At 69.8% G+C, this 113,400-nt stretch carries 103 protein-coding genes, 1 pseudogene and 2 riboswitches (2 of these 106 running past the window's edge); of the genes and pseudogenes, 54 read left to right on the top strand and 50 right to left on the bottom strand.

Annotated elements, in window-relative coordinates; all coding sequences use genetic code 11:
- The 12 genes and pseudogenes from N8A90_RS17445 to N8A90_RS17390 form a co-directional block, all read left to right on the top strand.
- Positions 1-542, top strand: partial view of a CmpA/NrtA family ABC transporter substrate-binding protein gene (locus N8A90_RS17445; RefSeq protein WP_262076243.1) — the end only. The gene continues 703 nt to the left of window position 1, outside the view; only the last 542 of its 1,245 coding nucleotides appear in the window; its start codon lies beyond the left edge, outside the window; it ends in the stop codon at positions 540-542.
- A gap of 10 nt (positions 543-552) precedes the next feature.
- Positions 553-1,488: a nitrate ABC transporter permease gene (ntrB, locus tag N8A90_RS17440; RefSeq protein ID WP_262076242.1), complete on the top strand. Its 936-nt coding sequence runs from the start codon at positions 553-555 to the stop codon at positions 1,486-1,488.
- Positions 1,485-2,288, top strand: a complete 804-nt coding sequence (locus N8A90_RS17435) for an ABC transporter ATP-binding protein (protein WP_262076241.1) — start codon at positions 1,485-1,487, stop codon at positions 2,286-2,288. Before ntrB ends, N8A90_RS17435 begins: the two co-directional genes overlap by 4 nt.
- Positions 2,289-2,310: 22 nt before the next feature.
- Positions 2,311-3,522: pseudogene (locus N8A90_RS17430) on the top strand (NAD(P)/FAD-dependent oxidoreductase); the annotation flags it as partial.
- A gap of 11 nt (positions 3,523-3,533) precedes the next feature.
- Positions 3,534-6,386: a nitrate reductase gene (locus tag N8A90_RS17425; RefSeq protein ID WP_262076240.1), complete on the top strand. Its 2,853-nt coding sequence runs from the start codon at positions 3,534-3,536 to the stop codon at positions 6,384-6,386.
- Between the two features lie 74 nt (positions 6,387-6,460).
- Positions 6,461-7,366: a DNA-binding protein YbiB gene (gene ybiB, locus N8A90_RS17420; RefSeq protein ID WP_262076239.1), complete on the top strand. Its 906-nt coding sequence runs from the start codon at positions 6,461-6,463 to the stop codon at positions 7,364-7,366.
- Entirely contained in the window at positions 7,363-8,175 is an 813-nt protein-coding gene (cobA, locus tag N8A90_RS17415) for a uroporphyrinogen-III C-methyltransferase (RefSeq protein ID WP_262076238.1), read from the top strand. Before ybiB ends, cobA begins: the two co-directional genes overlap by 4 nt.
- Before the next feature lie 91 nt (positions 8,176-8,266).
- Positions 8,267-9,397: a sterol desaturase family protein gene (locus tag N8A90_RS17410; protein WP_262076237.1), complete on the top strand. Its 1,131-nt coding sequence runs from the start codon at positions 8,267-8,269 to the stop codon at positions 9,395-9,397.
- Complete coding sequence (locus tag N8A90_RS17405; RefSeq protein ID WP_262076236.1) at positions 9,394-10,617, top strand: NAD(P)/FAD-dependent oxidoreductase; 1,224 nt, start codon at positions 9,394-9,396, stop codon at positions 10,615-10,617. Before N8A90_RS17410 ends, N8A90_RS17405 begins: the two co-directional genes overlap by 4 nt.
- Positions 10,618-10,726: 109 nt before the next feature.
- The gene (gene rpsU / locus N8A90_RS17400; RefSeq protein WP_007833691.1) at positions 10,727-10,939 is read left to right on the top strand and encodes a 30S ribosomal protein S21; all 213 of its coding nucleotides are present in this window, start codon (positions 10,727-10,729) and stop codon (positions 10,937-10,939) included.
- A 92-nt stretch (positions 10,940-11,031) separates the two neighbouring features.
- Positions 11,032-11,481 carry a GatB/YqeY domain-containing protein gene (locus N8A90_RS17395; RefSeq protein ID WP_262076235.1) on the top strand — a complete coding sequence of 150 codons (450 nt, stop codon included), beginning with the start codon at positions 11,032-11,034 and terminating at the stop codon, positions 11,479-11,481.
- Positions 11,481-11,966, top strand: a complete 486-nt coding sequence (locus N8A90_RS17390; RefSeq protein WP_262076234.1) for an NUDIX domain-containing protein — start codon at positions 11,481-11,483, stop codon at positions 11,964-11,966. Before N8A90_RS17395 ends, N8A90_RS17390 begins: the two co-directional genes overlap by 1 nt.
- Positions 11,967-12,193: 227 nt before the next feature.
- Here N8A90_RS17390 and pmbA read toward each other — a convergent pair whose 3' ends face one another.
- Positions 12,194-13,564, bottom strand: coding sequence for a metalloprotease PmbA (pmbA, locus tag N8A90_RS17385; protein WP_262076233.1), 1,371 nt, complete (start codon positions 13,562-13,564; stop codon positions 12,194-12,196).
- A gap of 68 nt (positions 13,565-13,632) precedes the next feature.
- Here pmbA and yjgA point away from each other — a divergent pair, with 68 nt between their 5' ends.
- The 10 genes from yjgA (at position 13,633) to N8A90_RS17335 (ending at position 24,107) form a co-directional block, all read left to right on the top strand.
- Positions 13,633-14,289: a ribosome biogenesis factor YjgA gene (yjgA, locus tag N8A90_RS17380; RefSeq protein ID WP_262076232.1), complete on the top strand. Its 657-nt coding sequence runs from the start codon at positions 13,633-13,635 to the stop codon at positions 14,287-14,289.
- Positions 14,286-14,879: a molybdopterin adenylyltransferase gene (gene mog, locus N8A90_RS17375; RefSeq protein ID WP_262076231.1), complete on the top strand. Its 594-nt coding sequence runs from the start codon at positions 14,286-14,288 to the stop codon at positions 14,877-14,879. Before yjgA ends, mog begins: the two co-directional genes overlap by 4 nt.
- Before the next feature lie 134 nt (positions 14,880-15,013).
- The gene (locus N8A90_RS17370) at positions 15,014-15,985 is read left to right on the top strand and encodes a TRAP transporter substrate-binding protein (protein ID WP_262076230.1); all 972 of its coding nucleotides are present in this window, start codon (positions 15,014-15,016) and stop codon (positions 15,983-15,985) included.
- An 85-nt stretch (positions 15,986-16,070) separates the two neighbouring features.
- Positions 16,071-16,565, top strand: coding sequence for a TRAP transporter small permease (locus tag N8A90_RS17365; protein ID WP_262076229.1), 495 nt, complete (start codon positions 16,071-16,073; stop codon positions 16,563-16,565).
- Positions 16,562-17,839, top strand: coding sequence for a TRAP transporter large permease (locus N8A90_RS17360; RefSeq protein ID WP_262076228.1), 1,278 nt, complete (start codon positions 16,562-16,564; stop codon positions 17,837-17,839). Before N8A90_RS17365 ends, N8A90_RS17360 begins: the two co-directional genes overlap by 4 nt.
- Before the next feature lie 81 nt (positions 17,840-17,920).
- Positions 17,921-18,460 carry a hypothetical protein gene (locus tag N8A90_RS17355; protein WP_262076227.1) on the top strand — a complete coding sequence of 180 codons (540 nt, stop codon included), beginning with the start codon at positions 17,921-17,923 and terminating at the stop codon, positions 18,458-18,460.
- 32 nt (positions 18,461-18,492) lie between these two features.
- Positions 18,493-18,581: riboswitch (glycine riboswitch) on the top strand.
- 12 nt (positions 18,582-18,593) lie between these two features.
- Positions 18,594-18,715: riboswitch (glycine riboswitch) on the top strand.
- A gap of 50 nt (positions 18,716-18,765) precedes the next feature.
- The gene (gene gcvT / locus N8A90_RS17350) at positions 18,766-19,935 is read left to right on the top strand and encodes a glycine cleavage system aminomethyltransferase GcvT (protein ID WP_262076226.1); all 1,170 of its coding nucleotides are present in this window, start codon (positions 18,766-18,768) and stop codon (positions 19,933-19,935) included.
- 30 nt (positions 19,936-19,965) lie between these two features.
- Positions 19,966-20,337, top strand: a complete 372-nt coding sequence (gene gcvH, locus N8A90_RS17345) for a glycine cleavage system protein GcvH (protein ID WP_262076225.1) — start codon at positions 19,966-19,968, stop codon at positions 20,335-20,337.
- 37 nt (positions 20,338-20,374) lie between these two features.
- Positions 20,375-23,275, top strand: coding sequence for an aminomethyl-transferring glycine dehydrogenase (gene gcvP, locus N8A90_RS17340; RefSeq protein WP_262076224.1), 2,901 nt, complete (start codon positions 20,375-20,377; stop codon positions 23,273-23,275).
- A gap of 46 nt (positions 23,276-23,321) precedes the next feature.
- Positions 23,322-24,107 (top strand): SDR family oxidoreductase, encoded by a 786-nt coding sequence (locus N8A90_RS17335; protein ID WP_262076222.1) that lies wholly within the window; start codon positions 23,322-23,324, stop codon positions 24,105-24,107.
- 40 nt (positions 24,108-24,147) lie between these two features.
- On the opposite strand, the gene N8A90_RS17330 is transcribed toward N8A90_RS17335, so the two are convergent.
- The 3 genes from N8A90_RS17330 to N8A90_RS17320 all read right to left on the bottom strand — a co-directional run bounded on the left by N8A90_RS17330 (position 24,148) and on the right by N8A90_RS17320 (position 27,770).
- A complete protein-coding gene (locus tag N8A90_RS17330; protein WP_262076221.1) occupies positions 24,148-26,154 on the bottom strand; it encodes a putative bifunctional diguanylate cyclase/phosphodiesterase in 2,007 nt (668 codons plus the stop codon).
- A 156-nt stretch (positions 26,155-26,310) separates the two neighbouring features.
- Complete coding sequence (locus N8A90_RS17325) at positions 26,311-27,192, bottom strand: DUF3014 domain-containing protein (RefSeq protein ID WP_262076220.1); 882 nt, start codon at positions 27,190-27,192, stop codon at positions 26,311-26,313.
- Positions 27,193-27,311: 119 nt separating this feature from the next.
- The gene (locus N8A90_RS17320; RefSeq protein WP_262076219.1) at positions 27,312-27,770 is read right to left on the bottom strand and encodes an Lrp/AsnC family transcriptional regulator; all 459 of its coding nucleotides are present in this window, start codon (positions 27,768-27,770) and stop codon (positions 27,312-27,314) included.
- Between the two features lie 143 nt (positions 27,771-27,913).
- On the opposite strand from N8A90_RS17320, the gene metC reads away from it, so the two are divergent.
- The 10 genes from metC (at position 27,914) to N8A90_RS17270 (ending at position 37,737) form a co-directional block, all read left to right on the top strand.
- Positions 27,914-29,086 (top strand): cystathionine beta-lyase, encoded by a 1,173-nt coding sequence (metC, locus tag N8A90_RS17315; RefSeq protein WP_262076218.1) that lies wholly within the window; start codon positions 27,914-27,916, stop codon positions 29,084-29,086.
- 406 nt (positions 29,087-29,492) lie between these two features.
- Complete coding sequence (locus tag N8A90_RS17310) at positions 29,493-30,494, top strand: Bug family tripartite tricarboxylate transporter substrate binding protein (RefSeq protein ID WP_262076217.1); 1,002 nt, start codon at positions 29,493-29,495, stop codon at positions 30,492-30,494.
- Between the two features lie 24 nt (positions 30,495-30,518).
- A complete protein-coding gene (locus N8A90_RS17305; RefSeq protein WP_410087698.1) occupies positions 30,519-31,952 on the top strand; it encodes an NAD(P)-binding domain-containing protein in 1,434 nt (477 codons plus the stop codon).
- A 44-nt stretch (positions 31,953-31,996) separates the two neighbouring features.
- Entirely contained in the window at positions 31,997-32,512 is a 516-nt protein-coding gene (locus N8A90_RS17300) for a CMD domain-containing protein (RefSeq protein WP_262076215.1), read from the top strand.
- Complete coding sequence (locus tag N8A90_RS17295) at positions 32,509-33,105, top strand: peroxidase-related enzyme (RefSeq protein WP_262076214.1); 597 nt, start codon at positions 32,509-32,511, stop codon at positions 33,103-33,105. The genes N8A90_RS17300 and N8A90_RS17295 overlap by 4 nt, the downstream gene beginning before the upstream one ends.
- Before the next feature lie 31 nt (positions 33,106-33,136).
- Positions 33,137-34,264 carry an ABC transporter substrate-binding protein gene (locus N8A90_RS17290; protein WP_262076213.1) on the top strand — a complete coding sequence of 376 codons (1,128 nt, stop codon included), beginning with the start codon at positions 33,137-33,139 and terminating at the stop codon, positions 34,262-34,264.
- Positions 34,265-34,277: 13 nt separating this feature from the next.
- A complete protein-coding gene (locus tag N8A90_RS17285; protein ID WP_262076212.1) occupies positions 34,278-35,192 on the top strand; it encodes a branched-chain amino acid ABC transporter permease in 915 nt (304 codons plus the stop codon).
- Between the two features lie 20 nt (positions 35,193-35,212).
- Positions 35,213-36,202, top strand: a complete 990-nt coding sequence (locus tag N8A90_RS17280; protein WP_262076211.1) for a branched-chain amino acid ABC transporter permease — start codon at positions 35,213-35,215, stop codon at positions 36,200-36,202.
- Positions 36,203-36,217: 15 nt separating this feature from the next.
- Complete coding sequence (locus tag N8A90_RS17275; RefSeq protein ID WP_262076210.1) at positions 36,218-37,015, top strand: ABC transporter ATP-binding protein; 798 nt, start codon at positions 36,218-36,220, stop codon at positions 37,013-37,015.
- Positions 37,016-37,023: 8 nt separating this feature from the next.
- On the top strand, positions 37,024-37,737 hold the full coding sequence (locus N8A90_RS17270; protein WP_410087700.1) for an ABC transporter ATP-binding protein: 714 nt from the start codon (positions 37,024-37,026) through the stop codon (positions 37,735-37,737).
- A gap of 84 nt (positions 37,738-37,821) precedes the next feature.
- Here the strand turns inward: N8A90_RS17270 and N8A90_RS17265 are convergent, their stop codons facing one another.
- On the bottom strand, positions 37,822-38,496 hold the full coding sequence (locus N8A90_RS17265) for a DsbA family oxidoreductase (RefSeq protein ID WP_262076208.1): 675 nt from the start codon (positions 38,494-38,496) through the stop codon (positions 37,822-37,824).
- Between the two features lie 208 nt (positions 38,497-38,704).
- Between N8A90_RS17265 and N8A90_RS17260 the strand changes: the two genes are divergently transcribed.
- On the top strand, positions 38,705-39,259 hold the full coding sequence (locus N8A90_RS17260) for a hypothetical protein (protein ID WP_262076207.1): 555 nt from the start codon (positions 38,705-38,707) through the stop codon (positions 39,257-39,259).
- Between the two features lie 37 nt (positions 39,260-39,296).
- On the opposite strand, the gene N8A90_RS17255 is transcribed toward N8A90_RS17260, so the two are convergent.
- Positions 39,297-40,091 carry a UPF0149 family protein gene (locus tag N8A90_RS17255; protein WP_262076206.1) on the bottom strand — a complete coding sequence of 265 codons (795 nt, stop codon included), beginning with the start codon at positions 40,089-40,091 and terminating at the stop codon, positions 39,297-39,299.
- A 4-nt stretch (positions 40,092-40,095) separates the two neighbouring features.
- Here N8A90_RS17255 and N8A90_RS17250 point away from each other — a divergent pair, with 4 nt between their 5' ends.
- Both N8A90_RS17250 and N8A90_RS17245 read left to right on the top strand, forming a co-directional pair.
- Positions 40,096-41,841, top strand: a complete 1,746-nt coding sequence (locus N8A90_RS17250; protein ID WP_410087699.1) for an FMN-binding glutamate synthase family protein — start codon at positions 40,096-40,098, stop codon at positions 41,839-41,841.
- Entirely contained in the window at positions 41,838-42,740 is a 903-nt protein-coding gene (locus N8A90_RS17245; RefSeq protein WP_262076204.1) for a hypothetical protein, read from the top strand. Before N8A90_RS17250 ends, N8A90_RS17245 begins: the two co-directional genes overlap by 4 nt.
- A 23-nt stretch (positions 42,741-42,763) precedes the next feature.
- Here N8A90_RS17245 and N8A90_RS17240 read toward each other — a convergent pair whose 3' ends face one another.
- The 21 genes from N8A90_RS17240 to N8A90_RS17140 form a co-directional block, all read right to left on the bottom strand.
- The gene (locus tag N8A90_RS17240) at positions 42,764-43,204 is read right to left on the bottom strand and encodes an acyl-CoA thioesterase (protein ID WP_262076203.1); all 441 of its coding nucleotides are present in this window, start codon (positions 43,202-43,204) and stop codon (positions 42,764-42,766) included.
- Entirely contained in the window at positions 43,201-43,716 is a 516-nt protein-coding gene (locus tag N8A90_RS17235; protein ID WP_262076202.1) for a MarR family winged helix-turn-helix transcriptional regulator, read from the bottom strand. Before N8A90_RS17235 ends, N8A90_RS17240 begins: the two co-directional genes overlap by 4 nt.
- Positions 43,717-43,744: 28 nt before the next feature.
- Complete coding sequence (locus N8A90_RS17230; RefSeq protein ID WP_262076201.1) at positions 43,745-45,337, bottom strand: ATP-dependent acyl-CoA ligase; 1,593 nt, start codon at positions 45,335-45,337, stop codon at positions 43,745-43,747.
- Positions 45,327-46,058, bottom strand: a complete 732-nt coding sequence (locus tag N8A90_RS17225) for an ABC transporter ATP-binding protein (protein WP_262076200.1) — start codon at positions 46,056-46,058, stop codon at positions 45,327-45,329. Before N8A90_RS17225 ends, N8A90_RS17230 begins: the two co-directional genes overlap by 11 nt.
- The gene (locus N8A90_RS17220) at positions 46,055-47,863 is read right to left on the bottom strand and encodes a branched-chain amino acid ABC transporter ATP-binding protein/permease (protein ID WP_262076199.1); all 1,809 of its coding nucleotides are present in this window, start codon (positions 47,861-47,863) and stop codon (positions 46,055-46,057) included. Before N8A90_RS17220 ends, N8A90_RS17225 begins: the two co-directional genes overlap by 4 nt.
- Positions 47,860-48,915, bottom strand: a complete 1,056-nt coding sequence (locus N8A90_RS17215) for a branched-chain amino acid ABC transporter permease (protein WP_262076198.1) — start codon at positions 48,913-48,915, stop codon at positions 47,860-47,862. Before N8A90_RS17215 ends, N8A90_RS17220 begins: the two co-directional genes overlap by 4 nt.
- A gap of 49 nt (positions 48,916-48,964) precedes the next feature.
- Positions 48,965-50,137, bottom strand: coding sequence for an ABC transporter substrate-binding protein (locus tag N8A90_RS17210; protein WP_262076197.1), 1,173 nt, complete (start codon positions 50,135-50,137; stop codon positions 48,965-48,967).
- Between the two features lie 38 nt (positions 50,138-50,175).
- Positions 50,176-50,667, bottom strand: coding sequence for an aromatic-ring-hydroxylating dioxygenase subunit beta (locus N8A90_RS17205; protein WP_262076196.1), 492 nt, complete (start codon positions 50,665-50,667; stop codon positions 50,176-50,178).
- Entirely contained in the window at positions 50,664-51,992 is a 1,329-nt protein-coding gene (locus tag N8A90_RS17200) for an aromatic ring-hydroxylating dioxygenase subunit alpha (protein WP_262076195.1), read from the bottom strand. Before N8A90_RS17200 ends, N8A90_RS17205 begins: the two co-directional genes overlap by 4 nt.
- 20 nt (positions 51,993-52,012) lie before the next feature.
- The gene (locus N8A90_RS17195; protein ID WP_262076194.1) at positions 52,013-53,155 is read right to left on the bottom strand and encodes an ABC transporter substrate-binding protein; all 1,143 of its coding nucleotides are present in this window, start codon (positions 53,153-53,155) and stop codon (positions 52,013-52,015) included.
- 37 nt (positions 53,156-53,192) lie between these two features.
- Entirely contained in the window at positions 53,193-54,284 is a 1,092-nt protein-coding gene (locus N8A90_RS17190; protein WP_262076258.1) for an ABC transporter substrate-binding protein, read from the bottom strand.
- A 119-nt stretch (positions 54,285-54,403) separates the two neighbouring features.
- On the bottom strand, positions 54,404-55,129 hold the full coding sequence (locus tag N8A90_RS17185; RefSeq protein ID WP_262076193.1) for an SDR family NAD(P)-dependent oxidoreductase: 726 nt from the start codon (positions 55,127-55,129) through the stop codon (positions 54,404-54,406).
- The gene (locus N8A90_RS17180; protein ID WP_262076192.1) at positions 55,126-55,941 is read right to left on the bottom strand and encodes a cyclase family protein; all 816 of its coding nucleotides are present in this window, start codon (positions 55,939-55,941) and stop codon (positions 55,126-55,128) included. The genes N8A90_RS17185 and N8A90_RS17180 overlap by 4 nt, the downstream gene beginning before the upstream one ends.
- Before the next feature lie 14 nt (positions 55,942-55,955).
- Entirely contained in the window at positions 55,956-57,212 is a 1,257-nt protein-coding gene (locus N8A90_RS17175; protein ID WP_262076190.1) for an SDR family NAD(P)-dependent oxidoreductase, read from the bottom strand.
- Positions 57,209-58,384, bottom strand: coding sequence for a thiolase family protein (locus tag N8A90_RS17170; protein ID WP_262076189.1), 1,176 nt, complete (start codon positions 58,382-58,384; stop codon positions 57,209-57,211). The genes N8A90_RS17175 and N8A90_RS17170 overlap by 4 nt, the downstream gene beginning before the upstream one ends.
- Positions 58,384-60,006, bottom strand: a complete 1,623-nt coding sequence (locus N8A90_RS17165) for an AMP-binding protein (protein WP_262076188.1) — start codon at positions 60,004-60,006, stop codon at positions 58,384-58,386. The genes N8A90_RS17170 and N8A90_RS17165 overlap by 1 nt, the downstream gene beginning before the upstream one ends.
- Positions 60,007-60,024: 18 nt before the next feature.
- A complete protein-coding gene (locus N8A90_RS17160; RefSeq protein WP_262076187.1) occupies positions 60,025-60,528 on the bottom strand; it encodes an aromatic-ring-hydroxylating dioxygenase subunit beta in 504 nt (167 codons plus the stop codon).
- Entirely contained in the window at positions 60,528-61,841 is a 1,314-nt protein-coding gene (locus N8A90_RS17155; protein ID WP_262076186.1) for an aromatic ring-hydroxylating dioxygenase subunit alpha, read from the bottom strand. The genes N8A90_RS17160 and N8A90_RS17155 overlap by 1 nt, the downstream gene beginning before the upstream one ends.
- 28 nt (positions 61,842-61,869) lie before the next feature.
- Positions 61,870-62,865, bottom strand: coding sequence for a PDR/VanB family oxidoreductase (locus tag N8A90_RS17150; RefSeq protein WP_262076185.1), 996 nt, complete (start codon positions 62,863-62,865; stop codon positions 61,870-61,872).
- A 29-nt stretch (positions 62,866-62,894) separates the two neighbouring features.
- Positions 62,895-64,394 (bottom strand): indolepyruvate oxidoreductase subunit beta family protein, encoded by a 1,500-nt coding sequence (locus N8A90_RS17145; protein WP_262076184.1) that lies wholly within the window; start codon positions 64,392-64,394, stop codon positions 62,895-62,897.
- A 33-nt stretch (positions 64,395-64,427) separates the two neighbouring features.
- Positions 64,428-66,614 carry an indolepyruvate ferredoxin oxidoreductase subunit alpha gene (locus N8A90_RS17140; protein WP_262076183.1) on the bottom strand — a complete coding sequence of 729 codons (2,187 nt, stop codon included), beginning with the start codon at positions 66,612-66,614 and terminating at the stop codon, positions 64,428-64,430.
- 74 nt (positions 66,615-66,688) lie between these two features.
- Here N8A90_RS17140 and N8A90_RS17135 point away from each other — a divergent pair, with 74 nt between their 5' ends.
- Complete coding sequence (locus tag N8A90_RS17135) at positions 66,689-67,192, top strand: MarR family winged helix-turn-helix transcriptional regulator (protein WP_410087697.1); 504 nt, start codon at positions 66,689-66,691, stop codon at positions 67,190-67,192.
- Positions 67,193-67,213: 21 nt separating this feature from the next.
- Here the strand turns inward: N8A90_RS17135 and N8A90_RS17130 are convergent, their stop codons facing one another.
- From N8A90_RS17130 to phaC, 6 genes are all read right to left on the bottom strand, one after another.
- Positions 67,214-68,017, bottom strand: a complete 804-nt coding sequence (locus N8A90_RS17130) for an alpha/beta fold hydrolase (protein ID WP_262076181.1) — start codon at positions 68,015-68,017, stop codon at positions 67,214-67,216.
- A gap of 4 nt (positions 68,018-68,021) precedes the next feature.
- Positions 68,022-69,035, bottom strand: a complete 1,014-nt coding sequence (locus N8A90_RS17125; protein ID WP_262076180.1) for a 3-hydroxybutyryl-CoA dehydrogenase — start codon at positions 69,033-69,035, stop codon at positions 68,022-68,024.
- Complete coding sequence (locus tag N8A90_RS17120; protein ID WP_262076178.1) at positions 69,022-70,095, bottom strand: NAD/NADP-dependent octopine/nopaline dehydrogenase family protein; 1,074 nt, start codon at positions 70,093-70,095, stop codon at positions 69,022-69,024. Before N8A90_RS17120 ends, N8A90_RS17125 begins: the two co-directional genes overlap by 14 nt.
- A 79-nt stretch (positions 70,096-70,174) precedes the next feature.
- Positions 70,175-70,633: a putative toxin-antitoxin system toxin component, PIN family gene (locus tag N8A90_RS17115; protein WP_262076177.1), complete on the bottom strand. Its 459-nt coding sequence runs from the start codon at positions 70,631-70,633 to the stop codon at positions 70,175-70,177.
- Positions 70,630-71,808: an acetyl-CoA C-acetyltransferase gene (locus N8A90_RS17110; protein WP_262076176.1), complete on the bottom strand. Its 1,179-nt coding sequence runs from the start codon at positions 71,806-71,808 to the stop codon at positions 70,630-70,632. Before N8A90_RS17110 ends, N8A90_RS17115 begins: the two co-directional genes overlap by 4 nt.
- Before the next feature lie 27 nt (positions 71,809-71,835).
- Complete coding sequence (gene phaC, locus N8A90_RS17105; protein ID WP_262076175.1) at positions 71,836-73,533, bottom strand: class I poly(R)-hydroxyalkanoic acid synthase; 1,698 nt, start codon at positions 73,531-73,533, stop codon at positions 71,836-71,838.
- Between the two features lie 73 nt (positions 73,534-73,606).
- Here phaC and N8A90_RS17100 point away from each other — a divergent pair, with 73 nt between their 5' ends.
- On the top strand, positions 73,607-73,900 hold the full coding sequence (locus tag N8A90_RS17100) for a hypothetical protein (protein WP_262076174.1): 294 nt from the start codon (positions 73,607-73,609) through the stop codon (positions 73,898-73,900).
- On the opposite strand, the gene pgeF is transcribed toward N8A90_RS17100, so the two are convergent.
- Both pgeF and maiA read right to left on the bottom strand, forming a co-directional pair.
- Positions 73,832-74,578 (bottom strand): peptidoglycan editing factor PgeF, encoded by a 747-nt coding sequence (gene pgeF / locus N8A90_RS17095; protein WP_262076173.1) that lies wholly within the window; start codon positions 74,576-74,578, stop codon positions 73,832-73,834. The genes N8A90_RS17100 and pgeF overlap by 69 nt on opposite strands.
- 120 nt (positions 74,579-74,698) lie before the next feature.
- On the bottom strand, positions 74,699-75,349 hold the full coding sequence (maiA, locus tag N8A90_RS17090) for a maleylacetoacetate isomerase (RefSeq protein ID WP_262076257.1): 651 nt from the start codon (positions 75,347-75,349) through the stop codon (positions 74,699-74,701).
- A 96-nt stretch (positions 75,350-75,445) separates the two neighbouring features.
- On the opposite strand from maiA, the gene N8A90_RS17085 reads away from it, so the two are divergent.
- From N8A90_RS17085 to N8A90_RS17065, 5 genes are read left to right on the top strand one after another with little or no spacing between them, the layout of a single operon-like run.
- The gene (locus N8A90_RS17085) at positions 75,446-76,147 is read left to right on the top strand and encodes a fumarylacetoacetate hydrolase family protein (protein ID WP_262076172.1); all 702 of its coding nucleotides are present in this window, start codon (positions 75,446-75,448) and stop codon (positions 76,145-76,147) included.
- 3 nt (positions 76,148-76,150) lie between these two features.
- On the top strand, positions 76,151-76,705 hold the full coding sequence (locus N8A90_RS17080) for an NUDIX hydrolase (RefSeq protein WP_262076171.1): 555 nt from the start codon (positions 76,151-76,153) through the stop codon (positions 76,703-76,705).
- Positions 76,706-76,713: 8 nt separating this feature from the next.
- Positions 76,714-77,184 (top strand): CreA family protein, encoded by a 471-nt coding sequence (locus N8A90_RS17075; protein ID WP_262076170.1) that lies wholly within the window; start codon positions 76,714-76,716, stop codon positions 77,182-77,184.
- 19 nt (positions 77,185-77,203) lie between these two features.
- Positions 77,204-79,006, top strand: a complete 1,803-nt coding sequence (locus tag N8A90_RS17070; protein WP_262076169.1) for an ABC transporter ATP-binding protein — start codon at positions 77,204-77,206, stop codon at positions 79,004-79,006.
- A 40-nt stretch (positions 79,007-79,046) separates the two neighbouring features.
- Complete coding sequence (locus N8A90_RS17065) at positions 79,047-79,553, top strand: murein hydrolase activator EnvC family protein (protein ID WP_262076168.1); 507 nt, start codon at positions 79,047-79,049, stop codon at positions 79,551-79,553.
- 22 nt (positions 79,554-79,575) lie between these two features.
- Here the strand turns inward: N8A90_RS17065 and N8A90_RS17060 are convergent, their stop codons facing one another.
- On the bottom strand, positions 79,576-80,478 hold the full coding sequence (locus N8A90_RS17060) for an EF-hand domain-containing protein (protein ID WP_262076167.1): 903 nt from the start codon (positions 80,476-80,478) through the stop codon (positions 79,576-79,578).
- 216 nt (positions 80,479-80,694) lie between these two features.
- On the opposite strand from N8A90_RS17060, the gene N8A90_RS17055 reads away from it, so the two are divergent.
- Positions 80,695-81,447, top strand: a complete 753-nt coding sequence (locus N8A90_RS17055; RefSeq protein WP_262076166.1) for a response regulator — start codon at positions 80,695-80,697, stop codon at positions 81,445-81,447.
- A complete protein-coding gene (locus tag N8A90_RS17050; RefSeq protein WP_262076165.1) occupies positions 81,444-82,475 on the top strand; it encodes an ATP-binding protein in 1,032 nt (343 codons plus the stop codon). The genes N8A90_RS17055 and N8A90_RS17050 overlap by 4 nt, the downstream gene beginning before the upstream one ends.
- Here N8A90_RS17050 and recD read toward each other — a convergent pair.
- The 5 genes from recD to N8A90_RS17025 form a co-directional block, all read right to left on the bottom strand.
- Entirely contained in the window at positions 82,472-84,421 is a 1,950-nt protein-coding gene (gene recD / locus N8A90_RS17045; protein WP_262076164.1) for an exodeoxyribonuclease V subunit alpha, read from the bottom strand. The genes N8A90_RS17050 and recD overlap by 4 nt on opposite strands.
- Complete coding sequence (recB, locus tag N8A90_RS17040) at positions 84,418-88,134, bottom strand: exodeoxyribonuclease V subunit beta (protein WP_262076163.1); 3,717 nt, start codon at positions 88,132-88,134, stop codon at positions 84,418-84,420. The genes recD and recB overlap by 4 nt, the downstream gene beginning before the upstream one ends.
- Positions 88,131-91,610, bottom strand: coding sequence for an exodeoxyribonuclease V subunit gamma (recC, locus tag N8A90_RS17035; RefSeq protein ID WP_262076162.1), 3,480 nt, complete (start codon positions 91,608-91,610; stop codon positions 88,131-88,133). Before recC ends, recB begins: the two co-directional genes overlap by 4 nt.
- 95 nt (positions 91,611-91,705) lie before the next feature.
- Entirely contained in the window at positions 91,706-92,878 is a 1,173-nt protein-coding gene (locus N8A90_RS17030; protein WP_262076161.1) for a lipocalin family protein, read from the bottom strand.
- A 110-nt stretch (positions 92,879-92,988) separates the two neighbouring features.
- Positions 92,989-94,707, bottom strand: coding sequence for a M30 family zinc metallopeptidase (locus tag N8A90_RS17025; protein ID WP_262076160.1), 1,719 nt, complete (start codon positions 94,705-94,707; stop codon positions 92,989-92,991).
- A gap of 255 nt (positions 94,708-94,962) precedes the next feature.
- Here N8A90_RS17025 and N8A90_RS17020 point away from each other — a divergent pair, with 255 nt between their 5' ends.
- Positions 94,963-95,454, top strand: coding sequence for a VOC family protein (locus N8A90_RS17020; protein ID WP_262076159.1), 492 nt, complete (start codon positions 94,963-94,965; stop codon positions 95,452-95,454).
- Positions 95,455-95,475: 21 nt separating this feature from the next.
- Here N8A90_RS17020 and N8A90_RS17015 read toward each other — a convergent pair whose 3' ends face one another.
- The 7 genes from N8A90_RS17015 to N8A90_RS16985 all read right to left on the bottom strand — a co-directional run bounded on the left by N8A90_RS17015 (position 95,476) and on the right by N8A90_RS16985 (position 103,326).
- Complete coding sequence (locus tag N8A90_RS17015; protein ID WP_262076158.1) at positions 95,476-96,417, bottom strand: lysophospholipid acyltransferase family protein; 942 nt, start codon at positions 96,415-96,417, stop codon at positions 95,476-95,478.
- Positions 96,414-98,165, bottom strand: coding sequence for an ABC transporter ATP-binding protein (locus tag N8A90_RS17010; protein WP_262076157.1), 1,752 nt, complete (start codon positions 98,163-98,165; stop codon positions 96,414-96,416). The genes N8A90_RS17015 and N8A90_RS17010 overlap by 4 nt, the downstream gene beginning before the upstream one ends.
- 59 nt (positions 98,166-98,224) lie before the next feature.
- A complete protein-coding gene (locus N8A90_RS17005; RefSeq protein ID WP_262076156.1) occupies positions 98,225-99,247 on the bottom strand; it encodes a diacylglycerol kinase family protein in 1,023 nt (340 codons plus the stop codon).
- On the bottom strand, positions 99,244-100,272 hold the full coding sequence (locus N8A90_RS17000) for a fatty acid desaturase family protein (protein WP_262076155.1): 1,029 nt from the start codon (positions 100,270-100,272) through the stop codon (positions 99,244-99,246). Before N8A90_RS17000 ends, N8A90_RS17005 begins: the two co-directional genes overlap by 4 nt.
- A 182-nt stretch (positions 100,273-100,454) precedes the next feature.
- The gene (locus N8A90_RS16995; RefSeq protein ID WP_262076154.1) at positions 100,455-101,228 is read right to left on the bottom strand and encodes a DUF3108 domain-containing protein; all 774 of its coding nucleotides are present in this window, start codon (positions 101,226-101,228) and stop codon (positions 100,455-100,457) included.
- Positions 101,229-101,257: 29 nt separating this feature from the next.
- Positions 101,258-102,190 carry a hypothetical protein gene (locus N8A90_RS16990; protein ID WP_262076153.1) on the bottom strand — a complete coding sequence of 311 codons (933 nt, stop codon included), beginning with the start codon at positions 102,188-102,190 and terminating at the stop codon, positions 101,258-101,260.
- On the bottom strand, positions 102,187-103,326 hold the full coding sequence (locus N8A90_RS16985) for a CDP-alcohol phosphatidyltransferase family protein (RefSeq protein ID WP_262076152.1): 1,140 nt from the start codon (positions 103,324-103,326) through the stop codon (positions 102,187-102,189). The genes N8A90_RS16990 and N8A90_RS16985 overlap by 4 nt, the downstream gene beginning before the upstream one ends.
- Before the next feature lie 82 nt (positions 103,327-103,408).
- On the opposite strand from N8A90_RS16985, the gene N8A90_RS16980 reads away from it, so the two are divergent.
- The 7 genes from N8A90_RS16980 (at position 103,409) to N8A90_RS16950 (ending at position 110,255) form a co-directional block, all read left to right on the top strand.
- Positions 103,409-104,302, top strand: coding sequence for a metallophosphoesterase family protein (locus N8A90_RS16980; RefSeq protein WP_262076151.1), 894 nt, complete (start codon positions 103,409-103,411; stop codon positions 104,300-104,302).
- Positions 104,303-104,363: 61 nt separating this feature from the next.
- On the top strand, positions 104,364-104,807 hold the full coding sequence (locus N8A90_RS16975; RefSeq protein WP_262076150.1) for an HIT family protein: 444 nt from the start codon (positions 104,364-104,366) through the stop codon (positions 104,805-104,807).
- 22 nt (positions 104,808-104,829) lie between these two features.
- The gene (locus tag N8A90_RS16970; RefSeq protein ID WP_262076149.1) at positions 104,830-106,020 is read left to right on the top strand and encodes an LptF/LptG family permease; all 1,191 of its coding nucleotides are present in this window, start codon (positions 104,830-104,832) and stop codon (positions 106,018-106,020) included.
- Positions 106,017-107,084 carry an LptF/LptG family permease gene (locus N8A90_RS16965; RefSeq protein WP_262076148.1) on the top strand — a complete coding sequence of 356 codons (1,068 nt, stop codon included), beginning with the start codon at positions 106,017-106,019 and terminating at the stop codon, positions 107,082-107,084. The genes N8A90_RS16970 and N8A90_RS16965 overlap by 4 nt, the downstream gene beginning before the upstream one ends.
- Complete coding sequence (locus N8A90_RS16960; protein ID WP_262076147.1) at positions 107,081-108,289, top strand: CDP-alcohol phosphatidyltransferase family protein; 1,209 nt, start codon at positions 107,081-107,083, stop codon at positions 108,287-108,289. Before N8A90_RS16965 ends, N8A90_RS16960 begins: the two co-directional genes overlap by 4 nt.
- A gap of 6 nt (positions 108,290-108,295) precedes the next feature.
- Positions 108,296-109,438 carry a dATP pyrophosphohydrolase gene (locus tag N8A90_RS16955; protein WP_262076146.1) on the top strand — a complete coding sequence of 381 codons (1,143 nt, stop codon included), beginning with the start codon at positions 108,296-108,298 and terminating at the stop codon, positions 109,436-109,438.
- A 1-nt stretch (position 109,439) separates the two neighbouring features.
- The gene (locus tag N8A90_RS16950; protein WP_262076145.1) at positions 109,440-110,255 is read left to right on the top strand and encodes a nucleotidyltransferase family protein; all 816 of its coding nucleotides are present in this window, start codon (positions 109,440-109,442) and stop codon (positions 110,253-110,255) included.
- Here the strand turns inward: N8A90_RS16950 and N8A90_RS16945 are convergent.
- Together N8A90_RS16945 and N8A90_RS16940 are read right to left on the bottom strand one after the other, a co-directional pair.
- A complete protein-coding gene (locus N8A90_RS16945) occupies positions 110,241-111,032 on the bottom strand; it encodes a phosphocholine cytidylyltransferase family protein (protein WP_262076144.1) in 792 nt (263 codons plus the stop codon). The two genes, N8A90_RS16950 and N8A90_RS16945, sit on opposite strands and share 15 nt — an antisense overlap.
- 74 nt (positions 111,033-111,106) lie before the next feature.
- Complete coding sequence (locus N8A90_RS16940; RefSeq protein ID WP_262076143.1) at positions 111,107-111,775, bottom strand: 4'-phosphopantetheinyl transferase family protein; 669 nt, start codon at positions 111,773-111,775, stop codon at positions 111,107-111,109.
- 64 nt (positions 111,776-111,839) lie between these two features.
- On the opposite strand from N8A90_RS16940, the gene N8A90_RS16935 reads away from it, so the two are divergent.
- Together N8A90_RS16935 and N8A90_RS16930 are read left to right on the top strand one after the other, a co-directional pair.
- Positions 111,840-113,153, top strand: coding sequence for a cytochrome P450 (locus tag N8A90_RS16935; protein WP_262076142.1), 1,314 nt, complete (start codon positions 111,840-111,842; stop codon positions 113,151-113,153).
- 14 nt (positions 113,154-113,167) lie between these two features.
- Positions 113,168-113,400, top strand: partial view of a non-ribosomal peptide synthetase gene (locus tag N8A90_RS16930; RefSeq protein WP_262076141.1) — the start only. The gene runs 1,729 nt beyond the window's last position; 233 of the gene's 1,962 nt are visible here — the first part of the coding sequence; it begins with the start codon at positions 113,168-113,170; its stop codon lies beyond the right edge, outside the window.

Genomic DNA, 113,400 nt, shown 5'->3' with positions numbered 1-113,400 from the left:
AGGACATCTGGAAGGACCACCCCGAGAAGGTGCTGGGCACCACCGCCGACTTCGTCAAGAAGTACCCGAACACCGCGCGCGCCGTGACCGCCGCCATCCTCGAAGCCGGCAAGTGGATCGACGCCGGCCTGCAGAACAAGAACAAGATGGCCGAGACCATCGCCGACAAGAGCTACGTCAACACCAGCGTCGACGCCATCAACCAGCGCATCCTGGGCCGCTACACCAACGGCATGGGCAAGAGCTGGGACGACCCGAACCACATGAAGTTCTACGGCGACGGCGCGGTGAACTTCCCGTACCTGTCGGACGGCATGTGGTTCCTCACGCAGCACAAGCGCTGGGGGCTGCTGAAGGCGCACCCGGACTATCTGAAGGTGGCCACCGAGATCAACCGCATCGACATCTACAAGCAGGCCGCGACCGCCACGCAGACGCCGGTGCCCAAGGACCTGATGCGCACCAGCAAGCTGATGGACGGCGTGGTGTGGGACGGCAAGGACCCCGCCAGGTACGCCGATTCGTTCAAGGTCAAGGCCTGAGGAGAACACCATGGTGAGCGCCGTTTTCCATTCCCCGCTGGAGGCCGCCGTGCCTCTTCCTGCACAGGCGATCACGCCGGCGACCGCGTCGGCTTCCACGCCAACCAAGGCCGCCGCCGTGTCGGCGCCTGCGCCGGTGCAGGCTGCGCCCCGCAAGCCGCTCGACCTGCGCGCCTTCTGGATGCGCGTGCTGCCGCCGCTGGCCGGCTTCGGGTTGCTGCTGCTGATCTGGGAGCTGATCGCGACGAACAGCACCACCGGCTTCCCCTCGCCGCTCGTCACGGGCAAGCAGGCGCTGACGGTGTTCGCCGATCCGTTCTACAGCAAGGGGCCGAACGACCAGGGCGTCGGCTGGAACGTGCTGTCCTCGCTGCAGCGCGTGGCGATGGGCTTCGGCCTGGCGGCGCTGGTCGGCATTCCGGCGGGCTTCGCCATCGGCCGCTTCGAGTTCCTCTCGCGCATGTTCAACCCGCTCATCAGCCTGCTGCGCCCGGTGTCGCCGCTGGCCTGGCTGCCGATCGGCCTGCTGGTCTTCAAGGGCGCCAACCCGGCCGCCATCTGGACCATCTTCATCTGCTCGATCTGGCCGATGGTGATCAACACCGCCGTGGGCGTGCAGCGCGTGCCGAGCGACTACATGAACGTGGCGAGGGTGCTGAACCTCAGCGAATGGAAGATCCTCACCAAGATCCTCTTCCCCGCCGTGCTGCCCTACATGCTGACCGGCGTGCGCCTGGCCGTCGGCACCGCGTGGCTCGTGATCGTCGCGGCCGAGATGCTGACCGGCGGCGTGGGCATCGGCTTCTGGGTGTGGGACGAGTGGAACAACCTCAACGTCGCCAACATCATCATCGCGATCTTCGTCATCGGCGTGGTCGGCCTGGTGCTCGAGTTCGCGCTCATCAAGATCGCCACCGCCTTCACGTTCGAGGAGGTGAAGTCATGAATCAGGACAAGTTCATCGAGATCAGCGATGTCGAGCAGACCTTCAAGACGCCCAAGGGCAGCTTCCAGGCACTGCGCGACATCCACCTGACGGTCGCCAAGGGCGAGTTCGTCGCGCTGATCGGCCATTCGGGCTGCGGCAAGTCGACGCTGCTGAACCTGATCGCCGGCCTCACGAAGCCGACGCACGGCACGCTGCTGTGCGCCGACAGGGAAATCGCCGGCCCCGGACCGGAGCGCGCGGTGGTCTTCCAGAACCACTCGCTGCTGCCCTGGCTCACCTGCTACGAGAACATCTACCTGGGCGTGGAGCGCGTCTTCGCGGCGACGGAAGCCAAGGCGCAGCTCAAGGCCCGCACCGACGCGGCGCTGGCCCTGGTCGGCCTCACGCCCGCGACCGGCAAGCGCCCGGGCGAAATCTCCGGCGGCATGAAGCAGCGCGTGGGCATCGCCCGTGCGCTGGCCATGGAACCCAAGGTCCTCTTGATGGACGAGCCCTTCGGCGCGCTGGACGCCCTCACCCGCGCGCGCCTGCAGGATGAGCTGCTCGCCATCGTGCAGAAGACGCACAGCACGGTCGTGATGGTGACGCACGACGTGGACGAGGCGGTGCTGCTGTCCGACAAGATCGTGATGATGACCAACGGCCCCTCGGCCACCATCGGCGAGGTGCTGCCGGTGAACCTGCCGCGCCCGCGCCACCGCGTCGAGCTGGCCGAAGACCGCGACTACGTGCACTACCGCAAGGCGGTCATCGACTTCCTCTACACGCGGCAGGGCCACGTCGAGAAGGCGGCCTGAGCGCCGCCTGCCGGGAACCGCCATGGACATGCGCGTGAAGAAGCAGAAGCTGGTGCTCGTGGGCAACGGGATGGCCGGTGTGCGCACGCTCGAGGAGCTCATCAAGATCGATCCGGCGCTCTACGACATCACGGTGTTCGGCGCGGAGCCGCACCCCAACTACAACCGCATCCTGCTGTCGCCGGTGCTGGCGGGCGAACAGAGCCTCGACGAGATCGTGCTGAACCCCTGGTCGTGGTACGAGGAACACGGCATCACGGTGCATGCGGGCCGTCGGGTGGTCGAGGTCGACCGCGTGCGGCGCATCGTGCGCGCCGACGATGGCACCGAAGCACCCTACGACCGCCTGCTGCTGTGCACCGGCTCCCATCCCTTCGTGCTGCCGGTGCCGGGCAAGGACCTCGAGGGCGTGATCGCCTACCGCGACATCGCCGACACGCAGGCGATGATCGAGACCGCCAAGACGCACCGTCACGCGGTCGTCATCGGCGGCGGCCTGCTCGGGCTGGAAGCGGCCAACGGCCTGATGCTGCGCGGCATGAGCGTGACCGTCGTACACGTCAGCGAATGGCTGATGAACCGCCAGCTCGACGACGTGGCGGCCGGCCTGCTGCGCCAGTCGCTCGAAGACCGCGGCCTGAAGTTCCGCCTGGGTGCCCACACGCAGGAACTGCTGGACGACGGCGCGAGCCGCGTGCGCGCGGTGCGCTTCCAGGACGGCAGCGAGGAGCCCGCCGACCTGGTGGTGATGGCGGTGGGCATCCGCCCCAACGTCCAGCTCGCCGAATCGATGCGGCTGCACTGCGAGCGTGGCATCGTCGTCACCGACACGCTGCAGACCGTGACCGACGCGCGCATCTACGCGGTGGGCGAATGCGCAGCGCACCGCGGCATCGCCTACGGCCTGGTCGCGCCGCTGTTCGAGCAGGCGCGCGTGGCGGCCAACCACCTGGCCGAGATGGGCTACGGCCGCTACATGGGATCGCTCACCTCGACCAAGCTGAAGGTGACCGGCATCGACCTCTTCAGCGCCGGCGACTTCATGGGCGGCGAAGGCACCGAGGCCATCGTGCTGCGCGACCCGGCTGGCGGCGTCTACAAGAAGCTGGTGATCAAGGGCGACAAGCTGGTCGGCGCCTGCCTGTACGGCGACACGGCCGACGGCAGTTGGTACTTCGAGCTTCTGCGCGAAGGCAGCAACGTACGGGACATCCGCGAGCAGTTGATGTTCGGCGCGCCGGGCCTATGAGCGCAGCGCACGAGACCCGGTCCACCTGCCCCTATTGCGGCGTGGGCTGCGGCGTGATCATCGAATCCGCCGGCGCGCAGATCACCGGCGTGCGCGGCGACCCGGACCATCCGGCCAACTTCGGCCGGTTGTGCACGAAGGGCTCGACCCTGCACCTCACGGCGACGGCCGCGGTCACGATGCAGACGCGCCTGCTGCAGCCGATGCGGCGCGCGGAACGTGGCGCGGCGCCTGCGGCCATCACCTGGGACGAGGCGCTCGACACCGCCACGGACAAATTCGCCCAGGTGATCCGCGACCACGGCCCCGACGCCGTCGGCTTCTACATCTCGGGCCAGCTGCTGACCGAGGACTACTACGTCTTCAACAAGCTGGCCAAGGGCCTCGTCGGCACCAACAACATCGACACCAACTCGCGCCTGTGCATGAGCAGCGCGGTCGCGGGCTACAAGAAGACGCTGGGCGCCGACGCGCCGCCCGCCTGCTACGACGACGTCAACCACGCGCAGTGCCTGTTCATCGTCGGCAGCAACACGGCGTGGGCGCACCCCATCCTCTTCCGTCGCATCGAGGACGCGAAGCGCGCCAACCCGGCGATGAAGATCGTCGTGGTCGACCCGCGCCGCACCGACACCTGCGAGATCGCCGACCTGCACCTGGCCATCCAGCCCGGCACCGACGTGATGCTGTTCCATGGCCTGCTGCACCTGATGCTGCGGGAGGGTTGGACCCAGCCCGGCTACATCGCCGCGCACACCACGGGCTTCGACGCGCTGGCGACGACGGTGCGCGACTGCACGCCCGAGCGCGTGGCACAGGTCTGCGGCATCGATACAGGCGACTTGCTCGACACCGCGCGCCTGTTCGCCACCTCCGCCGCGACGCTGAGCCTGTACTGCCAGGGGCTGAACCAGTCGTCGTCGGGCACCGCCAAGAACGCGACGCTGATCAACCTGCATCTCGCCACCGCACAGATCGGTCGCCCCGGCGCCGGGCCCTTCTCGCTCACCGGCCAGCCCAACGCCATGGGGGGCCGCGAGGTCGGCGGCATGGCCAACCTGCTGAGCGCGCATCGCGACCTGGGCAACCCGGCGCATCGCGCCGAAGTGGCGGCGCTGTGGGGCGTGGCAGACGTGCCGGCCGCGCCGGGCAAGACCGCAGTCGAGATGTTCCAGGCGGCGGCCGACGGCGAGATCCGCGCGCTGTGGATCGCCTGCACCAACCCCGCCCAGTCGATGCCCGACCAGGCCACGGTGCGCCGCGCGCTCGAACGCTGCGAGTTCGTCGTCGTGCAGGAGGCCTTCGCCACCACTGCGACCTGCGCCTACGCCGACCTGCTGCTGCCCGCCACGACCTGGGGCGAGAAGGTCGGCACCGTGACCAACAGCGAACGCCGCATCTCGCGCGTGCGGCCCGCCGTGCCGGTGCCGGGCGCGGCGCGGCACGACTGGTCGGCCGTCGCCGACTTCGCGCAACGTCTCGAGGCGATGCTGCCGTCGCGCAGCGCCGCGCCCCTCTTCCCCTACGCCCTCGACGCCGAAGCCGGCGCCGAGGCGATCTGGAACGAGCACCGCGAGAGCACCCGCGGCCGCGACCTCGACATCACCGGCCTGAGTTGGGCGATGCTCGACGCGCGAGGCCCGCAGCAATGGCCGCTGCCGGAAGGCCATTCGACCGGCCGCGCCCGGCTGTACGAAGACGGCGTGTTCCCCACCCCCGACGGCCGCGCCCGCTTCTACGACGTCGCCTACAAGCCGTTGGCCGAAGCCCGCGAACCGCATTACCCCTTCTCGCTCAACACCGGCCGCCTGCGCGACCAATGGCACGGCATGAGCCGCACCGGCACGCTGGGCCGCCTGTTCGGCCACGCGCCGGAGCCGGTCGTGCAGATGCACCCGCAGGACATGGCGCGTCGGCAGATGCGCGACGGCGACCTGGTGCAGGTCGCCTCCAGGCGCGGCGCGATCGTGCTGCCGGCGCAGGGCAACACCGACATCGGCCCCAACCAGAGCTTCATCGCCATGCACTGGGGCGAAGAGGCGTTGAGCGGCCGGTCGAGCGCCGGCGAGCGGCTGGCGGGCGTCAACGCCCTGAGCACCCCGGTGTTCTGCCCCGACTCGAAGCAGCCCGAGCTCAAGCACACGGCCGTGCAGATCGTGAAAGCCGAACTGCCCTGGTCGTTGCTCGCGGCGGCCTGGCTGCCCGGCGACCGAGTGCTCGCGGCGCAGACCGCCTTGCGCGCGCTGATGCCGCGCTTCGCCTTTGCCAGTTGCGTGCCCTTCGGCAGCGGCGGCGCGCTGGCGGGCGGCGCGGCCGAGCGCAGCGGCCTGCTGTTCCGCGCGGCCAACCCGGAGGCCGTGCCGCCCGAACTGCTGGCCGAGATCGAGGCCCTGCTCGGCCTGGCCACGCCGGACACCCTGCGCTACGCCGACGTGCGTCAGGGCCAGCACCGCGCCGCGCGCCTGGTGCGCTCGGCCGCCGACCCGCATCAGGCACGGCTCGACGCCTTCCTGCTGGGCGGCGACACGCGCGCCGAAGCCTGGCTCAAGCCGCTGCTGCAGGACCAGTTGCCCGCCCAGGCCTTCGGCCGCCAATTGCTGCGGCCGGGTGCCACCGCACCGGTGCCCATGCAGGCGCGCGGCAAGGTCGTCTGCAGTTGCTTCGGCGTGACCGAAACCGCCATCCGGCTGCAGCTGCCGCGCTGCACCGGAACCGACCGTGAACGCCTGGCCGCGCTGCAGGGCGAACTCAAATGCGGCACCAACTGCGGCTCGTGCCTGCCCGAACTGCAGCGCATGCTGCACGCCACGCCGGCCGAGGCGGCCGCTCCCGAGGCCGTGCTGCCGTGAACGTCCTTGATGCGTCCACGGGCATAAGCGAAGCGCCTTTCCGGCATAAGCCTTGCGGGACAATCCGGACACCCATGGGAATCAGCCACTACATCAAGGAAATCGGCCGCGGCGCGCGAGGCGCCAGGCCGCTCACGCGCGAACAGTCGGAAGACCTGTTCGGCCAGGTGCTGGACGGCACCGTCACCGACCTGGAAATCGGGGGCTTCTGCCTGGCCATGCGCATCAAGGGCGAGACGCCCGAGGAGATGGCCGGCTTCCTCGATGCGACGCACGCGCGGCTGACCCTGTTCCCCGCCGCCGGCCGTGCGCTGGTCGTGCTGCCCAGCTACAACGGTGCGCGCAAGCTGCCGGTGCTCACGCCGCTGCTCGCGCTGCTGCTGGCGCGCGAGGGCCTGCCGGTGCTGGTGCACGGCAGCGCCAGCGAATCGAGCCGCGTGCTGGCGTCGAACGTGCTGGCCGCGCTCGACGTGCCGGCACTCACCGCCGTGCGCGCGGTGGCCGACAGCGAGGTGGCCTTCGCGCCGACCGAGCTGCTGAACCCGGCGCTGAAGAAACTGCTCGACGTGCGCCGCGTGGTCGGCTTGCGCAACCCCGGCCACAGCGTCGTGAAACTGATGCGGCCGACCGCCGGCCCCTGCGTCGTGGTGGCGAGCTACACCCACCCGGCCTACGCCACGGTGATGGGCGACACCTTCGCCCTCACCGGTACCACGGCCCTGCTCTCGCGCGGGCTCGAAGGCGAGGTCGTGTCCGACCCGCGCCGCATCGCGCAGATCGACGGCTACCTGCGCGGCGCGCGGCAGGAACTGCAGACGCAGCAAGCCGGCACGCTGGCCGACGTGCCGGGGCTGCCGACCGAGATCGACATCGCATCGACCGCGCGCTACACGCGCCGCGTGCTGGCGGGCGAGCTGCCCGTGCCCGACGCGATCGCCACGCAGGTCGCGCATATCCGACAACTGGCCCTCCACGCATGAACGACCTCACCCACGACCGCCGCCACGGCACCTGCACGCTGGTCGGCGCCGGCCCTGGCGACCCGGAACTGCTGACGCTCAAGGCGGTCAAGGCGATCGGCGCGGCCACCGTGCTCTTCGTCGACGACCTGGTGAACGACGCCATCCTCGGCCACGCCCGCCCCGGCGCGCGCATCGTGCACGTGGGCAAGCGCGGCGGCTGCAAGAGCACGCCGCAGGCCTTCATCGAAAAGCTGATGATCACCGCGGTGCGCGAAGGCGAGACGGTGGTACGCCTCAAGGGCGGCGACCCGTTCATCTTCGGCCGCGGCGGCGAAGAGGTGGAACACCTGCGCGAAGCCGGCATCGAGGTCGCCGTGGTCAACGGCATCACCGCCGGCCTGGCGGCAGTGACCGCGCTGGGCGTGCCGCTGACGCACCGCGACCACGCGCAGGGTGTCGTCTTCGTTACCGGCCACGCCAAGACCGGGGCCGACGCGCAGCAGGACCCGACCGACTGGCGCGCACTCGCCGGCATGGCGCACCACGCGCGGCTCACGCTCGTCATCTACATGGGCGTGGCCGGTGCGGCGCACATCCAGCGCGAGCTGCTGCAGGGCCTGCCGGCCGCGACGCCGGTCGTGGTGGTGCAGCACGCCAGCCTGCCGCAGCAGCGCCATGTGGCGACGACGCTCGAGCGCCTGTGCCTGGACATGGCCGACGCGGGCCTGGGCAGTCCGGCGGTGATCGTGGTGGGCGATGTGCTGCGCGGCCTGGCAGCGGCGGGGGTGCAGCCTGAGGCAACGCGCCAGGCGGCGGGGCGCGGCTGACGCGGGCCGGCACACACCGTTCGGCCTGTCGCGTCCCCGGGAGGCAGCCCCTAAAATCCGCCGAATTCCACAACAACATCGAGGGATCGGCATGCTCAAAATCGACAAGCTCAACGAGTTCACCGCCAGTCACGGCGAACTGCAGCGCGGCAAGGGGCTGGTCACCGGCACCATCGCGCTGAGCCTGGGCATCCTGTGCTTCCTCGGGGTGCTGGCCTTCCACTTCCCGCAGTACCTCACCACGCCCGAGCTGCGCCGCAGCTACAACGTGGACATCATGCGCACCATCCTGCTGGTGGCGATGGTCGTGGCGGGCGGGCTGGCGCTGGTTAACATCGTGTTCAACCGCTCGCGCTGGCTGTCGTCGGCGGCCTTCCTGCTGATCGTCTCGGCGGCGCTGCTGGGCGGGCACAAGGTGCCGGTGAACGACTTCGCGGACAACACGCCCTACATCGGCCTGGACTGGTTCATCCTCGACCTGCTGGGCTCGGCGCTGATCTTCATCTTCATCGAGAAGCTGTTCGCACACCGCAAGGACCAGCCGGTGTTCCGCGCCGAATGGCAAACGGACTTTCATCACTTCGTCGTCAACCACATGATCGTGGGCTTCGTGCTGCTGGCGACCAACCTGCTGGTGCACAAGCTCTTCGGCTGGGCCGCCAACGACGGCATCCGCGGCTGGATCGCCGGCCTGCCCTTCTGGGCCGGCGTGCTGCTGATCATCCTGGTGGCCGACCTGGTGCAGTACTGGACGCACCGCGCCTACCATGAGGTGCCGGTGCTCTGGCGTCTGCATGCGGTGCACCACAGCGTCAAGAGCATGGACTGGATGGCCGGCTCGCGCCAGCACATCCTCGAACTGCTGATCACGCGCACGCTGGTGCTGGCGCCGATCTACGTGCTGGGCTTCAGCAAGGAAGTGATCGACGCCTACATCGTGGTGGTCGGCTTCCAGGCGGTGTTCAACCACTGCAACGTGAGCGTGCGGCTTGGCCCCCTGCGCTACCTCATCGTCACGCCGAACTTCCACCACTGGCACCACGCGCAGGACCAGGAGGCGCTCGACCGCAACTACGCGGCGCACTACGCCTTCCTGGACTACCTCTTCGGCACCGCCGTGAAGAGCACCAAGCTCTGGCCCGAACAGTACGGCGTGCTGGGCGACTACGTGCCGAACGGCTTCTTCAAGCAGCTGAAATTTCCATTCGTGTGGAAGGGTTGACGCTGACTTCCGACGTCCCGACCTTCGACGCGGTCGTGATTGGCGCCGGTGCGGCCGGGCTGTTCTGCGCGGCACAAGCGGGCCAGCGCGGCCGCCGCGTGCTGCTCATCGACCACAGCGAACGCGTGGCCGAGAAGATCCGCATCTCGGGCGGCGGGCGCTGCAACTTCACCAACCGCGACATCGACGTGCGCGCGCCGCAGCGCCACTTCGTGAGCGAGAACCCGAATTTCTGCCGCTCGGCCCTGTCGCGCTACACGCCGCAGCAGTTCATCGCATTGATCGAGCGGCACGGCATTGCGTACCACGAGAAGCACAAGGGCCAGCTCTTTTGCGACGGGCCGTCGCAGCAGATCATCGACATGCTGCTGGCCGAGTGCGACGCGGGCGGCGTGACGCGCTGGCAGCCCTGTGCGGTGCGCGGCGTCGCGTTCGAAGAGGGGCGGGCCATCTACCGCATCGAGACCGACCGCGGCATGGTCGAGGCGCCACGCCTGGTGGTCGCCACCGGTGGTCTGTCGATCCCGCAACTGGGCGCGAGCGACTTCGGCTATCGGCTGGCCCAGCAGTTCGGCCTGCGCCTGGTGGCGCCGCGTCCGGCGCTCGTCCCCCTTACCTTCGCCGGCGAAGGCTGGGCGCCCTACGCCGGGCTGGCCGGCCTGGCGCTACCGGTGCAGATCGAGACCGGTCGCAAGAAGGAACGCATGGCCTTCCTCGAAGACCTGCTCTTCACCCACCGCGGCCTGTCGGGGCCGGCGGTGCTGCAGATCTCGAGCTACTGGCGCGCGGGCGAGGCGCTCACGATCGACTTCGCGCCCGGCACCGACGTGGCGGCGGCGCTGGGCGAGGCCAAGTCCCGCTCGCGCAAGCGCATCGCCAACGAGCTGGCGGCACTGGTGCCGTCGCGGCTGGCCGACGCCTGGGTGGGCGACGACCCGGCGCTCCAGCGCCCGGTCAACGAGGCGGCCGACAAGGCGCTGGGGCAACTGGCCGAACGGATCAGCCGCTGGGCGATCACCCCGGCCGGCACAGAGGGCTACAAGAAGGCCGAGGTCACGGCCGGCGGCGTCGACACGCGCGACCTGTCGTCGCAAACCCTGGAATCGAAGCAACCGGGCCTCTTTTTCATCGGCGAAGTGGTCGATGTGACGGGTTGGCTGGGCGGTTACAACTTTCAATGGGCGTGGGCCAGTGCCCACGCCTGCGCCAACGCGTTATAATCGCGGGCTAACTTCTGGCCTTCCCTCAACGGCCACCAAGATTTTCAGTTGAGGAACCCCGGCCTGGGGCCTCGATCTCCCCGGCCAACTTCAGTTCAACGATTCATCAATGACCACCATCCGCGTTAAAGAAAACGAGCCCTTCGACGTTGCCCTGCGTCGCTTCAAGCGCACCATCGAAAAGCTCGGCCTGCTGACCGACCTGCGCGCCCGCGAGTTCTACGAGAAGCCGACGGCCGAGCGCAAGCGCAAGAAGGCTGCGGCCGTCAAGCGCCACTACAAGCGCGTGCGCAGCATGCAGCTCCCCAAGAAGCTGTACTAAGCAGCACTCACTGGCCTAGCCAGTGAACCGAGCCGCGCCGGGGTAACCTGCCGCGGCTTTTGTTTTTTCAGGCTAGAAGAAAGAAGAGCGTCATGACCCTCAAGGAACAGATCACCGAAGACATGAAGACGGCCATGCGCGCCAAGGACAGCGAGCGCCTGGGCACCATCCGTCTGCTGCTGGCTGCGATGAAGCAGAAGGAAGTCGACGAGCGCGTCGAGCTCGACGACGTCATGGTCGTGGCCATCGTCGACAAGATGGTCAAGCAGCGCAAGGACTCGATTGCGGCCTTCACGACCGGCGGCCGCGCCGATCTGGCCGACAAGGAATCCGCCGAGATCAAGGTGCTGGAGGTCTATCTGCCGCAGCGCATGAGCGCCGAGGAAGTGGCCGTCGAGGTGAAGGCCATCGTCGCCGAGCTGGGCGCCAAGGGCCCTGGCGACATGGGCAAAGTGATGGGCGCCGTCAAGACGAAGCTCGCCGGCAAGGCCGACATGGGCCAGGTCAGCGCCGCCGTCAAGGCGGCCTTGTCGGGAAGCTGATGCGCAGCAGCGGCCCGGTCCACAAGGCCTGCGCCTGCCTGGTGGACCGCCACGGCCGGCTGCTGGTGTTCGACCACCCGCACGACGGCGGCATGCAGCTGCCCAAGGGCACGGTCGAACCGGGGGAAGCGCCGCACGACGCCGTGCGCCGCGAGCTGCTGGAGGAATCGGGCATCGTGTACGACGGCGTGCTGCAGCCGCTGGGCACGATGGACCGCGAGTGCGAGGCCGGCGTGGAAGGCAATGTGCACCGCCATGCCCAGCTGTGGCATGTCTACCTGATGCGAACGGACGGGGCGGGCAGTGCGCTGCCCGAGAGCTTCGAGCACACCGCCAGCGGCAGCCCGGAAGAAGACGGCCTGGTCTTTCGCTTTAGCTGGCTCGCGCCGGACGCGCCGCTCGACGGTTTCGCCGAGCCCTACCGACGTGCCATCGCCATGGTGCGCACGGCGCTCGCCGGCCCGCCGACGGGCTCGGTGCGCTGATCAGCTGAATAATCCTCGGCGCTGTACGCCGCCGCGACCGATACCGGCGTAGCCCAATGCCAGGGCACCCGCGGAACCGGCTCCGCCGGGCCGCCGGGTGCGCCCCCTCGGGGGCTGAGGGCCGCGGCTCCAAGTCTGCCTGCGCAGACTTGGACGGCCCCGAAGGGCGCCGGACTCCGGCCGGCGCACGGGGCAGCGACACGCAGTGCGCCGCTTCGGGGGTGGGCTCAGCTCCCGGCGATCTTCATCCGGTCGATGAGGATCGAACCGGTGGTCTTGGCGCCGTAGTTGTAGGCATCGGCGCCCACCGCCTGGATGCCCATCAGCATGTCCTTCAGGTTGCCGGCGATGGTGATCTCCTGCACCGGGAAGGCGATGCGCCCCTTCTCGACCCAGAAGCCGCTGGCGCCGCGCGAGTAGTCGCCGGTCACGTAGTTCACGCCCTGCCCCATCAGCTCGATCACGAACAGGCCGGTGCCCAGCTTGCGCAGCATCTCGTCGAGGTCGTCGCCGGGCTTCGTCAGGCGCGAGCGCAGCGTCAGGTTGTGCGAGCCGCCGGCGTTGCCGGTGGTCTTCATGCCCAGCTTGCGGGCCGAGTAGGTGCTGAGGAAATAGCCTTCGAGCCGACCGCCGTCGACGATCTTGCGGGCCCGCGTGGTCACGCCTTCGTCGTCGAAGGGCGCACTGCCCTTGCCGCGCAGGATGTGCGGGTCTTCGGCCACGTCGATGTGCTTGGGCAGCACCGGCTTGCCCAGCGAGTCGAGCAGGAAGCTGCTCTTGCGGTACAGCGCGCCGCCGCTGGTGGCCTGCACCAGCCCGCCCAGCAGGCCGGCGGCCAGGGGCGACTCGAACAGCACCGGGCACTGCGTCGTCTTGATCTTGCGCGACTTCAGGCGCGACAGCGCGCGCTCCGCCGCATAGCGGCCCACCGACGCGGGGCTGGCCAGCTCGTCGGCCGAGCGCATCGAGCTGTACCAGGCGTCGCGCTGCATGCCGTCGCCCTTGCCGGCGATCGGCGCCACCGAGATGGAGTGCCGCGAGCTGGCATAGCCACCCCGGAAGCCGTGCGTGTGGGCGCTGAAGAAGTGGCTCTGCTGAGCCGAGACGCCGGCGCCTTCGCTGTTGGTGATGCGCTTGTCGGTCGACAGGGCCGCGGCTTCGCATTCGAGCGCCAGCTTGGCGGCCTGTTCGCTGTCGATGTCCCAGGGGTGGAACAGGTCGAGGTCGGGCTGCTCGCGCACGATGTCGGCCTCGTCGGGCAGGCCGCCGACCGGGTCTTCGGCGGTGAAGCGCGCGATGTCGTAGGCGGCCTGCACCGTCTGGGCGATGGCGGCCTCGGAGAAATCGGAGGTGCTGGCGTTGCCGCGGCGGTGGCCGACGTACACCGTGATGCCCAGCGACTTGTCGCGGTTGCGCTCGACGTTCTCCAGTTCCCCCTTGCGCACCGACACGCTCAGGCCGCAGCCTTCGGAGGCCTCGGCCCCCGCGTCGGTGGCGCCGAGCTTCTTGGCATGCGCCAAGGCCGAGTCGACCAGGTTTTCGAAGAAAGAGCGGCTGTAGGCAAAGCCGGACGCGGGGCGCGTGGAGGATGTCGTCATGTGTTGGCTATGATACTTGGCCCCCTGTTCCCTCTATCGCGCGGTCCTTTGCGGCCCAGGATCTTCCGATGTCCCGCAAACCCAAAAAAGGCTATTACGTCCGTGGCGAATTCGTTGCCGAAGGCAGCGAGCTCGACCTCGAGCTCAAACGCGAGCTCAAGGGCACCGACGAAGCCAGCAAGACCGACCTCAAGCGCGAAAGCACCGAGTTGCAAAAGCTCGGCGAAGACCTGCTGACGCTGCGCGCCGGCCTGTTCGACCAGCTGCCGCTCGGCGAGAAGCTGGTCGACGCCATCGTCGAAGCACGCCGCATCACCAACTTCGAGGGCAAGCGCCGCCAGATGCAGTTCATCGGCAAGCTGATGCGCGCGCTCGACCCCGAGGTGCTCGACGCCGTGCGCAGCGCGCTCGACGAGCAGCACAGTGGCCCCGCCGAGGAAACCGCGATGCTGCACGAAGCGGAGCGCTGGCGCGACCAGCTCATCGCCGACGACGACGCGCTCGGCGGCTGGATCGAGACCCACCCCGACACCGACAGCCAGCAGCTGCGCGCCCTGGTGCGCCAGGCCCGCAAGGACATCAAGGCCGGCAAGCCCGGCGAAGCGCCGCGCCAGGGCAAGGCCTACCGCGAGGTGTTCCAGCTGGTGCGCGCGCAGCTGGCCGCCCATGCAGGCAGCGACCGTGCGGCCGAGGCCAGCGAGGAATCGCGGGAGCGCGACGCATGAGCACGCCAGACCCCGTCCGCATCGGCATCGTCTCGGTCAGCGACCGCGCCTCCACCGGCGTGTACGAAGACAAGGGCCTGCCCGCGCTGAAGGACTGGCTGACCCGCGCCCTGCGCAACCCGATCGAGTTCGAGGCGCGGCTCATTCCCGACGAGCAGGCCGGCATCAGCGCCACGCTGATCGAGCTGGTCAACGCCGGCTGCTCGCTCGTGCTGACCACCGGCGGCACCGGCCCGGCCCTGCGCGATGTCACACCCGAGGCGACGCTGGCCGTGGCGCACAAGGAGATGCCCGGCTTCGGCGAGCAGATGCGGCAGATCAGCCTGCGCTTCGTGCCGACGGCGATCCTGTCGCGCCAGGTGGCGGTGATTCGCGACCGCGCGCTGATCCTCAACCTGCCGGGCCAGCCCAAGGCCATCGCGGAGACGCTCGAAGGCCTGAAGAACGCCGACGGCTCGCAGGCCGTGCCGGGCATCTTCGCCGCCGTGCCCTACTGCATCGACCTGATCGGCGGGCCGTACCTCGAGACGGACGACACCGTCTGCCAGGCGTTCCGGCCGAAGTCGGCGGTCCGTCCAGCGCGCGCCTGAACCGACGCGCCCTAACACGGCGCGCTCCCCGTAGAAATCCCGACGCTGCACTGCAGCAGAGTGCGGCATAGTCGCGGCCTGCCTGCGCACCGGGATGCCCCGCGCGCAGTCTTTTTCAAAACAGGAGACATCGCATGAAGTTGAACCGTCTGGCCGCCGGCCTGGTTCTCGGGTTGGGCATGGCCTGCGCCGCGTTCGCGCAGACCACCATGAAGATCAGCATCTCGACCGCGCAGAACTCGCATCAAGGCGTGGCGATCGACACCTTCGCCAAGGAAGTCGCGGCTCGCACCAATGGCCGCTACAAGGTCGAGACCTTCTACAACGGCGCACTCGGCGGCGAGCGCGAATCCATCGAGGCGGTTCAGCTCGGCACGCAAGAGCTGGCCTTCTCGTCGACCGGCCCCGTCCCCAACTTCGTGCCTGAGACGAAGATCCTCGACGTGCCCTTCCTGTTCCGCGACAAGGCGCACGCCCGCGCGGTGCTCGACGGCCCGATTGGCCAGGACCTGCTCGCCAAGTTCGACGCCAAGGGCTTCAAGGCGCTGGCCTGGGGCGAGAACGGCTTCCGCCACATGACCAACAGCAAGCGCGACGTGAAGACGCCGGAGGACCTCAAGGGCCTGAAGATGCGCACCATGGAGAACCCGGTGCACATCGCGGCCTACAAGGGCCTGGGCATCATCACCACGCCGATGGCCTTCCCGGAAGTCTTCACCGCGCTGCAACAGGGCACGGTCGACGGCCAGGAGAACCCGCTGCCGGTGATCATGTCGGCCAAGTTCTCGCAGGTGCAGAAGCACCTGTCGCTGACCGGCCACGTCTACTCGCCCTGCATCTTCGTGATGAACAAGGCCAGCTTCGACAAGCTCAGCGCGGCCGACAAGACGGCGTTCCTCGACGCCGCCAAGGTGGCCGTGAAGGCCAACCGGGACCGTGTCGACCAGGACGATGCCAACGGCGTGAAGGAACTGCGCGCGCAAGGCATGACCGTGATCGAGAACGTCGACAAGGCGAAGTTCGTCGCCATGCTGGCGCCCGTCAACGCCGAATTCGAGAAGCAGTTCGGCAAGGCGAACCTCGACAAGATCCGCGACGTGAAGTGATCCCCGGGCCGCCGTCCCGCACGGGACGGCCCCGAGGCCCGCCGCACCGTCGGCGGGCTTTTTTGTTTTCTCGAACGGCGTACAGATGAAAGATAAATTCCTTGGCCTGGAGCGCTGGACAACCCGCGTGTCCATGGTGCTCGCCTGCGCGATGCTGGTCATCGCCTCCTCGCTCGGCGTATTCCAGATCATCACCCGCTTTGTGCTGGAGCAACCTGCCGAGTGGAGCGAGATCCTCATCCGGGTCAGCCTGATCTGGATGGTCTTCCTCGGCATTCCGATGGCATTCCGCCAAGGTGCCATGGTGAGCGTCGACGTGCTCTACCGCTGGAGCCCACCGCGCTTTCGCCGCGTGCTCGACGCGGTGGTGAGCCTCGCCGCACTCACGCTGATGCTGATCATCCTCTGGTACGGCTGGGACTACGCGATGCGCGGCCGCGTGCAGTCGATGGCGGGCCTGGAGAGCCTGTCGATGGTCTGGGCCTACTTGGCGCTGCCGGTCGGCGCCGTCTTTTCCCTGTTCGGCATCGCCGGCAATTTTCTCGATCCGAAGCGGCTCGAGCTGGAGACTGCGCAATGACGCCCATGATGGTCGGCACGATGGTGCTGTGCTTCGCACTGTCGGTTTCGGTCGCCGTCTCGATCGGCCTTGCCTCGATCGTGGGCATGCAGGTCAACGGCGCCAACATGCTGATCTCCGCCAAGGAGATCTTCAACTCGATCAACAAGTTTCCGCTGGCCGCCATCCCCTTCTTCATCCTGGCCGGCAACCTGATGGAGACCGGCGGCATCTCGCGCCGCCTGGTGGAGTTCGCCAAGAGCATCGTGGGCGGCGTGCAGGGCGGCCTGCCGATGACCTGCGTGCTCACCTGCATGATCTTCGCGGCGGTGTCGGGCTCGTCGGTGGCCACCACCTTCGCCATCGGCGCGATCCTGATCCCCGCGCTCATCAAGCACGGCTACCCGACCTCGTACGCCGCCGCGCTGCAGGCCACCAGCGCCGAACTGGGCGTGATCATTCCGCCGTCGATCCCGATGATCCTGTACGGCGTGAGCGCCGAGGTGTCGATCGGCGAACTGTTCATCGCCGGCTTCGGCCCAGGCATCCTGATCAGCCTGGCGTTGATGCTCTTCGTCTGGGTCTACTGCAAGTTCAAGGGCTGGGGCAAGAACGACGGCGACGGCCGCATGCCTTTCGGCAAGGCACTCTGGCAGGCCGGCTGGGCACTGTTGATGCCGGTGATCATCCTCGGCGGCATCTACGGCGGCGTCTTCACGCCCACCGAGGCATCGGCGGTGGCCGTGTTCTACGCGCTGATCGTCGGCCTGGTGATCTACCGCGAGATCAAGGTCACCGACCTCTTCGTGATCCTGCGCAAGTCGGTGCTGTCGTCGGCCGTGATCATGTTCATCATCGCCAACGCCGGGCTGTTCGCCTTCCTGATCACCCGCGCGGGCGTGCCCGACGCGATCGGCCGCTGGCTCGAGCAGGTGCTGCAGTCGCCGGCGATGTTCCTGCTGGGCGTGAACGCGGCGCTGTTCGTCATCGGCATGTTCATCGAGACCAGCGCAGCCATCATCGTGCTCGCGCCCATCCTGGCGCCGGTGGCGATGCACTTCGGCATCGACCCGGTGCACTTCGGGCTGATCATGGTGGTCAACCTGGCGCTCGGCATGATCACGCCGCCCTTCGGCGTCAACCTGTTCGCGGCCTGCACCGTGGCGCGCATATCCCTGGACCGCATCGTGAAGGATCTGATTCCCTTCGTGCTGGTGGTGCTCGGCTGCCTGATGCTGATCACCTACTTCCCGGCGATCTCGCTCACGCTGCGCGATCTGGTCTACGCGAAATAGCGCACGGATGTTTCAGCGGCCTTCATGCCGCTGTCACGCCCTGCCCCGATGCTGGCGAGCCCCCCTCTCGCCCGGCATCCCATGTTCTTCAGCAAGACCGACAAGGCCCGCGACGAATTGCGCCCTGGCCACCGCACGCTGACGCAGCGCGAGCGCGCCGTGCTGCTGATGGCCGACGGCCAGCGCTCGGTGACCGACTTCGTGCCACTCTTCGCCGACCGCGACGAGGCGGTTCGCGTGGCGCGCCATCTGTTGCACGAGGGCTATCTGCACGCACCGGACGAGCGCCTCGACGCGCCAGCCGTCGTCGTGGCGGATGTGCCCGAGCCGTCGGCACCCGCCGCGCCCCCCACCGTGTCGGCCGACCCCTTCGACGGCAAGCCGTCGCTCGCCACCACGCGGATGTTCCTGTTCGACCTGTGTGAGCGCATGTTCGCGCGGCGCGACCCGGCGATGGCGCTGGTCTTGCGCGACACGCTGCGCGAAGCGCGCGACCGCGCATCCATGCTGGCCGTGGCCGACACGATGCTCGCGGAGATCCGCCAGGCCGCCGGCGACGAGCGTGCCGACGCCATCGGCGATCGCATCGCCAGGTTGTTGCCGCCGGAAACGATGCACTGAGGGTGCACCGAGCCCGCGCCGATCCACTACACTCGCCCGGGTCAGGAGAGCGCCCGCAACGGGCCGCCGAAGGCGCAGGAACCCATCCGAACGCTCAGGTACCAAGGACTGACGAGGCGCCCGTTCACCCGGGCGTTTCCTTGCTGGAGAGAGGCCGGTAGTCGATCGCGACACGCCGGCCCACCGAAGGAGCAAACCCTAAGCCTGTGACCAGGCGGGGCGAATCTCTCAGGTAGAGCGGACAGCAGGGGTGGCCCATGACTTGCGTCGTGGATTCCGTCTGCCCCTTGTTTTAGAGAGCGCCCATGGCTGCTTCCGACGATTCGCTTCCGCTCCAGAAGACCCCGCTGCACGCCCTGCACGTCGAACTCGGCGCCCGCATGGTGCCCTTCGCCAGCTACTCGATGCCCGTGCAGTACCCCGCCGGCCTGATGGCCGAGCACAGGCACACCCGCACGGCCGCCGGCCTGTTCGACATCTCGCACATGGGCCAGCTGCGCCTGGTCGGGCCCGACGCCGCCGCGGCCTTCGAGACGCTGATGCCGGTCGACGTGCTCGACCTGGCGCCCGGCAAGCAGCGCTACGGCCTGCTGCTGAATGAGGCGGGCGGCATCCTGGACGACCTGATGTTCTTCAACGAAGGGGGCGACTCACTCTTCGTGATCGTCAACGGCGCCTGCAAGGTGGCCGACCTGGCGCACATCCAGGCCCGCATCGGTACGCGCTGCGATGTGCAGCCGATGCCCGACCACGCGCTGCTCGCGCTGCAGGGGCCGCAGGCCGCCGCCACGCTGGCGCGGCTGTCGCCCGGCGTCGAGCGTTTCGTCTTCATGACGGGCGGCGCGGTGCAGATCGGCGGCATCCCGGCCTTCGTCACCCGCAGCGGCTACACCGGCGAAGACGGCTTCGAGATCTCGGTGAAGGCGACCGACGCCGAAGCGCTCGCCCGCCTGCTGCTGGCGCAGCCCGAGGTACAGCCCATCGGCCTGGGCGCGCGCAATTCGCTGCGGCTGGAAGCGGGCCTGTGCCTCTACGGCCACGACATCGACGAGACGACCACGCCGGTCGAGGCCTCGCTCAACTGGGCGATCCAGAAGGTGCGCCACACCGGCGGCGCGCGGGCCGGCGGTTTCCCCGGCGCCGACAAGGTGCTGGCCCAACTGGCGGCCGCGGCGTCGGGGGCGGCCGGCATCGCCGACCACGACACGCTCAAGCGCCGCCGCGTCGGCCTGGTCGCGCTGGAGCGCATCCCGGTGCGCGACGGCACGCCGCTCGAGTCCTTCGAGGGCGTCGCCATCGGTCAGGTCACCAGCGGCCTGCTCGGGCCCACGGCCGACCGGCCGATCGCGATGGCCTACGTCGCCACCGCCTACGCCGAGCCGGGCACCCGGATCCAGGCCATCGTGCGCGGCAAGCCGGTGCCGATGGAGGTCACCACCCTGCCCTTCGTGCCGACCCGATACTACCGAGGCTAGTTTCCTTTTCATCTCTCTTCAGGAGCCCCCATGAGCACCAAATTCACCAAGGACCACGAGTGGGTCCAGGCCACCGGCAGCGACGCGATCGTCGGTATCACCGTGCATGCGCAGGATGCGCTTGGCGACGTCGTGTTCGTCGACCTGCCGGACGTCGGCAAGACCTTCGCGCAGGGCGAGGTCGCCGGCGTCGTCGAATCGGTCAAGGCCGCGGCCGATGTCTTCATGCCCGTCTCGGGCGAGATCACCGAAGTCAACGAAGCCCTGCGCGCCGACCCCTCGCTCGCCAACAGCGCCCCGCTGGCCGCCGGCTGGTTCTTCAAGGTCAAGCTGAGCGACCCGCTGCAACTCGACACCCTGCTCGACGCCGCCGACTACGACAAGTTCGCTGCAGAGAGCTGACCCGCCTTTTCTTCTTCGCCTCCATCGCTTCATCCCCATGCCGACGCCATCCTTCCCCACCCTGCGCGAACTCGAGAACGCCGACGAATTCATCGCCCGTCACATCGGCATCGCGCCGGCCGACGAGGCGCGCATGCTGCCGGTCATCGGCTCGGCCACGCGCGAGGCACTGATCGACGGCATCGTGCCGCCGGCCATCCGCCGCACGCGCCCGATGCAGTTGCCCGCGCCGGTGAGCGAGGCTGACGCACTGGCTGAACTCAAGGCGATGGCGGCGAAGAACAAGGTGGCGCGCAACTTCATCGGGCAGGGCTACTACGGCACCCACACGCCCGGCGTGATCCTGCGCAACATCCTCGAGAACCCGGCCTGGTACACCGCCTACACGCCCTACCAGGCCGAGATCTCGCAGGGCCGCATGGAGGCGCTGGTCAACTTCCAGACCATGGTCTGCGACCTGACCGGCATGGCCATCGCCAACGCGTCGATGCTCGACGAGGCGACGGCCGCGGCCGAGGCGATGACGCTGGCCAAGCGCAGCGTGAAAAGCAAGAGCAGTGTCTTCCTGGTGGCCGGCGACTGCCACCCGCAGACCATCGAGGTGCTGCGCACCCGCGCCGCGCCGCTGGGCATCGAGATCAAGGTGAGCACGGCGTCGGAAACGCTGCCCCTGCTGATGGCGAGTGGCGAGTTCTTTGGCGTGCTGGCGCAGTACCCCGGCACCACCGGCCAGGTGCACGACCTGCGGCCGCTGGCCGGCCATGCCCACGCCTGCGGCGCCGCGCTGTGCGTGGCGGCCGACCTGCTGGCGCTGACGCTGCTGGTGCCGCCCGGCGAGTGGGACGCCGACATCGTCTGCGGCACCACCCAGCGCCTGGGCATGCCGATGTGCAACGGCGGCCCGCACGCGGCCTACCTGGCCTGCCGCGACGAATTCAAGCGCTCGCTGCCGGGCCGCCTGGTCGGCGTGAGCGTCGACGTGCACGGCGCGCCGGCCTACCGGCTCGCGCTGCAGACGCGCGAGCAGCACATCCGCCGCGAGAAGGCCACGTCGAACATCTGCACGGCGCAGGTGCTGCCGGCGGTGGTCGCGAGCATGTACGCCGTGTACCACGGCCCCGCCGGCCTCACGCGCATCGCGCAGCGCGTGGCGGCGCTCACCGGCATCCTGGCCGCGGGCCTGGAGCAGATGGGCCGCGAGCTGGTCAATACCACCGCCTTCGACTCGCTGACGGTCAAGAGCGGCGACGACACGGCCACCATCCTCGAACGCGCCAAGGCCGCCAGCGTGAACCTGCGCCACCGGCTGCAGCAGCACCTGGGCATCTCGCTCGACGAAACGACGACGCGCGCCGACATCGAAACGCTGTGGGCGCTGTTCGTGCCGTCCGGCACGCCGATGCCGCGCTTCGAGGAACTGGCCGACAAGGCGCCGGTGCGCATTCCTGAAGACCTGCGCCGCACCTCCGCGTTCCTCACGCACCCGGTGTTCAATACGCACAAGAGCGAGACGGCGATGCTGCGCTACATCCGCAGCCTGTCCGACAAGGACCTCGCCCTCGACCGCAGCATGATCCCGCTGGGCAGCTGCACCATGAAGCTCAATGCGACCAGCGAGATGATCCCGATCACCTGGCCCGAGTTCGCGAACATCCATCCCTTCGCGCCGGCCGAGCAGCTGCAGGGCTACGCCGAGCTCGATCAGCAACTGCGCGACTGGCTCTGCGAAGCCACGGGCTACGCCGGCATCAGCCTGCAGCCCAACGCCGGCTCGCAGGGCGAATACGCCGGCCTGCTGGCCATCAAGGCCTTCCATGTGTCCCAGGGCGAAGGCCAGCGCAACATCTGCCTGATCCCCTCGTCAGCCCACGGCACCAACCCGGCGAGCGCGCAGATGGCCGGCCTGCAGGTGGTCTTGACCGCCTGCGACGCGCAGGGCAACGTCGACCTCGACGACCTGAAGCGCGCCTGCGAGAAGCACAGCGAGAACCTCGCCGCGGTGATGATCACCTACCCCAGCACCCACGGCGTGTTCGAGACCCGCGTGAAGGAGCTCTGCGAGCTGGTGCATGCGCACGGCGGCCGCGTGTACGTCGACGGCGCCAACATGAACGCGCTGGTCGGCGTGGCCGCGCCGGGCGAGTTCGGCGGCGACGTGAGCCACCTGAACCTGCACAAGACCTTCTGCATCCCGCACGGCGGCGGCGGCCCGGGCGTCGGCCCGGTGTGCGTGGTGGAAGACCTCGTGCCCTTCCTGCCGGGCCATGCGACGGCCGGCGTCGGCGGGCATGACGTCGGCGCGGTGTCTGCCGCGCCCTTGGGCAATGCGGCCGTGCTGCCCATCAGCTGGATGTACTGCCGCATGATGGGCGCCGCCGGCCTGCAGGCCGCGACCGAGACGGCCATCCTCTCGGCCAACTACATCAGCGCGCGCCTGAAGGACCACTACCCGACGCTGTACGCAAGCCCGAACGGGCATGTAGCGCACGAGTGCATCCTCGACCTGCGCCCCATCAAGGACCGCTGCGGCGTGACCGCCGAAGACGTGGCCAAGCGCCTGATCGACTACGGCTTCCACGCGCCCACGCTGAGCTTCCCGGTGCCCGGCACGCTGATGGTCGAGCCGACCGAGAGCGAGCCGCTGGCCGAGCTCGACCGCTTCATCGACGCGATGATCGCCATCCGCGGCGAGATCCGCCGGGTGGAGGAAGGCGTCTGGCCGAAGGAGGACAACCCGCTCAAGCACGCGCCGCACACTGCCGCCAGCCTGCTGGCCACCGAATGGGATCATCCGTATTCGCGCGAGCTCGGCGCCTACCCGCTGGCCGCCCTCAAGCTGGCCAAGTACTGGTCGCCGATCGGCCGCGTCGACAACGTCTACGGCGACCGCAACCTGTTCTGCAGCTGCGTGCCGGTGGGCGACTACACGACGAGCTGAACGCGACGGCACAATCGATGCTTCCCCATACGAAGGAGAGACATCGATGAACGAGACGAAGCAGCCCCTCGACGGACAGATCGCCTGGGTCACGGGCGGCGGCAGTGGCATCGGGCTGGCCGGTGCCATCGACCTGGCGAAGGCCGGTTGCCGGGTCGTCATCTCCGGGCGCGAAGCGGCCAAGCTCGACGCGGCGATCGTCGAGGCCGAGGCCAAGGGTGCGCCTGCGGGCCGCATCACGGCGATGGCACTCGATGTCGGTGACCGCCCCGCGGTCGACACCGTGGCCGCCGCCATCGAGGCGATGCACGGCGGCGTCGACATCCTGGTCAACAGCGCCGGCGTCAACTTCCCCAAGCGCTTCTGGAGCGAGACCGACGGCGACACCTTCGCCAAGGTGGTCAACATCAACCTCAACGGTGCGACCTTCTGCACGCTGGCCGTGCTCAAGGGCATGCAGGCCCGACGCCGCGGCACGGTGATCAACATCGCGTCCTTCGCCGGCTGGCACCAGAGCTACCTCACCGGTCCGGCCTACGTGGCGAGCAAGGCCGGCCTGATCGCGATGACGCACAACTTCAACATCGAGCAGTGCGTGCATGGGTTGCGGGCCACGGCGGTGTGCCCGGGCGAGGTCGCCACGCCGATCCTGAAGAAGCGCCCGGTGGAGCCGAGCGCCGAGGACAAGGCGCTGATGCTGCAGGAAGAGGACATGGGCCGCACCATCCGCTTCATCGCCGAGATGCCGCCGCATGTGTGCATCAACGAGCTGGTGATCGCGCCGGTGCACAACCGCATCTACATCGGCGGCAGCGAGCTGCAGCGCCGCTGAAGTCGCGACAGCCGCCACAGCCGCTGACGGCAGCGCGCCGTCAGACCGGCCGGCCGGCCGCCCAGGCGATGACCTCGGGCAGCGGTGCCGGCCGCGCGAACAGGTAGCCCTGCACCAGCCGGCAATCCAGCAGGGTCAGCACTTCCAGCTCGGCCCTGGTTTCGACGCCCTCGGCCACGACGAGGATGTCGAGCGAGTTGCCCAGCTGCACGATCGAATTGACCAGCACCGCGTTGCCGGGCGAGGTTTCCAGCCCGTCGATGAAGCTGCGGTCGATCTTGACCTGTCGCACGTAGTCGCTGCGCAGCGAGGCCAGCGACGAGTAGCCCACGCCGAAGTCGTCGACCGCGATCGCCACGCCCGCGGCCGACAACGTGCTCAGACGGCCGCGCGTGGCGTGGGTGTCGAGGGCGATCTCTTCGGTGATCTCGAGCTGCAGCCGGCAGGTGGCGATGCCGCGCGCCGCCAGCGTACCCAGCACGATCTCGTCGACCGCCAGCTGGGCCATTTCGCGCGGCGACACGTTCATGGCGACCGGCACGCCGGCCAGGGGCGAACCGGGCGCATCCAGCTGTTCCATGCCCCGGCAGATTTCGTCCAGGATGTAGCGCAGCAGGTTCTCGGCGATGCCGGTGCTCGCCGCCGCGAACACCACATGCTCGGGCGAAATGCGGCCGTGCCGGGGATGCTTCCAGCGAATCAGCGCCTCCAGGCTGTGGATGCGTCCGTTCCGGACATCCATGATCGGCTGGTACCAGAGTTCGATGCTGCGCGACTGGATCGCCCCCAGCAGGTCGCGCTCCACTTCGCGGCGTGTGGCCAGTTGCAGGTTCAGCGCCTCGTCGACCACCTGATAGCGGTTGCGGCCGGCCCGCTTGGCTTCGTAGAGCGCCTCGTCGACGACGCTGATCATGTCGGTGAATTCCAGCGCGTCCGCCGTCTGGAATTTCAGGACGCCGATGCTCACGCCCAGATGGCCGCCGTAATGCGAGGTGGCGAAGGGGATGGCGCGGATCAGCGCCTCGGCCAGCATCTCCGGCGTCTTCATGCCGGCTTCCATGCTGAACAGGATGGCGAACTCGTCGCCGCCCCAACGGCCCGCCACAGCGTCCAGGCCATCGAGTTCGTTCGTCAGCCAGCGGGCCACGTCCTCCAGGACGCGGTCGCCGACCTTGTGGCCGAAGACATCGTTGACGGTCTTGAAGCCGTCCAGGTCGAGCAGCATCAGGCAGTGCGCCTGCCGGGAACGCACAGCCAGGCGGGCCGCGACGGCCTGGGTGAAGCCCTCGCGGTTGCACAGCCCGGTCAGGAAGTCGTGCGACGCGCGGTACGCCAGCGCCTGGGTCGACGCCTGCAACGACTGGTGCGCCCGGTGCAGCCGCGCAGCCAGCTCGGTCGCTTCGTTCCTGATCCGGCTGCCGGTGCGAAAGGCTTTCTCGCTGACCAGCACGCCGCGCGTGAGGCCGAGGAGGTACAGCAGCACCATGGCCGCCAGGCTGACGTTCTGGAAGCCGCCGGCGATCACCAGCGACACCATGACCGACAGCAGCGTCGGCACGATGAAGCTCAGCGGCGCCGGCGCATAGGCGCCGCCGTAGGTCACGGCGCCCGCGCAGGTGCCGCAGACGATCGTCAGGTAGAACACCGTCTCCGGCGAGGTATAGCCGTCGCACAGGAATGGCACCAGGGCCCACACGCAGCCCGAGACGCCAGCGGCGATGGCTGTCCACCGCAACTGCCGCTCGACCCAATGGGCGTTGGCCTGGCCGATATCGCCGTCCCGCGCCATCGTGGCCACCGCGCGCTCGAGGAGACGCCGGCTCGCGATGATGCGCACCCCGCTCACCAGCAGCTGCAGCATCAACCAGCCGAGCCCGATGACCGGTCGCCCCGACTTGATGGCCACCAGCGTCGCGGTCAGGCTCAGCACGATGCTGATGGGCATGCCTGCCAACACGCTGCGCCGCACCGACACCAGCTGGTCGACATGCACCATGCGTGCCAGGACTGCGGAATCTGCCGAGGCGATGGGCGTCGAGGAAGGCACGCGGTGGCTCATGAAGGAGAAGGGAAACCCGCTCCGGCACCGCGCGGTGCGCGAGTCCGGGGACCCGCGGGAGTGTACAGAGCGATTCCTGCGGCGCCGCGTCGGCCGCATCCGCGCGTCAAAAAGCACGCCCCTCGCAAGCGAGGGAGGCGTCGATCAGCGCTTGGCCAGCCCGCCGGTCGCCACCTGCGCGCGGAACGCTCGCAGCTTGGCCTTGAGCATGCGTTCGTTCGCCAGGCCGACGCGCACCATCAGCTTCTGGCCGCTCGACATCGACTCCAGGGCCGGGTCGGCGTATTCGTAGCGGGTCCAGGGCCGCTCGGCCGTGAACTCGCCGCGCACCTCGGTCAGGTGCACCGCCACCGGGCCGGTGGGCTCCGGTGCGTCGAGCAGGTGATCGATGACGGCCACCAGTCGGTCGTTGAAGTAGCGGCCCGGGTAGCCGAGCTCTTCATAGGCCTGCTGGAACAGCGGGTAGAAGCGCGCGTAGAGCGACGCCGCGCGTTCGGCGTCGACCGCCTCGATCATGCGCGTGAAGGCGGCGTAGCGCGTCGCGTTCGCCTGGCCGATGGTCGTGCGCTCCGCGCCGCCGTCGACCGTGAAGCGCTCCGGCGCCGGCTGCATCGGCCACATCCGCGATGGCGCCTGGGCACGCGGCAGGTTGTCGATCGTGGCGACCACGCGCCGCACGAAGCCGTCGACGTTGAGCAGCGTGGCGACGCGCTGAGCACCCAGCAGATCGGTCAGTGCCTTCTTGGCCTGGGCGTCCGAATCGCCCAGCGCCGGCAGCACCGCGTCGGGTTCGGCGAGCGCGTCGACCGGGTTCTGCGGGCCCGTGGCCGCGACCGGCGGCGCGGGCGGCGGCGCATCGGGGACGGCCGGCGCGGTGGCCGACGATGGTGGCAGGGGGGCCGCCGCGTTGCGCTGCGACCAGTACCACCAGCCCGCCCCGGCGGCGATGGCGATCAGGACCAGCACGACGACAGCCGTTACGGAGGACTGTCGGCCGGGCCGGAAATCGGGTTCACGCTCGGACATGGGTGCAACTTCCTTTCGGGCGCCGTGACGGCGCGGCCCTCCATTGGAAACCATGCGCCCTCGTGCGCCGTAACCTCATGTGAATGTCCAGGCTCGGTCCGCACTGCCAGCGCATGCTTTCAAGCGTAGTCGAGCGGCAACGCGGTCGTGTACTTGATCTGCTCCATGGCGAAGCTGGAACTCACGTCCGACAGTTCGACCTCGCGGATCAACCGCTTGTAGACCGCATCGTAGGCCTTGATGTCGGGCACCACGACCCGCAGCAGGTAGTCGTCGTCGCCGCTCATGCGATAGAACTCCACGATCTGCGGGATGGCCGCGACCACGGCGCTGAAGCGCTTGAACCACTTCTCGTTGTGCTGGCTGGTGCGGATGGCGACGAACACCGTCACGCCCACGTTGAGCTTGTCGGGGTCGAGCAGCGCCACGCGCTGGCGGATGTAACCCTCGCGCTCGAGCCGCTGGATGCGACGCCAGCACGGCGTGGCCGACAGGCTCACCTGCTCGCTGATCTCCTGCAGCGAGGCGCTCGCATTGACCTGCAGCAGTTCGAGGATTGCCTTGTCGATCTTGTCCATGGAGTATCCAAATCCAATATTGATGCCCAGTTGAGGAGAATTTTGCTCGATGAGGGATCGATGAGGCAAATTTCAGCAAAAGAAACCACGCCGTCCTTTCTAGACTGGACCACCGCCACAGCTTCTCCTGAAAGACCGGTCCGTTGACTTCCTTCGATTCCGAAACCGTCCTGGTACGCACCGGGCGCGACCCCTCCAGCCACGGCGGCATGGTCAACACGCCCGTGTTCCGTGGTTCGACCATCCTGTCGAATTCGCTCACCGAGTGGGAGTCGCGCAAGCTCCCCGGCAACCCCTATGCGTCGTACGGCCGCTTCGGCACGCCCACCACGCGCGCGCTCGAAACCGCGCTCGCGGAACTCGAAGGCGGCTACCGCTCCATCGTGTTTCCCTCCGGCCTCGCGGCCTGCACGCACAGCCTGCTCGCCTTGCTCAAACCGGGTGACCACGCCTTGATCAGCGACAGCGTCTATGGCCCCACACGCAGCTTCGCCACGACGGTGCTCACGCGCTTCGGCATCGACGTCGAATTCTTCGACCCGCTCGCGGGCGGCGAGATCCGCCGGCAGATCCGGCCGTCCACGCGCGTGGTGTTCGTCGAGTCGCCCGGCTCCACCACCTTCGAGGTGCAGGACATCCCCGCCATCGCCGAAGAGGCGCACAAGGTCGACGCCTTCGTCGTCATGGACAACACCTGGGCCACGCCGCTGTTCTTCAAGCCCTTCGATCACGGCGTGGACATCTCGGTGCAGGCCGCGACGAAGTACATCGTCGGCCACTCCGACGCGCTGCTCGGCGCGGCCACCGCCAACGAGCGCGCCTGGGCACTGCTGCAACAGACCGCCCACGACTTCGGCCAGACGGCCGGTCCGGACGACCTCTATCTGGCGCTGCGCGGCCTGCGCAGCCTGTCGGTGCGCCTGCACCGACACTGGGAGAACGGCGTGCTGCTGGCCGAGAGCATGGCGCGCCATCCGATGGTGGCGCAGGTGCTGCATCCGGCCCTGCCCGGCGATGCCGGCCATGCGCTGTGGCGCCGCGACTTCCGGGGTGCGAGCGGGCTCTTCGGCGTCGCGCTGAAGCCGGTCGGCCGCGAGGCGCTGGGCGTGTTCTTCGACAGCCTCGAGCTCTTCGGCATCGGCCTCTCGTGGGGTGGCTACGAAAGCCTGGCGCTGCCGGTCGACGCACCCACGCGTGCCGTCCGGCCGTGGGCGCTCGAAGGGCCCCTGCTGCGCATCCATGCCGGGCTGGAGTCGTGCAACGATCTGATGCGCGACATGCAGTCGGCACTCGACCGCATGCAGCGACACGTCTGATACGGCGGCGCCGTGGGCGCCCGCATGCTGCGTCCATCGGCCCGCCTCGTGCGGGCCGTTTGCATGGCGCGCCGCCAGCCGGCGGCGTATCGAGGTGCATCGAATCGTGCATGCCGCAGCGCGGGGCGCACCCTTTTCAGGCGCCACCTGTTCGCGCCATGATGCTGTTCGCGATGCCGGGGCACGACGGCGCGCGGAAGGCGCTGGGAAATTTTTGTCGCCGCGGCCGCCAGCGGGGCAAACGTTGTTCGCGCACAATCCCCGCCCCGGCTTCCATTGGAAATATTTTTCTCGTTATATCGATATGGCGAAAACTTATATCTAACGATCACCGAACTCTTGTTGATAAATTACTACTTGGCATGGACATTGCCTTGACAAGCCATCCCCTTCCAACGAGGACCGCATGACCCCTTCCCTCCGCTCCAGCCGCACCATCGCCCTGCTCTCGGCGGCGCTTTCCCTCTTCGTCCATGCGGCGCCTGCCGCCGCGGACGAATGGCCGACCAAGCCCGTCACGCTGATCATGGGCTTCCCTGCGGGTTCCGGCGTCGACGTCGTGGCACGCGCCATCCAGGAGCCGCTGGCCAGGCAGCTCGGCCAGCCGGTCATCATCGACTACAAGTCCGGTGCGGCCGGCAACATCGCCAGCGAGTACGTCGCGCGCGCCAAGGCCGATGGCTACACGCTGGTCTTCGGCACTGCGGCCACGCACGGCAGCAACGCGGCGCTCTACAAGAAGCTGCCCTTCGACGTGGAGGACGACTTCGTCGCCGTGGCGCCGGTGCTCGACGTGTCGAACGTGCTCACCATCAACCCCGAGGTGATGAACGTGACGACCCTCAAGGAGTTCGTCGACCTGGTGAAGGCCAACCCCGGCAAGTACAACTACGCCTCCACCGGCAACGGCGCGGGCACGCACATGGCCTTCGCGGAGTTCAATTCGCGCCTGGGCCTGCAGATGACGCACGTGCCCTACAAGGGCGGCCCCGAAGCGATCGCCTCGGTGGTCAAGGGCGAGACCTGCTGCATCATGAATCAGGTGCAGACCGTGCTGCCGCAGTACAAGGCCGGCAAGGTCCGCCTGCTGGGCGTGACGACCGCCGCGCCGGTGGCCGCCGTGAAGGAAGTGCCGACCATCGCCTCGAGCGGCCTGCCGGGCACGAAGGGTTTCGACAGCTCGATCTGGTTCGCGGTGTTCGCGCCCAAGGGCACCGACCCGAAGATCGTCGACAAGCTCAACGGCGCCCTCAGGACGGTGCTCGACGACAAGGAACTGCGCGCCAAGTTCGAGGCGCAAGGCAACACGGTGCGCATCGAGTCGCCGGCCCAGTTCAGGAAGACGGTGCACGACAACCGCGTGAAGTGGGCCGAGGTGGCCAAGGCGGCGAACATCAGCATCGATTGACCTGAAGCCGCACACCTCATGACCATGGAACTCTCCCCTACCGCACCCGGGCTGGCCGCGCTCGAGCAGCGCCTGGCCAAGGACCTCGAATGCCTGGGCTGGCCGGCCCGCGACTGGATGCCGCAGCAGGCCGCCGAAGACGGCGTGCCGGTGCTCGACGTCGCCATCATCGGTGCCGGCCAGGCCGGTCTGGCGGCCGCCTCCGCGCTGGCGCAGCAGGGCATCCACGCGGTGGTCTTCGACCGGGCGCCGCTCGACTTCGAAGGCCCCTGGGCCACCACCGCGCGCATGGAAACGCTGCGCTCGCCCAAGGAGCTCACCGGCCCCGCGCTGGGCCTGGCCGCGCTCACCTTCCGCGCCTGGTTCGAGGCGCAGTTCGGCGCCGACGCCTGGACGCAGCTCGACAAGATCCCGCGCCTGCAATGGATGGACTACCTGCGCTGGTACCGCCGCGTGATGGCGGTCGACGTGCGCAACGACACCGCCATCACCGCCGTCACGCCGCGCGCCGACGGCAAGGTGCTGCTGGCGCTGCAGACGCTGGCCGGCGATTCGCGCGTGCTGGCACGCCGCGTGGTGCTCGCCACCGGGCGCGACGGCCTGGGCGGTCCGGCCGTGCCGGCTTTCGTGCAGACGCTCGAGCGCACGCAGTGGGCGCATTCGTCGGACGTGATGGACTACGGCCAGCTCGAAGGGCTGCGCGTGGGCGTGATCGGTGCCGGCTCGTCGGCCATGGACAGCGCCGCCACCGCGCTCGAGATCGGCGCGAAGAGCGTCGACCTGCTGATCCGCCGCGACGACCTGCCGCGCATCAACAAGTCCAAGGGCGCCGGCGTACCCGGCCTGACGCAGGGCCACTTCGACCTGCCCGATGACCTCAAGTGGCGGCTGCGGCACTACATCAACGCGGCCAACGTGCCGCCGCCGCACGGCAGCACGCTGCGCGTGTCGCGCCACCCGAATGCGCGCTTCAACTTCGGCTGCCCGGTGCTGGCGGTCGAGCGCGACGGCCAGGCCATGCGCGTGCGCACGCCCAAGGGTGAGTTCGCCTTCGACTTCCTCATCGTGTCGACCGGCTTCAAGATCGACTGGAGTCTGCGCAGCGAGTACGCCGCCATCGCGCCGCATGTGCGCGCCTGGAAAGACCGCTTCGCCCCTGCGCCGGGCGCCGAGGACGCGGAGCTTTCCGATTCGCCCGACCTCGGCCCCGTCTTCGAGCTGCAGGAAAAGACCGCCGGCGCCTGCCCCGGGCTCGACCGCATCCACTGCTTCTGCTACCCGGCCACGCTCTCGCACGGCGCGGTGTCGGGCGACATCCCGGCCATCAGCGACGGCGCCCGCCGCCTGGCCAACGGGATCGCCAGCCTGTTCTACCGCGAAGACTTCGACCACCACTTCGCGCGGCTCGAGGCCTACGACGAGCCGGAACTGCTCGGCAACGAGTGGACGCCCGCCTGAACGCACCTGCACTTCTTTCGACGACGAACCTTTCCGAGAAACACATGACGAGTTCATCCCCCATCGACGTGATCGATCACGCCGTGCCCCTCGCACCGTCGCAGGCGACGCACGCCGTGCGCCACCAGCGCACCAAGGTCGTGGCCGCCACGCAAGGCAGCTACGAAGGCCTCTTCACGCCCGGGATCGAAGGCATCTCGGTGGTCGAGCGCCTGCTGACGGCCTTCCACGCCTGCCGCCTGTCGAAGGCCGACAGCCTGGCCGCGCACTACCGTGAGCGCCTGGTCGCCGAGAAGGCCGACGCCGCGCTGATCGCGGCCGTCGAGGCCGGCCGCATCGCGGTCATCGACGATGCGCGCATCGTCGCCATGCTCGGCTTCACCACCAAACTGATCGAACGCCCGATCGAGGGCGACCGCGACGCGGTGCAGACGCTGGTGAAGGCCGGCATCTCCACGCCGGCCATCGTCGCGCTGGCGCAATTGATCGCCTTCCTGTCCTACCAGGTGCGCGTCGTCGCGGGCCTGAAGGCCATGGCGGCTGCGGAGGTGAAGCAATGAACGGCGTGATCAACATCAACGGCTTCACCAACGAGGTGCTGGACTGGGAATCCTGGCTCGACACCGTCAAGCTGGAAGACGCCACGCCCGAACAGATCGCCGCACTCGACGAGATGAGCCCGACCGCCAAGCAGTCGGCCTACTTCCTGCTGCTGGCGCACCAGCCCGAGATCCTGCTGCAGCGCTCCATCGCCTTCAACGCCATCATGTTCGCGCCCGGCGGCATGCCGCGCGCCGAGCGCGAGCTGGGCGCCACGGTCGAATCGCGCATCAACGGCTGCGTGTACTGCACCTCGGTGCATGCGCAGCGCTTCGAGCAGCTGGCCAAGCGCCGCGACGTGATCGAGCAGGTCTTCGAGGACCCCTCCACCGCCGGCACGACGGAGCGCGAGAAGGCCATCGTCCAGTTCTCGGCCGAACTCACGCTGCGGCCCGATGCGCTGTCGGCCACGCATGTGCAGGCGCTCAAGGCCGTCGGCCTGACCGACATCGAGGTGCTCGACCTGGTCCATTCCGTCGCGCTGTTCGCCTGGGCCAACCGCCTGATGCTGAACCTGGGTGAGCCGATCTTCCCCGCGCCAGCCACCGCCTGACCCCCTTTCCTCTTTCTCACCGGAAGCTCCCATGAACGCCATCCTCCGCACCGCCTTGCCCACCCTGCTGGCCGCCGCACTGGGCCTCGCCGCCTCGGCCGCCCTGGCGCAGAACAAGATCGTGATCGGCTACCAGTTGCCGCTGTCGGGCGACAACTCGCAGTACGGCACGCTGTTCAAGAACTCGGCCACCCTCGCGCTGGAAGACTTCAACAAGTCCGGCAAGCTCAAGGGCAGCACGGTCGAAATCCGCTACGAAGACAGCAAGAGCGACGCCAAGGAAGGCGTGAACATCGCCAAGAAGTTCTCCGACGACCCGGCCATCGTCGGCGTGCTGGGCGACTTCAACTCCACCGTGTCGATGGCCGCAGGCCAGGTGTACGCGCAGCAGAAGGTGCCGCAGCTGTCGCAGACGGCGTCGCACCCCGATTTCCTGAAGATCAGCGACTGGCAGTTCCGCAACATCACGACGATGGAGATCGAGTCGCCCTTCATCGCCAGGTGGCTCGCCGAGAACGGCCTGAAGAAGTACGCGGTGGTCGCCATCCAGAACGACTGGGGCCTGAGCGCCGTCAAGGCCTTCACCGATGCCGCCAAGGCGGCGGGCACGCAGATCACCAGCACCGAGTTCTTCAACCCGGGCAACCGCGACTTCCGCTCGATCATCACCAAGCAGAGCCGCGACAAGCCCGATGCGATCGTGATGTTCATGTTCTACGAGGAAGGGGCGTCCTTCCTGCAGCAGCGCACGCAGCTGGGCGTGAAGACCCCCATCTACGGCGCCTCGTCGATGTACGCGCCCAAGCTCATCGAGCTGGCCGGCCCGAGCGCCAACGGCGTGAAGTTCCCGACCACCTTCGTGGCGAGCAACCCGGCCCCGAAGGTCAAGGCCTTCGTCGACGACTACAAGAAGCACTACAGCGCCGAACCCAGCATGTTCGCCGCGCAGGCTTTCGACGCCACCAACATCATGCTCGACGCCATCGTCGCGGCCGGCCCCAACCCCACGCGCCAGAAGGTGCGCGACGCGCTCGCCGCCACCAAGGGCTTCCCGGGCGTGACCGGCGACACCACCTTCGACCCGAAGACGCGCGAGCCGTCGAAGGGCCTCACGCGCATGGAAGTGAGCGCGGGCGCCTTCACGGTCGTCGCCAAGTAAGACGCGGGCCCGCATGTTCGATGCCTTCCTGGTCCAGCAGCTCGCCAACGGCCTGAGCCTCGGCCTGGTCTACGCGCTGATGGCGATCGGCTTCACGCTGATCTTCGGCGTGCTCAACGTCGTGAATTTCGCCCACGGCGAGATCTACATGCTGGGCGCCTACGCCGGCCTGTTGTTCATCACGAGCACGGCGCCGCCGCTGTTCGCGGTACTGCTGTTCGTGCTGGCGGTGGGCGCGGCGCTGGGCTTCAGCCTCGAACGGATCGCCTTCCGCCCCTTCCGCCGCTTCCGCGACGAGGCCTCGCTCAAGTCGAAGGCCATCCGCGAGGCGACGCTGCTGTCGTCGCTGGCGCTCTCCATCGTCATCCGCGAACTGGTCGAGAAGTTCTTCGGCGCCAGCATGCAGACCATTCCGCAGGACTACCTGCTGATGACGCCGATCGAGATCGGCCCGATCTCCTTCTCCAGTGGCCAGTTCGTGATCTTCGGCCTGTCGGTCGTGATGCTCGCGGGCCTGTACTTCCTGCTGTTCCGCACGCGCATCGGCCTGTCGATCCGCGCCGTGGCGAACAACCCGATGGGCGCGATGTATGTCGGCCTCAACACCGAGCGCACCATCGTCGCGACCTTCGTCATCGGCTCGATGATGGGCGCGGTGGCGGGCCTGGTCGTGGGCCTGTACCAGGGCTCGATCTTTCCGTCGATGGGCTTCACGCCGGGCGTGAAGGCCTTCGTCGCGATGGTGATGGGCGGGCTCAGCTCGATCGGCGGCGCCGTGGTGTGCGCGTTGATCCTGGGCATGGCCGAGGCGCTGACCACCACCTTCGTCGCGCAGGGCTGGGGCGACATGGTCGCCTACCTGTTCCTCCTGATCACGCTCGTCTTCTTCCCGACCGGCCTGTTCGGCGGCGGGCGCGAACGCGCCTGACGAGCGAAGGCACGACCGATATGACATACCCCCGAACCCTCACGTTCGCGCTGCTGGCGGTGCTGCTGCTGGCGGTGCCGGCCGTCGGCCTCGCGGCCGGCGGCGGCTACGTCTTCCGCATCGCGACCACCATCTGCGTGTTCTCGATCCTCACGCTCAGCGCCAACCTCATCACCGGCACCACCGGTCTGCTGTCGCTGGGCCATGCGGCCTTCTACGGTATCGGCGCGTACACGGCGGCGCTGCTGGGAACCGCACTGCACTGGCCGGTGTGGCTGACGATTCCGGTGGCCGGCATCGTCACCGCCTGCGCGGGCATTCTGCTGGCGCTGCCCACCATGCGGCTGGTCGGCATCTACTTCGCGGTCGCCACGCTGGGCGTGGGCGAGATCATCCACGTCACGCTGCTCAACTGGGTCGGCTTCACGCGCGGGCCGATGGGCATCACGGGCATCCCGTCGCTCGGCCTGCCGGGCCTGCCGGCCAACAGCGACCTGGCGGCCTACCTGGTCACGGCCCTGTGCCTGGCGGCCACCGTGGCCGTGGTGCACCGGCTGTCGCATTCGTACTTCGGCAACGCGCTGCGTGCGGTGCGGGAGGACGACCAGTGCGCCGAGGCCATGGGCCTGAACGTGGTGCGGCTCAAGGTCCAGGTCTTCGGCTTCTCCTGCTTCTTCGCTGGCGTGGCCGGTGCGCTGTGGGCGCACAGCACCGGCTACGTGTCGCCGGCCGACTTCCGCTTCTCGGAGTCGATCCTGATCATCTCGATGATCGTGGTCGGCGGCCTGGGCAGCCTGCCGGGCGCCATCATCGGCGCGGCGCTGCTGATCGGCCTGCCCGAGCTGATGCGCCCGATCGGCGACTTCCGCATGATCGTGGTCGGCCTGGTGATGTTCCTGTCGATCATGTTCCGGCCCAAGGGCCTGTTCGGCGAGGTGTCGGCCATCGAGCTGGTGCGCAAGCGCTTCGGCGCGGCCTGGCGAACGTCCGACACACTGGGCTGGCGCTGAGCCGAGGGACCCCACATGACCCATCTTCTCGACATCGACAAAGTCTCGCGCCACTACGGCGGCCTCACGGCCGTCGGCGAGTTCAGCGGCCACATCGCCCAGGGCGAGCGCGTCGGCCTGATCGGCCCCAACGGCGCCGGCAAGACCACGCTGTTCGACCTGATCACCAGCTACACCCGGCTGTCTTCAGGCGACGTGCGCTTCAAGGGCCAATCCATCTCCGCGCTCAAGCCGCACGAGGTCGCGCGCCTGGGCATCGCCCGCACTTTCCAGAACCTGCGCATCCTGCCGAACGTGACGGTGTTCGACAACGTGTCGATCGGCGCGCTAGGCCACGTGGGCCATAGCCCGTGGAACAGCCTGTTCGGGCGACGCGACATCTCGAGCCGCATCAGCGACCTCACGATGCAGGCTCTGGAACGCACCGGCCTCGAATCGCTGGCGGGCGAGCTCGCGGCCAACCTGTCCTATGGCAAGCGCAAGTACCTCGAGATCGCCCGCGCCCTGGCGCTGCAGCCGACGCTGCTGATCCTCGACGAGCCCGCGGCCGGCCTGAACGACACCGAGACGGCCGAGCTCTCGCGCTTCGTGCGGGCGCTGTCCGACGAAGGCATGACCATCCTGCTGGTCGAGCACGACATGGGCTTCGTCATGAACCTGTGCGAACGCGTGATGGTGATGGCCTCGGGCCAGAAGATCGCCGACGGCACGCCCGCCGCCGTCTCGCAGGACCCGAAGGTGCTCGACGCCTACCTCGGCACCGACATCGAGGACGACGAGCCCGTCGCCCTCGCCCTGGGAGAACCCGCATGAACGATCCGCTGCTGCGCGTCAGCCACCTAGGTGTCCGCATCGGGCAACAAACCATCCTGCACGACGTGTCGATCGAGGTGCCCCAGAGCGGCATCGTCAGCGTGCTCGGCAGCAACGGCGTGGGCAAGACCACGCTGATGCGCGCGCTCTCGGGCGTCTACAAGACCACGTCGGGCCAGGTCACGTTCGAAGGCCGCGACATCACCAACCGGCCGCCGCACGAGATAGTCACGGGCGGGCTGGCGCAGGCGCCGGAAGGTCGCCAGATCTTCTCGGCCATGACGGTGCTGGAGAACCTCAAGCTCGGTGCCGGCAAGCGCCCGGCCAGCGAGTTCGCGCACGACCTCGACCGCATGCTCACGCGCTTCCCGCGCCTGAAGGAACGCCTCACGCAGAAGGCGGGTTCGATGTCCGGCGGAGAGCAGCAGATGCTGTGCATCGCCCGCGCGCTGATGAGCCGGCCGCGCCTGCTGCTGATGGACGAACCCTCGATGGGCCTCGCGCCGATCGTCGTTCGCCAGGTGTTCGAGCTGGTGCGCGAGATCCGCGCCGAAGGCACGGCCGTGCTGCTGGTCGAGCAGAACGCACGCGCCGCGCTGCGCGTGGCCGACACCGCCTACGTGATGGACAGCGGCCGCATCGTGCTGGAGGGCGACGCCGCCAGCATGGCGAAGGACCCGCGGGTGAGCGCGGCCTACCTGGGCGGGCACGCCGCCCACTGAAGCGAGGTCAAACCAGGCCGAGATCCTTCGGGGCCATGCCCGCGAAGACGCGGTCCAGCTGTGCCGGCGACAAGGCGTCGCCCCTCAGGCGCTCTGCGTCTGCGGCGCGGCGGCGCCGGCGATCTGCCGCAGGGCGCGCTCGAACACCTCGACCGGCTGCCCGCCCGAGATGAGGTGCTGGTCGTTGATGATGACCGCCGGCACCGAATGGATGCCGGCTTCGGTGTACATGCGCTCGCGCTGGCGCGTCTCTTCGGCGTACTCGTCGCTCTCGAGGATGGCGCGAGCCCGCGCAGTGTCGAGCCCCGCATCGGCCACGGCACGCAGCAGCACGTCGTAGTCCGACGGGTTGTCGCCGTCGGTGAAGTAGGCCTGCAGCAGCCGCTTCTTGAGCGCCTTCTGCAGCGCCTCGCCCTCCAGCGCGGCCCAGTGCAGCAGGCGGTGCGCGTCGAAGGTGTTCCAGATGCGCTTGCGCTTGTCGAGACCGAAGGTGAAGCCGACCGCAGCGCCGCGCTGGCGGATCGCCTCGGCGTTGGTGCGCGCCTGCTCGGCCGAGATGCCGTACTTGCGCGTCAGGTGCTCGATGGTGTCTTCGCCCTCGGGCGCCATCTGCGGGTTGAGCTCGAAGGGCTGGAAGTGCAGCTCGGCCGTGACGTCCGGCGCCACCCGCGCCAGCGCGGATTCCAGCGAAGTCAGCCCGATGGCGCACCAGGGGCAGGAGACGTCGGAGACGAAGTCGATCTTGAGGTGAGCGGTCATGGGCGGGATTTTCTCCGGGTTCGTCGGATGCGGAATCGGGCCCCTCATGATGCCCGGCCCGCGGGCACGGGGATCGCGGGCCGAAAGATTCCCCACTGGCCGAATGCCCATCGAACGCCCGGCTGCCCAGGGTAAACCACGAACACTCAAGTATTCACAAGCGCCATAGGATGGCTGCCGGGGCGACATCGTCCCAGCCGGAGGAACCATGGCCACCGAAGGATTCGTCTTTTCGAGCGAAGCGAGAAAAGCGTACGTGCCCGGAACGCCCCTCTTCGTCTGGATCGGCGACCTGCCCGTGGGAACGGTCAAGAGCGTGAAGATGTCGCGGGATGGCCGCACCCTGGTGCTGCAGAACTTCGACTACGCGCCGACCTTCGTCTCGCCGAGCATCGCCCTGCGCAAGCTCATCTTCCTGGAACTGACCGCCTTCCTGGCCGAGAACGCCGCGCCGGGTTTCAAGATCGTCTATCGCTTCGAGCATCGGACGACCGCCGATATCGACGGCATCGCGCTCGCCAACGCCCGGGCAAGGATGCTCGAAGGCATCGGCGCGACCCTGTCGAGCGTCGCACCGCGCATCGGATCACGGGGTGACGGCCACTTCGTGGTCGATGCGACCTGGCGGCACAGCGATACCAATCTCGCCAAGCTGCGCGCGACGGTGTTGGCCACCCGCGCCGAATACGCCAAGGAAAGCGGTGGGACCTGGCTGAAGAGCCTGGCGGCCCGGATCAAGCGAGGGCGCGGCGGCGCGGAATGATGCAGGCCGGTGACGGCCGGGCGTCATGCCGTCCGCATCAACCCGCGCCGCAGCACTTCTTGTATTTCTTCCCGCTCCCGCAGGAACACGGGTCGTTGCGCCCCGGCGTGGCTTCCTTGCGGATCGTCTCCACGCGCGGGCCCAGGCTCTTCCAGAGCTGGCGCAGGTCGTACACCGCCCAGATCGCCTCGCCGAAGTCGTCGAGCCGACGCTGGCTCACGCTGGGCGGGCCGTCCTCGGCGAACATCGACAGCTCGGGCTTGCCGGTGTCGTCCTCGGTCAGGGCGACGATGGATTGCAGCGCGTCGTCGAGCATGCCGGCGGCTTCCTTGTCGCGCGGCGCGGCCCAGTCGTCGGGGAAGTTCTCGACGGCGTACATGAAGCCCAGCGCCCACACCTGGGCGAAGGACGGGATGGCCTCGCCCTCGACCTCGGCGCGCTCTTCCTCGGGCAGCGACGCGATGGCGCCGCGGGTGTCGAGCACCTCGGGCTGAAAGCTGCGGTCGTCGTCGAGCGCCTGCACGTCGGCGTCGAGCGCCTGCTCGATCTCCTGCCAGCGACGCTTCCAGTGCCAGACGAACTCCATCTGCTGCGCCGGCACGAAGCTGTCGCCCAGCAGCACCGGCCAGTATTCGGACGGCGCGATGGGGCGGCGGGCGCACACGAGCGCGGCGAGGAAGCCCTCGCAGAATTCCCATTGCGGGATCTCCTCGTCCTTCTCGCGCATGGCGTCGAGCAGGGTGTCGAGCAGGTCGAAATCCTCGGGGCCGAGGGCCTCGCGGTCGGTCGAGGGGGTGGGCGCGTCGGGCGCTGCGTCGGGATTCGTGGTCATGGAGATGGCGGATTGGGCCCTCTATGATGCAGCAGGCTTCGGGAGACCCCCTATTTCGACCCCCACGTTTTCCATCTTTCCGGCCCGCTACACGGCCTTCGTCCTGTGCCTCGTCGGGCTCGCGGCCAGCCTGGTCGCCGTCGTCGCGCTGCCGCAGGCCTGGTTCGGCTGGGTCGCGCTGGCGGCGTTCGCCACGCTCGCCGGCACCGGCGTGCACGACCTGCGGCAGGCGCGCCATGCCATCCTGCGCAACTACCCGGTCATCGGCCACCTGCGCTTCCTGCTGGAGTACATCCGGCCGGAGATGCGCCAGTACTTCATCGAGAGCGACAGCGAAGCCGCGCCCTTCTCGCGCGCGCAGCGCTCGCTGGTCTACCAGCGCGCCAAGGGCGAGCCCGACAACCGGCCCTTCGGCACGCAACTCGACGTGACCATCGCCGGCTACGAGTGGATCAACCATTCGATGCAGCCGACGTCGCTGGCCGACCACGATTTCCGCATCGTCATCGGCGGCACGCCCAACCCGGCCACGCCGTCGGGCTTCACCTGCACGCAACCCTACAGCGCCAGCGTCTTCAACATCTCGGCGATGAGCTTCGGTGCGCTGTCGGCCAACGCGGTGCTCGCGCTCAACAAGGGCGCGAAGATGGGCGGCTTCGCGCACGACACCGGCGAAGGCTCGATCTCGCAGCACCATCGCGTGCACGGCGGCGACCTGATCTGGGAGATCGGCTCGGGCTACTTCGGCTGCCGCAATGACGATGGCAGCTTCAGCGAGGAGCGCTTCATCGTGAACGCCCGCGACCCGCAGGTGAAGATGGTCGAGATCAAGCTGAGCCAGGGTGCCAAGCCCGGCCACGGCGGCGTGCTGCCGGGGCCGAAGGTGACAGCAGAGATCTCGGCCGCGCGCGGGGTGCCGATCGGCGTCGACTGCATCTCGCCCTCGTCGCACAGCGCCTTCTCGACGCCGATCGAGATGATGCATTTCGTCGCCCGGCTGCGCGAGCTGTCGGGCGGCAAGCCGACAGGCTTCAAGTTCTGCGTGGGCCACCCGTGGGAATGGTTCGCCATCGTCAAGGCGATGCTGGCCACCGGCATCACGCCGGACTTCATCGTGGTCGACGGGGCCGAGGGCGGCACCGGTGCGGCGCCGGTCGAGTTCATCGATCATGTGGGTGCGCCGCTGCAGGAAGGCCTGCTGCTGGTCCACAACACGCTGATCGGCGTCGGCCTGCGCAGCCGCATCAAGATCGGCTGTGCCGGCAAGGTGATCACCGCCTTCGACCTGGCGCGGATGATGGCGCTGGGCGCCGACTGGTGCAACGCGGGCCGCGGCTTCATGATGGCGCTGGGCTGCATCCAGGCGCAGAGCTGCCACACCGGCCACTGCCCGACGGGCGTGACCACGCAGGACCCGGTGCGCCAGCAGGCGCTGGTGGTGCCCGACAAGGCCGAGCGGGTGCGCAACTTCCACCGCAGCACGCTGCATGCGTTGCAGGAACTGGTGCAGGCCGCGGGGCTCGACCACCCGCAGCAGATCACCGCGCACCACATCGTGCGGCGCATCTCCGACACCGAGGTGCGCCTGCTGAGCAACCTCGTGATGCAGGTGCAGCCCGGCGCCCTGCTCGGCCCGCTCGACCACCAGCACACCGTGTTCCGCACGTACTGGCCGCTGGCCAGCGCCCACAGCTTCCAGCCGATGGCGCAGCACATGCCCGACCGGGTCGACCAGGCGCTGGCCGCATGACCCCTTGGCGACGCGGCGACGGCGGACGCATCCGGATGCGCAAGGGCATCGCATCGGCGCCCGCGCCACTGGAGGCGGGCGCGCCTGAGGCGACGCCGGGCGACTACGCCGAATTCCTGCGCAGCATGCTGCCGCGCCAGCCGCAGCCGGTCGCCAGCCACCGCCTCGGCGCCGAGCGCGTCTGGCTCAAGAAGGCCGGGCCGCGCCACGGCAAATGGGGCTACCGGCTGCTGGGGCTGATTGCCCGCCTGCTCCGGCTCGACGTGCTCACGCCGGTGCCCAACCCGGGCGGCGAGGCGGCCATTGCCATCGAAGGCCGGCGCCTGCGCGAGCTGGGCGCGGCCGGGCTGCGCGTGCCGACCGTGCTGGCGCAGCAGACCGACGGCCTGCTGATATCCGACCTGGGCCAGAGCCGCGCCACCGTGGTGGTGCTGCGCGAGCGGCTGGAGCAGGCCGCCGCCGTCGGCCCCGCCGCCCTGCTGGCCGCGTGGCGCGACGGCCTGGACGCCATCGCGACCGTGCATGCGAACGGCCTCTACCTGAGCCAGGCCTTCGACCGCAACCTGGTGCAGTGCCCGGACGGCGTGATCGGCTACATCGACTTCGAGGATGACCCCGGCGAGACGCTGGGCCTGGCCGAGTGCCAGGTGCGCGACTGGCTCAGCTACCTGCACTCCACCGCGATGATGGTGCGCGCCGCCTCGCCCCAGGCCGCCGGCGACCATTGGCACGCCGTGCAGGCCGACGCCAGCGACCCGGTGCGCGAGCGCATCGCCCACGCCGCACGGCGCATGCGCTGGCTGCGGCATCTGCCGCAGGGCCGCCGCTGGGGCCGCGACACGCAGCGGGTGCGCGCGTCAGCGCGGCTGCTGGGGCGCTGGTACACGACCGGCCTCTGAGCGCGCCCACCGCCGCAGGCGGCTCAGCCGCCGAATTCGGCGCCGGCTTCGATCGCGGCCCGCAGGTCCGGCGGCAGGTCGACCGAACGGTGGGTCTCGAGCGAGGTCGTGACCAGCACCTGCTCCACGCGCATGCGCAACTCCTCGCTGCCATCGGCCGCGCGGCCGATGCAGCGCAGGTCGAGCGTCAGCGAACGGCCGCCCAGCCGCTTCACCACCAGCGTCAGCCAGACGCGGTCCCCCATGCGGCTGACCGCGCGGAACTCGGCCTCCAGCCGCACCGTCGGCAGCCCGATGCGGCGCTCGACGATCAGCCGCCGATAGCCCACGCCCAGGCCTTCCTCGATCCAATCCTCGACCAGGCCGTTGAACATCACGAAGTACTGCGGGTAGAAGACGATGCCGGCCGGATCGCAGTCGGAAAACCGGATGAGCCGCTCGCGCATGAAAGGCTTTGTGCTCATGCCTCTTCCCGCAGCAGGTGCACCCGCAGCGCCCCCAGTTGGGCATGCAGTTGCTGCACCGTGGCACCGTCGAGTGCCGAGAACATCCCGAGGATCCACTGCTCGTGTTCCTTGGCCATCGCCTCGAAGGTACGCCGGCCCTGCGGCGTGAGGCTCACGATCCAGGAACGGCGGTCGTCCGGGCTGCTCCGGCGTGCGACGGCCCCCTCGCGCTCGAGCTCGTCGGTGAGTGCGGTCACGTTGCCGCCGGTCACCATCAGATAGCGCGAGAGCGCCCGCATCGAGAGTCCGTCACGATAGCGATGCAGCTGGGCCAGGTAGTCGAAGCGCGCCAGCGTGATGCCGAAGCGCTCGCGCAGCCGGGTCCGGATCTCGCGCTCGATCTGGGTGGTGGTGGCGAGCATGCGCAGCCAGAGCCGCAGCACGGCATGGTCGCCGCTGCCGGCACGCGCCTCATGGCCGAGCTCGCTGGCGCGGCTGAGCAGCGCATGCGACGGATCGTGGGGCTTCATGGCATGTCTCCGTGCGGCACAGGCGCGCTCAGCGCTGCCGGTCCCAGGTACTGGGCGTCACGCCACGCTCGCGCAGGCGGAACTTCTGCACCTTGCCGTTCTCGGTGCGCGGCAGGTCGTCGACCAGGTCGATGTAGCGCGGGATCGCGAAGTAAGGCAGGCGGCCGTCGCAATAGCCGGCCAGGTCGGCGGGGGTGGCCGCGGCGTCGGGCCGCAGGATGACCGAGGCCATCACCTCGTCCTCTGCCAGCTCGGAACGCACCGGGTACACCACCACCGTCGCGACGGCGGGATGGCTCTGCAGCACCTGCTCCACCTCGTAGGAGGAGATGTTCTCGCCGCGCCGTCGGATCGCATCCTTGAGCCGGTCGATGAAGCGGAAGGCGCCGTCGGGCTCGCGCACCACCCGGTCGCCGGTGTGGAACCACAGGTTGCGCCAGGCCTCCACCGTCTTCTCAGGCAGGTTGAAGTAGCCGGTCGCAAAGGCGAAGGGCTCGTCGGCGCGCAGCAGCAGTTCGCCAGCCTCGCCGTCGGGCAGCGGCGCGTCGAAGGCGTCGGCCACCCGCGCCTCGAAGCCCGGCTGCACCCAGCCCATGACGCCGGCGCGTTCGCTGTCCGGGCGGGTGGCAATGACGAAGTTGGTCTCGGTGGAACCGTAGCCCTCGAGCAGCGTCACGCCGGTGCGCTCGCGAAAGGCCGCACTGGCCGAGGCCGGCACGCCCGGACCGAGTCCGGTGCGCACCCGGTGCGCCCGCTCGCCCTCGCCGGCCGGCTGGGCCAGCAGGATCGGCACCATCGCGCCGAGCAGGTACACCACCGTGGCGCCGCAGGCCTGCATCGCCGGCCAGAACCCCGAGGCCGAGAAGCGCGGCAGGAACACCACTTCGCCGCCCATGAGCGAGGCCTGGGCGAAGGTGTTGAGCGCATTGATGTGGAACAGCGGCAGCGTGGTGGCCAGCACGTCGTCGGGCCCGAGGCCCAGGATGCGCGCGGTGTTGGCGCCCCAGCCGTGGTACTGCGCATGCGGACACACCACGCCCTTGGCTGGCCCGGTGGTGCCGGATGTGTAGAGGATGGCGAGCGGGTCACCCGGCTGCACCGCCGCGGGGGCCACCGCATCGCGGGCCGGCGGATAGGCCTCGCAGCGCAGGCCCTGCGGCGGGGGCATCGGCGCCTCGCCGCCCACCACCCAGACGCATTCGAGCGCGGTGCCGGCCAGTTCGGCGGTCTGCAGCCGCTCGACGAACGGCGCTTCCATCACCATCAACCGCGCGCCGCTGTCGGCCAGGAAGTAGGCGATCTGCGGCCCCATCGAGGCGGAATTGATCGGCACCGACACCGCACCGATCCAGCCGCAGGCGAGGAAGACCTCGAGGAACTCGACGCGGTTGCCACAGAGGATCGCCACCCGGTCGCCGCGCCCGACGCCGGCGGCCTGCAGCGCGGCGGCCCGGCGCGCGACCGCCTCCGCCGCGCCGGCATGGGTCCAGCGGTGGCCGGCCACAGTCAGCAGTGGCCGCTCGCCCTGCAACGCGGCCTGCCGCTGCAGCATCCGCGGCACGGTGCGCTCGGTCAGCGGCCAGGCCTCGTCCGCCGGGAGCGCCGAACGGTCAGTCGTCATGGGTCCCGCCGCCGAGGTAAGTGGCCTGCACCCGCGGGTCGCTCGCCAGCGACTGCGAGGCGCCGTGCAGCGCGATCTCGCCGGTCTCCAGCACATAGCCTTCATCGGAACTCTCCAGCGCCGCGCGCGCGTTCTGCTCCACCAGCAGGATCGACACGCCGTCGTCGCGCAGGCTGCGCACGATCGCCAGGATGTCGCGCACGATCAGCGGCGCCAGGCCGAGGCTGGGCTCGTCGAGCATCAGCAGCCGCGGCCCCGACATCAACGCCCGCCCCACCGCCAGCATCTGCCGCTCGCCGCCCGAGAGCGTGTCGGCGCGCTGCGCCTTGCGCTCGGCCAGCCGCGGAAAGCGCCCGTAGACCGAGGCCAGCCGCTTCTTCAGCACGTCGCTCTTGAGCCGTCGCGAGTAGGCGCCCAGCTGCAGGTTGTCCAGCACGCTGAGCTCGCCGAACAGCTCGCGCTTCTCGGGCACCAGCACCAGGCCGCGCTCGACCCGCGACTCGACGTCCAGGCCGTGCAGGTCCTCGCCCTCGAAGCGCAGCACGCCTTTGGACGGCAGCAGGCCCATGGCCGCGGCCAGCAGTGTGGTCTTGCCGGCGCCGTTGGGCCCGATCACCGAGACGATCTGGCCCTTGTCGAGCGAGAGCGACACGCCCCGCACGGCGTCCACCTGCCCGTAGGAGACGCGCAGGTCACCGATCTCCAGCATCGCGGCGCTCATACGACGCTCCCGAGGTAGGCCGCCTGCACCCGCTCGTCGGCGCGCACCGCCGCGGGCACGCCCTCCACCAGCTTGGAGCCGAAGTTCATCACCACCAGGCGGTCGACGAGTTTCATGACGAAGTCCATGTCGTGTTCGACGATGAGGATGGTCACGCCCTCCTCGCGCAGCTTGCGCAGCAGTTCGCCCAGCGCCATCTTTTCCTTGCGACGCAGGCCGGCGGCCGGCTCGTCGAGCACCAGCAGCACCGGGTCGGCCGCCAGCGCGCGGGCGATCTCCAGGATGCGCTGGGTGCCCAGCGGCAGGCTGCCGGCCAGCTCGTGCGACCGGTCGCCCAGGCCGATGCGCGCGAGCTGGCGCTGCGCCTCCTGCAGCACCTGCTGCTCCTCGGCACGGTCGAGCCGCAGCCCGGCCCGCAGCACGCCAGCGCCGGTGCGCGCATAGGCACCGAGTGCGACGTTGTCCAGCAGCGTCATCTGCGGGCGCAGCTTCACATGCTGGAAGGTGCGCGCCAGCCCGAGCCGCGCCACCTCGCGCTGCGGAAGGCCGGCGATGTCACGGTCGAGGAAGCGCACCTTGCCGGCCGTCAGCGGTGCGGTGCAGGTCAGCAGGTTGAACATGGTCGACTTGCCGGCACCGTTGGGGCCGATCAGGCCGATGATCTCGCCGGCGTTCACCTCGAAGCTCACGTCGTTCACCGCCACCAGGCCGCCGAAGCGCTTGACGGCGCCCTCGACTGACAGGATGCGGGTGCCGCGCGCGGGCAGCGCGCGCTGCGGCAGCGGTGCCACCGGTTCGCTGGGCGCCGTGGACGGCGGCGCCTGGAAGCGGCCCTTGGTGATGCGCCGCACGAAGCCCATCAGCCCGCTGCGCGCGAAGTGCAGCAGCAGGATGAACAGGGTCGCGAAGGCGATGGCCTCGAGCTGGCCGGCGCGTTGCGTGAGCATCGGCAGCACGTCCTGCAGCCCGTTCTTCAGCACCAGCACCAGCGCCGCACCGACGAGCGCACCCGTGAGCTGGCCGAGCCCGCCGGCCACCGCCATCAGCAGGTACTCGATGCTGGCGCGCACGTCGAAGGGGGCCGGGCTCACGAAGCGGTTCATGTGGGCATAGAGCCAGCCCGCGATGCCCGCGAGCAAGGCCGCGGTGACGAAGAGCGTGAGCCGCACGCGGTAGGCGTCGGCCCCCACGCTCGCCAGCAGGGTCGCCCCACCGCGCAGCCCGCGGATGGCGCGGCCCGGCCGCGACTGCAGCAGGTTCTGGCTGAACAGGAAGGCGAGCCCCACGATGCTCCAGATCAGGTAGTAGATCGAGCGCGGGTCCGACAGCACCCAGGTGCCGACGCGCAGCGCCGGGATGTTGGACAGGCCGGTGTGCCGGCCCAGCGCATCGACGTTGCCGAAGAGCATCGCGATCGACAGTCCCCAGGCGATGGTCGACAGCGGCAGGAAGTGCCCGCCCAGGCGCAGCGTGAGCATGCCGATGGCCAGCGCCGACAGCCCGGTGAGCAGCAGTGCGAACAGCAGCCCGATCCACGGCGACATGCCCTGCGTGGTGGTGAGCCAGGCGGTCGCGTAGGCCGCGATGCCGACGAAGGCGGCCTGCCCGAAGGAGGTGGCCCCGCCCACGCCGGTCAGCAGCACCAGGCCGAGCGCGACCAGCGCGCCGATGCCGATGTCGTTCATCAACGAGATGGTGAAACTGCCTGTCACCAGCGGCGCCAGCGCGAAGGCCAGCACCAGCAGGCCGAGCCAGAGGCGGCGCGAGAAACGGCCGGACGAACGGCTGGAAGCAAGGGCGCTCATTGGTCCACCTCGTCTTCTTCCTCTTCCGAATGCACGCTCATGAAGGAACGCAGCATCAGCACCGGAATCAGCAGGCTGAAGACGATCACGTCCTTCAGGGCACCGCTCCAGAACGACGCGAAGCTCTCGACCAGGCCGACCGCGATCGCCCCGATCGCGGTGATCGGGTAGCTCACCAGGCCGCCGATGATGGCCGCCACGAAGGCCTTCAGGCCGATGATGAAGCCAGAGTCGTAGTACATCGTGGTCACCGGCGCGATCAGCACGCCGATCAGCCCGGCCAGCAGCGACGCGCAGCCGTAGGCCAGGATGGCGGTGCGTGCCGGCCGGATGCCGACCAGCCGCGCGCCCACCCGGTTCACGGCCGTGGCCCGCAGCGCCTTGCCGGCCACGGTGCGCTCGAACACCAGGAAGAACAGACCACTCAGCACCACGGCCGAGCCGACCATCAGGATCACCTGCGCGCTGACGGTGAAGCCGTCGCCCAGGGTCAGCACGCCCGAAGCCAGCGGCTGGGTGCGCGAGCCTTCGGGTCCGAAGAACAGCAGGCCCAGGCCCGAGAGCAGGAAGTGCAGCGCCAGCGACACGATCAGCAGCACCAGCACCGAGGCATCGGCGATGGGCTGGAACACGATGCGCGCGAGCAGCGGCGAGATCGGCACCACCAGCAGCACCGACGCGACGATCTGCACCGCCGCCGGCATGCCGCTGCGCGCGGCGAGCCACGCGAGCAGGCAGGGGATCGCGGGCAGCACGCCCCAGCACAGGATCGCCTTCGGGATGCGCGCGGCTTCGTGGCGGCGCACCAGCGCGACCACTTCGACCCCCACCGCGATGGCAGCCAGCGTGAGCACCAGGCCGATGGTCGGCGGCGTGCGGCCGGTCTCGAAGGCGGCGAGCGTCAGTGCCGCGAAGGCGGCAACGTCGCCGAAAGGCACGAAGACGACCCGCGTGACCGAGAAGATCAGCACCAGGCCGAGCCCGGCGAGCAGGTACACCGCGCCGTTGGCCAGGCCGTCGATGCCGAGGATGAGTGCGATGTCCCAACTCATCGTGCGCTGCTCCGTGCGGGGGGACGTGGAAGGCGTTGGATGGACGGGATCAAGGGGCGAGCTTCCACTGGCCGTTGTCGAGTTTGACGATCACCCGGGCGCGTTCGTCGACGCCGTAGAGGTTGCCGGGCTTGAAGGTGTAGACGCCGTGCACGCCCACCAGCTCCTTGGTGCTGAAGATGGCATCGCGCAGGGCGACCCGGAACTCCGGCGTGCCGGGCTCGGCCTTGGCCATGGCACGGGCCGCTGCGTCGGCAAAGACCAGCCAGCCGTCGAAGGAGTAGGCCGAGAACGCGTCGGTGGTCGGCGCGTTGTTGACCTTCTGGAACACGGCCCGGAAATCGAGCCCGATCTTCTTGCTCGGGTGATCCGCCGGCAGTTGCTCGGCCACGATGACCGGGCCGGTGGGCATCAGCGCCCCCTGCCCCGCCGCGCCCACGACGCGCACGAAGTCGGGGTTGATCAGGCCGTGCTGGCCATACACGCCGCCCTTGAAGCCGCGCTCCTGCAGTGCGAGGAAGGGCAGCGCGCCGGGGGTGCCGGCGCCGCCGGTCATCACCGCCTCGGGCTTGAGCGCGAGCAGCTTGAGCACCTGACCGGTGACCGATGCATCCGAGCGGGCATAGCGCTCGTTGCCCAGCACCGTGATGCCGGCCGCTGGCGCGGCTTTCATCAGCGCGGCGTACACCAGGTCGCCCCAGGCGTCGGAGAAGCCGATGTAGCCCACGCTCTTGACGCCATTGCGCTTCATGCGTTCGACCACCGCATCGATCATGAGCTGGGTGGGTTGCGCCACCGTCATGACCCAGGGGTTCTCGGCCGGGTCGAGCATGATCGGGGTGAGCCCGATCAGCGCGGTCTTCGACTCGCGCCCGACCTGCGCCATCGCGATGGCCGAGGGCACGCCCGAGGTGCCCATGAGCACGTCGACCTTCTCCTCCTCCACCAGCTTGCGCGCGTTGCGCCCGGCGGTGGTCGGGTCGGAGCCGTCGTCGAGCACCACCAGCTGGATCTTGCGGCCATTGACCTCGCCCTTGTACGCGAGCGCTGCCTGCATGCCCTTGGCGTAGGGCACGCCCAGCGACGAGTTGGGGCCGGAAAGCGAAACGCTCAGGCCCACCTTCAGGTCGGCCGCCTGCGCGGCTGGCAGGAAGACGGCGAAGGTGGCCAGGGCGGCGGCTGCGGTGGCGCAGCGTGTCAGGGTCCGGATCAAGCGCTTCATGGCGGGGGCCTCGTGGGTGAATGAATGGAAGGAAGGAACTAGATGAACAACTGGATCGCCGGCAGCGGCCGCTCCGGCTGCAGCAGGTCGACGCGCTTCTGCTGCATGCGCAGCACGCCGGCCTCGCGCACCAGCGTGTGGCGGTAGCGGCCGGTCAGCAGCAGCTCGCGCTCGCCGCGCGCCTCGATGTAGACGAAGGGGGTCCGCAGCACCGCCTGGCCGGCCTGCGCATCGATGGACTCCACGCGCGGGCGCTGCAGCACATGCTGCCCCTGGCTGGGCGGATGCTGCGAATGGGCCCGCGGGTTCTTCAGCCGCTCGATGCGCAGCTGCAGCAGCAGCCGGTCTTCGTAGGCGATCGAGTTGTGGGTGTGCGGGTCGGCCTGGCGCGCGCCCAGGAGCGGCACCCAGTAGTGGCCATCGGCCGCGAAGCGCGCCAGCCATTCGTCGTAGCGGCCGTCGTCGAGCAACGCGGCTTCGTCCTCGACGAAGCGCGACAGGACGTCTTCCGTGAACAGGCCGTCCGTCATGCCGCCGCCTCCATGCCCTGCGTCATGAAGTGCGCCCAGGCGCGGAACTGGTTGCGCATCAGGATCTCGTTGGTGCCGTTGACGGTCTGTACCGGCGTGTCGGCCTCGCCCGCGCGGTGGTCGCGGTGCAGGCTGATCCATTCGTTGCCGTCGGCGCGCAGGCCCTGCTGCATGCTCTCGAACAGCGCGACGTCGTCGTGCGCGACGATCGACATCGGCGAGAACACCAGCCGGTTGTAGGTGAGCGAACGCTCGAAGAGCAGATCCGGCGCGCCGGCCGGCCGAAAGGCCCAGGCCTCCACCAGCGTTCGGTCGGCCGCGAGCGGACGGATCACGCGGATGGCCTGCGGCGAGCCCTTGGCTGCCAGGCTGGGGAACAGCACCGCGTTCTGCGGCGAGCGCTGCAGGATGTCTGCGGCCCGCTCCGCGCCATGCGCCGCGGTCATCGCCGCCTCGTACTCGGGCACCTGCGCGTAGTTGGAATGGATGCTGAAGTTCACGCCGAGCAGGCTGTGCCCGTTGGCGAACACCCGCCCGCCCATGCGGTCGAAGAAGTCGTAGCCCGCGCCGAAAGGCAGGATCTGCTCCATCGCCATCGGCTTGGGCTCGTCCGGCCCGTGGCCCTCCCACAGCTGGTTGGCCGCCTGCGTGGCCGACTCGTGCGTGGACATCGGGTGCACCGTGTCGTTGATGTTCTCCAGGTACATCTTCCAGTTGCAATGGATGATGTTGCGCATCGCGCCGCCCGCGACCACCAGCCGACCCTCGGGCGAGCGGTCGACCAGGTTGTCGATCGCCTGCAGCACGTCGCCGAAGTAGTCCTCGAAGGAAGGCCCGGCCTCGCTCAGCCGCACGAAGACGAAGTCGCGGTAGACCGCCACATGCGCCAGCGCCACCATGCCGCGGCCGGATTCGCACTGCCGCAGCTGCGTGCCCTCGTAGCCGGCCTTCAGCGGCAGGGCCAGCGGCGCACCGTCGAGCCGGTAGGTCCAGGCGTGGTACGGGCAGCGGAAGAACTTGCCGGCATTGCCGCAGGCGTCGCTCACCAGCTGCGTGCCCTTGTGGGCGCAGCGGTTGTAGAGCACCTTCAGCCCGCCGTCGGGCTGGCGCACCATCACCAGCGGACGGCCGGCGATGTCCTGCGTGAGGTAGTCGCCCGCGTTCGGCACCTGGCTCGCGTGGCCGAGGTAGTTCCAGGTGGCGGCGAAGAACTGCTCCCGCTCCAGGGCGAACAGCTCCTCGCTCAGGTACAGGTCGCGGTGGACGCGGTCGTCCTGCACCAGCGCACGGACGGCGTCGGGTCGGCCTCGGTAGCGGCTGGACATGGCGACGTGGCTCCTGCGCCTCAGGGCACCAGCTTCCACTGGCCCTTCTCCATCTTCACGATCACCACCGCACGCTGGTCGGAGCCGTAGCGGTTGTCGGGCCTGAAGTTGTAGACGCCGTGCGTGCCCACCAGCTCCTTCGTCGTGACGATGGCGTCGCGCAGCGCGGTGCGGAAGGCCGGCGTGCCGGGCTCGCCCTTGGTGCGCGCAGCCGCATCGGCCAGCAGCAGGTAGGCGTCGTAGGTGTAGGAAGAGAAGGCATCGGTCGGGACGCTGCCGTGCGTCTTCTGGTAGGCCGCGCGGAAGGCGAGCGAGACCTTCTTGATCGGGTTGCTGTCGGGCAACTGGTCGGCCACCAGCACCGGGCCGCTGGGCACTTGCAGGCCTTCGATGGCGCTGCCGCCCACGCGCACGAAGTCGGCATTGATCAGGCCGTGCGTGCCGTAGATCTGGCCCTTGTAGCCACGGTCGGCCAGGCCGATGTAGGGCAAGGCACCAGGCGTTCCGGAGTTGCCGGCGAACACCGCGTCGGGCCGCTGCGCCACGATCTTCAGCACCTGGCCGGCGACCGACGAATCGCTGCGCGCATAGCGCTCGTTGGTGACCACCTTGATGCCCGCGGCCTCGGCGCTCTTTTGCAGCGAGTCGTAGGCCAGGTCGCCCAGCGCGTCCGAGAAGCCGATGAAGGCGACCGACTTCACGTTGGACTTCTTCATGCGCTCGACCACCGCCGACACCATCAGCGGGAACGGCTGCGACACGGTCACCGTCCAGACGCCTTCCGGCCCCGGGATGGTGACCGGCGTCGGCGAAATGAGCGGGACGTTGAGTTCGCGCGCCACCGCGGCGATCGCCATCGCGCCGGGCACGCCGGAGGTGCCGATCAGCACGTCGACCTTGTCGTCGACCACCAGCTTGCGGGCATTGCGTCCGGCGGTGGTCGGGTCCGATGCGTCGTCCAGCACGATCAGCTCGACCTTGCGCCCGCCGATGGACGGGTGCTCGGCGATGGCCGCGCGGATGCCTTTCTCGTAGGGGATGCCGAGGGCCGCGACCGGCCCGGACAGCGAGCTGATGAAGCCGATCTTGAGATCGGCAGCGACGGCCTGCGCGACGGACAGCGCCAGCGCCGCGGCGGCCAGGAGGGATGTGGGCTTGTTCATGGTTCGATCGATGGGGTGATGACGGTGAAGGACGGGCTCAGGGCACCAGCTTCCACTGGCCTTTTTCGAGCTTCACGATCACGCGCGAGCGTTCGTCCGAGCCGTAGCGCTCGGTGGGCTTGAAGTTGTAGACACTGTGGGTGCCGACCAGCTCCTTGGTGCTGACGATGGCGTCGCGCAGCGCGATGCGGTACGCCGGCGTGCCGGGCTCGCCCTTGGTGCGCGAGGCGGCGTCCAGGAACAGCAACCAGGCGTCGAAGGAGTAGGCCGAGAAGGCATCCGTGGGTGCCGCGCCGTTGGCCTTCTGGTAGGCCGCGCGGAAGTCCATCGACACCTTGCGGATCGGGTTCGAGTCGGGCAGCTGCTCGGCCACGATCACCGGGCCGGTCGGTGCGAGCAGGCCTTCGACCGCGGTGCCGCCGACCCGCACGAAGTCGGGGTTGATCAACGCATGCATGCCGTAGATCTGGCCCTTGTAGCCGCGCTCGGCCAGCGCGATGTAGGGCAGCGCGCCGGGCGTGCCCGAGGTGCCGGTGATGACCGCATCGGGCCTGAGCGCCACGATCTTGAGCACCTGGCCGGTGACCGAGGCATCGGCCCGCGCATAGCGTTCGTTGCTCACCACCTTGATGCCGGCGGGCTCGACGCTCTTTTGCAGCGCGTCGTAGACCAGGTCGCCCCAGGCGTCGGAGAAGCCGATGTAGCCCACCGTCTTCACGCCTGATTTCTTCATGCGCTCGACCACCGCACTGACCATCAGCGGCGCCGGCTGCGGCAGGGTCACCATCCAGGCGCCCTCCTCGCCCGGCAGGTTGGCATTGGCGATGGAGATCAGCGGCGTCTTGGTTTCCCGCGCGACGGCGGCGATGGCCAGTGCGCCGGGCGAACCCGCGGTGCCGATGATCACGTCGACCTTCTCCTCGTCGATGAGCTTGCGCGCATTGCGCGCCGCCGTCGACGGGTCGGACGCGTCGTCGAGCTGCACCAGTTGCACCTTGCGCCCGTTGAGTTCGGAGCGGTAGGCCACGGCGGCCTTCATGCCCTTCTCGTAGGGGATGCCCAGCGAGGACACCGGGCCGGACAGGGAGGTGATGAAGCCGACCTTGAGATCGGCCGCCAGCGCACTCATCGCCGCGAGCGACGTGAGCGTGCCGAGAGCGAGCGCGATGCCGGTGCGCAGGAATTGGCGTGACGAGACGTTCATGGCGATCCTTCCGTGGGTGGTGAGAGAGATGGAGGCGAGCGCGTTCACAGCGTGAGGCTCCCGACGCTGGTGCCGCCGCAGACGTAGAGCACCTGGCCGGTGACGAAGCTGTTGGCCGCGTCGGCGAAGAAGCCGACGGCACGGGCGACGTCGTCCGCCTCGCCCAGGCGCCGCACCGGTATCGAGGCGGCCAGCGCGCGCTCCCGCTCGCCGGCCTGCACGATGTCGTAGAACATGTCCGTGCGCACCGGCCCCGGCGCCACCACGTTGACAGTGATGCCCTCGGGCGCGAGCTCCAGCGCCCAGGTGCGCGCCATGCCCAGCATGCCGGCCTTGGTCGCGGAATAGCTGGTGCGCGACTGCGCACCGACGGCGGCGCGGGACGACATCAGCACGATGCGGCCGAAGCGCTGGTCGCGCATGGCGGGCAGCACCGCCTGTACGAGCTGCACCGCGCAGCCCAGGTGCAGGTCGACCAGCGCGTCGAGGTCTTCGAGCTTCACGTCGGCGATCAGTGCCGGGCGGATGACGCCGGCGTTGTGCACCAGCGTCGTGACTTCGTACTGATGCGCGAGCTGGCGTGCCGCCTCGGCGGTGGCGGCGCGGTCCATCAGGTCGACCTCGATGCTGTGCATGCGCGGGTGCGCGATATCGCTCGCGCGCCGTGCCAGCGAGATCACCTGGTAGCCCTTGTCGAGCAGGTCCTGGCAGATCGCCTTGCCGATGCCGGCGCTGCCGCCGGTGACAGCCGCCACCTTGCGGGCGCTCATGACGTCTGCTCCACCAGGGCGAGCACGCGCAGCGGGCTGCCGCTGCCCTTCTCGATCTTCAGCGGCGGGCAGATCAGCACCGCGCCGGCCTCGGGCAGCAGGTCGAGGTTGCACAGGCACTGCAGGCCGTAGCGCCCCGCCCCGTGCATGTAGTAGTGGCACGGGTACGGCGGGCGCAGGTGGTAGCCCTGCCCCGCGTCGGTGCCGATGGCCTCGGAGCCGAAGCCCAGCACGTCGCGCTGCTCCACCAGAAAGCGCACGGCTTCCGTGCTCGGGCCCGGCGTGTGCTGCCCGGTCTCGTCGAAGTTCTGGTAGGCCTCGGGGTCTTCGCGCTTGGACCAGTCGGTGCGCATCAGCACCCAGGCGCCCTTGGGAATGCGGCCATGGCGCGCTTCCCAGTCCTCGATGTCTGCCAGCGTGAGCAGGTAGTCGGGGTCGTCCTTCACCTGCGGCGAGCAGTCGATCACGCAGGCCGCCGCCACGAAGTTCTGCGGCGGGATGGTGTCGACCGAATTGTTCGGCAGGTCGCGCCCGGAGATCCAGTGGATCGGCGCATCGAAGTGGGTGCCGGTGTGTTCGCCGCAGGAGAAGTTGTTCCAGTACCAGCCCGGCCCGCGCTCGTCGTACTTCGAGACTTCCTCGATGCGGAAGGGCCAGCACTGGCCCATCTCGGGCGGCAGCGCGATCTGCGGGAAGTCGGGCGTGAGGGTCTGGGTCAGGTCGATCACGCGGATGCGGCCGCTGGCCATCGCGCTCACCAGGCCGCCGAGGATCTCGGTGGCGGACATCAGGTCGGTCGAGGGGGTCGTCATGTGTGCTCCTGCTCTCAGCTGCCGCCATTGGCGAGTTCGCGTTCCAGCACCTTGGGGTTGTCGCGCCAGCGCTCGAGCCATTCCTGTGCCACGTCGCCCGGATAGACGTCTTCCACGCCGTCGCGCAGGGCCTTGACGATGGCGTTGGCCAGCGTGGCGGGTGCGAGCTTGGGCGGCGGCGTGTGCTGGTTCCAGTCGTCGTCGATCGGGCCGGGGAACACGTTCACCACGCGGATGCCCGCCGGGCGCATCTCGGCGCGCAGGCACTGCGCAAGCGAATGCGCAGCCGCCTTCGATGCGCTGAAGGTGCCGTGCGGCGGGAAGTTCGCCAGCGCGTAGATCGACAGCAGGTTGACCCAGGCCGTGGCGCCGGTGGGGCCGTCGGCCGAACGGCCCTTGAGCGCCGGGCCGAACTCCTGGGCCAGGCGCAGCAGGCCGAAGTAGTTGACGTCCATCTCGGCCTTGGCCACGTCGGTGCCGCGTCGTGCACCGATGCCGAAGGTGCGGTGCACCTCGGCGTTGTTGATCACGATGTCGACCTTGCCGCCGATGGAGCCCGCCAGTTCCGTCACCTGCCGCCCGTTGGTCAGGTCCAGCGGGACCAGCGTCACCTGCGGCAGCGCGGAGATGTCGTCCAGGCCGTCGCCCATCTTCTTCCAGGGCTCGGCATGGCCGACCCAGACGAGGTCGGCGCCGGCCTTGACCAGCGCGCGCACCAGGGCCTGGCCGGTCTCGGTCTTGCCGTCCGTCACCAGCACCTTGCGGAACTTGGGGTCGCTGGTCATCTCGCGCAGCATCTTGTCGTCGGCCATATGGGCACTTCCTTCCTTCGGGAAACCGATGAGCACGGCCTGGCCCGCGCGATCGAGATGGGCGCCCACGCGCACGCGCTGCGGCGCCTCGCCGACCTCGCCGTGCAGGTGGACCATGAGCGTGGGGCCGGCATCGAGCCGCACCAGGCCGAGCCGCCAGGGCAGCCGCTCGCGAAAGAACAGGTCGTTGCTGTGATGCAGCGTGGTGCTGCCGAGCAGCTCGCCCTCGCCGCTCTGCGCGCGCCAGCGCAGCGCGGTCGAGAGGCATCGGTGGCAGACCTCGCGCGGTGGGTACTGCACCGTGCCGCATTGCTCGCAGGTCTGCAGCTCGAAGCGGCCTTCGGCCGCCGCAGCGGTGAGGCCGAGTGCCACGCGCCCGCGTGCGCCGGGCGGCAGGTTCATCTGCCGGGTGCGCAGCACCGGGTTCTTGCGCGGGGGGCGCATCATCGGCATCGTCATGACGACCTTCCCAGAATGACGGCGCCTGTACACAGGCAGCGGTCGTAGGTCACCATGCCGAAGCCGGCGACGAGGCCCAGTTGCGCATCGGGCACGGCGCGCGGGCCGGCCTGGTCGGTGAGTTGCCGGATCGCCTCGACCATGCCGAGGAAGCCACCCGCCGCACCCGCCTGCCCCGCCGACAATTGCCCGCCGCTGGTGTTGTTCGGGAAGCTGCCGTCGAAGGCCATGGTGTGCGACTGCACGAAGGCCGGGCCCTCGCCCTTCTCGCAGAAGCCGAGGTCCTCGAACTGCATCATCACGATCACCGGGTAGTCGTCATAGGTCTGGACGAAGTCGAGCGCTTCGGGGCCGACGCCGGCCTGTGCATAGAGGTCATCGCGGTCCTGCAGCCAGCCGCCGCGCACCATCACCGGGTCGTCGGAGAAGGCGTTGTGGCGCTCGATGGCGCCGCGCACCACGACGTGCGCCAGGCCGAGGTCGCGGGCGCGCGCCTCGCTCATCACCAGGAAGGCGTCGGCGCCGGCGCAGGGCATCACGCAGTCGAACAGGTGGATCGGGTCGGAGATCGGGCGCGCGGCCATGTACTCGTCGAGCGTGAGCGCCTTCTTGAACATCGCGTTCGGGTTGCCGAGCGCGTTGGTGCGCTGGTCGACGCAGATGCGGCCGAAGTCCTCGCGCGTCGCGCCGTACTGGCGCATGTAGTTCGCGGTGATCATCGCGAAGATCGAGTTCGGCCCGCCGGAGCCGTACGGGTAGCTGGCATCGCGCGCGAAGTTGCTGAAGCTGCCGAGCGTCTGGCGGAAGGAGTCGACGTGGTTGGTGTCCGCACCGATGCACGCGACGATGTCGGCATCGCCCGCCTGCACTGCGCGTGCCGCGCGCCGCAGGCACATCACGCCCGATGCGCCGCCGGTCGGCACATGGTCGAGCCAGCGCGGCGACAGGCCCAGGTGCTGCGTCACGCCCACGGCCGTGTCGGGCGCGAGCGAGAAGCTGCTGAGCGACAGGCCGTCGATGTCGTCCTTCGCCACGCCGGCGCCCCGCACCAGCGCATCGAGCGCCCGGCCGATGAACCAGTGCGCGCCCTCGGTGGCGTAGCGCACGTAGGGCACGGTGATGGGCACGGCCACCGCCACGCCGTCGTAGGAACTGCGTTTCGATGGGGCCATCACGCCTGCCTCTTCTTCATGGCACGCGTGTCGACGCAGTGCGGTTGCGCCGGCAGGGCCTGCGCGAGCACGCGCAGCTCGCCGCGCTGGATCTTCTGCGACGGGGTGAGCGGCAGCGCATCGACGAAGGCGACATAGCCCGGCGCCTTGTAATAGGCGAGCTGGGCCAGCGCGTGCGCCACGATGTCGGCCGCGAGCCCCGGCTGGCGCTGCAGGTCGGCCGGCTCCTTGAGCACGATGCAGGCGAGCACCTCGTCGCCGCGCACCGCATCGGGCGTGGCGGCGACGGCCGAGGCCTTCACCGCGGGGTGCTGGTTCAGCACGCTCTCGACCTCGACGGCCGAGATGTTCTCGCCACTGCGGCGGATGACGTTCTTCTTGCGGTCGACGAAGAAGAAGTTGCCCTCGGCATCCCGGCGCACCAGGTCGCCGGTGTGGAACCAGCCGTCGGCCCAGGCCTCGGCGGTGGCGGCCTCGTCCTTCAGGTAGCCCGAGAAGAAGGCGCGCTGCGGATCGCCGCCGGCCGAGCGCACCCACAGTTCGCCCGGTGCGTCGACCCCGCTCGCCTGCCCGGCATCGTCGACCAGCCGCACTTCGACGAACTCGGGCTGGCGGCCGAAGCAGGCGCGGCCGACCAGGCGGGGTTCGCGGTTGGCCATGATGCAGGCGGCCACACCGGTCTCGGTCATCGCCCAGGCCTCCACCAGCGGGAAGCCGAAGCGCTCCTCGAAGGCGGCGTGGTGCTTGGGATCGACGCCCGCGCCGAAGGCCCAGCGGATGGCATGGTCACGGTCCGCCGGCGACGGCGGTGCCGACAGCAGCATCGCCGGCATCACGCCCAGGTAGTGCACCACCGTCGCGCCGCTTTCGCGCGCACTCTGCAGCCAGCTGCGCGGATGGAAGCGGTCGAGCTGCACCAGGCAGCCGCCGGCGATCAGCACCACCATGGTCGAGCAGGCCATCGCGTTCATGTGCGTCAGCGGCAGCGGCGTCATGACGCGCTCGGTGTCGGGCCGGATGCTGCACACGCCGTCGAGCGCGGCGTACCAGCTGCCGGCGTTCAGGAAGTAGGTGTTCGACAGGATGCAGCCCTTGGGCCGGCCGGTGGTGCCCGAGGTGTAGAGCAGCGCGCATTCGGTGGCCGCGCCCACCGGCTCGCCGGCACGTGGCGGCGCGGTCGCGGCGGGCGGCACCGCGCCGTCGGGCGCCATGGTGGCGAAGCCGGCCACGCCGGCCTGCGCGGCGGCACTGCGCAGGTCGGAGGCCCGCTCGGGCAGCGTCACCGCCAGCACGGCCTCGCTGTGGCCGATCAGGTAGCTCAACTCGGCCGAGCGCATGTCGGCGTTCACCGGCACCACGCTGGCACCCAACGCGTTCAGCGCGAACCAGTGAAACAGAAAGGCCGGCCGGTTCTCCAGCAGCAGCGCCACCCGGTGGCCGTGGCCGTAGCCGGCCGCCGCGTAGGCGGCACGCAGGCGCTCGACCTCGGCGGCTGCGGCGCCCCAGGCGATGGCGCCCGGCGCGATGCCGTAAGCCGCAGCGGTCACCGCTTCGGTGAACAGGAAGTCGGCCCCCGGCGTGCGGGCCGCGGTGGTGGCGAAGGCGTCGTGGACGGTGTGCATCGGGCGGTGCTCAGAGGCTCACAGGAAGAGCTGCACCGCGGGCAGCGCCGCGTCGCAGTTGAGCAGGTTGACCCGCTTGAGCGTCATGCGCAGCGCGCCGTCGACCACGGTGAGGTGGTGGAAGCAGGTGCCGACGTAGAACTGCAGCTCGTCGCCCTGCGACTCGGTGTAGTGGAACTCGGTGCGCAACACATAGTGGTTGGCCGACGGTTCGTAGACCTCGACGGTGGGCGCCTGCAGCAGGTGGTGGCAGCGGCTCGGCGGCTGCTGCGAGAAGGCCCGCGGGCTCTTGAGCCGCTCGATGCGCAGGTCGCGCAGCAGCTTGTCTTCATACAGGTGCGAGGTGTGATGGATGCCGTCCGCCTGGTCGGGCACCAGCGGGATCCAGTAGAAGGCGTCGTCGGTGAAGAGCGCGTTCCAGGCGTCGTACGCACGCTCGTCGAGCAGGCGCGCCTCGCGCACCACGAAGTCGATCAACGCCTCGCGCGAGGGGGCAATGGCCGCTTGCAGTTCCGCCGCCATCACATGGTCTCCGTCATGTAGCGGCTCCAGGCGCGGTACTGGTTGCGCATCGGCAGCTCGCTGGTGCCCACGGTGGTGATCTCGCCGCCGCGGACCTCGGCCGCATCGTGGTTGCGGTGCAGGCTGACCCAGTCGTTGCCGCTGGCATGCAGGCCGGCCTGCATGCCGCGGTAGGCCTGCAGGTCATCGTGGCCCACGACAGAGAAGGGGGAGTTGATGAGGCGGTTGTACATGGTGGTGCGCTGCAACAGCTCGTCGGGCGCGCCCTTGAGGCGGAAGGTCCAGCTCTCGACCAGCGTGCGGTCGGCCGCGATCGGCCGCGCCACGCGGATCGACTGGATCGCGCCCTTGATCGTCAGGTTCGGGTAGTACACGGTGTTGTGCCGCGCCATGCCGAGGATCTGCGCCGTCTTCTCCTCGCCGTAGCGCGCCTTCATCGCCTCGTCGTAGGCGGGGATCGGCTTGTACTTGCTGTGGATGCTGAAGTGCACGCCGGTGAAGCTGTGGCCGTTGTCGTACGTGCGCACGCCCATGTCCTCGAAGAACTTGTAGTCGGACATGAAGGGCACGAACTGCTCGATGGCCATCGGCTTGGGGGCGTCGGCCGGCTGGCCGGCCCACATCGCCTTGGCGGTGCCGGCGGACGATTCGTGCGCCACCATCGGATGCATGGTGTCGTTCAGGTTCTCGACGAACATCTTCCAGTTGCATTGGTGCATGAAGCGCAGGCAGCCGCCGGCGATCTCGAGCTCGCCCTCCGGGGAGCGGTCGGCCATGTTGTCGATCGAGCTGAGCGAGTCGCCGAAGTAGCTCTCGAAGTCCGGCCCCACGTCGTTGATCTTCACGAAGATGAAGCCGCGGTACAGCCGCACGTTCTTCACGGCGACCAGGCCCTTGCCGGATTCGCATTCGTGCAGCTGCGTGCCCTCATAGCCGTTCTTCAGCGGGATCGCCAGCAGCGAGCCGTCGGTGCGGAAGGTCCAGGCGTGGTAGGGGCAGCGGAAGAACTTGCCGGTGTTGCCGCAGGGCGCGTTCACCAGCTGCGAGCCCTTGTGGGCGCAGCGGTTCATCAGCACCCGCACCGAGCGGTCGGTGTGGCGCACCACGATCAGCGGCCGGCCGGCGATCTCCACCCGGATGTAGTCGCCGGGCTCGGGCAGCTGGCTGTCGTGGCCGGCGTAGTTCCAGGTGTTGGCGAAGAAGTGCTCCTGTTCGAGTTCGAACAGTTCCTGGCTGATGTACAGGTCGCGGTGCACGCGGTCGGGCTGCACCAGGGCGCGAACGGCGTCGGGGTTGCCTCGGTAGGTCGTCATCGTGTGGGTCCTCGTTCGTTCCAGCGCGTCAGAGGTCGAGCACCAGGCGGGCACCCTTGGCGCGCGAGATGCAGATCTGCATCACGTTGCCCTCGGCCTTCTCGCGGGCGCTCAGCACGTAGTCGCGGTGGTCGATCTCACCATCGATCACCGGCACGGCACAGACGCCGCATTCGCCGCGCTTGCAGTCGAACATCGGGTCGCAGCCGTTCTCGATCAGGCAGTCGAGCAGGCTCTGGTCGGCCGCCACGGTGAAGCGCTGGCCCGACTGCGCCAGTTCGACCTCGAAGGGCCGGTCGCCCTCTTCCACCACCGGCTCGGTGAAGAGTTCGAAATGCACCCGCCCGGTCGGCCAGCCGCGCGCCTGGGTGGCCGCCAGCACCGCGTCGAGCATCACCTTCGGGCCGCAGAGGTAGAGGTGGTCCTCGGCATCGCAGGCGTCGAGCAGCGCCGCGACGTCGAATGGCCGGCCGGCCTCGTCGTCGGCATGCACCGACAAGCGTTCGCCCAGCAGCTCATCGAGCTCCGGCAGATAGGCCATCAGCGCGCGGCTGCGACCCGCGTAGTGCATGCGCACGGGCGCGCCTTCGGCCACGCGGCGCGCCGCCATCGCGATGAGCGGCGTCACGCCGATGCCGCCGGCCACCAGCACGGTGGCGCCGCCGGGCGCGTCCAGCGGGAAGTCGTTCTTCGGCGCCTCGATCTGCAGCAGCGCGCCGGGCTGCACTTGCTCGTGCATGAAGCGCGAGCCGCCGCGGCCATCGGCCTCGCGACGCACGGCGATGCAATAGGCCGCGGGCGCCGCGGTCGTGTCGGGTCGGCCGTCGGTGTCGATCAGCGAATAGTGGCGCCAGTCGGTGCGGCCATCGGGCAGCGTCACCTGCACCCGCACATGCGCGCCGGGCTCGAAGCCGGGCAGCGGCGCGCCGTCGGCAGCCACCAGGCGGAACTGGCGGATCAGCGGATTGAGCAGGGCCGCCTCGGCGACGCGGACGGTGAGCTGGGCGGTGGCGGGATGCGACATGGGTGGCGTTCCTCGGGGACTCACTCGGCTCAGGCCAGCGCATGGCGCGCGAGCGCGGCGCGCAGGCGGTCGCCGTGCTCGTCGGCCAGCGCGGCATCGCGCAGCTCGCGCAGGGTGGCGGGTGCCAGTTGGGGGCCGGCGCGTTCCGCGGCGTCCATCACCAGCGTGTAGTTGCGCAGGCCACGCTCGTGGGTGTCGCTGTAGCCCTTGACCAGCCGCTGGCATTCCGCGATCTCGACGGCCAGTTGCGGGTTGCGTTCTGCGGCCTGAGCAATGCGCGACAGCCAGCCTTCGATCAGCGCGTTCTCCTGCGCGAAGCGGACCGTCGAACGGCGCCAGCGACGTGCGCTCGCCACCGCCCGCAGCAGCAGGTAGCCGCCCAGCGAACTGGTGCGCACCACCCGGCCCTCGCGCGTGAGCCGCTCGACCAGGCGGCGCGGCAGGCCGGAGCCGGCCAGCCAGCGGCCGATGCCGCCCGGCAGCGTCTCGCAGATCTCCTGCAGCCGCGGATGCATGTACTCGTGGATCGCCATCACCTGGCCGGGCTGCACGCGCGACTCCTCGCGCACCCGGTCGAAGCGGGTGGCACGGGTCTTCAACGCGGCGACGCGGGCGGTGTCCTCGTAGGACATCCAGAGCGCGAGGTGCCGGGCGACGGCGTCGGCCAGGCGGATGCCGTCATCGGTCGTGCGTTCGTAGAACGGCGCGAGCCGGTCGAGATAGGTCGCGGCATAGGCGGTGTCCTGGTAGTCGATCTGCCGGCGCACGCCTTCGAGCAGCAGCGCCTGCGACCCGGCGGGAAAGCGCTGCTGCACCCGCTCGACGAGCGCCCGCACCGCCGCATGGCGCGGCTGCGGCGGCGCTGCGGCGGCGGTGGCGGCGTCGGCGGCCGGTGGCGCATCGCCGTTCTGCGCGCGATCGAAGGCGGCACCGAAGGCCTTCAGGCTGGGCTTCACGCCGACGCCGCCGCGCTCGACCGTGGCTTCGAACTGGGCCCGGCTGAACGGCAACACGCCGGCGCCGGCGAGCGCACCGAAGAGCACCGCGCTGATCACGCTGCCGGCCCGCTCCGCCGCCTCGGCCATGTCGAAGCGGATGTAGCGCTTGGCGGCGCGGTCGGCTTGGCGCTCCAGCTGGGCGCTGTCGACCCGGCCATCGCCCATCGCCGACTTCTCGGCGATCGAGTACACGCGGTGGGTGGAGCCGATCAGCGTGGTCCGATCGGCGGTGACGAGGCCACGCTGCACCGCACGGCCCGTCTCCATCAGTTCCGAGGCGAGTACGACATCCACGTCGCCCGGCAGCGGCATCAGCGCCAGCACCGGACGGCCGCCGTCGGCCTTGGCACGGGCTTCCGGAAACAACTCGACGTAGTAAATGGTCGCGCCGGTGCGCTGCGCGACGCCGGGCACCGAGGTGGTCTGCGCGATGTAGCCGCAGTGCTCGCCGAGGTCGACGATCCAGTCGGCGAGCACGCCGCCGCCCTCGCCGCCCATGGCGAGGATCGCAATCTTGATCGGTTGATTCATGGCTCGCCCCCGGCCCCGACCGCGCTTTGCAGGTCAGAACGCATAGGCCTCCCGGCGCTTCGCTTCGGCGCGCTGCATCCAGCGCACGATGGCACCGCCGATCTTGTCGCGGGTGCGGTCCCACCAGCTCGGGTTGCTCACGATCTGTGCCTTGTAGAACGACGGGCAGAGCACCGCCGCATGCGAGACATCGCCGCAGTTGCCGCAGCCCACGCAGCTGTCGAGCACATGCGCCACCGGGTCGGTGCGCAGCGGATCGGGGTTCGCCTTGATGGAGAGCGACGGGCAGCCCGACAGGCGGATGCAGGAGTGGTCGCCGGTGCAGGTGTCGGGGTCGACACCGAACTTCTCGCGCACCACGCGCTGGCCTGCAGCGACGGCCTTGCGCACCAGCGGCTTCTCGCGGCGCTGCTTGTTGAGCATGCATTCGGACTGCGCGATCAGCACCTTCGGGCCCTTCTCGCCGGTGGTGAGCGCCTCGCGCAGCAGCCGCCGCATGCCGGCCACGTCGTAGGTGCGGCGAATGGTCTTGACCCACTTGACGCCCACGCCGCGCACCGCCTGCTCGATCTCGTGGCCGGTGCTGCGCGTGGGGTTGTGCGCGGTCGAGGACAGGATGTCCTGGCCGCCTGTCGCCGACGTGTAGTTGTTGTCGACCACGATGGTGAGGTTGTCGCTGCGGTTGAACACCGCGTTGGCGATGCCGCTCGTCAAACCGTTGTGCCAGAAGCCGCCGTCACCCATCACGGAGATGGCGCGCTTGCCCGCCGGCACGTTGAGCGCCGCGGCGCCCGCGGCGCCCAGCCCGTAGCCCATGGTGGTGTTGCCGAGGTTGAACGGCGGCAGGATGGAGAACAGGTGGCAGCCGATGTCGGCGCTGATGTGGTGCGTGCCGAGCTCGCGCTCGACCAGCTTGATGGCGCTGAAGATCGGCCGCTCCGGGCAGCCGGTGCAGAAGCCCGGCGGCCGGGCATGCACCGTGTCGTCGATCGGGGCCAGTGCGGGTTCCGGCGCCTGGTCCACACCGATCGACGCCACCGCCGTCAGCGGGATCACCTTGCGTGCGACGGGCACGACCGGCAACGGCGCGATGCGCTCGTAGCGCTCGAAGAAGGCGCGTGCGGCCTTCAGCAGCACGGCCGCGGTGTACTCGCCGGCCACCGGCAGCAGGTCCTTGCCGTGCAGCGCGGTGTCGCAGCCGGCCTGGCGCAGCAGCGTGGCGACGTTCTGCTCGATGAAGTTGGGCTGGCCCTCCTCCACCAGCAGCACCGCGCGCTTGCCGCGGCAGAAGCGCACCACCTCGCTGTCGATCACCGGGTAGGCGACGTTCATGACATAGAGCGGCACCTGCGAATTGCCGTAGACGTCGGCCAGGCCGACGCGCTCCAGCGCGCGCATCAGCGTGTTGTAGCTGCCGCCCTGCACGATGATGCCGAGATCGCCGGCGTCCTCCGCGAAGAACTCGTTGAGGCCGCGCTCCTCGATGAAGCGCACCGCGGCGGGCCAGCGGTCGTTCACCTTCTCCTGCTCGTGCACGAAGCTCGCCGGCGGCAGCACGATGCGCGAGACGTCGCGCTGCGGCTGCTCGAGCGCCTGCTTCAGGGTGAACGAAGGTGCACGGTTGTCGGAGGCGACGAACTGTCCGTGCACATGGCAGGCGCGGATGCGAAGCTGCAGCATGACCGGCGTGTGGCTCGCCTCGGACAGCTCGAAGCCCTGCTTCACCGCTTCGACGATCGAGGGCAGGTTGGGCCGCGGGTCGAGCATCCAGATCTGCGACTTCATCGCGAAGGCATGGCTGCGCTCCTGCATGATCGAGGAGCCTTCGCCGTAGTCCTCGCCCACGATCACCAGCGCGCCGCCGGTGACGCCGCCGGAAGCCAGGTTGGCGAGCGCGTCGGAGGCCACATTGGTGCCGACCGTTGCCTTGAAGGTCACGGCCCCGCGCAGCGGGTAGTTCACCGAGGCGGCCAGCGTGGCGGCCGCGGTCGCTTCGCTGGCGCTGTTCTCGAAACGGATGCCCTGCTCGGCCAGGATGTCCTGCGCGTCGGCCAATACGTCCATCAGGTGCGAGATCGGCGCGCCCTGGTAGCCGGCCACATAGGCCACGCCCGATTCGAGCAGCGCCTTGGTCACCGCCAGGATGCCTTCGCCACTGAAGACCTCGCCAGCGCCGAGCCGTAGCTTCTTGACCTCTTCGACAAAGGAACGTTCAGCCATGATGCTCCATGCAAGCCCGCGCGCAACGATGCGCGATGGGCGTATATTCTTTAGATGTGAATCTATCCACAATCATGAATAACCCTAGACGAGCAAGCACCGTGCCCGCCCAGCCCGCGCCCCGGCGCTTCGTCGATGACTACCTTCCGGCGCTGCTGGCGCAAGCCAGCCACCTGATCTCCTCGGAGTTCCACAAGGTCGCGCGGGAACACGGTTTTTCGGTGTCGGAATGGCGCGTGATGGCCTCGCTGGCCGGGGGCCAGGCGCTCAGCATCGGCCGGCTGGCGCAGGTGGCGGTGATGAAGCAGCCGACGGTCACGCGCATGCTCGACCGCATGGCGGCCGCCGGCCATGTCGAACGGCTGCCCCATGACAGTGACCGCCGCATCACGCTGGTGCGCATCACCGACGACGGGGAGCGCACCGTGAAGCATCTGATGGAACTCGCGACCGAGCACGAGCGGCGCGTGCTCGAGCCCTTCGGCCTGAAGAGTGCCGAGGCGCTGAAGAACACGCTGCGTCGCATGATCGAGCTGCACGAGAGTGCGTCACCCGAGGTGACGGACGACGAGGACTGAGCGGCTGGGCGCTGGCGCCGCTCAGGGCGCGGCGTCGAGGAAGTCGAGCACCGCGTGCGCGAAGGCCTCGGGCAGCTGGTCCGGCAGCGGCACCATGCCGCCTTCGATGTCGACGATGTGCGCATCGGCCAGGTGGGCCGCCAGTTCGGCAGCGTGCGGCGAGGCGAAGGGGTCGGACGGCGCGCGCAGGAGGAGCACGGGCTGCCGCACCTGGGCGATGCAGTCCTCCATGCGGTACTGCGCCACCGCGCGGTGGCCGCCCTCGAGTGGTCCGGAGATCTTGAGTGCATCGGCCACGAAGGCCTCCAGCAGGTCCGGCCGCTGCGCCGGATAGAAGCCCTGCCGCTTCTGCCACAACGCGGCGAGGTGGCTGCCATCCTCGCTGGGCGCCACCTCGTCGATCGGCGGCCGGTCGACCCGCGCACGCCGGAAGGCCGCATCGGTGAAGGGCGTCGACGAGAGCACCAGCCGCCCGACGCGCGCCGCATGCGCGGCGGCGAGTTCCACAGCAATCACGCCGCCGGTGTGATGCCCGACGACGTGCGCGCGTGCGATGCCCAGTGCATCGAGCAGTTCCACCGCGACAGCGGCCCAGGCCTCGATGCTCGGCGGCCAGGGCGGCGCGCAGGAGTCGCCGAAGCCGACCGTGTCCATCGCGATCGCGCGGTAGCGCAGGCCCAGCAGCGGCAGCACGGCGCGGTACTCGGCCCAGCTGCGCGGCGTCTGGTGCAGCAGCAGCACCGCGGGCCGTTCGGCATCGCCGCAGTGCGCGTAGTGCACCTGCCCGACGGAGAGGTCTGCGAAGGCGCGGCGGATGGGCGGCATCGGGTCAGTCCCGGGTGTGCTCGGCCGGCGGCTGCCACAGCCCGGCGTGCCGGAGCATGCCGAGGGTGCGCAGCAGCACGTCGCTGCGGTAGGCGCCGACGTCGCGCCCGGCGTAGTCGTAGAAGCCGCTGCCGGTCTTCAGGCCGAGTCGGCCCTCGTCCATCATCCGGCCGAGGATGGCCGGCGCGCGGTAGCGCTGCGCATCGATCGATGCCGACATCTCGCGGCTGGCGTGGTACAGGATGTCGGCGCCGCCGAAGTCGATGAACTCCACCACGCCGAGCGCCGCGAAGCGCAGGCCGAGGCCGAAGCGCGTGGCCTTGTCGATTTCCTCGGCCGTGGCGGCGCCCTCCTCGATCATCCGGGCCGCCTCGTTCATCACCAGCGCCTGCAGCCGCGGCACGATGTAACCGGGGGTCGGGCCGCAGACGACCGGCAGCTTGCCGATCGATTCCATCAGCGCCTTCGCGCGCGCCAGCACCGCCGGGTCGGTACCGGCATGGTGGCTCAGTTCCACGACCGGGATCAGGTAGGCCGGGTTGAGCCAGTGGATGTTCAGGAAGCGCTCCGGCCGTTCGACGAATTCGGCGATCTGCGTGACCAGGATGCTGCTGGTGGTCGAGGTGAGGATGGCATCGGCGCGGCAGTGTGCGTTGATGCACGCGAAGGCCTCGCGCTTGGCCGCCAGGGTTTCCGGCACGCCTTCGAAGACCAGCTCCGCACCGGCGAGTGCTGCAGCGGCACCGGTCGCGTCGAACAGTTCCACCCGTGCGGCGATCGCATCCACCTGTGCCGCGTCGACCACGCCGAGCCGGGCCAGGCCGGTCAGGCTGCCCGCGATCTCGGCACGCGCCTCGTCGTGCAGCGCGCGCCAGGCCTCGGGGGTGCGCTCGCGCAGGTCGATCAGTGCCACGCGGTAGCCGGCATAGGCGAAGGCGATCGCGATGCCGCGGCCCATGCGGCCGGCACCCACGGCAGCGAAGCGCGGCGGCCGCGCCGCGGGCTCAGGCGCCGTCATGCAGCCGCGCCTGGAACGCCTGCGGTGCGAGCCCGGCCAGGCCGAGCGCCTCGAAGCTGCGCGGCCCCTGGCGCAGGTCACGCCCGAGGAAGCCGCCGACGATGGCCAGCAGGCCGTGCGCGATCGGCGCATCGACACCCGCATGGCGCGCCGCCGAGGCCAGGAAGGCCAGGCCCAGCACCGTGTCCTCGGTGATGTAGCGGTGGGTGTGCAGGTCGATGTGCTCGCGCCAGTCGCCCGACTTCACCAGCTTCTTGTGGGCATCGCCGTACATCCAGCGATCGTTGTCGTAGTGGTCGCGCAGCGGATAGTGCGGGCCGCCGTAGCCGAAGGCCTCGCGCACCGCGATGCGCTCCTGGTCGAGCTGGTCGGTGACGGCGCGCACCGACGGCTGCGTGCCTTCGTTGTGGATGTCCCAGCGCTCGAAATGCTGCAACGGCGCCGCGTTCATCACCATCAGCGGCGGGTGGATGATCGGGCCGGCATTCATCAGGGCGCCGGACAGCGCATCGCCGCAGCCGTGCACGCTGGGGTAGGCCTTGCGGATGACCGCGATGGCGGCGTCGGCCTGGCGCGCCGGGTAGACCCCGGTGGGCAGCCGCACCGCGCGAATGGTGAGATTCACCTCGCGCTCGCCATGCTTGCGCGCCAGGTAGGGCAAGGTGCCGGTCTCGGCCCAGGCCACGTCGGCGCGGCTGCCGGCCTCGCGCACCAGGCCGGCCATCACGACGCTGCCGAAGGTGCCGGGCGGCAGGAACACCACCTGGCCATCGACGAGATGCGGCGCCATCGCATGTGCGATGTCGGCCTGGGCGACGGCCGGCGACGGCACCACGACGAGTTCGGCATCGCGCAGCGCCGCACCGATGTCGGCGGTGGCCAGCGCGATCGGCACGTCGCGCGCGCCCTCGGCATCCTTCAGACAAATCGAGCCTGCGGCCTGCACCGCGGCCAGCGCCGCCGCATCACGGCGCCACAGCCGGACCTCGTGACCGGCTTCGGAGAGATCGGCAGCCGCGGCATAACAGCCATGGCCACCGCCCAGGACGGCAATCTTCATGTACACGCACTCCTTGACGAGGAAAGGAGGACATCGGCGCTACCGATGGCCCGGCGTCAGTACATTACTTTTCAAATGTTTATGTGTCAACGGTTTGTGCGGCAGCCGGGAATAACGGGGTGACCTCGACCCCCAGCGTCGCCAGCCGCTTGCGCATCGACAGCACCGCCTGGTCCTTGCTCAGCAGGCGCGCGGCCTGCGCCACGGCGAGGTCGATGAAGATCTGGTCGTCCGGGTCCTTGCAGACGAAACGTGCGCGCGCCGGCACGTCCGCCACGGTGTGCACCTGCGCATCGAAGGCGGCCATCACCGCCTGGGCCTGCCGCGCATCCTTCTCGAGGCGCCGCGCGATCAGCGGGTAGCCGAGCACGCGCAGCAGTTCGTCGCGCATCGCAGCGGTCGCGAGCCACCGCAGCTCGCCGGCCGCGAGCGCCGCGCGCAGCGGCGCCCAGCGCGGATCGTCGAACACCAGCAGGTCGAGGACGATGTTGGTGTCGATGACGATGGGGGCCGCAGGCGCCCCGGGTGTCGCGCTCAACGCTCGATGGTCAGCGCCACGCCCATGCCGCCGCCGATGCACAGCGAGGCGATGCCCTTCTTGGCGTCGCGGCGCTGCATCTCGTGCAGCAGCGTCACCAGGATGCGGCAGCCCGACGCGCCGATCGGGTGGCCGATGGCGATGGCGCCGCCGTTCACGTTGACCTTGCTCACGTCCCAGCCCATCTCGCGGTTTACGGCGCAAGCCTGGGCCGCGAAGGCCTCGTTGATTTCCAGCAGGTCGAGGTCCGCGGCCTTCCAGCCGGCGCGCTGCAGCGCCTTGGTCGACGCCGGCACGGGCCCCATGCCCATGATGGCCGGGTCGAGGCCGGCGGTGGCGTAGCTGGCGATGCGGCCCAGCGGCGTGAGGCCGAGTGCGGCGGCCTTCTTGGCCGACATCACGACCACGGCGGCCGCCCCGTCGTTCAGGCCCGAGGCATTGCCGGCCGTCACGCTACCGGCCTTGTCGAAGGCGGGGCGCAGCGCGGCCAGGCCTTCGGCGCTCGACTTGCGGTTGATGAACTCGTCCTGGTCGAAGACGACCGGGTCGCCCTTCTTCTGCGGGATGGTGACGGCGGTGATCTCGTCCTTGAACCGGCCGGCGTCCTGCGCGGCAGCGGCCTTCGTCTGGCTGGCCAGCGCGAGTTCGTCCTGCGCGTCGCGGCTGATCTCGTACTTCTTGGCCACGTTCTCGGCGGTGATGCCCATGTGGTACTGGTTGTACACGTCCCACAGGCCATCGACGATCATGGTGTCGACCAGCTTCCAGTCGCCCATGCGCTGGCCGTTGCGCGAATTGGGCAGCACATGCGGCGCCAGGCTCATGCTTTCCTGGCCGCCGGCGACCACGATCTCGCTGTCGCCGGTGGCGATGGCCTGCGCGGCCAGCATCACGGCCTTCAGGCCCGAGCCGCACACGGCGTTGATGGTGAGCGCGGGTGTTTCCTTCACGCCGCCGCTCTTGAGCCAGGCCTGGCGGGCCGGGTTCTGGCCCACGCCCGCGGCCAGCACCTGGCCCATGATGGCTTCGCCGATCTGCTCGGGCGACAGCCTGGCGCGCGCCAGCGCTTCCTTGATCACGAGGGCGCCGAGCTCGGTGGCGGGAATGCCGGCGAGCGAGCCGCCGAACTTGCCGACGGCCGTGCGCGTGGCGGAAACGATGACGATGTCTTCCATGGAGTTCTCCGTTCGGGATGTAAAAAATCAGGCTTTGACTTTGACGTAACGGCCCGGCGCGGGCTCGCTCGCCGGATAGGCGCGACCCTTGCCATACGCCTTGGGTGCGGCGATCTGCTTGCCGCCAAGCGGCTTGAGCCACTGCGACCAGTCGGTCCACCAGCTGCCGGGGTGCTCCGTGGCGCCGGCCAGCCACTCGGCGTGCGTGGCCGGCAGCTTGCCGTCGGCGCGGATCCAGTGGCTGCGCTTGTTCTTCGCGGGCGGGTTGATCACGCCGGCGATGTGGCCCGACGCCCCCATCACGAAGCGCTTCTTGCCGCCCAGCAGCTGGGTCGATGCATAGGCACCGCCGATCGGCACGATGTGGTCTTCGCGCGAGCCGTAGATGTAGGCCGGGATGTCGATACGGCCGAGGTCGACCTTCTCGCCGCACACCGTCAGCGCGTTCGGCACCGCCAGCTTGTTCTCGAGGTAGGTGTTGCGCAGGTACCAGGCGTAGAACGGGCCCGGCAGGTTGGTGGCGTCGCAATTCCAGTAGAGCAGGTCGAAGGGCGGCGGCGTCTCGCCCTTGAGGTAGTTGCCCACCACGTAGTTCCACACCAGGTCGTTCGGCCGCAGGAAGCTGAAGGTCGACGCCAGGTCCATGCCCGGCAGCAGGCCGCCCTGCCCCATCTGCATCTCGCGCAGTTGCACCATGGCCTCGTCGATGAAGATGTCGAGGATGCCGGTGTCGGCGAAGTCCAGCAGCGTGGTCAGCAGCGTGACCGAGGCAGCCGGCGTCTCGCCGCGCGCCGCCAGCACGGCCAGCGCGGTGCCGAGGATGGTGCCCCCCACGCAGAAGCCCAGCGCGTTGATCTGCTTGCTTCCACCGATCTCCTGCACCACGTGGATGGCCTTGATGGCCGCGTCCTCGATGTAGCGGTCCCAGGTGAACTCGCGCATCGACTCGTCGGGGTTGCGCCAGCTCACCACGAACACGCGGTGGCCCTGCTCCACTGCATAGCGGATCAGCGAATTCTCGGGCTGCAGGTCGAGGATGTAGAACTTGTTGATGCACGGCGGCACCAGCAGGAAGGGCCGCTCGTACACCTTGGCGGTCAGCGGCTTGTACTCGAGCAGCTGGAACAGCTCGTTCTCGAACACCACCGCACCTTCGGTGGTCGCGACATTGCGGCCCACCTCGAAGGCGCTCTCGTCGGTCATGCTCAGGTGGCCCTGGCGCACGTCGTGCACGAGGTTCTGGATGCCCTTGGCGATGCTCTCGCCCTGCGTCTCCAGCGCCTTGCGCTGGGCCTCGGCATTGAAGGCGAGCGAGTTGCTGGGCGACGATGCCGCCAGCCACTGCTCGATGGCGAAGCGCAGCCGCGCCCGCGTCTTGGCATCGGCATCGACCGCCTCGACCATGCCGAGCAGGGTGCGTGCGTTGAGGAGGTACACCGCCGCGGCAAAGGCCGACAGGGGGTTGTGGGTCCAGGCTTCGTTGGAAAAGCGTCGGTCGCCGGCCGGCTTGGCAGCGAAGCCCTGGCGCCAGAGTTCGCCAGCCTCGGCGACGTACTGTTCCTGGATGGCCTTGAGCTTGTCCGGCGCAAACGAGAACCGCGGCATCTCGGGCGCGCTGCCCGCGACGCCCATCGAGGGGAAGGAATCGATCGCCTTCTGCCAACCCTGCGTCAACGCCTGCTGGAACGGTGCGAAGGCGTCTGCGGATGGGGCCTGTTGCTTCATGAAGTCTCCTGATTCCTCGCCGGGTCGGTTCTGCTTTGAGTATGCTGCATTCACCGCCCCCCGCAAACCGAACATGTACATCGTCATCATCGCCTGGCTCTACGTCACCCTGATGATGGCCGTGGCCGAAGCCACGAACACGAACGGCACGGTGCTGGGTGCGATCTTCACCTTTCTACTCTACGGCGTGCTGCCGCTCGCATTGGTGGTTTACCTGTTGAACACGCCGGCGCGCCGGCGTGTGCTCAAGGAGCGCGAGGCCGCGGCGCAGGAAGAAGCGCGCCGCGCCAGTGCGGCTTCAGTCGCGCCAGACGGCAGCGGCGAAACGGCCGCTGACGCCGTCGCGCCGGTGCGAGAAAAAGCGTAACGGATTGCGCACGGTGCACCAGGCATCGCTGCCGTCGTTGCCGTACACCGCCTCGAGGCCCGCCGCGCGCAGCCGCTGACGCGCCAGCCCCGGCAGGTCGGCCCACCACTTGCCCGGCGCCGGGCCGGGCCGGAAGCAGGCCGCGGCGCCGGCCGCCTGCGCCACGAACGCCGCCCGGACCTCGTCGCCCACCTCGAAGGCATGGGGGCCGATGCAGGGGCCGAGCCAGGCCATCGGCCGCGTGTCGCCGAAGGCGGCCGCGGTGCGCTCCAGCACGCCGGCCGCCAGCCCGCGCCAACCGGCATGGGCGGCGGCGACGCGCCGGCCTTCGCGGTCGGTGAAGAGCACCGGCAGGCAGTCGGCGACCATGATCGTGCAGGCGATGCCCGCGTCGATCGTCGTGCAGGCATCGGCCACGGCGCCATCGGGCGTGCTCGCATCGATCGGCAGCACGTCGGTGCCATGCACCTGCCGCAGGAACACCGGCCGCACGCCGACCGCCGCCTGCAACTGCGCGCGATTGGCAGCGATGCACGCCGGGTCGTCGCCGACATGTCCGCCCAGGTTGAGTCCGCCGAACGCGCCTTGCGACACGCCGCCCGCCCGCGTGGTGCACACGGCCCGGATGCCCGCAGGCACCGGCCAGTCCGGCATGAGCCAGTCGACGGCATCAACCATCGACAGCCGCCGGCATGCTGCTGGCTTGGCCTGTTGCCAGGGATACCGCGGAACCGGCTCTGCCGGGCCGCTGGTATCGCCCCCTGACGGGGGAGGCGCCGAAGGCGCTTCGGGGGAGAGTCATGTTTCAGCGTCGGGGCAGCGGGCCGGTTGCGCGCGCTGCACCGCGTCGGTCTGCATGGCCGCCTCGTAGGCCGCCATGGTGCGCGGCAGGCCGCTCAGGTCGCAGTCGAAGCGCTGGGCGTTGAAGATTTGCGGCACCAGGCAGCAGTCGGCCATGGTCAGCGTGTTGCCGTAGCAGTAGATGCCGGCGGGCTGCGCGGCCAGCTGGCGCTCGAAGGCCTCCAGGCCCTCGCGCACCCAGTGGCGGTACCAGGTGTTCTTGGCGGTCTCGTCGAGCTTGAGTTCCTTCACCAGGTACTTCAGCACGCGCAGGTTGTTGATGGGATGGATCTCGCACGCGATGATCTGCGACAGCGCCCGCACGCGCGCCCGGCCCACCGGGTCGTGCGGCAGCAGCGGCGGCTCGGGGTTGGTCTCGTCGAGGTACTCGATGATGGCCATCGACTGCGAGATGCGCTCGCCGCCGGACGACTCGTCTTCCTCGAGCAGCGGCACCAGCTGCTCGGCGGCGATGTCCGAGAACGGCGGCTGGTGGTGCTCGCCGCGGGCGATGTGCACCGGCACGTAGTCGTAGGCCAGCCCCTTGATGTCGAGCGCGATGCGCACGCGGAAGGAGGCGGACGAGCGGAAGTAGTTGTGCAGCTTCATCATGGCTGCAAGCATAGCCGCAGCACGGCCCCGCACCCGCGCCCGCCACCTCTGGCAAACTGACGTTCTCCCGCATTCATCCAGGACCAACCAACAATGGCTTCCGAGTACGTTTTCCCTGCGCCGGCCGTGGTCAGCCTCCCCGTCGTCGGCCAACCCGCCCGCTTCCCGGTGCACCGCATCTACTGCGTGGGCCGCAACTACGAAGATCACGCGAAGGAAATGGGCTTCACCGGCCGCGAGCCGCCCTTCTTCTTCATGAAGCCGGCCGACGCGGTGGTGGTGGTCGATGCCGGCCAGACCGGCACCATGGCGTACCCCACGCTCACCAAGAACCTGCACCACGAGATCGAACTCGTGGTGGCCATCGGCACCGGCGGCAAGAACATCAAAGCGGCCGATGCGCACAAGCACATCTTTGGCTACGCCGTGGGCCTGGACATGACCCGCCGCGACCTGCAGAACGAGATGAAGAAGCAGGGCCGCCCCTGGGACATCGGCAAGAGCTTCGAGCAGAGCGCCCCCATCGGCCCGATCGTGCCCGTGGCCGCCGCCGGCGATGCACCGAATGCCGAGATCGCCCTGCAGGTGAACGGCCAAGACCGCCAGCGCAGCACGGTCAGCAAGCTGATCTGGAACATCGGCGAAACCATCGAGCACCTGTCGGCCGCCTGGGAGCTGCAGCCCGGCGACCTGATCATGACCGGCACGCCCGAGGGCGTCGGCGCCGTGGTGGCCGGCGACACGCTGGTCGGCACCATCGCCGGCCTGCCGACGCTGACCGTCAAGATCGTCTAGTCGATGTCGGTCGTCCACCTGCCCATCAAGCACTGCAAGAACTGCGGCACCGCGGTGGTCTACCGCGTGCCGGACGACGGCGACACGCGCGAGCGGGCGGTGTGCCCGGCCTGCCACACGATCCACTACGAGAACCCGACGAACGTGGTGGGCACCATCCCCGTGCTGGGGGACAGGGTGCTGCTGTGCAAGCGCAACATCGAACCGCGCTGGGGCAAGTGGACGCTGCCGGCCGGCTTCATGGAGCTCAACGAGAGCACGTCGCAGGGCGCGGCGCGCGAGACCGACGAAGAGGCCGGCGCCCATTTCGAGATGGAAGGCCTGTTCTCGGTGATGAGTGTGATCCGCGTGGGCCAGGTCCACCTGTTCTACCGCGCCCGCCTGCTCGACGACGTGTTCGACCCCGGCCACGAAACCATCGAGGCAAAGCTCTTCACGGAGGAAGAGATTCCCTGGGACGAGATCGCCTTCCGCACGGTGCGCGAAACCCTGCGCTTCTACTTCGAGGACCGCCAGCGCGGCAGCTTCGACCGCGTCCACACGCTCGACATCGTCTGAAAGCCCGCATGAAGCAACGCCTCGCCCTTCTCCTTCTCGGCGCGCTGGCCGCCTGCGCGGCCGCGGCCGAACAGGTGGGCGAAGTCGATACCGTCTTCAAGCTGATCGGCCCCGACCACAAGATCGTGGTCGAGGCCTACGACGACCCGAAGGTCAACGGCGTGACCTGCTATGTCTCGCGCGCCAAGACCGGTGGCGTGTCGGGTGCGCTGGGCCTGGCCGAGGACAAGGCCGAAGCCTCGATCGCCTGCCGCCAGGTCGGCCCGCTGAGCTTCACCGAGCCGCTCAAGAAGCGCGACGAGATCTTCAGCGAACGCCAGTCGATCATGTTCAAGCGCCTGCGCGTGGTGCGCATGGTCGACGCCAAGCGCAACACGCTCATCTACCTGACCTACTCCGACCGGCTGATCGAAGGTTCCCCGCAGAACAGCGTGACGGCCGTGCCGGTCGACCGCGCCACGCTCATCCCCGTCAAGTGACGGACACGATCCGGCACGGATGAACGCAGCACCCGCAGCACCCCAAGTCCCGGGGAATGCCGTCCGCGAACTCTACGCAGCGCTCTGGCGCTTCGCCGAAGGCGCACGCGGACAGCTGCTGGGCGCGACCGCGCTGCTCACGGCCTCGCAGCTGGTCAAGCTCACGCTGCCCTACCTCGCCGGCCAGGCGATCAACGAATTGCAGCGCGGCAACCTGCGCGGCGCCGGCGGCTGGATCGCCACGCTGACCGGCGTCTACCTGCTGTCGTGGATGCTGCACGGCCCGGGGCGCATCCTGGAGCGCAACGTCGGCGTGCGGGTGCGCGAATCGCTGGCCGACCAGCTCTACACGCGGCTCGCCGCCGCGCCGCTGGCGTGGCACGACGGCCACCATTCGGGCGAGCTGCAGCACCGCGTTCACCAGGCCAGCCGCGCCCTGTCGGACTTCGCGCAGAACCAATTCATCTGGCTGACCAACGTGGTGAGCATCGTGGGGCCGCTGGTGGCGCTCACGCTGCTGTCGCGCGCCAGCGGCGCGACCGCGCTGGTGGGCTACGTGTTCATTGGCCTGATCATCCTGCGCATCGACCAGGCGCTCATGCGGCTCGCGCGCGCCGAGAACGACGCCGACCGCCGCTACGTCGCGGCGCTGCTCGACTTCATCGGCAATGCGTCCACCGTGATCGGCCTGCGGCTGCAAGGCGCCTCCCGCCTGCTGCTGCGGGCGCGCATGGCGGCCATCTCGGTGCCGCTCAAGCGCACCGTGGTGCTCAACGAAGGCAAGTGGTTCGTGGTCGACATGCTCGGCCTGCTGCTGACCTGGGGGCTGGTCGTGATCTACGTCTGGCAGTCGCGCACGCCGGGGCAGGTGGTGCTGCTGGGCTCGGTCTTCATGATCTACCAATACGCGCAGCAGGCCGCGGGCGTGGTGTCGTCGATGGCCGCCAACTTCCAGTTCTTCGCGCGGATGCACACCGACTACGGCAGCGCGGCGCCGATCTGGGCCGCGCCCACCGGCCCCGCGCTCACCACGCCGCCCGAAGAAGTGCCCGCGCACGAGCACATCGATGCGACGACCACCTGGTCGGAGCTGCAGGTGACGGGCCTGCGCTGGCGCTACGAGCGCCAGGGCGAACCGGCCGAGGGTGAAACGGTGCGAAGTGGCCTGAACGACGTGACGCTCGCGCTGCGCCGCGGCCAGCGCATCGCGCTCGTCGGCCCGAGCGGCGGCGGCAAGAGCACGCTGCTGCGGCTCTTGGCCGGGCTCTATGCGCCGCAAGCCGGCACCTTGAACTTCGATGGGCAGACCTTCGAATGGGGCCGCCTGCGGCAGATCGCCACGCTGATCCCGCAGGAGACCGAGGTCTTCGAGGCCAGCGTGCGCGAGAACCTGAGCTTCGGCCGGCCCTGCAGCGACGCGCGCATCGAGGCCGCGCTGTACGCCAGCGCCTTCGACGAGGTGCTGAAAGCCAACAACGGCAACCTCGATTCGCCGCTGTCCGAGCGCGGCTTCAACCTGTCGGGCGGCCAACGCCAGCGGCTGTGCCTCGCACGCGGCGTGCTGGCGGCCGAGGGCAGCTCGCTGCTGCTGCTCGACGAACCCACCAGCGCGCTCGATGCCGGCACCGAGGCGCGGGTGCTCGAACGCATTGCCGCCGCCTTTCCCGAAGCCTGCGTAATCGCGTCCATCCACCGGCTGAGCCTGCTCGACCGCTTCGACACCGTGCTGCTGATGGAAGCCGGCCGCGTGCTCGACATCGGCCCGCGCAACGCCGTGCTGGCACGCCAGCCGCTGCTGCAGCGCATGGTCCAGCCACAATGAAGACGGGAACCTCGCCCGTCGAACCCCTCCCCAACCACGCATGGCACGACCGACACCCACCCTCCCCTCGCGCTTTCGCATCGCCCTCCTGGCCGTCGCCACCGCCGTCCTGGCGGCCTGCGGCACGACCGGCCCGACCCCGGGCGGCGGCAAGCCCGGCGCCGCGGCGCAGGCCAAGCCGCAGTTCATCCGGCCGGCCAGCGGCACGACGCTGGCGCGCTTCAACGGCAAGTCCAACAAGGGCATCGACATCGCCGGCAGCGCGGGCGACCCGGTGCTGGCGGCGGCCGACGGCCGCGTGGTCTATGCCGGCGGCCAGTTGCGCGGCTACGGCAACATGCTCATCGTGAAGCACAACGAGACCTTCATCACCGCCTATGCGCACAACCAGGCACTGCTGGTGAAGGAGAACGACATCGTCCGCCAGGGCCAGAAGATCGCCGAGATGGGCAAGAGCGAAGCCGACCGCGTGAAGCTGCACTTCGAGATCCGCAAGGACGGCAACGCGGTCGACCCCGAGCCTTACCTCAGCGGCAAGCTTCGGTGAGGCACAGGCGCGCCGCACCGAATCAGGCGGCGGTGTCGAGCGTGCTGCCCCGGGTCTGCGATGCCGACTCGCTGGCCATCTGCGCATAGGCGCGCTGCACCAGTTCGACCAGCTTGTTGCCGCCCAGGGTGCCCTGCGTCGACACGTCCGCGGCATCGACCTGCGCGCTCAAGGCCTGGACGAAGGCCTCCGACTCCTCGCTGCTGACCTCGGAATCGCCGTCCGTGTCGACGGCTTCGAGCAGCGCCTGGACCGCATCGGTCGACACGTTGCCCGCCATCCGTTCGGCCAATGACACCTCGCCGTCTTCATTGGTGTCGAGCGGGTCGTAGGTCGTGACACCCGCGACGCCACCACCACCACCGCCGCCCGGGCCGCCGGCAGGCGGTGCACCACCCGGTGCCTGCGCCGCCTGGCCGCCCGCGTCGGGGCGCCCTGCATCGAACTCGGTCTGGCTCAGGCTGCCGTCGCCATCGCTGTCGAGCTTGGCGAACAGTTCGTCGCTGGCGGCCGTGTCCTCGGTGGACGACGCGCCTTCCGCACCCTCGCCCGTCATCTTGGCCAGGAGGATCTGCATCTCGACCTTGCTGACCAGGCTGTCGCCGTCGGCGTCGGCCTTCGCGAACAGGTCCTCGCCCTGGTCGCCGCCGGGCTTGGGCATCACGTCCTTCATGCCCTCGGCCAGCTCGTCGCTGGAGAGGCTGCCGTTGCCGTCGGCATCCATCTTGCCGAACAGCTCGGCCGTGTCGCCGGTCGCGGCGACACCGGTCTTCTCGGCGATGTCGTCGAGCACGCCCTGGAGCTCGGCCTTGTCGACACCGCCGCTCTTGTCCGTGTCGGCCTTGGCGGGCATCTTCGCCTGCATCTGACTTCGCATATCGAACCAGCTGCTGCTGGCGCTACTGACCCCGCTGATGGCGCTCATGGTCGTTACCCCTCATGGTTCATGGTTGAGTGAAAAGCCACGCCCATCGACGACGAGCAGCGGCACCGGCCATTCTTGAGAGCGTGCGTAAGCTGCGTTTGTCGGTTGTGTACCAAGGCTGATACGAAAGGCGGATTCAGCGCCCGAACAGACGGTGATTCCCCCGCCTGCTCGGGCTTTGGCCCTGCGCGGGCGCCGCCTAGACTGTCCAGACCCATGCGTCCCACCAGCCCCTCCGTACCGCAGATCCTGATCGTCGACGACGACGAAGGCATCACCGAACTGCTGCGCGACTACCTGGCCCGCTTCGGCTTCCAGGTCCACGTGGCGGGCAACGACATGGCCATGCGCCGGCAACTGGCCGACCATGCCATCGACCTGCTGGTGCTCGACCTGATGCTGCCGGGCACCGACGGCCTGCAGCTGGCGCGCGAGGTGCGCCGCGCCACGGCGATGCCGATCATCATGCTGACGGCGCGCTCCCACCCCTACGACCGCGTGCTCGGGCTGGAATCGGGCGCCGACGACTACATGGGCAAGCCCTTCGAGCCGCGCGAGCTGGTGGCCCGCATCCAGACCGTGCTGCGCCGCTCGAATGCCGCCCAAACGGCCAGCGCGCCGCTCCACAGCAACGTGGTCCGCTTCGACGGCTGGGAGCTGCACCGCGACGACCGCTGCCTGGTCTCGCCGGCCGGCCTGATGGTGGCCCTGTCCAACGCCGAGTTCCGGCTGCTCTTCACCTTCCTGCAGATGCCGCGCCGTCTCTTCAGCCGCGACCAGCTGATGGAACAGGCGCGCGGACGCGCGATGGAGTCCTTCGACCGCAGCATCGACCTGCTGGTGTCGCGGCTGCGCCAGAAGCTGGCCGACGACCCGCGCGAGCCGAAGATGATCAAGACGGTGCGCGGCGCCGGCTACCTGTTCAACGTGCGATCGGTGCAGGGCCAGCCAGCCTGGCAGCACGGATGACGTGCGCCTGGGCCCGCCTCGTGCCGACCACCCTGTTCGGCCGACTCGCGCTGCTGCTGTTCGTCGCCGTGCTGGCCAGCCATGCGCTGGCGCTGACGCTGATGTTCGAGCTGCGGCCCGGGCCACCGCCGGGCCATGCGCATCCAGGGCCGCCGCCGGGCATGCACCCCGGCCTGCTGCTCGACATCGGCGTGCGGCTCGGCGCACTGATGCTGGCCGCCTGGATCGGCGCGCGCTGGCTGTCGCAGCCCATCCGGCAGCTCGCCGCCGCCGCGCGCGACATCGGGCTCGACATCCACCGGCCGCCCATGACCGAGCAAGGCACCGAGGAATGCCGCGCCGCCACCCGCGTCTTCAACCAGATGCAGGCGCAGATCTGCCGGCAGCTCGGCGAGCGCGACCGCTTCGTCGCTGCCGTGTCGCATGACCTGCGCACGCCGTTGACGCGCCTGGCCCTGCGCGCCGAAGGCCTCGAGGACCCGGTCGCGCGCCGCGCGTTCGGCCGCGACATCGTCGAGATGAACGACATGATCACGGCCACGCTGGACTACCTGCGCGGCTCGGCCGAACCCGAGCCCTTCGTGCTGCTCGACGTCGCTTCGCTGCTGGGCAGCCTGGCCGACGACCGGCAAGCCTGCGGACAGGACGTGGGCCTGACGATGGGCCCGATCCGGCCGTTCCGCGCACAGACTTCGTCGCTGCGCCGCTGCATCGACAACCTGGTCGAGAACGCCCTGCGCTACGGCGGCTCGGCCCACATCCACCTGATCGACCACGCCGACCACCTCTGCATCGAGGTGCACGACGAAGGCCCCGGCATTCCGGAGGCGGAACTCGCACGGGTGCTCGAACCCTTCCATCGGCTCGAGGCCTCGCGCAACCGCCACCACGGCGGCGTCGGCCTGGGCCTGGCGATCGCGTATGACATCGCGCGGCACCACCAGGGAACGCTGCGCCTGCGCAACGGCGAGCCGATCGGCCTCATCGCGACGCTGACGCTGCCGCGCCGCCGCGCGACTCCGAGCTAGCGCAGCAGCGACAGCAACCCGCTGGCGCGCCGCGTGCGCTGCGCCAGCGCCTCGCCGAAGGCCGGCGCGCGCGGCGTGACCAGCGTGAAAGCGCTGCGTGCGCGCGTGATGCCGGTGTAGACCAGTTCGCGCGTCAGCACGCGGCCGGCATCGCGCGGCAGCACCAGCACGGTGTGCTCGAACTCGCTGCCCTGCGACTTGTGCACCGTCATCGCGAAGGCCGTCTCGACCGAGGCCAGTCGGCTCACGCCGACCGAGCGCGCGGTGTTGCCGTCGAGGAAGTAGGCCCGCAGCGGCGCGTTGGGCGTGACCGGCGGCAGCGTGATGCCGATGTCGCCGTTGAAGACGCCCACCGCCGCATCGTTGCGCGTGACCATCACCGGCCGGCCCTCGTACCAGGCGCCGCGCTTGACGAGCGATCCCTCGGCCACCATCGCGCGTTCGATGGCGGCGTTCAAGCCCTCCGCGCCCCACTCGCCCTGTCGCACGGCGCAGAGCAGGCGGAAGCGCTCGAAGGCGGTCAGCACGGCCAGCACCCAGTCGGCATGGGCCTGCGCATCGCCGGGCGCCGGCCGCGCGTGCAGCGCCTTCAGATAGCCACCGAAGCCGCCCGGCGCACCGGGGCGACCCCGCAGTGCGAGCGCGACGGCGTCGGCGGGCGACGGCGCATCGAGCCAGGCCAGCGCCCCGCTGCGGTCGGCATGCAGCAGCGCCACGGCCGATGCCGCATCGCCCCGGTTCACAGCGGTCGCGAGCTGCCCGATCGGTCCGCCGAAACGGCGGCTCTCGCGCAGCATGACGGTCTGCTGCGCCAGCGGGGGGCCGTCGCCGGCATAGGCCTCGGGCACGCGCTGGCCGGTCACGGCTTCGAGGTAGGCGAGCGTCTCGGGCCGGTAGCGACCGGCCTCCGCATCGCGGCACAGGTCGCCCAGCACGGCACCGGCCTCGACCGAGGCGAGCTGGTCCTTGTCGCCCAGGAAGATCACGCGGGCTTGTGGCGGCAGTGCCTCGAGCAGCGCGGCCATCATCTCCAGGTGGATCATCGAGGCCTCGTCGACGATCAGCACGTCGACCTCCAGCGGATGCGCCGCGTCGAAGCGGAAGCGCCGCGTGTCGGGCCGTGCGCCGAGCAGCGAATGCAGCGTGCGGGCCGGCTGGATGTGCGAGGCGAGTTCGTCGAGCGGCAGGCGGTCGCCGACCTGTGTATTCAACGCATCGAGCGCCGCGTCGATCGACTGCTTGAGCCGCGCCGCCGCCTTGCCGGTGGGCGCGGCCAGCATCACGCGCAGGCGCTCGGGGCTGCCGTCCATCGCGAAGAGCAAGGCGAGCAGGCGCGCGGCGGTGTAGGTTTTGCCGGTGCCCGGGCCGCCCGTGATGATCGAGAAGCGGCCGCGCAGCGCGAGGCCGCACGCGGCCTTCTGCCAGTCCAGCGCGGATGTCGCATCAGCCGTGGCCGGGAACAGCAGGTCGAGCTGCCGGCGCACCGCTGCCGTGTCGACCGGCAACGGTGTGGCGCCGCGCGCCAGCACCTGCGTCGCGACGCGCCGTTCGTAGTCCCAGTAGCGGCGCAGGTACAGGCGACCTTCGTGCACCACCAGCGGCGCGCTGCTGGTGGCGTCACCGGCGGCGACCAGCGGACTCGCGCGCAAGACCTCGGTCCATGCATCGGGGTCCGTGTGCAGCAACGCCATCGCGGCGTGCAATGCGGTCTGCGCCTCGGCCGGCCAGCCGAGCAGCGCATCGGCATCGCCCAGCAGCTCGTCGAGCAGCAGGCAGGCGTGGCCGCGGCCTTCCATGTGCGCGACCAGCGCGCCGGCCATCAGCAGTTCGGGGGCCGCGTCGGGCTCCAGCTCGTGCAAGAACCTGGCAAAGGCGGCGTCGAGTCGGCGCAGCCAGCCGGCCTCGGCCCATTCGCGCAGCGTGGCCATCAGCGATGCGGCCGTCATGCGTCGACCTCCGCGGTGGCGCCCAGCAGGCGGTCGAGCGCATCGAGCAGCGGCAGCACCGGCGGCACGTGGTAGCACCCACGGTCCGGCCCGTCGATGCCGCGCAGGAACAGGAAGACCGCACCGCCGAGCTGCGCCGCGGGGTCGTAGGCGGCGCCCAGGCGGCTGCGCAGCAGGCGGTGCAGGGCGAGCAGGTAGATGGCGGACTGCACGTCGTAGCGGTGCGCGGCCATCGCGCCTTCGAGCGCGTCATGGTTGTAGTCGGCGTCGTTGCCGCCGAGGTGGTTCGACTTGTGGTCGAGCACCCAGTAGCGCCCGCCGTGCTCGAACACGATGTCGGCGAAGCCCATCAACATGCCGTGCAGCTCGCGCTCCGGCAGCGTCGGGCGCTCGCGGCCACCGAGCAGGTGCTGGCGGCACAGCGCGTCGATCTGCGCGGCGGCCAAGGTCTGCGCCGGCAGCCAGAACTCCATTTCGGGCACGGTGACGGCGAGCGCGTCGAGCGCCGCGCCGACCGGCGGCAGCGGCGACTGCAGCACGCGCAGCAGCCAGGCCAGCACGTCGGGCGCGCGCTCGGCCCAGCCCTGCCGCTCGCAGCGGCGCAGCAGCTGCTGCTGGCGTTCGGGCGAGACCGCGAGATCGAAGCCTTCGGTCGCCAGCCATTCGAGCTGATCGTGCAGGAAGTTGCCGGCGAAGGCGCCGCGCGGGAAGCGGTGCCACGGTGCGTCGATGGTCGCGACCGTTGCGCGCGACGGGCTCGCGGCCGTGTCACCCTCGGCCACATCGCTGGGTTCGTCGTTGCGCACCGCGGCCACGCTCGACGCCAGCACGCCCGGCATGGCCGATACGGCCGACAGCGTGCGCACCAGCGCCGAGAAGCTGCCGATGGACCAGCGCCGGTCGAAGTCCGCCTCGTACGGCACCACCTCACGCAGTGCAATGGGTTCACCGCGCGGCTGCAGGGGCGTGGTGCCGAGGCCGACCATGTCCTCGGCCGGCACCAGCGCGATGTCGGTACAGGGCTGCACCACGTCCTGGATGCGCGCCATCAGTTGCTCGGGCAGCATCTCCTCGGTGCCGCCGAGCACGTAGCCGATGGCACTGCGGTGCAGCGTCGGCGCGTTGGCGTTGCCTTCCTTCAGGGCCGCCAGGCCGACCCACACGGCATGCCGCGCCCGCGTGAGCGCGACGTACAGCAGGCGCAGGTCTTCGCGCTGGCGTTCCTTGTCGGCTTCGGCGATGTGCGCGTCGCTCAGGTGCAGGTACAGCGTGCGTTCGCCTTCGTCGTCGGCCAGGTTCAGGTGCGAGGTGCCGGCCTTCTTCACGCCGCGGAAGCCGCTGGCGAAGGGCAGGAAGACCAGCGGGTACTCCAGGCCCTTGGACTTGTGCACCGTCACCACCTTCACCAGGTCGGCGTCGCTTTCGAGCCGCACGATCTGCTCGTCGCCGCCGGCCGCATCGCCGCGCACCTGGTCGGCCAGCCAGCGCACCAGCGCCTGCTCGCCGTCGAGCTGGCCGCTGGCCGCCTGCAACAGCTCGGCCAGATGCAGGAAGTTGGTGAGCCGCCGTTCGCCGTCGGCCGCACCGCCCAGCCAGCGGGTCGGCAGCTGCAGCCCGTGCAGCGTGCGGCGCAGCATGGTCAGCACGCCCTGCTGCTGCCAGATGCCGTGCAACTGGCGCAGCTGCTCGCTGCGCAGGTCGAAGGCTTCGTCGTCGCGCGCAAGCACGCGCAGCTCGTCGATCGACAGGCCGACGGTACGCGTCGCGAAGGCCGCGCGCGCCAGCCGCACGTCGAGCGGTTCGGCGACGGCGCGCAGCCAGTGCAGCAGGTCCTGTGCCTCGGGGCTGGCGAAGACCGAGTCCTTGTCCGAGAGGTAGACCGAGGCGACGCGCCGGCGGCGCAGTTCGCGCTGCACGGCGGCGGCCTCCTTGCCGGTGCGCACCAGCACGGCGATGTCGGCCGGGCGCAGTCGCACGAATGCGCCACCAGCCTCCGCGAAACCGGCCTTCGGATCGTTCAGCAGCACGACGATGCGCTCGGCGCAGCGCGCCGCGAAATGGCGCCGGCTGGTCTCGGCATTGAGCAGCGTGGCGTCGAGCGCCAGCGTCACCCCCGGCTCGGCACCGGCCGCGCTGACGAAGGCTTCCTTCCGCCCGCGCGCCTCGACCGGCGCAAAGGGCAAGGGGTTGTCGTCCGTGCCGCCGCGGTACATGAAGGCGCCCTCGCCCACACGCTGCTCGGGGTGCGCCAGCAGATGGTTCACGGCCGCCACCACCGACGCGGTCGAGCGGTGGTTGGTGCCGAGCATGTAGTGCCGGCCCTCGGTGGCGCGACGGGCCTGCAGGTAGCTGTGGATGTCCGCGCCGCGGAAGCCGTAGATCGACTGCTTCGGGTCGCCGATGAGCAGCAGGCCGCTCGACGGCTCGTTCGCCGCGATGCGGTAGAGCCGGTCGAAGATGCGCGACTGCACCGGTGAGGTGTCCTGGAATTCATCGATCAGCGCGACCGGGTACTGCGCCAGCATGCGCGTGCGCAGCCGCAGTGCGGCCTCGCCGTTGCGCGCGGGGTCGAGCGCATCGTCGAGCCGCTGCAGCATGTCGGCGAAGCCGAAGCTGCCCGACTGGCGCTTGAGCTCGGCCAGCCGTTGGGCGATCTGCGCGGCGGCGTGCAGGCGCAGCGCCGAATCGATGGGGGGCAGCGCGTCGAGGGCAGCCATCAGCTGCTCGAAGGCGGCGAAGTCTTCGGGCAGGTCGATGCTGCCGCCGGCCTTGAGCGCGCCCTGCATGCCTTCGGGCGTGAAACGGGTGCGGCCGGTCTTGAGGTCGGGCAGGTCGGCGCGCGGGTCGTCGGCCCAGGCGGCCAGCGCGTTCAGCCAGCCGGTGTAGTTCCGCGGCGCCATGCGGCGGCCGTCGAAGGGACACGGCTTGCGGGCCATCTGCGCGTCGATCCAGCCTTGCATCGCCTGCGCACGCTGCGCCCAGCCGAGCTTGAGCGATGCGAGCTGCGTGTGGCGCGCGGCCAGCGTCTCGTCGATCAGCGCGCCCAACGCGCCCTGCCCGGCATCGGCCGGCAGCGTCTGGCCGACGAGCGCGCGCGCGTCCTTGGCGAGTACCTCGACGCCGGGCCAGACCGACAGTGCCGCGTCGAGCAGCTCGCCCGACAGCGGATAGAGCTGCTGGCGCCAGTAGTCCTGCGCGGCCTCGTCGAGCATCGCGCGCTCGTTGGCGGTGAGCTCCTCGTCGAACAGGCAGCCGCTGTCGAAGGCGTGCTCGCGCAGCATGCGCTGGCACCAGGCGTCGATGGTGTGGACGGCCGCGTCGTCCATGCTCTCGGCGGCCATCGCGAGCCGCCAAGCAGCCGACTGGCGTGGCGCACCTTCGGGATATGCATCCATGAGACTGAGCAGCAAAGCATCAGGTCCGTCGTCCGAAGGCTCGCCACGAAAGCAGCGCGCGGCCTGAAGCAGTCGCTCGCGAATACGGTTCGACAGCTCGCGTGTGGCGGCGCGGGTGAAGGTCATCACGAGGATCTCGGACGGCACCAGCGGGCGCAGATAGCCGGTCGATGTGCCGTCTGCGTCGGCATCGCCATGCCCCAGCACCAGCCGCAGGTAGAGCGCGGCGATGGTCCAGGTCTTGCCGGTGCCGGCGCTGGCCTCGATGAGGCGGCTGCCCCACAGCGGCAAGGTCAGCGGATCGAGGTGTTGGCTCATACGGCCGACTCCTCCGTCGCCGCCATATGCAGCTCGACCGCCACGTGCGTGGCTGCCCAATCGCGCAAGGGTCCGTAGAGGATCTCGGCGAACTCCTCGAAGCGGCCATCGGCCGCCAGCGTCTCGAAGTCGGGGAACACGCGCGCCAAGCAGGCTTCGCGGCCCTCGCCGTCGAGGAACAAGCCACCTTCGTAGGCGGGCTCGGGCTTGCCGCCGTCGAGGAACGCGAGGGCCGTCAGGGGCGCTACCGGCAGCGGTTGGCCCATGCCTTCGCGCCAGGCGTCGAGCAAATCGCGCAGGGTCGCCATCGCGCGGTCGGCCGGCATGGCCTGCACGGTGAGCGTCGCGTCGCGCCCGACGAGCACGCCCTGCACCGGCACGCCGCAGGCGCTGCCGACCAGCGCCTGGATCCACGCGCCGATCAGCTTGTCGACGCGCGGCGCGCCCTTGTCGGTGGCCAGGCGGCTGGCCTGCAGCGACAGCCACACCGGCGCGCCGGATTCCATCGAGGCCAGGCGCAGCCCGTCGAGCCAGTCATCCAGCAGCAGGCCTTCGTGCTCGAAGCGCAGCGGCTCCTTCACGCCTGCGACCGGATAGTCGCGGTGCAGCGTGCGCCAGCGCGCGAGCATCGGCCGCAACGCACTGGCCAGCTCGCGCTCGGCGCGCTCGCCCAGCGCGGCCATGGGCAGCCGGCCGCTGCGGCGGATGCGCGCGAGCTGGGCATCGATGCGGCGATCGAGCGGCGCAGCGGCATCCGGCGCGCCGGCGTCGTCGAGCGCGTCCAGCGATTCGTCGAGCAGGCCGTAGTGCGTGAGGCCGTCGAGCGCGAAGGTCTCGTGGTCCTCCATCACCTCCTCGCCTTCGCCGAAGACGACGGCGAGCTGGCGGCGGAAGAAGTCCTTGACCGGGTTCTTGAGGAAGCTGGTAAGCGCGGACAGCGTGATCGGCACCGCGGTGTCGATGGCGGCGGGCGCGCCATCGGGCCACACGGCATCGCGCGCGTCCGGCTCGGCAGCCGCTTCATGCGCGCCGCGCCATTCGCGGGCGTGGGTGAAGAGCGGCGCCTCGGTTTCATCAGCGGCTTGCGTGACCTCGAAGTAACGCCGGCTGAAGGGCTGCAGCGGATGCTCGGTGGTGCGCACCTCGACCACGTCCTCGTGCCAGCCGGCCGCGAGGTAATCGCGCAGCTGCGACACCAGCACCGATGGCGGCTGCTCGCTGTTGTCGCGCACGCTGCGGCCGGTCCAGCTGACGTAGAGCACGCGGCGCGCCGACAGCAGCGCCTCGAGCATCAGCTGCCGGTCGTCGTCGCGCCGCGAGCGGTCGCCGGGCCGGCGCTGGCCGGGCAGGCCCATCAGGTCGAAGTCGCTGCGCGGGCTGCTGCGCGGGTAGTCGCCGTCGTTCATGCCCAGCAGGCAGACGACCTCGAAGGGCACGGCGCGCATCGGCAGCAGCGTGCAGAAGGTGACGCCGCCGGCACGGAAGCGGCGGCTCAGCCCCGGCTCGTCGATGCCTTCGAGCCAGGCTTCGCGCAGCACGGCCAGCGGCACCGGCTCGTCGAAGCCGGCGCTGTCGCAGGCCTCGAGCCAGGCCGCCAGCGCCTCCTGCGCAGCGGCCAGCGCCAGGCGCTCGCGCTCGTCGGTCGGCGCCATGAAGGCGGCGAGCAAGGCGCGCGCGCGCTCGGCCCAGGCAGCCGGCGTGGCGTCGCTGGCGGTCAGCGCCCACCAGGCGGTGAGCGCGTCCAGCAGATCGGCCAGCGCGCCGGCGACCGATGCCTCCAGCCCGCCGACTTCGGCATAGGGCTCGATGCCGTCGAAAGCGCCCTCGTCGGCCTCGCCGTTGGCGTAGCCCAGCAGCATGCGCTGCAGGCCGAAGCGCCAGGTGTTCTGCTCGCCGCAGGCATCGAGCCCAAGGGCCGAGCGGTGCGCCAGGTTCAGGCCCCAGCGCGCGCCTGCGCCTTCCATCCAGCGCGCCAGCAGCGGCAGCTCGTCGGCCGCGATGCCGAAGCGCGCGGCCACGGCCGGCACGTCGAGCAGGTCGCGAATTTCGGTGAGGCCACAGCGCTGTTGCGGCAGGCGCAGCAGCCATTCGAGCGCGACCAGCAGCGGGTTGTGGCCGCGCTCGTTCAGGTCGGCGATGTCGAAGGGAATGAAGCGCTTGTCGCTGCGCGGGTACTGGCCGAAGACCGAGCGGATGGCCGGCGCGAAGGCGGCGATGTCCGGCACCATAACCACGATGTCGCGCGGCTGCAGCGGCGCGCCACCGGGCGGCGCAGCGAGCAATGCAAGCAACTGGTCGTGCAGGATCTCGACCTCGCGCTGCGCGCTGTGCGCAACGTGGAAGACGACCGAGCGGTCGCCCGCATCGACCGGCGTGTGCGGGTGCTCGTGCAGCGGCACCAGGTCGCGGATGTTCGCCTGCACCTGCTGCAGCAGCGTGACGGCTGGCGCGTCGTCGAACAGGTCGATCTGGCTGTCGCCGAAGCGTTGCTGCGCGGCCGCCGCGTCGTCGAAGGCATCGAGCTGCCGCACGAAGTCGCGGCCCTGCCGGCCCCAGGCCGCGAGCAGCGGATGGCCGTGCGCGTGCATCTCTTCCAGCGGCACCGACGCCAGGTCGCGCGCGCCGCGCAAGGGGTGGCGGCGGCGCTCCATGCGCAGCAGCTCGCGCCCTTCGATGATGTCGGCCCAGTGGTAGCGGCTGGGGTTGGGGATGGCCATCAGCACCTGGGTGTGGGCCGCCAGCGCGGCCAGCGCCTGCAGCGTCTGCATCGGCACGTGGGTCATGCCGAAGAGGATCACGCGCCGCGCGACCGGTGCGGCCAACGGCGCATCGGCGGCCAGCGTCGCGAGGAAGCGCTGGTGCAGCTGCGTGCGGGCGGCGCTGCGCGCGTTGGCGTCGAGCCCGGCCAGCACCTCGCGCCACAGCGCTGCCTGCCAGCGCTGGTCCTCGGGCAGCGGCAGGTCGCCGGCCCCCGAGCCGCCCGGCAGCCCGTCGCGGCCGGCCTCCCACGCGGCGAGCCAGTCGCTGCGGTAGACCTGGTACTGGTCGTACAGGTCGGCCAGCCGCTTCGCCAGCTGCAGGCGCCGGCCCAGGTCGTCGTCGTGCAGAAAGCCGGCCAGCGGCGCGAAGCCGGGGCGCGGCGCAAGCTCGGGCAGCAGGTGCATCAGGCGCCAGGTGAGCGCCTGCCGGTCGAGCGCGGAGCGCGCCGGCACCGCGTCGCGGCCCAGCACCTGGCGGTAGCTGCGCCACAGGAAGCGCGCCGGCAGCTCGACCCGCGTGGCCGCGCACACGCCGCGCGTGGCCGCCAGCGTCATCTTCAGCCACTCGGCCACGCCATTGCTCTGGACGAGGAAGATCTCTTCCTCCAGCGGCTGCAGCGGATGGCGGCCGATCCATTCGAACAGCGCATCGCCCAGCAGTTCGGCGCGGTTGCCGTGCAGGACCAGAAGACCGGGCTGGAGGGGAACGGGAGTCATGCGCTGCGCGGCGTGTGAAAGGGAAGCGAGATGCGGCGGACCATTCTCGCCGCAGCGCGGGTACGCCCGACCGAGCGGGCGCCGCGCGATGCCGCTCAGCGCCGGCTGGCGGCGAGGTTCGCCAGTCGGTCGTAGCCGCTCATCTCCAGGAAGCCCTGCCCGTCGGCGCTGCCGCTCACGCGCACCGGCCCTTCCCAGTAGACGTTGGCCGTGGTCTGGCGCGAATCGAATTCGCCGTCGGGGTAGAAGGGCTTCACGTCGTAGACGCCCGAGGGCAGACGCAGGCGCCACTCGACGACGTAGGGAATCTGCGTGGCCGGGCTGGTCCAGCGCGCACCGGGCGTGATCTCGATGTCCCCGCCCTTCAGCGGCGTGGCGCCCTTGTCGTCGGACACCGTGCCGGCGGTCATGACCGGGCGACCCTCGGCGTCGAAGAGCTGGTAGACCATCACGTCGGCGCCGCTGGCCAGATGCAGCGCGAACCAGTTCCAGCCCAGCGTGGACGCGTCGAAGTCGCCCCACTGGTGGTCGAACCAGACCTGGCCGCTCACCGGCACGGTCTTGCCACCCACCGTGATGTCGCCCTTGGCGGCAACGCGGGGGCGCGAGTAGTAGTAGCTGATGCCGGCCTTGCCGAAGTCGAGCAGGCCGGGCGTCTTCGAGCCGGCGGCGCGGTGCGCGACCACCGGCCCCGCGTCCTTCAGATCGAGCGAGATCGCCATGTCGTCGGACGCGGTGCGCAGCGTGTGCGACGGCCCGGCCGCCGCGACGCGCCAGCGCCCCTGCGAGAAGTCGAAGCCGTTGGTCACAGTCTGCGCCGGCACGCCGCCGGTGCGGGTCTGGCTGGCGTAGCGCCGGCCGGTCTGCAGGTCGGTCAGCGCGGCGTGCATGGCCGTGTGCTTGACCAGGCCGGTGGCGACGAAGACCGCGACGTGAAAGGCATAGCGCTCGCCGTTCGCCGCGCTAAGGATGCCGTTGTAGTACCACCATTCCATGCCCGAACCGTGTGCGGCGTCGTCGGCCGGCAGGTTCAGCGGTGGGAGCGCGGCGGTGCGCTCGGTCGGCCCGCCGTCTTCGACGGCCGCGACGACCGCCGGACGCCCGGGCAGCGCATCGGGCATCCACGCCATGAACAGCGCCACGGCGGCGACGACGGCCACGCCGGCGCCCAGCAGCAGGTAACGACGGGCGGCGCGGCGGCGCTGCTGCTCTTCCCGGTAGGAGCGCGAATACGCCCGGCCGGAGCGGGGGGAAAACTCATCGGGCATCGGCGAGGCCTCGCGGACATGCAATGGGCGCCGAGCCTAGCATTCGTCCATGTCTGCGCCAAGTACGGCCGCTTCCCTTTCCCGCTCCCGCTCCTGCCCTCCGGCGGCGATCAGCGGATGACCACCGTCAGCGTGCTGCCCTGCGGCACGCGCACCGTTTCCTTGTAGGTGCCCGAGAGGCGCGAGCGCGACACCGGGAAGCTTGCGAAGCCCTTGAGCATCGACGGGACCGCCGCCGGCAGGCCGCGGCCCGACTCGCCGAGGACGGCGGGGTCCATGGCCACCAGTTGCAGGCCGTCGTCGTTGCGCGTGGGCATGCTGTAGCCGGCGACGCCGGCGCTCAACGGCACCAGGCCGGCCGCAGCGGACGAGAAGCGGCGCAGTTCCTGGCCGATGCCGGAATCCGGGCGCTGGGCCTTGATCGCGGCCTCGAGCACGGCGGCCGAGTCGGTCAGGCCGGTGCTGCGCAGCACCGACTGGAAGAAGCCCAGCCCGAACTGGCGGTTCAGGTAGCCGCCGAAGGAGCCGACCACGGCATAGCTTTCGCACACGGTGCCCATCGGGTCCCAGCGGGTCAGCTCGCAGTTGTAGCTGCCGCTGCCGCGGTAGTTCAGGTAGTACGGCAGGCGCCCATCGCGGATGGCGTTGTGGCTGGTGTCGAGCGCGTAGCTGGCCCAGTCTTCCATCATCAGCGCCGACATTTCCTCGAGCCAGTCGTCGAAGGCGAACTGGGAGCCCATGCTGACGCTGCGGCGGTAGAAGTTCTGCATGTGCATGCCTTCGTGCGCGAGCGCGGTGACGACCTGGCGCAGGCCACGGTCGCCGTCGAGGTACATCGTCTCGGTGTCCATGTACATGCTCAGCGATTCGTTGCTGTAGGCCAGTTGGCCCGCGCCCGTCTTGAAGTTGTTCAGACCCCAGAAGTAGCCGCCCATGCCGTAAGGCTGGCCGTTGCGGTCGAAGTTGACGAGGAAGATGTCGATCGGCTGGCCGCTGCCGGACAGCAGCTCCGTGTGCCCGTGCGGCCCCCACAAGGGCCCACCGACCTTCACCAGCATGTCGTAGATGCCGCCGGCACCGGCGAAGGCATCGCGCACGCGGTCGCTCAGTGTCGCGGACACGCGTGACGGGTTGAGTTCGCTCGTCTCCACCCACACGTTGACGACCGTACCGTCGCCGGTGGCGCGCTGGCCCGCCAGCTGCACGGTGCGCTGCGACCGGTCGAGCAGGTACACGGTGCGCTGCTGCCCCACCGTGTAGGTGGCGGCAGGCGCCGACGGGGCCGACAGTGCGGAGAGCTTCGCGCTGATGCTGCCGGCCGCGGCGGGCGTGCTCAGCAGCCGGGCGAAGCCGTCGCGGTTGAAGTTGGCCACGTCGGCGTTGAACGCCGTGCCCGCGTCGGCGCCATCGCTGCCGCCGGCCATCGACTTGCTCAGCGCCGGCGCCAGCGTGGTGGACGACGACAGGATCTGCAGCGACGGCATCACGACCTCCTGCGCCGATTCGTTGGTGAAGACCAGCGTCACGAGCTGGCCCGTCAGGCCCTTGATGGAAAGCACGAAGTCCTTGGCCAGCGACGTGTCGTTCGAGACCTGCCACACCCCGGTGCCGGCACCGGCGTAGGTGCTGCCGTCGATGGCACCGCAGTTCGTGCAGGCCGCAGTGAGCGGCGACGGCGTGTCGACCGCGGCCACCGGCGGGGCGCTGGCGCCGCCCGAGCCACCACCATCGCCGCCGCCCCCACCACCGCCGCCACAGGCCGTGAGCACGGCAGCAGCGGTCAGGGACGCGATCGCGCCAAGAAGGGAATGGGGAAGTCTGCGAAGCATGGGCGTGTCCTTGTCCGGCGATTCCGGTGCGGGTGAGGTGCCCGGACGGCGTGGACAAAGCGAAGCAAAGCTCTGCAGGCCGCACACCGGGCGCGTGGCGTTACCCGGCTATCGGCAGCGAGCAGCAATGCTTGAAGGGGTGGTCAGCCTGGGGAGGCCACGGCTCGGCGCAAGTCGCGTTTTCAGGTACAAATGCACAGGGGTGCCTTGCGGCTCGACGATGGCCGCCCGCGCCGGCCCCGAAGGAGACACACGATGGCCAGCAAGAACACGATCTGCCTCTGGTACGACGGTGACGCCGTCGATGCCGCCACCTTCTACGCCAGGACCTTTCCCGACAGCGCCGTCGGCAAGGTGCACCATGCCCCTGGCGACTACCCCGACGGCCAGCAGGGCGACGTGCTGCTGGTCGAGTTCACGGTGGCCGGCATCCCGTGCATCGGGCTGAACGGCGGGCCCCACTTCAAGCACAGCGAGGCGTTCTCGTTCCAGATCGCGACCGACGATCAGGCCGAGACCGATCGCCTGTGGAACGCCGTCGTCGGCAACGGCGGCCAGGAGAGCGATTGCGGCTGGTGCAAGGATCGGTGGGGCTTGTCATGGCAGATCACACCCCGCGCGCTCACTGACGCGATCGCCGACCCCGACCGCGCAGCGGCCAAGCGCGCCTTCGACGCGATGATGACGATGCGGAAGATCGACGTCGCCACGATCGAGGCGGCAAGAGGGGGCACGGCGGCGCCCTGAACGGCCACGAAGGCCGCGGCGTCAGGACGGTGTCCGGGGCGTCGTCGCCGGCCGCAGCTTGCGCCATCGCCGGTGGTGCCAACTCCACAGCTGCGGGTGCTGGCGAACCTGCTGCTCGGTGATCCGGACCAGGCGCTCGACGTCCGCGTCCAGCGAGCCCTGCCCCAGCGGCACCGGCGGCTGGATCTCGAAGCGCCAGACCGGCTCGGCCGCCGTGGTGGCCACCGGCAGCAGCGGCGCACGCGCGGCGCGCGCGAGTTGCGCGGGGCCGGCCGGCATGGCGGCGTCCTTGCCGAGAAAGCGCTGCATCAGGCCGGTCTCGGCCTGCTGCACGCCCTGGTCCATCATCACGAAGACGATGCGGCCCTGCTTGAGCGCCGAGACCATCTGCGCATAGGCACGCAGCCCGGTGTTCGCCAGGATGCCTTCGATGCCGTACTGCTCGAGGCCGTTCTGCAGCAGGCCGGCGGACATCATCCGCGCCTCGCGGTAGACCACGCTCACGCCCCAGCCGGCGCGCGCCAGCTTCACGGTGAGCAGCGCGGCATTGCCCATGTGCGTGGCCAGCAGGATCGCGCCGCGGCCACCGGCCATGGCGGCGCGCAGGTGGTCGAGGCCGTCGACCTCGCAGCGCGCGATGAGTTCGTCTTCATCCTGGCGCTGGTCGAACATGGCCAGGATTTCCAGCACGGCGGTGTTGTTCACGCGGTAGGCCTCGCGCAGCAGCGGCGCGATCGATGGATCGCCGGGCGGCTTGCCCAGCGCCAGCGCCATGTCGTGCGCGATGCGCCGCCGCTGGCGCCACGCCAGCCGGTACTGCAGCGCGCCCGTCAGCCGGCCGATCGCACGCACCCGCTGGAAGCCGGCCACGCGCAGCACCGTGCGCAGGCCGAGGAAGAGCGCCCGACGGCGCGCACGGCGCAGGCGGCGACCGAGGTCGACCGGGCGTTCTGCGTCGCTCATGTTTTCTCCTGCGGACCGCGCACCAGGCTCACCTGCGCATCGGCCAGCCGGTAGATGCGGTCGGCCGCGTCGATCAGCAGGCCCTGGTGCGCCACGGCCAGGATCGTCAGGCTGCCTTTGAGGCGCTTGACGGTGTCGATCACCACGGCCTGGGCTTCGGCGTCGAGGCTGCTGGTGGCCTCGTCGAGCACCAGCAGACTGGGCTTGTGCACCAGCGCCCGCGCGATGGCCAGGCGCTGACGCTGACCACCGGACAGGCGCGAGCCGCCCTCGCCCACGCGGGTCTGCAGGCCCTCGGGCATGGCGTCGACGAAGTCGAGCGCATCGGCGGCGCGCAGGGCGTCGCGCAGGTCGGCCTCGCTCAGATCCTGCTCGCCGAGCGCGAGGTTGTAGGCGATGGATTCGTTGACCAGCACCGAATCCTGCGGCACGTAGCCGATCTGCCGCCGCCAGGGGCGCAGGGCCAGCTCCGGCATCGGCACGCCGTCGACGCGCACGCTGCCGGCCTCCGGTTGGAGCAGCCCGACCACCAGGTCGAGCACGGTCGTCTTGCCGGCACCCGAAGGGCCGACGATGACGGTCAGCTCGCGCGAATGGATGGTGAAGGACGCGTCGTCGAGCACCACCCGGCCGTCGCCGTGGCGGAAGCGCACGCCGTCGAAGGCGATGCCGTCGGCCAGCGTCGCCGTGCGGTCGCCGCCCTTCGGTTCGGCCTGCGCATGCGCGGCGTCGATGCCGTCGATGAGCGCCCAGTAGGCGCTCTCGCGCACCACGATCTGCTGGTACGCGCGCTGCGTCTTCGAGAGGTAGCTCACCACCCGCGCCAGCAGAAAAAGCATGACCAGCACGGACGCCAGCGGCATCTTCAGCAGCACCAGGCTCAGGAAGAAGCCGGTGCCGACCATGATGGCGAGCAGCGGGTCCTGCAGCGCGCTGAGCGCTTCGCGGCTGACCACCTGGCGGCGCAGCGCGCGGCGCAGCTGCTTCATCTGGTCGGACAGCAGGGCATCGACGTGGTCCTCGCGGGCCATCGCCTTGAGCGGCTTGGCCGCGGCCAGCTGCGCACCGATGGCCGACAGCAGCGAGGTCAGCAGCTGCGTCTGGTGCTGGCCCGCGCGGCGCGAACTGCGGATGAGCGTGTGCAGCAGCGTCAGCAGCAGGCCGCCGGCGATGGCCGTGGCCACGCCCGCCTGCCAGGAGATCGCCAGCGCGATGCCCATGTAGATCAGCGAGTTCAGCAGCATCGCCGCCATCTCGGCGCTGTACTGGAAGGCTTCGGACGCGCGCTGCGCCTCGGTCGCCACGGCGTTCGACAGGCGGCCGACCGACTGCTGCAGGTAGTGGCTCCAGCGCGCGCCCATCACCGCGCGGATCAGCGCCAGGCGCAGGTCGGTAGCAATGTGCGCGACCGTGTAGCCGACCTGCTTGTTGGCCACGAGCGTGAGGCCGGCGCGCAACGCGATCAGCGCGATCGCCAGCGTGAGCATCACCGGCGCGGTCGGCTGCAAGCCCAGGACGTCGGCGATGCGCGTGGCGACCTGCTCGGGCATCGAGGGCTTGCGGCCCGGGTCGTTGGCGGTCGTGAGCGTGAGCATCGACAGCAGCATCGACATGCCGAGGCCGTCCAGCAGCCCGGCGACGAAGACCGCGGCGAGCGCGGCCGCGCTGCGGCCGGGGTAGGCACGCACGAAGGCGCCGATCATCGGCACCGCGCCGCGGGCGCGCGCGGCGGTCGGTTCGCCACTCATTGGATAACCTCCGCCCTGCGGGCTGCGGTGCTGAGCGCCTTCGGGCGGCCGGGCGGCGCTCATGTTGCGAAGAACCGAAGAGAGGGGCCGCGACGGATCACGACCGGGCGCGCCGGGTCGGTGTCGTAGGCCTCGCCGTCGAGCGAATAGCCGCAGAGGCCGGTGATCTCGGCCTGCGCGCAGCCGCCACTGAGAAAGCCGTGGGCCACGTCCATCGAACGCGAGAAGCGCCCCGTCAGCAGACGCGGCAGCGAACGGTAGAAGCCGGCGGCGTGGCGCGACACCGCCGTCAGGCGCATGCCGCCGTCGGCGCGCGTCGCATACGGGTCGAACAGGCCCCGGCGGTGCAGCAGCGTCGTGGCCAGCAGCAGGCTCACCTTGCCCTGGAGGCGGCCGAGTGCCCCGGCGTCGATGTGCAGATCGGGGCACGACAGGCCGGGACGCCCGCGCAGCGCCAGGACCGCGAGGCGCAGCAAGGAAAACGCCGTGCTCAGGTGGCCGGTGCGCAGCGCGCCGTCGCCACCGATGCGGTGCGCATGCGTGCGACGGATCGCGCCGTCGATCAGCGCCGCACCGACCCACAGGCCGTAACGCGCCGGCGCCGGCGTCTGCTCGATGCACAGGGTGGCGCGCTCGACCATGGCGGCGTCCCAGCGCTTGGCGGCGATGGCCGCGAGGCCGCGCTGGAGTGCGGTGAGCGCATCCATGCCCGGTGTGAGGTCGGCGGCCGTCAGGTTGGTGCGGCCGCCGGGCAGCACGAGCAGATCCGGCAGCCAGGCACCGGCCGGCAGGCTGGCCAGTTGGTCGATCACGGCGCGCACGGTGCCGTCACCGGCCAGCACCATCACGTGGCGCTGGCGGCGGGCCAGGATGGTCTCGACGGCGGCCGTGAGCGAGGCCGGCCCGTCGACCACCACCACCTCGGCCCCCTGCGACTTCGCCACGGCCTGGGCCTGCTCGGCCAGGCCGCGCGACGCGCGAAAGCTCAGCGGGTTGACGATGAGGCACGGCGGCTGCGACGCGGTCGCCAGCGCGTCGAGCGACTCGAACACGGGCATCAGCCCGGGCACACCGGCGTTCAAGATCGGTCGGACCGCGGCAGCCACGCGCGCATCGCCGACTGCTCGTTCGGCGTCTGCCGGGCCGACTGCCAGAGTTCGCGCACGGCGGCGAAGAAGCTGTCGCGGTTGGTGAGGCGGTACGACGCATCGGCCGGCAGGTTCGCCATCAGGCGGCGATGCGCCTCGTCCATGTTGTGGTACGGCAGCGCGGGGAAGAGATGGTGCAGCGCGTGGTAGCGCAGGCCCACCGGGAAGAAGGCGATGGTCAGCCAGGTCTGGCCGGTGATGTTGATGGATTCCTCCACCTGGCCCGCCAGGTCCATCGGCGTGCCGTCGTTGACGTAGCGGTGCGCGGCCAGGTTGCGCACCCAGTTCAGCCCCAGCGTGAAGGCCAGCAGCAGGTAGCCCATGGCCACGTGCTTGAAGCTGATGACGTCGCGCCACACCAGCACGGCCAGCGCCGCGATGTAGAGAAAGCACAGCGCCTCGACGATCTTCAGGTGCTTCTCGAAGCGCTTGGGGAAGCGCTCGCTGTAGTACGGGTTCGACACCGCCGCCGATGCGCGCGTCAGCACCCAGTGGCGCAGTCCGCCGTGCAGCCACGACAGCGGCCCCAGCACGCCGAAGCGCACCAGCATGAACAGCGGCAGCAGCGGCGCCTGCGCCAGGTACTTGAGGGTTTCCTTCACCGGCGACGAACCGAGCGGCAGGTATTCGCCGTCCGACGGGGTGCCGAAGCGGCGGTGGTTGTGGTGCTCGATGTGGTTGCTGTACAGGATCCACGGCATCAGGAACGGGATGCCCAGCGCCAGGTTCCACGCCCGCTTGAACCACACCATCTGCTGGTTCGGCATGTGGATGATCTCGTGGATGAAGGTGCCCGAGCGGAAGAACAGCAGGCTCGCGACGATGAAGGACGCGATCTGCACCGCGCTCCAGGGCTCGGCGGTGAAATAGACGGCCGTCAGCGCCCAGCCGATGCCGGTGCTCAGCAGGAAGTCGGTCCAGTAGATGGCCGGCGAGCGCTCGAACAGCTCGTCGATCAACGTGCGCGCCTGTCCCCGCCATGCGAAATTTCGTGCAGCCGCGGAGGCGGCGGGAGCCCGGTCGAGGGGGATGGAAGTGGCAGTCACGGCTCTGCGGAAGGAATCGGGAGGGGGCGCAAGCATACCGGTTGCGGCAAGCCCCCGACCGGGGCTCCAGTTCCCCGCGTCCCGGAGGAAGCCGGTCAGCCGCTGACGTCGGCCAGCGTCATGTCGAGCGGCGCGTCGAAGGGCGGCAGCGTGAGGCGGATGCGCACCGGCAGGAACTGCCGCGCCGGCTCGACCCAGACCTCCGCCCGGGTGTCGTCGGGCTTGCGCAGGGCGCGTGTCAGCTTCTGGGTCCGCAGGGTACCCGCCGGGGTCCTGATGCTCTCGGCGCCCGTGGCTTCGAAGATCCAGGTTTCGGCACGGCCGCGCACGCCCACCACCGGCATCACGATCCGCCCGCCGGTCTTCGCCTTGGCCGGGTCCGCCGCCAGGATGGCCTGCAACTGCACCAGCCAGCTCACGCGGTCCTGTGCGCCCGGCACCAGCGGGATGTCGGGCGCGGAACCCGAGAAATCGATCCTCGATTCGCTCCGCACGAAGGTGGCCTCGCGGGCGGACTTGGTCAGGCGCTTCTCGACATAGCGCTCGGGCGCCACGCCCGCGGCGTCGAAGCCGCCCCGGCTGGCCCAGTTGATCAGCGCCAGGCCGGCGACCGTGCCCTTGAGATGCGCCTCGTAGGCGTCACCGGTGCGCTTCCACGCGAACTCGCCGCTGCCGCGGATGCCGCCGCGCTGCATCTGGTAGAGCACGGTGAAGGAACGCGCGATGCGGGTGGGGTAGACCTGGGCGTCGGCATCGCCGGCCGGCGGCGCAGCGCCCGGTTCGGCGGCGGATGCCGCGACGGATGCCAGCAGGACCGCCGCGCACAGCGCGATCCGACGCCGGGAGAAATTCGAGGGAAGAAGGGACATGGGCAAGGGCGGTGGAGATCCACCCATTCTCAGCGCAGCACGCCGAGTCGTCGCAACCGCCAGTAGATGCCCGGGGCCGCCAACAGCGGGTGCCGCCGCTGGAACGGCGTCGGTTCGATCCGGTAGCCGCTGTGGCGCTCGACCTTCCACGCGACGTAGTCGGTGGCGTTGTCGAAGGTCAGGGCCGCCTTCAGCAGCCGCAGCAGGTTCAGCAGGGGGCCCAGCCGCCGACGCACGCGCCAGCGGCACTCGGCGATGGCGCGTGCGTCCGGCGCCAGCACGGGCGCGACTTCGTCGAGTGCCGTGGTGAAGGCGAGCCCGCCCTCCTCCCACGCGAGCGGCAGCAGGCGCGCGTAGCGCGGCCCGTCGTGCGCCAGCAGGTCGGCGCCGCGGCTGCTGCGCTCGACCCGCAGCTCGGCCGCGTAGGTGCGCGCATACAGGGCGCGCCAGTAGGCGATCGGGGCCGCGCGCAGCGGCCCCAGCATGGCCGCCCAGTGCGCGGCAGCCACGACGGCATCGCACACCGCGTCGCGCATGGTGAGCCGGTCGGCCTCGCTGCGCGCATGGATGCAGGCGCACGGCTGCGAGAAGCGCGCCCACAGCGTCGTGTCGAGGCGCTGCACCGACATCGCCCGCCGGAACTGCGCGACCGTCATCACGGCGTACTTGGCGCGCAGGCTGCGGCCGTCGACGGTTTCTTCCAGGTAGCCGACGTTGGGCGGCAGCAGGCGGTTGGCGCAGGTCGCGAGCCACGGCCCCGGCCAGTCGCGGGCGCGGTCGACCAGCACGTAGAAGTCGAGCACGCCGTCGAGCGCGCTGTCCCGCAGGGCCGAGCCGTAGAACAGCACGGCGGCCGCGCCGCCCTGCGCGCGCGCGGCCAGCCGCTCGGCCAGCGTGACGACGGCGGGCGGCACCGCGCGCCGCAGCTCGTCGTCGATCAGCGCGCGCAGTTCGTCGCTCACGTCGGGGCGGAGAGCCAAGAGCGCAGCGGACCGCGCCGGCGCGCCACGGCGGCCTGCAGCAGCCGCACGGCATGCACGGCCAGGCAGGCGACGGTCCAGATCGCCACGGCGAGGATGCCCAGGTCCGGCCGGCCGAAAGGCAGCGACGCCGTCAGCAGCAGCAGGTTCGGGTTGCGGCGCGCGGTGATGAGCCGGAAGCGGCTGTCGAAGCGCTCCCACACGTGCATCTCGATGCCGAAGCAGGCGATGAAGAGGCCTTCTTCCAGACGCTGCAGCACATAGCCCGCGACGATCGCCGTGAGCGCCAGCGCGGCATGCGTCAGCGGCAGGCCGACGGCGGACAGCCCGACGATCCAGGCCCACCACCAGAACGGTGGATGGACGAGGTCGATAGAGTGGTCGAAGAAGTCGCCGAAGCGCGACGAATTGAGCGTGACGCGCGCCAGCTTGCCGTCCACCGTGTCGAGGAAGGTCATGCCCCAGGCGGCCGCCAGTCCCCAGCCGTAGTGCCCGGTCCAGAACAGCCACATGGCGGCCAGCACCAGCACCAGGCTGAGCGAGGTCACCTGGTTCGGCGTGATGCCGGCTTCGGCGCACAGCCGCGTGACATAGCGCGCCGGCCGCGGCCAGGCGTAGAGCGTGACCAGGTCGGTCACGCCCTTGTAGGCGCCGCGGAAGGTGCGCCATTCGATGGCGTCCATGCTTTCTGCGGTCAGCGGCAGCAGGTAGGGCGGCTCGCGCTTGCGCAGCTTGTCGTTGTAGCCGTCGGCGATCTGCGCGGGCGAGACGCTGCGCGCACCAGCCAGCGCCTGCCGCTCGGCCAGCCGCGTGGCGGCTTCGGCGGCATGCGCGGCCGCGACCGACAGTGCGACCACCTCGCCATCGCCCTCGCCCTCGCCGACACGCAGGGCGACGTCGTCCGCCGCACCCGCGAGGCCGCGCACCAGCGCCTCGTCGAACACCCAGTCGGCCCGCAGCAGCACGACGCGGTCCGCATCGGCGGGCGTGGCCGCCATGCCGGCGCGCGCGAACTGGCGCTGCAAGCGCGCCTCCGACGTGAGCCCCCAGACACGCAAGGGCGATTGGCCAACGACGATCCCCGCAACGCGCTGGGTGGGCGCCGTATTGGCGCTCATGAAGACAGCCCGGCGCGCGGGGTATGGAGTTTTGGCATGATCGAAGCGAAGTGTCTAGAAAAGAAGCAGCGGGCGATTATCGATGAGCGGATTGACCTTGGCCCACGTGTCGGACCTGCACCTCCCCTTCGAGCCCGTGCTATCGCCGCGGCAGCGCCTGTCGAAGCGCCAGCTCAGCGCCTGGTCCTGGCAGCGGCGGCGGGCCCTGCACCGCACCGACATCCTCGACGCGCTCGCGCAGGACCTGCGCACCCACGCGGTCGACCACATCCTGGTCACCGGCGACATCACCAACTTCTCGCTGCCCGGCGAATTCGAGCAGGCGGCGCGCTGGCTCACGGCGCTGGCGCCGCCGGAGCGCATCAGCCTCGTGCCGGGCAACCACGACGCGCTGGTGCCTGTGCCGCACGCGCAGGGCCTGGGGCTCTGGCAGGGCTGGACCCGCGCGGACGACGGCTGGCCCTTCGTGCATCACCGCGATGGCATCGCACTGATCGGGCTGAACTCGGCGCTGCCGACCGCGCCGCTGCTGGCTCGCGGCCGGCTCGGCGACGCGCAGCTCGCACGCCTCGAACAGTTGCTGATTGCTGAAGGCAAAGCCGGCCGGACCCGCATCGTCATGCTGCATCACCCGCCGGCCGTGGGCGCGATCGGCTGGCGCAAGGCCCTGGCCGATGCCCCGGCGCTGCGCGCGGTGCTGCGGCGTGCTGGCGCCGAGTTGGTGCTGCACGGCCACGCGCGCGACGCCCGCATGGACGTGGTGGCGGGGCCGACGCTGCCGATCCCGTGCCTGTGCGTGCCCTCGTCGTCGGCCGTGCCGAATCCGAAGGACCAGGGCGCGCTCTGGCACCGGCTGAGGCTGATGGACGGCGCCAACGGCCCGCAGGTGAAGGTCGAGGTGCGCCGCTGGTCGAGCGAGGCCGAGGCCTTCGTCCCGGACGGCGCCTATGCGCTGGCCCTGCCGCGCGCTCGCTGAAGCGACTCAGGCGAGAATGTCGCCCGCTGAGCACAAGCAAACACGACCCTGGACGACTGCGATGGCCAATGCCACTGAAACGAAATTCGGCGATCCCGCCACACGCCTCGCGCAGACGGACTGCTGGACGCTGCTGCTGCGCCCGAAGCAGCCCACGCTGGGCGCGCTGGTGCTGGTGTGCCGCGAGCCGGTCCAGGCCTTCGCCGACGTGAGCGCGAAAGCCTTCGCCGAGATGCAGGGCATGGTCCGCCGCATCGAGGCCGCGCTGCACGATGTGGTGGGCTACGAGCGGATCAACTACCTCATGCTGATGATGGTCGACCCCGACGTGCACTTCCATGTCATCCCGCGCTACGACGGTTCGCGCAGCTTCGACGGCGTGGCCTTCCCCGACGCCGGCTGGCCCGGCCCGCCGGCGCTGGAGGCGGCCGTCACGCTCGACGCCACGACGACTGCCCGCCTCGGCGCGGCCCTGCGCGAGGCCCTGCAGCGCACCGCTGCCTGATCGCTCTCCGAGGCATCGTCCTTTGCGTTTTCTCTCGTTCGATCGGCTCGACCGCTACGCGGTGCGCCTGTTCGCCGTGCCGCTGCTCACGGCGCTGGCGACCATGCTGCTGGCGACGATGCTGCAGCGGCTGCTGCGGCTGTTCGACATCGCGGCCTCCACCGGCGCATCGATCGCCAGCGTGCTGTTCCTGGCGGCCGACCTGGTGCCGCACTACCTGGGGCTGGCGCTGCCGGTGGCGTTCACCGCCGCGATCTTCATGGCCGCAGCGCGCATGGGCGACGACAGCGAGCTCGACGCGATGCTCGCCACCGGTCGCTCGATCGCGCGCATCGCGACGCCCTACTTCGTTCTCGCGCTGCTGCTGAGCGTGTTCAACCTCTATCTCTTCGGGCGGCTGCAGCCGCTGGCGCGCTACGACTACCACGTGAAGATGGACGCGGTGCTGCAGACCAACTGGGACGCGAAGATCGAGGAGAACCGCTTCATCGACATCGCCCACGGCTTCAGCTTCAGCGCCGACCGGGTCGAAGACAGCGGCCGTCGCTTCACCGGCGTCTTCATGGAACGACGCCAGGGCGGCATCGAGGAAATCACGACGGCCGTGCGCGGCCAGCTCGAGAGCAACCCGGACACCCGCAAGCTGCGCCTCAAGCTGGAGGACGGCATGCGGGTGCGGCAGACGGGCGACGGTGCGATCTCCACCACCCGCTTCGTCGACGGCTTCGTGGAAGATTTTTCGCCGACACGCGCGCCCTACCGCGATCGCGGCGAATCGGCCAGCGAACGCACGCTGCCCGAACTCTGGCAGGCGATGTGCACGGCCTGCGACCCCGCCTCGGCGGCCGAATTCCACAGCCGGCTGGCCCGCGCACTGCTGCCGCCCCTGCTGCCGCTGCTGGCGCTGCCGCTGGGCATGGCGTCCAAGCGCGGCCGGCGCACGCCGGGCGTGGTCTTCGCGTCGCTGGCCTTGCTGCTGCTCAACCACACGCTCCAGTTCGGCAAGAGCCTGGCCGAGAGCGGCCGCCTGCCGGCCGCGCTGGCGGTGTGGACGCCCTTCCTGCTGTTCGCGCTGCTGAGCCTGTGGATCTTCCGCGGCAGCCTCGCCTGGCCCGGCGACAACCCGGTGTCGCGCACCGTCGGCGTGCTCGAGCGCCTGATCGAACGCTTCAAGCCGCGGCGCCTGAACAACTTGGCGAAGGCGGCGCCATGAACCGCGCGATGGCCTCGTACCTGCGGCGCCGCGTCGGCACGCAGATCCTCGTGCTGCTGCTGGTCATCACGGCGCTGATGCAGGTGCTCGAGCTGCTCGACGTCACCACCGACGTGCTCAAGCGCGACCAGGGCTTCCTCGGCATCGTCTACTACGGCCTGCTGCGCCTGCCGGCCGAGTTGGTGATGGCCTTGCCGCCCGCGGTGCTGCTCGGCACGCTGATGGCGCTGGCCACGATGGCGCGCAACCTGGAGATCGCCACCATGCGCACGGCGGGCCTGAGCATGATGCGGCTGCTCGGCTACCTGATGCCGCTGGCCGCGGTGTTGGCCGTCGCCCAGTTCGTGCTGTCCGACCGCGTGCTGCCGCCCGCCGAGAACGGCCTGAAGGAATGGTGGAGCGCCAGCGCGCCGGCCGACGACACGCCGACCAAGCGATGGGCGCACACCTCCGGCGGCACGGTGTCGATGGAAAGCACCAGCCCCGATGGCCGCCGGCTGATCGACGTGCGGCTGTATGTCCGCGACGACCAGGGCCTGCTCAAGAGCCGCCTCACCGCCACCGAGGCGCGGTGGGACGGCAAGGCCTGGCGGCTCCAGGGCGTCGACGAGTTCGTCTACGGGGACAGGCGCGTCGAGCGCATCCAGGTCGCCGAGCGCGCCTGGGACACCAACCTGCGGCCCGAGGACGTGCTGCGGCTCGACGTCGCGCGGCCGAACCTCTCGACCGCCATGCTGGCCGAGGTGATCGCCGGCACCCGCACCGGCACCCAGCCCCATCGCTACTACCAGAGCGTGCTGTACCGTTCGTACGCCGCGCCGCTAGCGATCTTCGTCATGCTGCTGCTGGCGCTGCCGACGGCGGTGTCGCTGCCGCGCGGCACCGGCGGTGCGTCGAGAATGGCGATGGCGCTGATCCTCGGCCTGGGCTTTCTTCTCTGCGACGGGATCGTCGCGGCCCTGGGGCTCGCCGCCCGCTGGCCGCCCCTGGTCATCGCTCTCGCCGCGCCGGTGCTGTTCGCCGCGATCGGCCTCCTGCAACTGCGAGCCTCCGAACGCCTATGAATCTCTGGATCGACACCACCGGCGCCACCCGCGCCGAACCTCTCTACGGCATCCCGCCGGTCGAGCGCCTGCGCCGCAGCGTGAAGCACCTCGACGCCGGGACGCAGGTCGTCCTGTCCGGCATCGACGCCGGGCGCACCGCCTGGCCCGCCGCGAAGACCGACGTCGACACCGCCCCGCTGGGCACGCGCCTGCGCCAGGCGCTGGCCGGCGGCGCGCTGGTCGCCATCGACGGCGGCAACGCGGTCGACCCGAGGCTGATCGGTGTGCTGCTGCGCGGCGCGGGCCCTTGCGTCGCCGCCCGCGGCGAGGGCGCCGAACGCGCCGTCGTGCTGCGCCTCGACCCGACGCTGACCGACGCCATCCCGGCCGGCGCACAGACGCTGCGCGAAGTGGCCGACACCTTGCTGGCCGCCGGCCGCATCGCGCCCTACGACGAGCAGGACTTCCCCGCCTACGTCAACAAGCTGCGCCGCTCGCTGCCCTACTGGATCTACGCGGTGAACGACCAAGCCACGCGGCGCCGACTCGAGCGCCAGATGTTCTGGGACAACTACAAGGGCTCGACCGACCTGCTCACGCGCTGGGTCTACCCGCCGCTGGTGTGGCCGCTGGTGCGGCTGTGCACGCGCTGGGGCATCCACCCCAACACCGTGACGGTGCTGTCGATCATCCTCACGGTCGCGGCCGTGCCGCTGTTCGCGCGGGGCGACTTCCTGCTGGGCTTCCTGTGCGCCTACGGCATGAGCGTGCTCGACAGCGTTGACGGCAAGATCGCGCGCGTGACGCTCACCGATTCGGCCATCGGCAACGTGCTCGACCACGGCCTGGACATCGTGCACCCGCCCTTCTGGTACTTCGCCTGGGCCTGGGGCCTCGGCGGGCGGTCGATGGACGACCCGCTCTACGCGGCGGCCGTCTGGCTGATCGTCTTCTACCTGGGCGACCGCATCGTGCTGGGCATCGCCAAGGCCCGTCTCGGCTTCGCGCTGCATGCGGCGACAAGGCTGGACGGCCGGGTGCGCAGCTTCATCGCGCGGCGCAACATCACCATGACGATCATGGCGCTCGCGCTCTTGATCGGCGCCGGCCCGGCCGGCTTGGTCCTCGTCACCGCCTGGCAAGGTCTGACGTTCGCCTGGCACGGCGTTCGCACGATCTGGCTCGGTTTCCTCGCACGCAACAAGGCCCGCCCGGCTGTTTGAAGTCTGATGACCACGCTCGACATCGTTCCGGTGCGCACACCGGCGGAACTGGACCGTTTCATCCAGCTGCCTTCGAAGATCCACGCACGCGACCCGCACTTCGTGCCGCCGCTGATGATGGAGCGACGCGAGGCGCTGTCGCCGCGCAAGAACCCCTACTTCGCGCACGCCGAGACGCAGTTCTGGCTGGCCCGCAAGGACGGGCGCGATGTCGGCCGCATCAGCGCACAGATCGACAAGCTGGTGAAGGACCCTTTGGTCGGCCACTTCGGGATGCTCTGCGCCGAGGACGACGCCGAAGTCTTCGCGGCGCTCTTCAAGGCCGCCGAAGACTGGCTCGCCGCGCGCGGCAAGACGAAGGTGCTCGGCCCCTTCAACCTGTCGATCAACGAAGAGACCGGCCTGCTGGTCGACGGCTTCGACACGCCGCCGATGATGCTGATGGGGCACGACGCCCGCTACGTCGGCGCGCGGGTCGAGGCCGAGGGCTATGCGAAGGCGAAGGACACGATCGCCTACCTCTACGACATCGAGCACGAGATGCCGGCCGCCGCGCGCCGCATGATCGGCCCGCGCAAGCCGGCGGCGCTCACCGTGCGCAACCTCGACACCAAGCGCTACCTGGAAGAGTTCGACACGGTCACCGCGATCTTCAACGACGCGTGGTCGCAGAACTGGGGCTTCATCCCGTTCACCGAGGCGGAGATCGCGCACATGGCCAAGAGCCTGAAGATGTTCATCGATCCGACCTGCGTCGCGATCGTCGAACTCAACGGGAAGGCCGTGGGCTTCGGCATAGCCCTGCCCAACCTCAACGAGATGATCGCCGACTTCGGCGGCAGGCTGCTGCCCTTCAACTGGGCCAAGCTGATGCTGCGGCTCAAGCGCGGCACGAAGACGGCACGGGTGCCGCTGATGGGCATCAGCCGCAGCATCAGCGGCGAGCTGGCCGGCGCCATCGCGCCCTTCCTGGCCATCGACACCATGCGCCAGGGCCTGCGCGCCAAGGGCGTGAAGCAGGTCGAGCTGTCGTGGATCCTCGAGGACAACCGACCGATGCGGCACATCATCGAATCGCTCGGCGCCGCGCCGTACAAGACCTACCGCGTGTACGAGAAGACACTCGGCGCCAGCGCCACCGCCGCCTGACATGACCGGACTCACCGCGCTGGTGCTCGCCGGCACACGGCCCGGCGGCGATCCGCTGGCCGACTACGCCGGCGTGAGCCACAAGGCGCTGATCGAGATCGGCGGCACGACCATGATCGAGCGGGTGGTCGCGGCGCTGGTGGCGGCGCCCGCCATCGGGCGCATCGTGATCGCGATCGACCGGCCTGCGCTGCTGGAGGACCTGCCCGGCCTGCAGCCCGCCGTCTGCAGCAAGCCATGGACGACCATGCCGACGCAGGAAGGCCCCAGCGCGACCGTGGCAGCGGCGCTCGCGCGCGAAGGCACGCCCCTGCTCGTCACCACCGCCGACCACGCGCTGCTGCAGGCCGCATGGATCGCCGAGTTCCTGGCCGCCTGCCCGCCCGAGGCCGACGTGGCCGCGGCGCTGGCACCGCGAAAAGCCGTCGAGGCAGCCGCGCCGGCCACGCGGCGCACCTGGCTGCGCTTCTCGGACGACGATTTCTCGGGCTGCAACCTGTTCCTGCTGGCACGACCGAAGGCGGCCGGCGCGATCGCGTTCTGGGGTGAAATGGAGCGCGCGCGCAAGGAGCCGCTGCGCATGATGCAGCGCCTGGGCTGGCTGTTCGCGCTGCGCTATCGGCTGGGCTGGCTCAGCTCGGCGGCGGCGGCCGGGCGGCTGGGCGCGCTGTCCGGCGGAGCCCGGCTCGCACTGGTGTCGATGCGCGACGGGCGCGCCGCGATCGACGTGGACAAGGCCGCGGACCTGGACCTGGTGCGCCGGATGGTGGCGGCCGAGGGCCTGAACGGCCCGTCCTGCACCTCAGGCGGCCGCTGAAACCTGCGCGGTCTGCGGTGTCGCGCCGGCACCGAGCCAGCCGGCGGCCAAGGTCCGGACGTAGGTCAGGTCGGCCGGAAAATCGAGTTCGCCCCACTGCAGACCTTCGATCGAGGCCACCCGGATGTCTGCGCCAGCGCTCGCCAGGCGGTTGATCGCCGAGAGGTACCACAGGCCCGGGCCCTCGGCGGTGCGCATGGTGCGTTCGAGCTCGGCGACGAACAGCGCGGCGCCCTCGGCCTCGAAGCGCAGGAAGCCGATCGATTCGCCGTTGACGCGGTCGGCCGACAGGGTCTTGCCGATGGCGCGCAGGCGATCGCCGTCGACCTCGACCTTCATGTCGTCGGCGTCGTAGCCCGGCTTGCGGTCGATGGTGACCGTGATCGGCGCTGCGGGCGCCGCGAGCAGACGGCGCGCGATCTCCGGCTCGAACAGGGTGTCGCCGTTGAGGATGAGGCAGGGGGCTCGAAGCTCGGCACGGGCCATCCAGCAGCTCGCGAGGTTGTCGGCCAGCTTGTAGAAGGGGTTGAACAGCGTGCGCACCGTCATGCCGGCCGGCGTGATGCGCTGCAACGCCTGCTCGACCAGGTCGGAACGGAAGCCGGTCACGACGACCGCCTCGCCGATGCCCGCTTCGACCAGTCCGCGCAGTTGCCATTCGAGCATGCTGCGCCCGTCGCCCAGGTCGAGCAGGCATTTCGGAAGTTGTTCGGTCAGCGGCAGCAGGCGACTGCCTTGGCCGGCGCCGAGGATGAGGGCACGCTCAGGTCTGGACACGTTGATTCACCAATCAGAAAAAGGAGAGACGATGGGGATGAATCGGCGATTCGGCGGCGATGCGAGCCGGGGAATCAGGGCCGATCGATGCAAAGGTCGCGTTCGAGCCAGGCACGGGACACCTGTGTCGCGCACCAGGGCGCGTGCCGGTCTCGGAGCGCGAGGTGCGCCACGTGGGCGCTCCCCATTTCGAGCGCCGAAGTCTGCCAGACTTGGCCGGCGAACGCAGCGCCCTCACCCGCCGGCCGAGTATCGATGTCGCGAAGCTGGGCCAGGCTGTCGGCTCCGGCGGCCTTGGCCACCGCTTCCTTGCGCGTCCAGACGGCGTAGAAGCGCCGCGGATCGCGACCGGCCCAGGCACGCTCGCCGTCATTGAGGAAGCGCGGGAAGTCCTCGGCCGTCAGCGCGCCGATCGCCTCGACGTCGACGCCGATCGGGCCATCCGTCGACACGGCGCAGACGACGCGCCCTTCACAGTGGGAGATGCTGAAGTCGATCGGAAGATCGAGCGTTGGCCGGCCGCGTGGGGTGTAGCGCAAGGAAGCCAGCAGGGCACCGAGGTGACCGAACTGCCGAAGCCCTTCGCACAGCAGACGGCTGGCGATCAGCGACCGATGCCGCGCCCGGGCACTGGGCCAGCGCGCCATCTGTGTCCGCCGGATCGGCGGCAATGCCGCCATCCATGCCGCTTCGAGCGCCACGGGAAGCACGGAGTCGTTGGCGATCAGAACGGAGATGGGCATGGACGCAGCGTTTGGCGCGCACATGACATAATCGAAGGCTCAGCACCAAGGGCAATTTTGGATTATGGCACAGGGTAATTTGGCGCCGGGCCCCCACGAGGGCTACGACCTCGACGCCAATGACGAGACCTTGCCGGTGCTGCAGCAACTGCGCGCGCGCTACGGCGCGATCTGCCGTGTTCCATCGCTGACCCGTGCCGGCGACGGCCTCGTCGTCCACGATCCCGAAGACATCCGCCGCGTGCTGCTGACCAACCGCGGCAACTACGTCAAGGGCGCGGGCCTCGAACGTGTGCGCGTGCTGCTCGGGAACGGCCTGATCGTCAGCGACGGCGACTTGTGGGCGCGCCAGCGCCGCATGATCCAGCCCGCTTTCCAGGGCCAGGCCATCCGCGGCTTCGCGCCGGTCGTCGAACGAGCCAACGCGGACCTGCTCACACGCTGGCAGGCACACGCCGACAGCGGCGACCCCATCGACCTGACGCATGAACTCAGCAGCGTCGCCCTCGAGATCGTGCTGCGCGCGCTGTTCAGCCAGGACTTCGACCGCCTGGTCGAGGCCGAGGGCGGCAGCCCCTTCAACCTGCTGACCGAAGAAAGCCGGCGCGATCTGCAGTTCGCGGCCCGGTTCCGCGGCCTCGCGCGTTTCGTGCGCGCCATCATCGAGACGCGTCGGCAGGAAGCGCGCGTCGAGTCCGACTGGCTCTCGATGCTGATGCAGGCCCGCGACAAGGCCAGCGGCGAGCCGATGCCGGACCGAACCCTCCTCGACGAGGTCATGACGCTCATCGTCGCCGGCCATGAAACCACCGCCAGCACGCTCAACTGGACCTGGTACCTGCTGTCCCGGCATCCCGAGGCCGAAGCCGCGCTGCACGCCGCGATCGGCAACGCCGCGCCCGCCGAAGCCGTGCCGGACCAGGCCCTGGCGACCCCCTTCGCGTCCGCAGACTACGTCGAACAGGTGCTGCAGGAGGCGCTGCGGCTCTACCCGCCGGTGTGGCTCTTCAGCCGCCGCGCGCTGCAGGACGACACCCTGGGCGGCTACCATGTCCCGGCCGGGACGGACATCTTCATCTGCCCCTACCTGCTGCACCGCGACGCTTCCCAGTGGGAGGGCCCCGAGGCATTCCTTCCCGCGCGCTTCATGCCCGACGCAGCGGCGGGCCGGCACCGCTTTGCCTACCTGCCCTTCTCGGCCGGCCCGCGCTTCTGCGTGGGCGCGGGTTTCGCGATGGCGGAGATGGCGACCCACCTGACGATGGTGGCGGAGCGCTTCCGCTTGGTTCCCGTCGACGCCGACCCCGCCGAGGCCGAGTTCCAGATCAACCTGCGCACGCGCCATCCCCTGCGGATGCGGCTCGTGTCGCGCCGCTGAGCGGCACCCCCTTCATGCCATTGGACACCCTCCACGCCATCCTTCCCGCCACCGCCCGCGAGGACCGCCAGATCACGCTCATCGAGGGCGACAAGGAGCAGCGCGTGCTGAGCTTCCAGCGGCTGCGCCAGCGTGCGCTCGCCGTGCTCGGCGCGCTCCAGCGCCAGTCGATCGCCCCCGGCGACACCGTGATCCTGTGCCTGGGCGACAACGAGCGCTTCCTGGAGATGTTCTGGGCCTGCGTGCT

The organism is Variovorax sp. N23 (assembly GCF_025486315.1).
In the GTDB taxonomy this organism is placed as follows: Bacteria; Pseudomonadota; Gammaproteobacteria; order Burkholderiales; family Burkholderiaceae_C; genus Variovorax.
Note: the sequence above shows the minus strand (reverse complement) of the source record. Positions and strands in the feature narration are given on the sequence as shown.

Bases quoted from the DNA above. Each gene is read 5' to 3' on its own strand.
- N8A90_RS17205 (WP_262076196.1), bottom strand. From the start codon at position 50,667: ATGACGGACGGCCTGTTCACGGAAGACGTCCTGTCGCGCTTCGTCGAG.
- pmbA (WP_262076233.1), bottom strand. From the start codon at position 13,564: ATGACGACATCCTCCACGCGCCCCGCGTCCGGCTTTGCCTACAGCCGC.
- N8A90_RS17190 (WP_262076258.1), bottom strand. From the start codon at position 54,284: ATGAGTGCGCTGGCGGCCGATCTCAAGGTCGGCTTCATCACCTCCCTG.
- recD (WP_262076164.1), bottom strand. From the start codon at position 84,421: ATGACGGCCGCATCGCTGATGGCCACGCTGCGCGAATGGGCCGAGGCC.
- N8A90_RS17325 (WP_262076220.1), bottom strand. From the start codon at position 27,192: ATGTCCGAGCGTGAACCCGATTTCCGGCCCGGCCGACAGTCCTCCGTA.
- N8A90_RS17060 (WP_262076167.1), bottom strand. From the start codon at position 80,478: ATGAGCGCCATCAGCGGGGTCAGTAGCGCCAGCAGCAGCTGGTTCGAT.
- N8A90_RS17070 (WP_262076169.1), top strand. From the start codon at position 77,204: ATGAACGCAGCACCCGCAGCACCCCAAGTCCCGGGGAATGCCGTCCGC.
- N8A90_RS17085 (WP_262076172.1), top strand. From the start codon at position 75,446: ATGGCTTCCGAGTACGTTTTCCCTGCGCCGGCCGTGGTCAGCCTCCCC.
- maiA (WP_262076257.1), bottom strand. From the start codon at position 75,349: ATGAAGCTGCACAACTACTTCCGCTCGTCCGCCTCCTTCCGCGTGCGC.
- N8A90_RS17240 (WP_262076203.1), bottom strand. From the start codon at position 43,204: ATGAGCACAAAGCCTTTCATGCGCGAGCGGCTCATCCGGTTTTCCGAC.
- recC (WP_262076162.1), bottom strand. From the start codon at position 91,610: ATGACTCCCGTTCCCCTCCAGCCCGGTCTTCTGGTCCTGCACGGCAAC.
- N8A90_RS17025 (WP_262076160.1), bottom strand. From the start codon at position 94,707: ATGCTTCGCAGACTTCCCCATTCCCTTCTTGGCGCGATCGCGTCCCTG.
- cobA (WP_262076238.1), top strand. From the start codon at position 7,363: ATGAACGACCTCACCCACGACCGCCGCCACGGCACCTGCACGCTGGTC.
- N8A90_RS17355 (WP_262076227.1), top strand. From the start codon at position 17,921: ATGTTCTTCAGCAAGACCGACAAGGCCCGCGACGAATTGCGCCCTGGC.
- N8A90_RS17170 (WP_262076189.1), bottom strand. From the start codon at position 58,384: ATGGCCCCATCGAAACGCAGTTCCTACGACGGCGTGGCGGTGGCCGTG.
- recB (WP_262076163.1), bottom strand. From the start codon at position 88,134: ATGAGCCAACACCTCGATCCGCTGACCTTGCCGCTGTGGGGCAGCCGC.
- N8A90_RS17280 (WP_262076211.1), top strand. From the start codon at position 35,213: ATGACATACCCCCGAACCCTCACGTTCGCGCTGCTGGCGGTGCTGCTG.
- N8A90_RS17435 (WP_262076241.1), top strand. From the start codon at position 1,485: ATGAATCAGGACAAGTTCATCGAGATCAGCGATGTCGAGCAGACCTTC.
- N8A90_RS17220 (WP_262076199.1), bottom strand. From the start codon at position 47,863: ATGAGCGCCCTTGCTTCCAGCCGTTCGTCCGGCCGTTTCTCGCGCCGC.
- N8A90_RS16995 (WP_262076154.1), bottom strand. From the start codon at position 101,228: ATGTCCCTTCTTCCCTCGAATTTCTCCCGGCGTCGGATCGCGCTGTGC.
- N8A90_RS17110 (WP_262076176.1), bottom strand. From the start codon at position 71,808: ATGGAAGACATCGTCATCGTTTCCGCCACGCGCACGGCCGTCGGCAAG.
- N8A90_RS17335 (WP_262076222.1), top strand. From the start codon at position 23,322: ATGAACGAGACGAAGCAGCCCCTCGACGGACAGATCGCCTGGGTCACG.
- pgeF (WP_262076173.1), bottom strand. From the start codon at position 74,578: ATGGTTGATGCCGTCGACTGGCTCATGCCGGACTGGCCGGTGCCTGCG.
- N8A90_RS17145 (WP_262076184.1), bottom strand. From the start codon at position 64,394: ATGAATCAACCGATCAAGATTGCGATCCTCGCCATGGGCGGCGAGGGC.
- N8A90_RS17165 (WP_262076188.1), bottom strand. From the start codon at position 60,006: ATGCACACCGTCCACGACGCCTTCGCCACCACCGCGGCCCGCACGCCG.
- N8A90_RS17150 (WP_262076185.1), bottom strand. From the start codon at position 62,865: ATGTCGCATCCCGCCACCGCCCAGCTCACCGTCCGCGTCGCCGAGGCG.
- N8A90_RS17225 (WP_262076200.1), bottom strand. From the start codon at position 46,058: ATGAGCGCCGCGATGCTGGAGATCGGTGACCTGCGCGTCTCCTACGGG.
- N8A90_RS16935 (WP_262076142.1), top strand. From the start codon at position 111,840: ATGGCACAGGGTAATTTGGCGCCGGGCCCCCACGAGGGCTACGACCTC.
- N8A90_RS17285 (WP_262076212.1), top strand. From the start codon at position 34,278: ATGTTCGATGCCTTCCTGGTCCAGCAGCTCGCCAACGGCCTGAGCCTC.
- N8A90_RS17175 (WP_262076190.1), bottom strand. From the start codon at position 57,212: ATGACGATGCCGATGATGCGCCCCCCGCGCAAGAACCCGGTGCTGCGC.
- N8A90_RS17065 (WP_262076168.1), top strand. From the start codon at position 79,047: ATGGCACGACCGACACCCACCCTCCCCTCGCGCTTTCGCATCGCCCTC.
- N8A90_RS17250 (WP_410087699.1), top strand. From the start codon at position 40,096: ATGGCGGATTGGGCCCTCTATGATGCAGCAGGCTTCGGGAGACCCCCT.
- N8A90_RS17135 (WP_410087697.1), top strand. From the start codon at position 66,689: ATGAATAACCCTAGACGAGCAAGCACCGTGCCCGCCCAGCCCGCGCCC.
- N8A90_RS17015 (WP_262076158.1), bottom strand. From the start codon at position 96,417: ATGAGCGACGCAGAACGCCCGGTCGACCTCGGTCGCCGCCTGCGCCGT.
- N8A90_RS16960 (WP_262076147.1), top strand. From the start codon at position 107,081: ATGAATCTCTGGATCGACACCACCGGCGCCACCCGCGCCGAACCTCTC.
- N8A90_RS17100 (WP_262076174.1), top strand. From the start codon at position 73,607: ATGTACATCGTCATCATCGCCTGGCTCTACGTCACCCTGATGATGGCC.
- N8A90_RS17010 (WP_262076157.1), bottom strand. From the start codon at position 98,165: ATGAGTGGCGAACCGACCGCCGCGCGCGCCCGCGGCGCGGTGCCGATG.
- N8A90_RS17320 (WP_262076219.1), bottom strand. From the start codon at position 27,770: ATGGACAAGATCGACAAGGCAATCCTCGAACTGCTGCAGGTCAATGCG.
- N8A90_RS17410 (WP_262076237.1), top strand. From the start codon at position 8,267: ATGCTCAAAATCGACAAGCTCAACGAGTTCACCGCCAGTCACGGCGAA.
- N8A90_RS16955 (WP_262076146.1), top strand. From the start codon at position 108,296: ATGACCACGCTCGACATCGTTCCGGTGCGCACACCGGCGGAACTGGAC.
- N8A90_RS17265 (WP_262076208.1), bottom strand. From the start codon at position 38,496: ATGACCGCTCACCTCAAGATCGACTTCGTCTCCGACGTCTCCTGCCCC.
- N8A90_RS17030 (WP_262076161.1), bottom strand. From the start codon at position 92,878: ATGCCCGATGAGTTTTCCCCCCGCTCCGGCCGGGCGTATTCGCGCTCC.
- N8A90_RS17300 (WP_262076215.1), top strand. From the start codon at position 31,997: ATGACGAGTTCATCCCCCATCGACGTGATCGATCACGCCGTGCCCCTC.
- N8A90_RS17185 (WP_262076193.1), bottom strand. From the start codon at position 55,129: ATGAGCGCCCGCAAGGTGGCGGCTGTCACCGGCGGCAGCGCCGGCATC.
- N8A90_RS17075 (WP_262076170.1), top strand. From the start codon at position 76,714: ATGAAGCAACGCCTCGCCCTTCTCCTTCTCGGCGCGCTGGCCGCCTGC.
- N8A90_RS17050 (WP_262076165.1), top strand. From the start codon at position 81,444: ATGACGTGCGCCTGGGCCCGCCTCGTGCCGACCACCCTGTTCGGCCGA.
- gcvT (WP_262076226.1), top strand. From the start codon at position 18,766: ATGGCTGCTTCCGACGATTCGCTTCCGCTCCAGAAGACCCCGCTGCAC.
- gcvP (WP_262076224.1), top strand. From the start codon at position 20,375: ATGCCGACGCCATCCTTCCCCACCCTGCGCGAACTCGAGAACGCCGAC.
- ntrB (WP_262076242.1), top strand. From the start codon at position 553: ATGGTGAGCGCCGTTTTCCATTCCCCGCTGGAGGCCGCCGTGCCTCTT.
- N8A90_RS17365 (WP_262076229.1), top strand. From the start codon at position 16,071: ATGAAAGATAAATTCCTTGGCCTGGAGCGCTGGACAACCCGCGTGTCC.
- N8A90_RS16975 (WP_262076150.1), top strand. From the start codon at position 104,364: ATGGCCAATGCCACTGAAACGAAATTCGGCGATCCCGCCACACGCCTC.
- N8A90_RS17370 (WP_262076230.1), top strand. From the start codon at position 15,014: ATGAAGTTGAACCGTCTGGCCGCCGGCCTGGTTCTCGGGTTGGGCATG.
- N8A90_RS17235 (WP_262076202.1), bottom strand. From the start codon at position 43,716: ATGAAGCCCCACGATCCGTCGCATGCGCTGCTCAGCCGCGCCAGCGAG.
- N8A90_RS17160 (WP_262076187.1), bottom strand. From the start codon at position 60,528: ATGGCGGCGGAACTGCAAGCGGCCATTGCCCCCTCGCGCGAGGCGTTG.
- N8A90_RS17055 (WP_262076166.1), top strand. From the start codon at position 80,695: ATGCGTCCCACCAGCCCCTCCGTACCGCAGATCCTGATCGTCGACGAC.
- N8A90_RS17230 (WP_262076201.1), bottom strand. From the start codon at position 45,337: ATGACGACTGACCGTTCGGCGCTCCCGGCGGACGAGGCCTGGCCGCTG.
- N8A90_RS17120 (WP_262076178.1), bottom strand. From the start codon at position 70,095: ATGAAGATTGCCGTCCTGGGCGGTGGCCATGGCTGTTATGCCGCGGCT.
- N8A90_RS17390 (WP_262076234.1), top strand. From the start codon at position 11,481: ATGCGCAGCAGCGGCCCGGTCCACAAGGCCTGCGCCTGCCTGGTGGAC.
- ybiB (WP_262076239.1), top strand. From the start codon at position 6,461: ATGGGAATCAGCCACTACATCAAGGAAATCGGCCGCGGCGCGCGAGGC.
- rpsU (WP_007833691.1), top strand. From the start codon at position 10,727: ATGACCACCATCCGCGTTAAAGAAAACGAGCCCTTCGACGTTGCCCTG.
- N8A90_RS17125 (WP_262076180.1), bottom strand. From the start codon at position 69,035: ATGACGGCGCCTGAGCCCGCGGCGCGGCCGCCGCGCTTCGCTGCCGTG.
- N8A90_RS16965 (WP_262076148.1), top strand. From the start codon at position 106,017: ATGAACCGCGCGATGGCCTCGTACCTGCGGCGCCGCGTCGGCACGCAG.
- N8A90_RS17140 (WP_262076183.1), bottom strand. From the start codon at position 66,614: ATGGCTGAACGTTCCTTTGTCGAAGAGGTCAAGAAGCTACGGCTCGGC.
- N8A90_RS16950 (WP_262076145.1), top strand. From the start codon at position 109,440: ATGACCGGACTCACCGCGCTGGTGCTCGCCGGCACACGGCCCGGCGGC.
- yjgA (WP_262076232.1), top strand. From the start codon at position 13,633: ATGTCCCGCAAACCCAAAAAAGGCTATTACGTCCGTGGCGAATTCGTT.
- N8A90_RS17195 (WP_262076194.1), bottom strand. From the start codon at position 53,155: ATGAACAAGCCCACATCCCTCCTGGCCGCCGCGGCGCTGGCGCTGTCC.
- N8A90_RS17290 (WP_262076213.1), top strand. From the start codon at position 33,137: ATGAACGCCATCCTCCGCACCGCCTTGCCCACCCTGCTGGCCGCCGCA.
- N8A90_RS17210 (WP_262076197.1), bottom strand. From the start codon at position 50,137: ATGAAGCGCTTGATCCGGACCCTGACACGCTGCGCCACCGCAGCCGCC.
- phaC (WP_262076175.1), bottom strand. From the start codon at position 73,533: ATGAAGCAACAGGCCCCATCCGCAGACGCCTTCGCACCGTTCCAGCAG.
- N8A90_RS17305 (WP_410087698.1), top strand. From the start codon at position 30,519: ATGGAACTCTCCCCTACCGCACCCGGGCTGGCCGCGCTCGAGCAGCGC.
- N8A90_RS16940 (WP_262076143.1), bottom strand. From the start codon at position 111,775: ATGCCCATCTCCGTTCTGATCGCCAACGACTCCGTGCTTCCCGTGGCG.
- N8A90_RS17180 (WP_262076192.1), bottom strand. From the start codon at position 55,941: ATGACGACCCCCTCGACCGACCTGATGTCCGCCACCGAGATCCTCGGC.
- N8A90_RS17360 (WP_262076228.1), top strand. From the start codon at position 16,562: ATGACGCCCATGATGGTCGGCACGATGGTGCTGTGCTTCGCACTGTCG.
- N8A90_RS17425 (WP_262076240.1), top strand. From the start codon at position 3,534: ATGAGCGCAGCGCACGAGACCCGGTCCACCTGCCCCTATTGCGGCGTG.
- mog (WP_262076231.1), top strand. From the start codon at position 14,286: ATGAGCACGCCAGACCCCGTCCGCATCGGCATCGTCTCGGTCAGCGAC.
- N8A90_RS17155 (WP_262076186.1), bottom strand. From the start codon at position 61,841: ATGACGACCTACCGAGGCAACCCCGACGCCGTTCGCGCCCTGGTGCAG.
- N8A90_RS17255 (WP_262076206.1), bottom strand. From the start codon at position 40,091: ATGACCACGAATCCCGACGCAGCGCCCGACGCGCCCACCCCCTCGACC.
- N8A90_RS17130 (WP_262076181.1), bottom strand. From the start codon at position 68,017: ATGCCGCCCATCCGCCGCGCCTTCGCAGACCTCTCCGTCGGGCAGGTG.
- N8A90_RS17275 (WP_262076210.1), top strand. From the start codon at position 36,218: ATGACCCATCTTCTCGACATCGACAAAGTCTCGCGCCACTACGGCGGC.
- N8A90_RS17080 (WP_262076171.1), top strand. From the start codon at position 76,151: ATGTCGGTCGTCCACCTGCCCATCAAGCACTGCAAGAACTGCGGCACC.
- N8A90_RS16980 (WP_262076151.1), top strand. From the start codon at position 103,409: ATGAGCGGATTGACCTTGGCCCACGTGTCGGACCTGCACCTCCCCTTC.
- N8A90_RS17020 (WP_262076159.1), top strand. From the start codon at position 94,963: ATGGCCAGCAAGAACACGATCTGCCTCTGGTACGACGGTGACGCCGTC.
- N8A90_RS16985 (WP_262076152.1), bottom strand. From the start codon at position 103,326: ATGAGCGCCAATACGGCGCCCACCCAGCGCGTTGCGGGGATCGTCGTT.
- N8A90_RS17200 (WP_262076195.1), bottom strand. From the start codon at position 51,992: ATGTCCAGCCGCTACCGAGGCCGACCCGACGCCGTCCGTGCGCTGGTG.
- N8A90_RS17295 (WP_262076214.1), top strand. From the start codon at position 32,509: ATGAACGGCGTGATCAACATCAACGGCTTCACCAACGAGGTGCTGGAC.
- N8A90_RS17310 (WP_262076217.1), top strand. From the start codon at position 29,493: ATGACCCCTTCCCTCCGCTCCAGCCGCACCATCGCCCTGCTCTCGGCG.
- N8A90_RS17260 (WP_262076207.1), top strand. From the start codon at position 38,705: ATGGCCACCGAAGGATTCGTCTTTTCGAGCGAAGCGAGAAAAGCGTAC.
- N8A90_RS17395 (WP_262076235.1), top strand. From the start codon at position 11,032: ATGACCCTCAAGGAACAGATCACCGAAGACATGAAGACGGCCATGCGC.
- N8A90_RS17215 (WP_262076198.1), bottom strand. From the start codon at position 48,915: ATGAGTTGGGACATCGCACTCATCCTCGGCATCGACGGCCTGGCCAAC.
- N8A90_RS17245 (WP_262076204.1), top strand. From the start codon at position 41,838: ATGACCCCTTGGCGACGCGGCGACGGCGGACGCATCCGGATGCGCAAG.
- gcvH (WP_262076225.1), top strand. From the start codon at position 19,966: ATGAGCACCAAATTCACCAAGGACCACGAGTGGGTCCAGGCCACCGGC.